This window comes from Lederbergia wuyishanensis (assembly GCF_022900255.1).
Lineage (GTDB): Bacteria > Bacillota > Bacilli > Bacillales > Bacillaceae_C > Lederbergia > Lederbergia wuyishanensis.
The window spans coordinates 57,672-173,014 of sequence record NZ_JALIRM010000010.1 but is presented as its reverse complement, the minus strand read 5'-3'; the positions used below and the strand labels follow the sequence as shown (position 1 = coordinate 173,014).

At 35.5% G+C, this 115,343-nt stretch carries 120 protein-coding genes, 1 pseudogene, 3 riboswitches and 2 other annotated features (1 of these 126 only partly in view); of the genes and pseudogenes, 80 read left to right on the top strand and 41 right to left on the bottom strand.

The genetic code is table 11. The features are described 5' to 3' along the window. Window positions 1-103, bottom strand: partial view of an RNA polymerase sigma factor gene (locus tag MT489_RS14565; RefSeq protein ID WP_244682292.1) — the 5' end (the start) only. It extends 380 nt beyond the left edge of the window; only the first 103 of its 483 coding nucleotides appear in the window; its start codon is at window positions 101-103; its stop codon lies beyond the left edge, outside the window. Window positions 104-590: 487 nt separating this feature from the next. Between MT489_RS14565 and MT489_RS14560 the strand changes: the two genes are divergently transcribed. The 5 genes from MT489_RS14560 (at window position 591) to MT489_RS14540 (ending at window position 3,927) form a co-directional block, all read left to right on the top strand. Next, window positions 591-1,307: a hypothetical protein gene (locus MT489_RS14560; RefSeq protein ID WP_244682291.1), complete on the top strand. Its 717-nt coding sequence runs from the start codon at window positions 591-593 to the stop codon at window positions 1,305-1,307. Between the two features lie 2 nt (window positions 1,308-1,309). Then, window positions 1,310-2,071 (top strand): hypothetical protein, encoded by a 762-nt coding sequence (locus MT489_RS14555; RefSeq protein ID WP_244682290.1) that lies wholly within the window; start codon window positions 1,310-1,312, stop codon window positions 2,069-2,071. Between the two features lie 160 nt (window positions 2,072-2,231). After that, window positions 2,232-2,441, top strand: a complete 210-nt coding sequence (locus MT489_RS14550; RefSeq protein ID WP_244682289.1) for a hypothetical protein — start codon at window positions 2,232-2,234, stop codon at window positions 2,439-2,441. Window positions 2,442-2,645: 204 nt separating this feature from the next. Further along, window positions 2,646-3,200: a sigma-70 family RNA polymerase sigma factor gene (locus MT489_RS14545; protein ID WP_244682288.1), complete on the top strand. Its 555-nt coding sequence runs from the start codon at window positions 2,646-2,648 to the stop codon at window positions 3,198-3,200. Beyond that, window positions 3,190-3,927 (top strand): hypothetical protein, encoded by a 738-nt coding sequence (locus MT489_RS14540; RefSeq protein WP_244682287.1) that lies wholly within the window; start codon window positions 3,190-3,192, stop codon window positions 3,925-3,927. Before MT489_RS14545 ends, MT489_RS14540 begins: the two co-directional genes overlap by 11 nt. Window positions 3,928-4,208: 281 nt before the next feature. Here MT489_RS14540 and MT489_RS14535 read toward each other — a convergent pair whose 3' ends face one another. From MT489_RS14535 to MT489_RS14515, 5 genes are all read right to left on the bottom strand, one after another. Next, window positions 4,209-5,024 carry a class I SAM-dependent methyltransferase gene (locus MT489_RS14535; protein ID WP_244682286.1) on the bottom strand — a complete coding sequence of 272 codons (816 nt, stop codon included), beginning with the start codon at window positions 5,022-5,024 and terminating at the stop codon, window positions 4,209-4,211. 290 nt (window positions 5,025-5,314) lie between these two features. Further along, window positions 5,315-5,848 carry a GNAT family N-acetyltransferase gene (locus MT489_RS14530; RefSeq protein ID WP_244682285.1) on the bottom strand — a complete coding sequence of 178 codons (534 nt, stop codon included), beginning with the start codon at window positions 5,846-5,848 and terminating at the stop codon, window positions 5,315-5,317. A 165-nt stretch (window positions 5,849-6,013) separates the two neighbouring features. Continuing rightward, the gene (locus MT489_RS14525; protein WP_244682284.1) at window positions 6,014-7,231 is read right to left on the bottom strand and encodes a multidrug effflux MFS transporter; all 1,218 of its coding nucleotides are present in this window, start codon (window positions 7,229-7,231) and stop codon (window positions 6,014-6,016) included. 294 nt (window positions 7,232-7,525) lie between these two features. After that, window positions 7,526-7,987 carry a CcdC protein domain-containing protein gene (locus MT489_RS14520; RefSeq protein WP_244682283.1) on the bottom strand — a complete coding sequence of 154 codons (462 nt, stop codon included), beginning with the start codon at window positions 7,985-7,987 and terminating at the stop codon, window positions 7,526-7,528. Window positions 7,988-8,120: 133 nt separating this feature from the next. Further along, entirely contained in the window at window positions 8,121-10,016 is a 1,896-nt protein-coding gene (locus tag MT489_RS14515; protein ID WP_244682282.1) for an endonuclease MutS2, read from the bottom strand. A gap of 711 nt (window positions 10,017-10,727) precedes the next feature. Between MT489_RS14515 and MT489_RS14510 the strand changes: the two genes are divergently transcribed. Further along, on the top strand, window positions 10,728-11,345 hold the full coding sequence (locus tag MT489_RS14510) for a GDSL-type esterase/lipase family protein (RefSeq protein ID WP_244682281.1): 618 nt from the start codon (window positions 10,728-10,730) through the stop codon (window positions 11,343-11,345). Window positions 11,346-11,546: 201 nt separating this feature from the next. Here the strand turns inward: MT489_RS14510 and dcuC are convergent, their stop codons facing one another. From dcuC to MT489_RS14480, 6 genes are all read right to left on the bottom strand, one after another. Beyond that, window positions 11,547-12,980 carry a C4-dicarboxylate transporter DcuC gene (gene dcuC / locus MT489_RS14505; protein WP_244682280.1) on the bottom strand — a complete coding sequence of 478 codons (1,434 nt, stop codon included), beginning with the start codon at window positions 12,978-12,980 and terminating at the stop codon, window positions 11,547-11,549. A gap of 25 nt (window positions 12,981-13,005) precedes the next feature. After that, complete coding sequence (rihC, locus tag MT489_RS14500; RefSeq protein WP_244682279.1) at window positions 13,006-13,926, bottom strand: ribonucleoside hydrolase RihC; 921 nt, start codon at window positions 13,924-13,926, stop codon at window positions 13,006-13,008. A 32-nt stretch (window positions 13,927-13,958) separates the two neighbouring features. Beyond that, on the bottom strand, window positions 13,959-14,846 hold the full coding sequence (gene rbsK, locus MT489_RS14495) for a ribokinase (RefSeq protein ID WP_244682278.1): 888 nt from the start codon (window positions 14,844-14,846) through the stop codon (window positions 13,959-13,961). A gap of 14 nt (window positions 14,847-14,860) precedes the next feature. Continuing rightward, complete coding sequence (locus MT489_RS14490) at window positions 14,861-15,835, bottom strand: LacI family DNA-binding transcriptional regulator (protein WP_244682277.1); 975 nt, start codon at window positions 15,833-15,835, stop codon at window positions 14,861-14,863. A 281-nt stretch (window positions 15,836-16,116) separates the two neighbouring features. Continuing rightward, window positions 16,117-17,919, bottom strand: coding sequence for a beta/alpha barrel domain-containing protein (locus MT489_RS14485; RefSeq protein ID WP_244682276.1), 1,803 nt, complete (start codon window positions 17,917-17,919; stop codon window positions 16,117-16,119). Window positions 17,920-18,432: 513 nt separating this feature from the next. Then, a complete protein-coding gene (locus tag MT489_RS14480) occupies window positions 18,433-18,726 on the bottom strand; it encodes a transposase (RefSeq protein ID WP_244682275.1) in 294 nt (97 codons plus the stop codon). A 158-nt stretch (window positions 18,727-18,884) separates the two neighbouring features. On the opposite strand from MT489_RS14480, the gene MT489_RS14475 reads away from it, so the two are divergent. From MT489_RS14475 to MT489_RS14435, 9 genes are all read left to right on the top strand, one after another. Then, window positions 18,885-19,430: an HXXEE domain-containing protein gene (locus tag MT489_RS14475; protein ID WP_244682274.1), complete on the top strand. Its 546-nt coding sequence runs from the start codon at window positions 18,885-18,887 to the stop codon at window positions 19,428-19,430. 524 nt (window positions 19,431-19,954) lie between these two features. Then, complete coding sequence (locus tag MT489_RS14470) at window positions 19,955-20,410, top strand: MarR family winged helix-turn-helix transcriptional regulator (protein WP_244682273.1); 456 nt, start codon at window positions 19,955-19,957, stop codon at window positions 20,408-20,410. 143 nt (window positions 20,411-20,553) lie between these two features. Next, window positions 20,554-21,492 carry a ring-cleaving dioxygenase gene (locus MT489_RS14465; protein ID WP_244682272.1) on the top strand — a complete coding sequence of 313 codons (939 nt, stop codon included), beginning with the start codon at window positions 20,554-20,556 and terminating at the stop codon, window positions 21,490-21,492. Window positions 21,493-21,513: 21 nt separating this feature from the next. Further along, window positions 21,514-22,122 carry a flavin reductase family protein gene (locus tag MT489_RS14460; protein ID WP_244682271.1) on the top strand — a complete coding sequence of 203 codons (609 nt, stop codon included), beginning with the start codon at window positions 21,514-21,516 and terminating at the stop codon, window positions 22,120-22,122. A 47-nt stretch (window positions 22,123-22,169) separates the two neighbouring features. Further along, the gene (locus tag MT489_RS14455; RefSeq protein ID WP_244682270.1) at window positions 22,170-22,772 is read left to right on the top strand and encodes an alpha/beta hydrolase; all 603 of its coding nucleotides are present in this window, start codon (window positions 22,170-22,172) and stop codon (window positions 22,770-22,772) included. A gap of 460 nt (window positions 22,773-23,232) precedes the next feature. Next, the gene (gene wrbA / locus MT489_RS14450) at window positions 23,233-23,844 is read left to right on the top strand and encodes an NAD(P)H:quinone oxidoreductase (protein ID WP_244682269.1); all 612 of its coding nucleotides are present in this window, start codon (window positions 23,233-23,235) and stop codon (window positions 23,842-23,844) included. A gap of 59 nt (window positions 23,845-23,903) precedes the next feature. After that, window positions 23,904-24,689 (top strand): SDR family oxidoreductase, encoded by a 786-nt coding sequence (locus MT489_RS14445; protein ID WP_244682268.1) that lies wholly within the window; start codon window positions 23,904-23,906, stop codon window positions 24,687-24,689. 322 nt (window positions 24,690-25,011) lie between these two features. Beyond that, window positions 25,012-26,184, top strand: coding sequence for a multidrug efflux MFS transporter NorA (gene norA / locus MT489_RS14440; RefSeq protein WP_244682267.1), 1,173 nt, complete (start codon window positions 25,012-25,014; stop codon window positions 26,182-26,184). 59 nt (window positions 26,185-26,243) lie between these two features. Continuing rightward, window positions 26,244-27,089: a MerR family transcriptional regulator gene (locus MT489_RS14435; RefSeq protein WP_244682266.1), complete on the top strand. Its 846-nt coding sequence runs from the start codon at window positions 26,244-26,246 to the stop codon at window positions 27,087-27,089. Between the two features lie 143 nt (window positions 27,090-27,232). Here the strand turns inward: MT489_RS14435 and MT489_RS14430 are convergent, their stop codons facing one another. Next, window positions 27,233-27,814, bottom strand: coding sequence for an LOG family protein (locus tag MT489_RS14430; RefSeq protein ID WP_244682265.1), 582 nt, complete (start codon window positions 27,812-27,814; stop codon window positions 27,233-27,235). Between the two features lie 437 nt (window positions 27,815-28,251). Further along, a complete protein-coding gene (locus MT489_RS14425; protein WP_244682264.1) occupies window positions 28,252-28,905 on the bottom strand; it encodes a carboxymuconolactone decarboxylase family protein in 654 nt (217 codons plus the stop codon). A 335-nt stretch (window positions 28,906-29,240) separates the two neighbouring features. On the opposite strand from MT489_RS14425, the gene MT489_RS14420 reads away from it, so the two are divergent. Further along, the gene (locus tag MT489_RS14420; protein WP_244682263.1) at window positions 29,241-29,705 is read left to right on the top strand and encodes a MarR family winged helix-turn-helix transcriptional regulator; all 465 of its coding nucleotides are present in this window, start codon (window positions 29,241-29,243) and stop codon (window positions 29,703-29,705) included. Window positions 29,706-29,778: 73 nt separating this feature from the next. Here MT489_RS14420 and MT489_RS14415 read toward each other — a convergent pair whose 3' ends face one another. After that, window positions 29,779-30,297: a CarD family transcriptional regulator gene (locus MT489_RS14415; protein ID WP_244682262.1), complete on the bottom strand. Its 519-nt coding sequence runs from the start codon at window positions 30,295-30,297 to the stop codon at window positions 29,779-29,781. 134 nt (window positions 30,298-30,431) lie between these two features. Between MT489_RS14415 and MT489_RS22470 the strand changes: the two are divergent. Then, window positions 30,432-30,626, top strand: a pseudogene (locus MT489_RS22470) (hypothetical protein); the annotation flags it as partial. Window positions 30,627-30,846: 220 nt separating this feature from the next. On the opposite strand, the gene MT489_RS14410 reads toward MT489_RS22470, so the two are convergent. Together MT489_RS14410 and MT489_RS14405 are read right to left on the bottom strand one after the other, a co-directional pair. Then, window positions 30,847-31,686 (bottom strand): STAS domain-containing protein, encoded by an 840-nt coding sequence (locus tag MT489_RS14410; RefSeq protein ID WP_244682261.1) that lies wholly within the window; start codon window positions 31,684-31,686, stop codon window positions 30,847-30,849. A 44-nt stretch (window positions 31,687-31,730) separates the two neighbouring features. Further along, on the bottom strand, window positions 31,731-32,504 hold the full coding sequence (locus MT489_RS14405; RefSeq protein WP_382319391.1) for an AAA family ATPase: 774 nt from the start codon (window positions 32,502-32,504) through the stop codon (window positions 31,731-31,733). A 546-nt stretch (window positions 32,505-33,050) separates the two neighbouring features. Here MT489_RS14405 and MT489_RS14400 point away from each other — a divergent pair. The 3 genes from MT489_RS14400 (at window position 33,051) to MT489_RS14390 (ending at window position 35,612) form a co-directional block, all read left to right on the top strand. Then, the gene (locus MT489_RS14400; protein WP_244682259.1) at window positions 33,051-34,442 is read left to right on the top strand and encodes a glycoside hydrolase family 76 protein; all 1,392 of its coding nucleotides are present in this window, start codon (window positions 33,051-33,053) and stop codon (window positions 34,440-34,442) included. Window positions 34,443-34,638: 196 nt separating this feature from the next. After that, window positions 34,639-34,809 carry a hypothetical protein gene (locus tag MT489_RS14395; RefSeq protein ID WP_244682258.1) on the top strand — a complete coding sequence of 57 codons (171 nt, stop codon included), beginning with the start codon at window positions 34,639-34,641 and terminating at the stop codon, window positions 34,807-34,809. A gap of 161 nt (window positions 34,810-34,970) precedes the next feature. Further along, window positions 34,971-35,612: an O-methyltransferase gene (locus MT489_RS14390; protein ID WP_244682257.1), complete on the top strand. Its 642-nt coding sequence runs from the start codon at window positions 34,971-34,973 to the stop codon at window positions 35,610-35,612. A 134-nt stretch (window positions 35,613-35,746) separates the two neighbouring features. Here the strand turns inward: MT489_RS14390 and MT489_RS14385 are convergent, their stop codons facing one another. Both MT489_RS14385 and MT489_RS14380 read right to left on the bottom strand, forming a co-directional pair. Further along, the gene (locus tag MT489_RS14385) at window positions 35,747-36,373 is read right to left on the bottom strand and encodes an SdpI family protein (RefSeq protein WP_244682256.1); all 627 of its coding nucleotides are present in this window, start codon (window positions 36,371-36,373) and stop codon (window positions 35,747-35,749) included. Beyond that, window positions 36,370-36,651, bottom strand: coding sequence for an autorepressor SdpR family transcription factor (locus MT489_RS14380; protein ID WP_244682255.1), 282 nt, complete (start codon window positions 36,649-36,651; stop codon window positions 36,370-36,372). The genes MT489_RS14385 and MT489_RS14380 overlap by 4 nt, the downstream gene beginning before the upstream one ends. Window positions 36,652-36,889: 238 nt before the next feature. Between MT489_RS14380 and MT489_RS14375 the strand changes: the two genes are divergently transcribed. From MT489_RS14375 to aspS, 3 genes are all read left to right on the top strand, one after another. Then, window positions 36,890-37,384: a DinB family protein gene (locus tag MT489_RS14375; RefSeq protein WP_244682254.1), complete on the top strand. Its 495-nt coding sequence runs from the start codon at window positions 36,890-36,892 to the stop codon at window positions 37,382-37,384. Between the two features lie 38 nt (window positions 37,385-37,422). Further along, window positions 37,423-38,313 carry a PhzF family phenazine biosynthesis isomerase gene (locus MT489_RS14370; protein ID WP_244682253.1) on the top strand — a complete coding sequence of 297 codons (891 nt, stop codon included), beginning with the start codon at window positions 37,423-37,425 and terminating at the stop codon, window positions 38,311-38,313. A gap of 99 nt (window positions 38,314-38,412) precedes the next feature. After that, window positions 38,413-38,622 (top strand) — a binding site (T-box leader). 104 nt (window positions 38,623-38,726) lie between these two features. Next, window positions 38,727-40,025 carry an aspartate--tRNA(Asn) ligase gene (gene aspS / locus MT489_RS14365; RefSeq protein ID WP_244682252.1) on the top strand — a complete coding sequence of 433 codons (1,299 nt, stop codon included), beginning with the start codon at window positions 38,727-38,729 and terminating at the stop codon, window positions 40,023-40,025. Window positions 40,026-40,089: 64 nt separating this feature from the next. Here aspS and MT489_RS14360 read toward each other — a convergent pair whose 3' ends face one another. Both MT489_RS14360 and pssA read right to left on the bottom strand, forming a co-directional pair. Continuing rightward, window positions 40,090-42,234, bottom strand: a complete 2,145-nt coding sequence (locus MT489_RS14360) for a bifunctional metallophosphatase/5'-nucleotidase (RefSeq protein WP_244682251.1) — start codon at window positions 42,232-42,234, stop codon at window positions 40,090-40,092. A 326-nt stretch (window positions 42,235-42,560) separates the two neighbouring features. After that, window positions 42,561-43,052 carry a CDP-diacylglycerol--serine O-phosphatidyltransferase gene (gene pssA / locus MT489_RS14355; protein ID WP_244682250.1) on the bottom strand — a complete coding sequence of 164 codons (492 nt, stop codon included), beginning with the start codon at window positions 43,050-43,052 and terminating at the stop codon, window positions 42,561-42,563. A gap of 520 nt (window positions 43,053-43,572) precedes the next feature. On the opposite strand from pssA, the gene wrbA (MT489_RS14350) reads away from it, so the two are divergent. From wrbA (MT489_RS14350) to MT489_RS14335, 4 genes are all read left to right on the top strand, one after another. After that, window positions 43,573-44,184, top strand: a complete 612-nt coding sequence (gene wrbA / locus MT489_RS14350; RefSeq protein WP_244682249.1) for an NAD(P)H:quinone oxidoreductase — start codon at window positions 43,573-43,575, stop codon at window positions 44,182-44,184. Between the two features lie 209 nt (window positions 44,185-44,393). After that, entirely contained in the window at window positions 44,394-44,759 is a 366-nt protein-coding gene (locus MT489_RS14345; RefSeq protein ID WP_244682248.1) for a VOC family protein, read from the top strand. A gap of 130 nt (window positions 44,760-44,889) precedes the next feature. Further along, a complete protein-coding gene (locus tag MT489_RS14340) occupies window positions 44,890-45,363 on the top strand; it encodes a glutathione peroxidase (protein ID WP_244682247.1) in 474 nt (157 codons plus the stop codon). A 66-nt stretch (window positions 45,364-45,429) separates the two neighbouring features. After that, the gene (locus tag MT489_RS14335; RefSeq protein ID WP_244682246.1) at window positions 45,430-45,573 is read left to right on the top strand and encodes a hypothetical protein; all 144 of its coding nucleotides are present in this window, start codon (window positions 45,430-45,432) and stop codon (window positions 45,571-45,573) included. Window positions 45,574-45,959: 386 nt separating this feature from the next. On the opposite strand, the gene MT489_RS14330 is transcribed toward MT489_RS14335, so the two are convergent. Together MT489_RS14330 and MT489_RS14325 are read right to left on the bottom strand one after the other, a co-directional pair. Beyond that, complete coding sequence (locus MT489_RS14330) at window positions 45,960-47,078, bottom strand: sensor histidine kinase (RefSeq protein WP_244682245.1); 1,119 nt, start codon at window positions 47,076-47,078, stop codon at window positions 45,960-45,962. After that, entirely contained in the window at window positions 47,075-47,761 is a 687-nt protein-coding gene (locus MT489_RS14325) for a response regulator transcription factor (protein WP_244682244.1), read from the bottom strand. Before MT489_RS14325 ends, MT489_RS14330 begins: the two co-directional genes overlap by 4 nt. Before the next feature lie 392 nt (window positions 47,762-48,153). Between MT489_RS14325 and MT489_RS14320 the strand changes: the two genes are divergently transcribed. After that, window positions 48,154-48,561 carry a DUF6223 family protein gene (locus MT489_RS14320; RefSeq protein ID WP_280518634.1) on the top strand — a complete coding sequence of 136 codons (408 nt, stop codon included), beginning with the start codon at window positions 48,154-48,156 and terminating at the stop codon, window positions 48,559-48,561. Window positions 48,562-49,081: 520 nt separating this feature from the next. Here MT489_RS14320 and MT489_RS14315 read toward each other — a convergent pair. Then, entirely contained in the window at window positions 49,082-49,549 is a 468-nt protein-coding gene (locus MT489_RS14315) for a hypothetical protein (RefSeq protein ID WP_244682243.1), read from the bottom strand. Between the two features lie 211 nt (window positions 49,550-49,760). Here MT489_RS14315 and MT489_RS14310 point away from each other — a divergent pair, with 211 nt between their 5' ends. After that, entirely contained in the window at window positions 49,761-50,180 is a 420-nt protein-coding gene (locus tag MT489_RS14310) for a DUF5661 family protein (protein WP_244682242.1), read from the top strand. A 109-nt stretch (window positions 50,181-50,289) separates the two neighbouring features. Here MT489_RS14310 and MT489_RS14305 read toward each other — a convergent pair whose 3' ends face one another. Continuing rightward, complete coding sequence (locus MT489_RS14305) at window positions 50,290-51,024, bottom strand: glucose 1-dehydrogenase (protein ID WP_244682241.1); 735 nt, start codon at window positions 51,022-51,024, stop codon at window positions 50,290-50,292. A gap of 180 nt (window positions 51,025-51,204) precedes the next feature. Here MT489_RS14305 and MT489_RS22185 point away from each other — a divergent pair, with 180 nt between their 5' ends. From MT489_RS22185 to MT489_RS14290, 4 genes are all read left to right on the top strand, one after another. Further along, a complete protein-coding gene (locus MT489_RS22185) occupies window positions 51,205-51,342 on the top strand; it encodes an RAxF-45 family protein (protein ID WP_307415801.1) in 138 nt (45 codons plus the stop codon). A 146-nt stretch (window positions 51,343-51,488) separates the two neighbouring features. Continuing rightward, complete coding sequence (abc-f, locus tag MT489_RS14300; RefSeq protein ID WP_244682240.1) at window positions 51,489-53,369, top strand: ribosomal protection-like ABC-F family protein; 1,881 nt, start codon at window positions 51,489-51,491, stop codon at window positions 53,367-53,369. 343 nt (window positions 53,370-53,712) lie between these two features. Continuing rightward, on the top strand, window positions 53,713-54,003 hold the full coding sequence (locus tag MT489_RS14295; RefSeq protein ID WP_244682239.1) for a CD3324 family protein: 291 nt from the start codon (window positions 53,713-53,715) through the stop codon (window positions 54,001-54,003). A gap of 106 nt (window positions 54,004-54,109) precedes the next feature. Continuing rightward, window positions 54,110-54,580, top strand: a complete 471-nt coding sequence (locus MT489_RS14290; RefSeq protein WP_244682238.1) for a DMP19 family protein — start codon at window positions 54,110-54,112, stop codon at window positions 54,578-54,580. Between the two features lie 155 nt (window positions 54,581-54,735). On the opposite strand, the gene MT489_RS14285 is transcribed toward MT489_RS14290, so the two are convergent. Both MT489_RS14285 and ant(6) read right to left on the bottom strand, forming a co-directional pair. Beyond that, the gene (locus tag MT489_RS14285) at window positions 54,736-55,713 is read right to left on the bottom strand and encodes a ribose-phosphate diphosphokinase (protein WP_244682237.1); all 978 of its coding nucleotides are present in this window, start codon (window positions 55,711-55,713) and stop codon (window positions 54,736-54,738) included. A gap of 230 nt (window positions 55,714-55,943) precedes the next feature. Then, window positions 55,944-56,813: an aminoglycoside 6-adenylyltransferase gene (gene ant(6) / locus MT489_RS14280; RefSeq protein ID WP_244682236.1), complete on the bottom strand. Its 870-nt coding sequence runs from the start codon at window positions 56,811-56,813 to the stop codon at window positions 55,944-55,946. Between the two features lie 190 nt (window positions 56,814-57,003). Here ant(6) and MT489_RS14275 point away from each other — a divergent pair, with 190 nt between their 5' ends. After that, window positions 57,004-58,728: a methyl-accepting chemotaxis protein gene (locus MT489_RS14275; RefSeq protein ID WP_244682235.1), complete on the top strand. Its 1,725-nt coding sequence runs from the start codon at window positions 57,004-57,006 to the stop codon at window positions 58,726-58,728. Window positions 58,729-58,834: 106 nt separating this feature from the next. On the opposite strand, the gene MT489_RS14270 is transcribed toward MT489_RS14275, so the two are convergent. After that, window positions 58,835-59,119, bottom strand: a complete 285-nt coding sequence (locus tag MT489_RS14270; protein ID WP_244682234.1) for a DUF2277 domain-containing protein — start codon at window positions 59,117-59,119, stop codon at window positions 58,835-58,837. Window positions 59,120-59,311: 192 nt separating this feature from the next. Between MT489_RS14270 and MT489_RS14265 the strand changes: the two genes are divergently transcribed. Together MT489_RS14265 and MT489_RS14260 are read left to right on the top strand one after the other, a co-directional pair. Further along, entirely contained in the window at window positions 59,312-60,064 is a 753-nt protein-coding gene (locus tag MT489_RS14265; protein ID WP_244682233.1) for a DUF5694 domain-containing protein, read from the top strand. A gap of 13 nt (window positions 60,065-60,077) precedes the next feature. Beyond that, entirely contained in the window at window positions 60,078-60,524 is a 447-nt protein-coding gene (locus tag MT489_RS14260) for a DinB family protein (RefSeq protein ID WP_244682232.1), read from the top strand. A 135-nt stretch (window positions 60,525-60,659) separates the two neighbouring features. Here the strand turns inward: MT489_RS14260 and MT489_RS14255 are convergent, their stop codons facing one another. Both MT489_RS14255 and MT489_RS14250 read right to left on the bottom strand, forming a co-directional pair. Beyond that, window positions 60,660-60,821, bottom strand: a complete 162-nt coding sequence (locus tag MT489_RS14255) for a hypothetical protein (protein ID WP_244682231.1) — start codon at window positions 60,819-60,821, stop codon at window positions 60,660-60,662. 400 nt (window positions 60,822-61,221) lie between these two features. Further along, complete coding sequence (locus MT489_RS14250; RefSeq protein WP_244682230.1) at window positions 61,222-62,418, bottom strand: MFS transporter; 1,197 nt, start codon at window positions 62,416-62,418, stop codon at window positions 61,222-61,224. A 77-nt stretch (window positions 62,419-62,495) separates the two neighbouring features. Further along, window positions 62,496-62,596, bottom strand: a riboswitch (purine riboswitch). 238 nt (window positions 62,597-62,834) lie between these two features. Between MT489_RS14250 and MT489_RS22180 the strand changes: the two genes are divergently transcribed. The 4 genes from MT489_RS22180 to hisA all read left to right on the top strand — a co-directional run bounded on the left by MT489_RS22180 (window position 62,835) and on the right by hisA (window position 64,948). Next, window positions 62,835-62,969 carry a hypothetical protein gene (locus tag MT489_RS22180; RefSeq protein ID WP_280518632.1) on the top strand — a complete coding sequence of 45 codons (135 nt, stop codon included), beginning with the start codon at window positions 62,835-62,837 and terminating at the stop codon, window positions 62,967-62,969. A gap of 27 nt (window positions 62,970-62,996) precedes the next feature. Beyond that, window positions 62,997-63,578 carry a YdeI/OmpD-associated family protein gene (locus MT489_RS14245; protein WP_244682229.1) on the top strand — a complete coding sequence of 194 codons (582 nt, stop codon included), beginning with the start codon at window positions 62,997-62,999 and terminating at the stop codon, window positions 63,576-63,578. Next, window positions 63,575-64,099, top strand: coding sequence for a DinB family protein (locus MT489_RS14240; protein WP_244682228.1), 525 nt, complete (start codon window positions 63,575-63,577; stop codon window positions 64,097-64,099). Before MT489_RS14245 ends, MT489_RS14240 begins: the two co-directional genes overlap by 4 nt. 90 nt (window positions 64,100-64,189) lie before the next feature. Beyond that, the gene (hisA, locus tag MT489_RS14235; RefSeq protein WP_244682345.1) at window positions 64,190-64,948 is read left to right on the top strand and encodes a phosphoribosylformimino-5-aminoimidazole carboxamide ribotide isomerase; all 759 of its coding nucleotides are present in this window, start codon (window positions 64,190-64,192) and stop codon (window positions 64,946-64,948) included. 122 nt (window positions 64,949-65,070) lie between these two features. Here hisA and MT489_RS14230 read toward each other — a convergent pair whose 3' ends face one another. Beyond that, window positions 65,071-65,913, bottom strand: coding sequence for an aldo/keto reductase (locus MT489_RS14230; RefSeq protein ID WP_244682227.1), 843 nt, complete (start codon window positions 65,911-65,913; stop codon window positions 65,071-65,073). A 151-nt stretch (window positions 65,914-66,064) separates the two neighbouring features. Between MT489_RS14230 and MT489_RS14225 the strand changes: the two genes are divergently transcribed. Together MT489_RS14225 and MT489_RS14220 are read left to right on the top strand one after the other, a co-directional pair. Next, entirely contained in the window at window positions 66,065-67,171 is a 1,107-nt protein-coding gene (locus MT489_RS14225) for an AbrB family transcriptional regulator (RefSeq protein WP_244682226.1), read from the top strand. A gap of 347 nt (window positions 67,172-67,518) precedes the next feature. Next, window positions 67,519-68,037, top strand: coding sequence for a GrpB family protein (locus MT489_RS14220; protein WP_244682225.1), 519 nt, complete (start codon window positions 67,519-67,521; stop codon window positions 68,035-68,037). 75 nt (window positions 68,038-68,112) lie between these two features. Here MT489_RS14220 and hflX read toward each other — a convergent pair whose 3' ends face one another. Beyond that, complete coding sequence (gene hflX / locus MT489_RS14215; protein ID WP_244682224.1) at window positions 68,113-69,366, bottom strand: GTPase HflX; 1,254 nt, start codon at window positions 69,364-69,366, stop codon at window positions 68,113-68,115. Window positions 69,367-69,858: 492 nt separating this feature from the next. After that, window positions 69,859-70,089: a DUF2651 family protein gene (locus MT489_RS14210; RefSeq protein WP_244682223.1), complete on the bottom strand. Its 231-nt coding sequence runs from the start codon at window positions 70,087-70,089 to the stop codon at window positions 69,859-69,861. A gap of 326 nt (window positions 70,090-70,415) precedes the next feature. Here MT489_RS14210 and MT489_RS14205 point away from each other — a divergent pair, with 326 nt between their 5' ends. Together MT489_RS14205 and MT489_RS14200 are read left to right on the top strand one after the other, a co-directional pair. After that, window positions 70,416-70,646, top strand: a complete 231-nt coding sequence (locus MT489_RS14205; protein WP_244682222.1) for a hypothetical protein — start codon at window positions 70,416-70,418, stop codon at window positions 70,644-70,646. 63 nt (window positions 70,647-70,709) lie between these two features. Then, window positions 70,710-70,970 carry a hypothetical protein gene (locus tag MT489_RS14200; protein ID WP_244682221.1) on the top strand — a complete coding sequence of 87 codons (261 nt, stop codon included), beginning with the start codon at window positions 70,710-70,712 and terminating at the stop codon, window positions 70,968-70,970. A gap of 214 nt (window positions 70,971-71,184) precedes the next feature. Here the strand turns inward: MT489_RS14200 and MT489_RS14195 are convergent, their stop codons facing one another. The 3 genes from MT489_RS14195 to MT489_RS14185 form a co-directional block, all read right to left on the bottom strand. Beyond that, window positions 71,185-71,715 carry a GNAT family N-acetyltransferase gene (locus MT489_RS14195; protein ID WP_244682220.1) on the bottom strand — a complete coding sequence of 177 codons (531 nt, stop codon included), beginning with the start codon at window positions 71,713-71,715 and terminating at the stop codon, window positions 71,185-71,187. A 156-nt stretch (window positions 71,716-71,871) separates the two neighbouring features. Further along, entirely contained in the window at window positions 71,872-73,053 is a 1,182-nt protein-coding gene (locus MT489_RS14190) for an MFS transporter (RefSeq protein WP_244682219.1), read from the bottom strand. Then, the gene (locus tag MT489_RS14185; RefSeq protein ID WP_244682218.1) at window positions 73,050-73,472 is read right to left on the bottom strand and encodes a MarR family winged helix-turn-helix transcriptional regulator; all 423 of its coding nucleotides are present in this window, start codon (window positions 73,470-73,472) and stop codon (window positions 73,050-73,052) included. The genes MT489_RS14190 and MT489_RS14185 overlap by 4 nt, the downstream gene beginning before the upstream one ends. A gap of 335 nt (window positions 73,473-73,807) precedes the next feature. Here MT489_RS14185 and MT489_RS14180 point away from each other — a divergent pair, with 335 nt between their 5' ends. The 7 genes from MT489_RS14180 (at window position 73,808) to MT489_RS14150 (ending at window position 79,783) form a co-directional block, all read left to right on the top strand. Then, a complete protein-coding gene (locus MT489_RS14180) occupies window positions 73,808-74,878 on the top strand; it encodes a nucleotidyltransferase domain-containing protein (RefSeq protein WP_244682217.1) in 1,071 nt (356 codons plus the stop codon). Between the two features lie 31 nt (window positions 74,879-74,909). Next, window positions 74,910-75,359 (top strand): YhfM domain-containing protein, encoded by a 450-nt coding sequence (locus MT489_RS14175; RefSeq protein WP_244682216.1) that lies wholly within the window; start codon window positions 74,910-74,912, stop codon window positions 75,357-75,359. Between the two features lie 113 nt (window positions 75,360-75,472). Then, a complete protein-coding gene (rpiA, locus tag MT489_RS14170; protein ID WP_244682215.1) occupies window positions 75,473-76,144 on the top strand; it encodes a ribose-5-phosphate isomerase RpiA in 672 nt (223 codons plus the stop codon). A gap of 34 nt (window positions 76,145-76,178) precedes the next feature. Beyond that, window positions 76,179-76,637: a GNAT family N-acetyltransferase gene (locus MT489_RS14165; protein ID WP_244682214.1), complete on the top strand. Its 459-nt coding sequence runs from the start codon at window positions 76,179-76,181 to the stop codon at window positions 76,635-76,637. Between the two features lie 423 nt (window positions 76,638-77,060). Further along, complete coding sequence (erm, locus tag MT489_RS14160; RefSeq protein ID WP_244682213.1) at window positions 77,061-77,912, top strand: 23S ribosomal RNA methyltransferase Erm; 852 nt, start codon at window positions 77,061-77,063, stop codon at window positions 77,910-77,912. Between the two features lie 154 nt (window positions 77,913-78,066). Beyond that, on the top strand, window positions 78,067-79,368 hold the full coding sequence (locus tag MT489_RS14155) for a WD40/YVTN/BNR-like repeat-containing protein (RefSeq protein ID WP_244682212.1): 1,302 nt from the start codon (window positions 78,067-78,069) through the stop codon (window positions 79,366-79,368). A 13-nt stretch (window positions 79,369-79,381) separates the two neighbouring features. Next, window positions 79,382-79,783: a DUF6157 family protein gene (locus MT489_RS14150; RefSeq protein WP_244682211.1), complete on the top strand. Its 402-nt coding sequence runs from the start codon at window positions 79,382-79,384 to the stop codon at window positions 79,781-79,783. A gap of 216 nt (window positions 79,784-79,999) precedes the next feature. Here the strand turns inward: MT489_RS14150 and MT489_RS14145 are convergent, their stop codons facing one another. Next, complete coding sequence (locus MT489_RS14145) at window positions 80,000-80,587, bottom strand: Uma2 family endonuclease (protein WP_244682210.1); 588 nt, start codon at window positions 80,585-80,587, stop codon at window positions 80,000-80,002. A 104-nt stretch (window positions 80,588-80,691) separates the two neighbouring features. On the opposite strand from MT489_RS14145, the gene MT489_RS14140 reads away from it, so the two are divergent. The 13 genes from MT489_RS14140 to MT489_RS14080 all read left to right on the top strand — a co-directional run bounded on the left by MT489_RS14140 (window position 80,692) and on the right by MT489_RS14080 (window position 94,327). Beyond that, the gene (locus MT489_RS14140) at window positions 80,692-81,237 is read left to right on the top strand and encodes an NADPH-dependent FMN reductase (RefSeq protein WP_244682209.1); all 546 of its coding nucleotides are present in this window, start codon (window positions 80,692-80,694) and stop codon (window positions 81,235-81,237) included. A gap of 294 nt (window positions 81,238-81,531) precedes the next feature. Beyond that, window positions 81,532-81,778, top strand: a binding site (T-box leader). A 47-nt stretch (window positions 81,779-81,825) separates the two neighbouring features. Further along, on the top strand, window positions 81,826-82,821 hold the full coding sequence (locus tag MT489_RS14135) for a tryptophan--tRNA ligase (RefSeq protein ID WP_244682208.1): 996 nt from the start codon (window positions 81,826-81,828) through the stop codon (window positions 82,819-82,821). Window positions 82,822-82,944: 123 nt separating this feature from the next. After that, the gene (locus MT489_RS14130; protein WP_244682207.1) at window positions 82,945-83,652 is read left to right on the top strand and encodes a nucleotidyltransferase domain-containing protein; all 708 of its coding nucleotides are present in this window, start codon (window positions 82,945-82,947) and stop codon (window positions 83,650-83,652) included. 20 nt (window positions 83,653-83,672) lie between these two features. Next, the gene (locus MT489_RS14125) at window positions 83,673-84,662 is read left to right on the top strand and encodes a phosphotransferase (RefSeq protein ID WP_244682206.1); all 990 of its coding nucleotides are present in this window, start codon (window positions 83,673-83,675) and stop codon (window positions 84,660-84,662) included. A 665-nt stretch (window positions 84,663-85,327) separates the two neighbouring features. Next, on the top strand, window positions 85,328-86,137 hold the full coding sequence (gene mutM / locus MT489_RS14120; RefSeq protein WP_244682205.1) for a bifunctional DNA-formamidopyrimidine glycosylase/DNA-(apurinic or apyrimidinic site) lyase: 810 nt from the start codon (window positions 85,328-85,330) through the stop codon (window positions 86,135-86,137). A 12-nt stretch (window positions 86,138-86,149) separates the two neighbouring features. After that, window positions 86,150-87,004, top strand: coding sequence for a deoxyribonuclease IV (locus tag MT489_RS14115; protein ID WP_244682204.1), 855 nt, complete (start codon window positions 86,150-86,152; stop codon window positions 87,002-87,004). A 386-nt stretch (window positions 87,005-87,390) separates the two neighbouring features. Continuing rightward, a complete protein-coding gene (locus MT489_RS14110) occupies window positions 87,391-88,368 on the top strand; it encodes a Gfo/Idh/MocA family protein (RefSeq protein WP_244682203.1) in 978 nt (325 codons plus the stop codon). Between the two features lie 84 nt (window positions 88,369-88,452). Beyond that, a complete protein-coding gene (locus tag MT489_RS14105) occupies window positions 88,453-89,004 on the top strand; it encodes a nucleoside/nucleotide kinase family protein (protein ID WP_244682202.1) in 552 nt (183 codons plus the stop codon). Window positions 89,005-89,245: 241 nt separating this feature from the next. Then, window positions 89,246-89,377, top strand: a riboswitch (FMN riboswitch). A 142-nt stretch (window positions 89,378-89,519) separates the two neighbouring features. Next, window positions 89,520-89,651: riboswitch (FMN riboswitch) on the top strand. Between the two features lie 152 nt (window positions 89,652-89,803). After that, window positions 89,804-90,886, top strand: coding sequence for a bifunctional diaminohydroxyphosphoribosylaminopyrimidine deaminase/5-amino-6-(5-phosphoribosylamino)uracil reductase RibD (gene ribD, locus MT489_RS14100; RefSeq protein WP_244682201.1), 1,083 nt, complete (start codon window positions 89,804-89,806; stop codon window positions 90,884-90,886). 9 nt (window positions 90,887-90,895) lie between these two features. Continuing rightward, window positions 90,896-91,534 (top strand): riboflavin synthase, encoded by a 639-nt coding sequence (gene ribE, locus MT489_RS14095; RefSeq protein WP_244682200.1) that lies wholly within the window; start codon window positions 90,896-90,898, stop codon window positions 91,532-91,534. Between the two features lie 19 nt (window positions 91,535-91,553). After that, entirely contained in the window at window positions 91,554-92,744 is a 1,191-nt protein-coding gene (locus MT489_RS14090; protein ID WP_244682199.1) for a bifunctional 3,4-dihydroxy-2-butanone-4-phosphate synthase/GTP cyclohydrolase II, read from the top strand. Window positions 92,745-92,756: 12 nt separating this feature from the next. Then, window positions 92,757-93,221: a 6,7-dimethyl-8-ribityllumazine synthase gene (gene ribH / locus MT489_RS14085; RefSeq protein WP_244682198.1), complete on the top strand. Its 465-nt coding sequence runs from the start codon at window positions 92,757-92,759 to the stop codon at window positions 93,219-93,221. A 125-nt stretch (window positions 93,222-93,346) separates the two neighbouring features. After that, a complete protein-coding gene (locus MT489_RS14080) occupies window positions 93,347-94,327 on the top strand; it encodes a ketoacyl-ACP synthase III (protein WP_244682344.1) in 981 nt (326 codons plus the stop codon). Between the two features lie 54 nt (window positions 94,328-94,381). On the opposite strand, the gene MT489_RS14075 is transcribed toward MT489_RS14080, so the two are convergent. Next, window positions 94,382-95,290, bottom strand: coding sequence for a DMT family transporter (locus tag MT489_RS14075; protein WP_244682197.1), 909 nt, complete (start codon window positions 95,288-95,290; stop codon window positions 94,382-94,384). Between the two features lie 184 nt (window positions 95,291-95,474). Between MT489_RS14075 and MT489_RS14070 the strand changes: the two genes are divergently transcribed. Further along, complete coding sequence (locus MT489_RS14070; RefSeq protein WP_244682196.1) at window positions 95,475-96,470, top strand: zinc-dependent alcohol dehydrogenase family protein; 996 nt, start codon at window positions 95,475-95,477, stop codon at window positions 96,468-96,470. A gap of 400 nt (window positions 96,471-96,870) precedes the next feature. Next, window positions 96,871-97,419, top strand: a complete 549-nt coding sequence (locus MT489_RS14065) for an NADPH-dependent FMN reductase (protein ID WP_244682195.1) — start codon at window positions 96,871-96,873, stop codon at window positions 97,417-97,419. Between the two features lie 51 nt (window positions 97,420-97,470). Here MT489_RS14065 and MT489_RS14060 read toward each other — a convergent pair whose 3' ends face one another. Further along, window positions 97,471-98,217 carry a DUF3784 domain-containing protein gene (locus MT489_RS14060; RefSeq protein WP_244682194.1) on the bottom strand — a complete coding sequence of 249 codons (747 nt, stop codon included), beginning with the start codon at window positions 98,215-98,217 and terminating at the stop codon, window positions 97,471-97,473. A 118-nt stretch (window positions 98,218-98,335) separates the two neighbouring features. Here MT489_RS14060 and MT489_RS14055 point away from each other — a divergent pair, with 118 nt between their 5' ends. The 7 genes from MT489_RS14055 to MT489_RS14025 all read left to right on the top strand — a co-directional run bounded on the left by MT489_RS14055 (window position 98,336) and on the right by MT489_RS14025 (window position 103,943). Further along, entirely contained in the window at window positions 98,336-99,325 is a 990-nt protein-coding gene (locus MT489_RS14055; protein WP_244682193.1) for a D-alanyl-D-alanine carboxypeptidase family protein, read from the top strand. 105 nt (window positions 99,326-99,430) lie between these two features. Next, complete coding sequence (locus tag MT489_RS14050) at window positions 99,431-100,351, top strand: aldo/keto reductase (protein ID WP_244682192.1); 921 nt, start codon at window positions 99,431-99,433, stop codon at window positions 100,349-100,351. Between the two features lie 260 nt (window positions 100,352-100,611). Continuing rightward, window positions 100,612-101,460: an STAS domain-containing protein gene (locus MT489_RS14045; protein ID WP_244682191.1), complete on the top strand. Its 849-nt coding sequence runs from the start codon at window positions 100,612-100,614 to the stop codon at window positions 101,458-101,460. A 189-nt stretch (window positions 101,461-101,649) separates the two neighbouring features. Then, window positions 101,650-102,180, top strand: a complete 531-nt coding sequence (locus MT489_RS14040; protein ID WP_244682190.1) for a hypothetical protein — start codon at window positions 101,650-101,652, stop codon at window positions 102,178-102,180. Window positions 102,181-102,243: 63 nt separating this feature from the next. Next, complete coding sequence (locus MT489_RS14035) at window positions 102,244-102,777, top strand: hypothetical protein (RefSeq protein WP_244682189.1); 534 nt, start codon at window positions 102,244-102,246, stop codon at window positions 102,775-102,777. Between the two features lie 125 nt (window positions 102,778-102,902). Continuing rightward, complete coding sequence (locus MT489_RS14030; RefSeq protein ID WP_244682188.1) at window positions 102,903-103,514, top strand: LysE/ArgO family amino acid transporter; 612 nt, start codon at window positions 102,903-102,905, stop codon at window positions 103,512-103,514. A gap of 75 nt (window positions 103,515-103,589) precedes the next feature. Beyond that, window positions 103,590-103,943: a VOC family protein gene (locus tag MT489_RS14025; RefSeq protein WP_244682187.1), complete on the top strand. Its 354-nt coding sequence runs from the start codon at window positions 103,590-103,592 to the stop codon at window positions 103,941-103,943. Window positions 103,944-104,002: 59 nt separating this feature from the next. On the opposite strand, the gene MT489_RS14020 is transcribed toward MT489_RS14025, so the two are convergent. Further along, window positions 104,003-105,007: a M15 family metallopeptidase gene (locus tag MT489_RS14020; RefSeq protein WP_244682186.1), complete on the bottom strand. Its 1,005-nt coding sequence runs from the start codon at window positions 105,005-105,007 to the stop codon at window positions 104,003-104,005. Between the two features lie 320 nt (window positions 105,008-105,327). On the opposite strand from MT489_RS14020, the gene MT489_RS14015 reads away from it, so the two are divergent. The 7 genes from MT489_RS14015 to pgmB all read left to right on the top strand — a co-directional run bounded on the left by MT489_RS14015 (window position 105,328) and on the right by pgmB (window position 114,422). Continuing rightward, window positions 105,328-107,142 carry a PTS sugar transporter subunit IIA gene (locus MT489_RS14015; RefSeq protein ID WP_244682185.1) on the top strand — a complete coding sequence of 605 codons (1,815 nt, stop codon included), beginning with the start codon at window positions 105,328-105,330 and terminating at the stop codon, window positions 107,140-107,142. Between the two features lie 134 nt (window positions 107,143-107,276). Then, window positions 107,277-108,239, top strand: a complete 963-nt coding sequence (locus MT489_RS14010; RefSeq protein WP_244682184.1) for a LacI family DNA-binding transcriptional regulator — start codon at window positions 107,277-107,279, stop codon at window positions 108,237-108,239. 174 nt (window positions 108,240-108,413) lie between these two features. Beyond that, window positions 108,414-109,640, top strand: a complete 1,227-nt coding sequence (locus MT489_RS14005) for a sugar ABC transporter substrate-binding protein (RefSeq protein WP_244682343.1) — start codon at window positions 108,414-108,416, stop codon at window positions 109,638-109,640. 118 nt (window positions 109,641-109,758) lie between these two features. Then, on the top strand, window positions 109,759-110,634 hold the full coding sequence (locus MT489_RS14000) for a carbohydrate ABC transporter permease (protein WP_244682183.1): 876 nt from the start codon (window positions 109,759-109,761) through the stop codon (window positions 110,632-110,634). Continuing rightward, window positions 110,634-111,470, top strand: coding sequence for a carbohydrate ABC transporter permease (locus MT489_RS13995; RefSeq protein ID WP_244682182.1), 837 nt, complete (start codon window positions 110,634-110,636; stop codon window positions 111,468-111,470). Before MT489_RS14000 ends, MT489_RS13995 begins: the two co-directional genes overlap by 1 nt. Window positions 111,471-111,493: 23 nt before the next feature. Then, window positions 111,494-113,785 (top strand): glycoside hydrolase family 65 protein, encoded by a 2,292-nt coding sequence (locus MT489_RS13990; RefSeq protein ID WP_244682181.1) that lies wholly within the window; start codon window positions 111,494-111,496, stop codon window positions 113,783-113,785. Then, complete coding sequence (gene pgmB, locus MT489_RS13985) at window positions 113,775-114,422, top strand: beta-phosphoglucomutase (protein WP_244682180.1); 648 nt, start codon at window positions 113,775-113,777, stop codon at window positions 114,420-114,422. The genes MT489_RS13990 and pgmB overlap by 11 nt, the downstream gene beginning before the upstream one ends. A gap of 124 nt (window positions 114,423-114,546) precedes the next feature. Here the strand turns inward: pgmB and MT489_RS13980 are convergent, their stop codons facing one another. Further along, window positions 114,547-115,293, bottom strand: a complete 747-nt coding sequence (locus MT489_RS13980; RefSeq protein WP_244682179.1) for a CPBP family intramembrane glutamic endopeptidase — start codon at window positions 115,291-115,293, stop codon at window positions 114,547-114,549. Window positions 115,294-115,343 lie beyond the last annotated feature (50 nt).

Below are 115,343 nucleotides of genomic sequence, written 5' to 3'. Positions count from 1 at the left end.
CTTGTGTTAGTTCCTCTGCAATGTCTACATTACGACAAAGGACCATTAGATATTTAAAGACTTGTTCAGCATATTGTTCATAGACTTCCGTAAGCTCGCCCAATGTTCTGCCTCCTTTCAACCTATATATCTAAAAAATCTTCGTTTCGTTACAAACTTTTTTAATTTTTTTTTTGAGTTTCTTCGTTTTTTGTTTTCCATGAGTAATCTACAACATTCCAAAGCCGCACGAAAGATATAAAATATTGTTATTTTAAAATCTCTTGGAGACTTTTAAATAAATATTCAAGGATACTATTTTATCATTCCTTTAGTATCATATAGCATGAAATCTACATGATTTATGTTTCAGTTATTCTTTAATAGTGTTTCTCATCCCCTATAATATGGGATGATTTTACAATAATAATTGTAAAAGTCGTGGAAAGAGGAGAAGGCAGAAAGGAAGATTTTTAGTAGTTATATATAGTAGGTGGAAATGATTGGATATAAAGGGAATTAACATTCCGAATATATGGTAAAATGGTCTTGCATAAGAGAGTTTGTAAAAATATATTTTAATTAATTTTACAGAGAGAGAAGTGTTTGGGATGGGTATAGTGTTTGATTTCAATGCTAATGTCATAGATATATTAACTCAAACCCTAGCGTGGGTCATTATTGCTCTTCTTGCCTACAGGATTTATAAAAAACAAATAGTAAAACCAAAAGTATGGAAGATCATAATTGTATTGTTTTTAGGTCTTTTTACTTTTTCATTCAACTGGGAATTATTTAATACGTTAGTAAAGTTCCCAATTTTACCTCTTGGTGTATGGATTTTATATCTTTTTTTTAGAGGAAAGAAGGAAGCGTGGCAGACTTATCGTTCCTTTGCCTGGTTAGGTTTTTTGGCAAATTTTATTTTCTTGGCATCCGCCTTAATTACAATTCCAATAGATCATGTAATATATCCAAAAAACAAACTATCAACCTATATTACAAATGTTGAGAATGCGTACATCATCCCTACTCATCCATCAGCAAAGGAAGTCTCACTTATTAAAGATAACCTGTTACATATGCATAAAACGCGGCAAGAAACTATTTATAGCGTCAAGTGGTACCAAGATACATATATGAATAGAGAATCCAATCAAGTAAACGAACGTTTTCCATATCAACTCATTGGAACTTTATCCAAATGGGGGAGTAACCTTCCTGCAATCATTTATATTGAAGAAGACGGAAAAGGAATTTTAGTATCAACATCGAATAAGCAATTTTATTTTCGCTCAGATGATTCTCTTATAGAGAGGGGCGATTAAAGATGGATAAGAAAAAACTATTGATGTTTGTAGGAATAGGGATAATATTTATGCTGTCATCAGCACTTACATATTGGTTTTATTTTTCGAAGCCCGTTTCTTTTCCTAACAAAGAACAATTAGTTGAAGAGATTAATAAAATCTTTCCCGAAGCAGCTGCCACTGTTATTCAAGATACTATTCCGGTGGATGAGCGGCATGTATTAGTACCTTTTATATCTAATGAAAGTCATTACGGCTTAAGCTATTGGGTGTGGAAAAAACATAAATGGAGAGTTGCGTTTATTGATGCGAGTGGGGAGCCAAGATTATGGAAGGTTGATAGAAATAATCCTTCATCGTATCATTTCGTGTGGAATATTCACCCTGAAGATCATTTAAGTGCTATTGATTTTTATATGTTAAAAGACAGAGGATACCTCGTCACTGAAGGGAAGGAGTTTTACTACCCAAAGGTACAAATGGAGGAAAGTGTTTCCCTTCGTGAAAAGCCTTACGGAGCGCTGCAACTGCCAGAAGAATGGGTTTCCTTCATGAATACATTTATAAAAGTAGAGTCAGCAAAACAGCCTAATCTGTTTTTTAACGATATTTTCACGGAACAATACGTACATTTTGGTTGGATTTCATATGATCAAACAAATAAAGAATCTTTTCCAGAACGGTCATTCAGTGGAGGGGGCTCATATTCAAATGATAATGTGAATTTGGATTTTTTAATGATATTGGAGAAGGAACAATTAGAGGTTCCTGAATTAGATTGACTTAGAAAACAATCCATATTAGATTAGGAAACACTTCCACCTGTTTAATTGTGTGGTCAAATCATGTTAGAATAAGGAACCTAGGATAATTGCGATTTTGACTATAATTAAACGGATGCCAAGAGCCTCCGTCTAAAGTAAAATACGGAGGTGTAAGAGAATGAATAAACGATGGACGATTGATAAAATTAAAGAATTTGTTGAGAACAATTCAGATAGTAAGTTGCTAACGACGGAATATCACGGTTTTTCTCAAAAGTTACTTTTTAAATGTGCCTGTGGTAGCAACTTTGAAAAAACATTTACGAAATTCAAAAATAATAACCAACGTAAATGTGACGTGTGCCAGCCGCCAAAAGCATCACGCTAATCGTATGGCTATTAACAATTGCGAATCCTTCCTTAAGATGAAAATCTTTAGAAGGATTCGTTTTTTTTTAGTTAGCAACGAGAAATTATTCTTAACAAGTAAGAACCTGCCGGCATCTCTGGGCATTATTTATTTTTTCTTAAAATAGAACCTAATTGGATTGAGAATCGTCAATATACTAAACATCATTAATGGGGGAGAAATATGATTGAAGAGGTAAATAATTCCGAAATAGAACCTCCTTATTATTTAAATAGAAATGAGAAATTAAAATGGTTAATGAGGACTTATGGTAATGATGTAATCAGGGTAGCTTATACTTATCTCAAACAAAAGCAGTTGGCAGAAGATGTGGCACAAGATGTGTTTATTAAATGCTATGAAAAAATGGATACGTTTCGAAATGATTCGTCTTATAAAACCTGGATCATAAAAATTACTGTGAACAGATGTAAAGATATTTTAAAAAGTTGGTCATATAAAAATTTGCTGATCACTAACTACTTTGAAAACAAAAAAGTTGTTCCATCGAGTCAATTGCAAAGAGATGAAGAAAGTCAGGTATTATCTCAGCAATTAATGGAACTACCAGTAAAATTAAGAGAAGTTATTATTTTATATTATTATCAAGAGTTTACGATTGAAGAAATTTCGGTTTTATTGAATGCAAAACCGAACACAATTAAAACTAGATTACACAGAGCTCGTCTCCATTTAAAAAAATTATTAGAGGGAGCGTCGTCAATCAATGAATGGTAAACTAATAAATATTAAAGAAAAAATGAATAAAACTGTTTTACGGGATATTTATTTTAGTGATGAGTTGGAACAAAAGGTTCTCTTCTCCATTAAAAATTCCATGCATAAACAAGACGTTTCACCGTTTAAAAATAGATTTATTTCTCTATTAAGTTTAACAGTAGCTGCTGTTTTCTTCATAGGAATTTCCCTTTTCGTAGGTACCCAACTTCATTTGTTTAAAGGGGACCAAGAAAGTAATGCAAGAATAATAGAAACGGAAAAAAACGGAACAGTAGTTAATCCATCAGAAGAAATTTCAAATAATGAAACTTCTCTACCCCCATTTGAATTAACATCTGATGAAGAAAAGGCGTATAATAATTTTCAAAGTAATTTAGACTTAACATATTTAAAAGGATTGGGACCTATTAGTATTGCGAAGTTATATATTAAAGCAGGTTTCGATAAAAAGTATAATGTGCAATACGCCTTATATACGGATAGACCAGACTACATTCAGTGGTCAAAAGAAGAGGATGAAAAAATTCCTGAATCGCATAGAGGTACCAATGAACAGAACTTCGAACGTTACAAGAACATTGACAAAGGAAACTTCGTGCAAACAAGCGATTATGAGGGTTATATCGAATATGATTCAAATGACAATTCAGAAATCAAATCCGGTTTCAAAATGGTAAAAGACGAAAATGGAGTTTGGAGAGTAGCTTTTATGCCAACTCAATAAAGTAACGTAAACGTCAGAGTCTTTCTGACGTTTTTTATTCTCTATTGCGAGGACTTGAAAAGGTCACATGGATATGGCATTAGCCCGCAATCTCCTGGAAGTAGCTATTATCCATCAGCTACTTTCAGGTAAAATTCAGGTGGAGTAAACTGTTTTTCTCCACTTGGTTTATTTTAGGGACTTATCAGACAGCCCCTCTTTATTAATGGATAGCTCAATAGAATATGGCATCTTTTTTACTTACATAAAAGTTTAAATTTAATATTCATCATGAAGTGAGGTTATTTAATTCCAATACGCATGCGATAACTAAATAGAATATCTTGAGATTGATCATCAAATGCTAGGTTAACTTGTCTTTTGAATTCATTGATTGCATCTTGTAAATCATTCGCACCTAATTTTAATGCAGTCTGTACTCCACCTTGGCTTAAGGCAATATTGGCGTATCGAGTTGCATCACAACGTTCCCAATGATGAAAAACAATTTCTTTGGAAAATGGGAATAAACCAGAATCTCGAATTTGTTGAAGGTGTTTTTCTTTATTCCATTTAAAGGCTAATTGATTAGCTTGTGCAAGTTCGGCAACACGTGATTCAGCATGAGAAACTAAGGCTTGATAACTCTCTTCAATCTCTTTCGTAAAAGTCGGGGGCCAGTCACAATCATAGGCTGCAAAGACACCACCTTTGCAAAGGACACGAGCAAACTCTCGCAAAGTGGGCTGTGGATCCATCCAATGAAAGGATTGGGAACAAGTAAGGATATCTACTGATTCAGATTCCAATTCCAAATGATAAGAAAGACCCTTCATAAACCTAAGATTTTCTGGCTCCTGTTGTGCACGCCATTGAGAAATAGCCGTTTTTCTCATATCATCATTTGGTTCAACCCCGATTATCTCGTCTGCATGATTTAACCAGATGAAGGTAGACAATCCCGTTCCACAGCCGACATCTACAACCCGATTAGGCCGCTTAGAAAAATATCTCGTTAAAATTTTGACGATATCAGACGGTGGAATTGGACGATTTTGATCATAGAGCTGACTATATCCTAAAAAACGAACTACATTATTGGTACGAATATCATTCATAATTATCCTCATCCTTCTCCATTTGTAGCTTATTATTGGGCTGATTATACCACATGTATCCATAAGATATTGTCACAATTGAAGGTAACTAACTTAAAGCTGATTAACGATGATATCATTATTAAGAAAGATGGGTTATGCCTGTTAACATTGGAATCATGATCGAAGCTTTGAGAAAGAGGGGTAGTAGTAAATCTTCCTTTTTTCTTATTTCTAATCAAACGTTTAATTAGTTTTCCGATTAATAGATTTTAATTATTTTACCCACCATAAAAAAAGAGTTCAATCCATTAGTGAATTGAACTCTGGCCTTGCCCCCATTCCTCAGCCAAAATGGCATAGTAATATTCATCCCACCATTCATGGCCATGAGGGATACATTTTTTGAAATGTCCTTCCCTTCGCATGCCGATTTTTTCCATTACTCTGTAAGAACCGGTGTTTTCAGGCTGGCAAGTAGCTATTATTCGATGTAATTTCATAGTTTCAAATCCATATTTCAACAATGCATATGCAGCTTCAGAAGCATAACCTTTATTATAATATTCGGGGTTAAAAACCCAGCCAATTTCATAAGTATGTTCCCCAAAATATTTAAAAAAGACAATATGGCCAATCAACTTATTTTCCTTAAGAAGAACAACAGGGAATTTTTCAGCCTTCTCACCAGTGTTTTTATCGATGAAGTTTTTTGCGTCCTCCTCGGAAAACACAGATTCTGGAAGGTAGTACATGACTTTAGGATTGGAAGTGTATTCATAAAGAGCCTTCCAATCACTAGGTTCAAAGTTTCTAATGAGTAATCGTTCTGTTTTAATGTTCATTTAGTTACTCCTAATCTATGATTTTTGAGTTGTTTTTACTCAAACTGTGTTTCAGGATCTAGAGCGATGGTGAAAGACAAGAAGGTTGTGAACTACAAGTGCGTTATCCAATTGTAGACAGCGTCTTTATAAAGTGCTAATTATTAAATAAATCTTGTCTCCGACTTAATGATTAAGCGCTTGTTTCTCGGAAGCCCCCACTGTTTTATCCTTTTTAACAAGGAGTACGTAGTTGATGATGGCTAGAAAGCTAGTTGTAAAAATAATAACTCCGAAAGGTATCGCAGAATATTCACCTGCAATCCCCACAAGTGGGGAAGTAATAGAACCTAATAAAAACGGAAGCACACCTAGAAGTCCCGCTGCACTACCTGCAATGTGCCCTTGCGACTCCATCGCTAATGTAAAAGTGACCGGACCAATTAAACCAAGTGATGCGACAAATAAAAAGAGAGGGATAACCAAAGAAAATAATGGTCCATGAGAAAGGACTACGATCAAAACAGCTGCACTCGTGATAAAAGCCATGGACATCCCAATTAGTAGAATTCGACTTTCTGGTATCCGTCCTGCTAGTCGTCTAACAGTCTGCGCTCCTATAATTAAACTAATTCCATTCATTGCAAATAACATCGCAAATACTTGGGGTGACACCCCGTATATCTTTTGATAGATAAATGGAGTTCCAGAAATGTAGGCAAAGATACCTGCCATCATAATTCCTTGTGCCAGTGCATAGCCCATAAATGTCCTATTTTGAATTAATGTTTTAAAGTTACGCAATAACTCCGAAAAGTTGCTAGGAACACGTTTTTCGACTTGCAAGGTTTCTTTTAATTTCCATGTAGTGATGCTTGTTAAAAATATTCCAAGAAGCCCTAGAAAAATAAATACTCCATTCCATGTAGAAAAAGAAATGACAGCACTTCCCGCAATCGGTGCGAGTAAAGGAGCGAGATTACCAATCATCGTAAGGAGTGAAAAAAACTTCGTTAACTCAACTCCACTATATAAATCACGAACAATTGCACGGGAAATGACCATTCCAGCGGATGCCGCAAATCCTTGTAAAAATCGTAAAGCTATAAAAGTAGCAATGTTTGGCGACAAAGCACATCCGAAAGAAGCAATGGCGTAAACAATCATTGCTATCCATAAAGGTTTACGTCTTCCATGAACATCACTCAAGGGCCCCATGACGATCTGCCCTACACCAACTCCTAATAAGCAGGCAGTTATACTTACTTGGATGGCAGATGCACTTGTTCCAAAAAACTCGGTCAATTGTGGAAATGCCGGAAGATACATATCAAAAGTAAATGGCCCTAATGCAGAAAAGGCTGCTAACAAGAGGGCAAATCTAATCGGATTCTTTTTATTCATTTTACAGCTCCTATTTAATAGTTAAAAAATCTTACGAGTATTCAGGTTTGAAAGACTTTGAGGTATTTATTCTAATATCAGCCAGTATATACGTTAAAGATAAATTCATCAAAACAGAAATACTATTTGCTATAAGAGGTTGATAGTGTTTAAGAGGAACTACAGACGGAATAACCTCCTGATTATAAACATTTAATGTTAAAAGTAATGTATATTTTATCAAAACAAATATTAAAATAAGGGACTTCTCTAAGTCCCTTATTGTCTGACGAATGCAATCCAAAATTACTAATATTATTTTGATACATATACTTTACGAAACTTAAAATAACTAGAAACTTTCCAAGGAATTAGATAACTACATGCAGTGACGAAGAAGAGTAGCATTCTTGAATCCGAATCCATATCAATGATTCCACGAATGGTCCATCTCATGGCGAAAAGCAATAGAAATATAACAACGAATGCCAGACTTTTCTTTACATAAATCATTCCGTCTTCCCGTCGTTCGTAGCTAGTCGTAAAGATCAAAGGGATGGAGAAAACACAACCTATCAATAACGCGACAGTTACCTCTGTAGGTGTTACATCAGCATTGGGATTCATAATTAGTGCGTATCCTGGTGTTAACAAAAATAGAGTTGCAATGATCCTCGTTCCTTTACCCCTAATAGGTTTGAACATTGAGATGATTTGACGATAAAAAATCAAAGCAGCAACAAGGATTATAATAATAAGAATTGGACTATAGTTCATCATCAAACCAGCTTTCAAGTTATTTATCTTTTTAGCGTTATTAAAATCTTGCGTGGTTAAAAATAACATTTCGTTTTGAAAGATTCAATAGCTTTTGAAAATTTATTATCTTGGCTATCTTCTTCTGTATCACTTATTTTTTTCGTATTTCTTTATGAATTTCACGAAGTGCTTTCTTCGAGCCTCTTTCAATATCGTGATTGAGCTTTCTCGTTTTATAATCTATGAATAAAGTGTCTAAGTCATAACCTGCTGGATATAACTCTACAGCTTTAAACTCTAGAGCTAGTCGCTTTTCATTTACCTCCATCAATTGATTTTGATAAAACACGGTGACGTTATGGTAGTCGTCTTTTTCTCTATACACAATTCCGAAGTCATCGTGGTCTAGCAGTTTGACGCGATCTCCTTTTTGATAGTCGATATGGTTTTCCGCTTTTTCAACAACTACTTTTGCTTTTCGAATTTTATTTTCATTTAATCGCTCTAAGCGATATTCTTTATTTTTCATATAATCTTCTGCTCTTTTTAGAACATTTTCCGGTACATTCATCTTTCTAGAGATCCATAAGGCGTTACTGTCTCCGGATTGCCCGATTAGCAGTTTAAATAAAGGTTCTAATGTTTCTTGATTGAATTGCATGGCAGCATTCATAAAGTCACTATGCATTTCAGAGAATCGTTTTATTTCTCCATAATGTGTTGTCGCAACGGTAATACACCCTTTGAGATAAAACTCTTCCAAGAGGGAGATAGCTAAAGCGGCTCCTTCATTTGGTTCAGTCCCACTGCCAATTTCATCGAATAGTAACAATGTATTATTGTTTACTGAACGAAGGATCTCAGATAAGTTCTTCATGTGAGATGAGAACGTACTAAGTGCATTTTCTAAACTCTGATTGTCGCCAATATCTACAAAGACGTTGTCAAATACTGCAATTTCAGTTTCTTTCGAAGCTGTAATATGAAATCCAGACATCGTTGCCAATGTAACAAGACCAATCGTCTTCAGTACAATTGTTTTTCCTCCGGCGTTAGGGCCGGTTATGATTAAGCTGCGATAACTGCTGCCAATCTGAAATTGAAGCGGAACAACATGACCTGATAATAGTGGATGCTTGCAATTAACTAATTTAATATCCCCGTGGTCATTAATGTTTGGTTCAATTCCATCCCCTTGTCTGCTATATTTCCCTTTAGCGAATATCATATCGTACTGAGATATAAGCTCGATATTAATATTGATAGGTTGGAGATTTTCTGCCACTAACCCAGTTAAAGTAGCAAGTATTTGATATTCTAACATGGCTTCTTCGGATTTGAGCACTGCTAATTCAACACTTAACTTTCCAACCACACTCGGTTCCATAAAGACAGTCGTGCCTTTTGAAGATATTTCAATAATCGTTCCGGGTACTTGATTTTTATATGATGCTTTAATAGGGATTGTATAGCGATCATCTTTTACACTAATGATGAATTCCTGAATATAGTTTCGATTGGCGCTGCTGTTTAGGAATTTATTTAAACGTTCTTTAATTTTTTGCTCAGCCGTTTGAATTTGATAACGAACACGTTTAAGTTCTTTGCTGGCGGCCGAATCGACCTGATTATTTTTAATGGAAAAATTAATTTCCTCTTCAATCCCCATGAATTCTGTCATGGATTTAGCATAGGACGCTAAGGTCGGAGCAAAGAATTCTTTGCTGGACATGAACATTTTAATTCTTCGGCAGCCTTTTAAAAAATCGGTAATATTTAAGAGCTCGGCTGGGTCTAAAATAATGCCTTTTTCCACTTTAGAAATGATATGTTCAATGTTGGAAACACCCATAAAAGGTACGCTTACTCCTGTATCCAGAATGGTACGAGCTTCCGATGTTTCCATTAGTCGATGTTTTACTATTTCCAACCTTGAACTAGGGACTAATTTATCAATTAATTCCCTGCCCAGTCCGCTTACACAATAAGATTTTACAATCTCTTTTAGTTCATTGTATTGTAATTTTTCAAACGTATTTTCATTCATGTTTCATTCTCCTCAAAGTGATTATTTGGATCGACAATGAAGAAACCTACTCGTAGGATTTCAATGAGTTTTAGATAAATAAAAAAGCTGCGGCAGATACCGCAGCTTACGTTTACAAGGCAAAAGTAAATACATAAATTAAACCATCCATTACGATAGTTCAAATCATGAAATGATGCACTTGCATATAAAGTAGGTAGGTATCTTCATAGGCGGAAATAAGTCCATGTATAAATAAGGGGTATGAAAATGAAAAATTCCCCTAATTTCAAAAACTTCCTTATTTCCTTTTAATTTTTTCCTATTTAGAAACTACCGCACTCACAAAATGCACCTCTTCTTATATGAAAGATTTTCTCATTGAAATCGCTTTACACAATTTATTATACTTTGTGATAAAGGAAAAGTAAATAAGGGCATATGCCTTTATACGTTTATGATTATAAAAAAAATATTTATGGATCACGTTTGAAGAGAGCCATATTTCCAAGTATTTGGAGTAACTGTTTATCTAAACAAAAATTGGATGATTAGTTTGAAAAGAAAAACAATAACTTCTGTTTATTCATTCCAAATAAAGCTGATTGGTCAAAAAAATAGACATTCAAAAAAATTCAAAATATAATGATACTTATTTAATTTATTGAATATCCAGTTTAGGAATTACGGTTTGCTTTATTTAAAAAATCATTATGGTGAGGGTATGATTTAATGTCAGAAACTAAAGAAAACGTAGAATTCTTATCAATTCCAATGTACAAAAGTAGGATGAGTTTGTTCGAAGTTTTACCCATATTAAAGAAAGGTGTTGTTTTTGTAGGAGACAGCTTAACACAGCGAAACCATTGGCAAGAATTTTTCCCAGCACAAACGGTATTGAACAGGGGAATTGATAGCGATCGTTCTTTAGGTGTTTTGAGTAGGTTAGATCATATTGTTTCTTTGGAGCCGAGAAAGATTTTTTTGATGATTGGTATTAATGATATAAATGATAAAAGGGATATAGAGCGTATCCAAAAAAATTATGAAGCGATTATATTACGAATTAAGTCAGAATTACCAGCGACCGAACTATATATTCAGAGTGTGCTCCCTGTAAATAACAGTGTATATAATCACCCGATCAATAACAAAGATGTAAAAACCTTAAACATGAAGTTAGCAGAGCTTGCAGAGAGAAATACTGTAAAGTTTATTGATATATATCCACATGTGTTAAAGGAAAATGAACTCGACGAGAAATATACTGTGGATGGATGTCACTTATCCGGGCAAGGATATGCTGCTTGGATTGATTTTATCAAGGAGTATGTAAATGAAATAGTTTAAATTAAGTTGTCCTATACATGAAAAACAAACTCTGACAGGTTTTAAAGGTTTTAACGGGAGTAAGATAACACACAATACTATAAATTCTATTGGATGATAGCTCCACATTCCTTATGTATTTATTGAAGAATGCTCGGTTTTTATTGAGTCCAAGAAAAAAAGGGTAGAATGATCGAATTCTACCCTTTTTCCTGTATCTTTTTAGTACAAAATCATTGAAAGAATAAACATAAAGACAATACCAGCAATCATAGGAATTGATGTTCTTTTGACAATTTCAAGTGGTTGAGCTTTCGTAGTTCCTGCGACAATCAATACAACAGCAGCAACAGGAGACACGGCACGCATAAGGTTACCAGCTAATCCCATTGGTATGGATAAGGCAATAGGGCTTATGCCGGCTGCATCCGCTAGTGGTACAACGAGTGGAACCATAGCGAAGAATAGGGCGATACCGCTTCCGCTTAATAAGACGATTAATATAGTTAAGGCAACTAGGATAAGTGGTAAAACGAAATCTAATCCTTGCCCGTGGATGCCTTCCATGGCAGATTGTAGAGCGTCAATAAGACCAATTGACTTTAAACCAGTAACATAGACGGATACTGCAACGAGCAAGGCTACGATTGGAATCGCTCCACCCATTCCTTTAAAGAAGCTTTCTGTATCTTTCAGCGCTTTATTATCGCCGCGATGTCTTATTAATTCACAAATAATCGCTAGAATTAAGGAAACAATCGTTGCAATCTCGACCGTAATTTGAATAGTGGCTCCTGTTGATATTTGTATACCATAGGATACAAGCAAAAGAATAATTGGAAAAATAGGAAGAATAGCATAAACCGTTTTAAATAATTTGCCACCCTCAATTTTTGACAAGTCATTTTTACCATCGCTAATTTCTTCTGCTGTAGCTTCATTTGTGTTAGATAAGCTCTTTTTATCCATTCTTTTTTGCCAGAAATAATGAATAATCGCAATAAAAATTAATGTTGGAATCGAAACAATTGCATGATAGTTAAAAACATAATCTGATACCGTTAATCCTGCAAACTCAGGATGCTTGGCCAGTTCTTCTGCAATAGCTACATTATCACTTCCAAGTGGTGTCGGAACAATTGTTGCAGATGTAGCAATGACAGCCGCAGCAGAAAGAGCGGACATGCCAGCTTTCCGTAAAACAGGGTAAAGAGTTGCTAATAAAATTATCGCCAAGTTTGAGGCACTAGGTATTACAAGAGACAATAGGTTACCTAATAAGAATACGACAGGAACTAAAATATAGACCGATTTAAACTTCGAAATAGGTTTTGTTAATACATTAACGGTGACATCGTTTGCTCCAATGGCAGACATATAAGCTGTGTATCCACCTAACATGAGGATAATGAAACCTGCGGCTCCCAATGTATCTTTAAACTGTGCCACAATCACTTGTAATGGGTCCAATAAGAATGAGCCAGTGGACTCGAAGTCCTTGATGGCTATATCTTTTCCCATCGCAAGGCTAATTAAGATGAGAAGGATCCCCATTAAAAATAGTGTGATTTTGATGTCCATTTTCTTGATGAGCATATAGATGACGACGATCACAGATACAATCGCCGATGCATACATGATGAAATCGAGAGCCATGATTGTTTTTTCCTCCTTCTAGCTGTTAATTACATTTTCTTAAGCTGTTAAAAAACCAATCTGTAAACATTTGAGCGTCTACATCTGTGCAAACTTTCGCATTGCTCTGTTTTCCTAAATATCCTTTTAAATCGACTACTGTACAACCTGCTGTCAATGTGCCAGATAGTTCAACATCAACGAATGTATCTACAGTCTTAAACATATTTGGTTCAAGCAAGTAGGCTATCGCAAAGGAATCATACATTTTTAACCCAGTTTTCATACTGCCCCCGCGATACTTTTTAAAGAGCTGATAGACCATCTTGCCAGTTTCGTTCATATCTAGTAATTGTTCACTATCTTCAGGGTAAATGAGTGCTTTCCAGCCTACATCCAGTCCTGCCATCACAATGGGTATGTTACTTTGAAAGACGATTTTGGCTGCTTCTGGATCAGCGAACATGTTAAATTCAGACATGACTCCTGCATTTCCTCGAGTAGTTGAGCCTCCCATGAGAACAATTTCTTCAATATTTTCCTTAACTTCAGGATATACCTTAAGTAATAAAGCGATATTTGTCAGTGGTCCGATTGGAACGAGAGTGATTTTCTCTTTGCTTGTTGTGATGACACGATACATCGCGTTAACGGCATTTTCTTTTAAAAGCAGTTCATCAGTTGGCTCTTCAAAATCAAAGCCATCCATACCAGTAGAGCCATGGATATCGCTTGCATCAATAGGGTCTTTGATTAAAGGACGAGAGGCACCTTTAGCTACTGGAATATCTTTTTTGAAAAATTTTAGTAAACGAAGAGCGTTATACGTCACTTTATCAAGGCTCACATTGCCTGCCACAGTCGTGATGAGTCGCACATCCAACTTTTCACTATACAAGGCGATTGCTATCGCAACTGCATCATCAATTCCGGGATCTGTATCAATAATGATTGGTCTTTTTGTCATTTGTTGTTCCTCCTAAGATCATTACAGTAAGATTATTGTTCGAGCGATTTTAAAAATTGATTGACTTCTGCTTCAGTTGGCATGCCTGTTTGGGCGCCCATTTTAGTAGTCGACAGAGCAGCCACTGCATTTCCGAAACGGCAAGCTTCCTCAATGGAAAGTCCCTTACTTAAAGCAGCTGCTAATCCACCATTAAATGAATCTCCTGCACCAGTTGTATCAACGACTTTTATTGAATGGGCAGGAAGGTGCACCTCTTTTTCATTTTTGTAAAAAACCACGCCTCGACTACCTTGTGTTAAAATCAACTTGTTTTTTATTTCGTCGATATTTCTATTTTTAAGTAAAAGCTGTACTTCATGCTCATTTGGTGTAATGTAGTCCACAAGCTCGATTAGGGAGTCTGGAAGTTCTCTAATTGGAGCTGGATTAAGAATGACTAGTACATCATTTTCTTTCGCAATTTTTGCTGCTTTCTGAACAGCCTCTAGTGGAACTTCTAATTGGAGGATTAAGATATCGCTGTTTGCAATAACTTCTCTATTCTTTTCTACAAAATCTGCTGTAACATAATTATTTGCTCCAGGGGTTACAATAATTCTATTATCTTGATTTGAAACGATAATAGTTGCTGTTCCTGTGATATAGGTAACCGGTTCCACATTGGACGTATTGACCCCATTTTCAATTAGATGTTGAACGAGGTCTTTACCAAAACTATCATCCCCAACGCAGCCAATCATATGAACCGGAACACCGAGTCTTGCAGCGGCTACCGCTTGATTGGCGCCTTTTCCTCCAGGATTCATTTGAAATTTTTCTCCGATGAGTGTCTCACCTTTTTTCGGTATTGTTTCTGTAGTGGTCACTAAATCCATATTAATGCTTCCGACCACTACAATTCTAGGTGTATCCTGCATTCCAGTATCCCTCCTTATGTGGAATGTCTTTCTATTAATTTTACATCTAAAGTAAATAGATTCTGTTGAATAGAATTACCATCAATCAATTGTACAAGTAAGGAGGCTGCTTTTTTTCCTATTTCATAAATAGGCTGTGCAACAGTAGTTAATTCTGGAATGGTTGATTTTGATAAGGCAATTCCGTCAAATCCTATGATTGATATATCTTCCGGAATTCTTAGGCCAATTTGATGTGCAGCTTTCATCGCGCCAATTGCCGTTGTATCATTAGCAGCAAAAATTCCATCTATTTCAGGATTGGTTTGAAGAAGTTCAAGGGTTGCTTCAATGGCTTTTTCCATTCCATACTGCCCATTGACAATATAGCTTTCTTTAAACCATTCTTTATTTTTTACAATGTCCAAATATCCTTCCAATCTTTCCTTTGCCGTGTACACATTCTCAGGCCCCCTAATATGAGCAACTCGTTTACAGCCTTTATCTAACAAAAATTGAGTTGCCAACTGGGCGCCTTTTTTATTATTAACAACCACGGTAGTAATATTTGTACTAACTTTTCGGTCCATGCATACAATCGGAATTTGTAATTGCTGGAGCATGTCAGGATCAAGAGAAGTGGTGGTAAAGATGATACCATCCACATATTTTTGCAAAAGCATATCTAAATAACGTTGCTCTTTTTCCTTATTGCCGTCAGTATTGCACAAAATGACATTATAACCAAGATCGGCAGCAACATCTTCCACTGCTCTTGAAAGCTCTGGGAAGAAAGGGTTCATTATACTAGGAAGAAGAAGTCCAATTGTCTTGGATTGCTTTTTAAATAAGCTCCTTGCAACTTCATTGGGCTTATAATTCAAGGTTTGAATAGCATTTTCTACCTTTTCCCTTGTATCCACACCTACATAGCCTTTATTATTTAGGACGCGAGAGACCGTAGCAACTGAAACTCCCGCAAGCTTTGCAACATCTTTAATTGAAGCCATTTTTCCTCACTCCAATGGGTAACCGGTTACACATAGTTTATTCCCTTTTGAAAATCATGTCAATAATTTGGAGATACTTTTCTAATGGGAAATATTGCATGAAGCTGTTTTTTCCTGTCCTTACGATGTGTTTTTTAAAAAATTGTTGTTTCGAGAAATAACATAGTCCTGTTTAGATTCAACATTTAAGATGTGATTAGACCCCCGACTTTTTATCAATGGTGGGCAGAAAAGGTACGTATGAGGAAATATATTTTTATAAAAAATAAGCCTTCAGCGGCTTATTTTTTCTTCCTAATTATTAAATATGGTGCAGTGCAAATGATTCCTATCATATATAGAATTACAGCTATATAAGCAGGGGATAGATGGAAAAAATCTGTATAACCAATAATATAGTGAGTAATAATACCAGATGAAAATGCTGGAATGGCACCAATTGTGAATGTCCACCAAACCCAGCTTTCTCCTTCACGAATTCCCCATAAGGCTAGCATCAATACGAGTAATCCCACGCTCAGTAAAGCACTTCCAAATCCTGCACGATCATGCGCAATAACGGGGATTAACCGTTCATTAAATTCATTAAGCATTTCGGGTGTAAGACATAAATAAGAAAGATCAGTTGGGACAAAGACAGTGGATGCCCCAATCACTGAGATTACAACTCCTCCAATAGATAAAGCAGCACCTAGTAGGACAAATGATAATTGGCCAATTAAGCTCAATTTCCAGGATCGATGGTTGAATAGATTTGTACTTGACGGTGCTTCATTTGCATTTTTTGATTTTGCATATCCAACAATAAATAAAGGTAATAAGATAAGCCAAAACAACCCATGAAGCCAATCGAAATAACCATAACCGATAAATAATAATATCCCTAAGAACCCAATTATACCAGCTATATTTACGGCTTTTCTTGCCCAATGCATGCCATACCTGATTCCATACCTCGCAAGCTGCATATAGATGATTCCACCTGAAATCATGGTTCCTGAAAGAGTCATCCGATCATGGGCCATAAAATATAAAATGGCAGGATTGAAATCGAGAATATCCCTTCTCATTATTCCTAAAAAAAATTCATCGTACGGAAGGATAATGGAGGTCATACTAAAAAGCAATGCTATGAATCCAGCAATTGTAATTGCTAATCCAAACAACCAATACCAAAGCCATCCTTTAACCATCATTGATTCACGCGGGAACTTGTTGCTGTATGCTTCATTGATTCGCTTTGGCAGACCGGGACCTGCAAATACATAATCATAGCCTAACATGATTAACGATGCTCCGTTATCCAATAATTGAACAGCATCTACTGGCTCTCGTATTCTACTTAAAATAATAATAGGCAAGTCAGATCCAAATGACTTCCTTATTGTAGCAAGCGAATCGTTTATCCTGTCAGTATTATGCTGATTTTCAAGTAGTATTCCACTTGGATTATAGTTTTTCAGCTCTTCTAAGGTAGTCATATCATCTGGCGAACAAGCAAATATGACAGGTTTACCTAACTTTTCCGTGAACAGTTTAAATTCATTAGCTGAATCCAATGGATGACTGTTCAGTATAAATCCATCACTATAAGGATGAAGCTTTTCGCATATCTGCTTGATTTCTTGTAAAGAGCCCTCAACCCTTATAAAAAATGGCATCTTCTTTTTTTTCAGAGAGCGTAGTTTTTCCTCGACAGTAGAAAGCTTTATAGGTATGTTGGAAAATCCATGGATTTGCTCTTTCTTTTGATCAAGAAAAAGTTCTTCCTTTCCTTTTGTACCACGAAGGGAAACTGGTCCAATTTCAAGAAAGCCAAAACCGAGGTTTTGAAACGCTTTAAGTCCAGATAATTGGGGGTCAATTTTTCCACTTAGTCCAATAGGAGAAGTAAACTGAATACCGAATAATTCTTTCTTCATTTTTTTAGAAGGTGACATATGACCAAGGAATTCTATAAATATTTCACCCATTGACGAAGAAGATAACGTACTCATTCCTCGGTGAATAAACTCCCGACTAATGGAAGGAGGAAGTTTAAGAAGAATTGGCTTGAAAATAGTGTGATATGACCAATCTGGCAAAGCTGAACTTCCCCCTTTCTTGAAAAAGTTACCCTTTTATTTAGAATTGATTTCTGTCATTATACTATACTTCTTATTGGGAAGTGATTGTGTATTCGCTTAAATAGTGATTAAAATTGCAGTTTATAAATTAAGAGGAGACAAAATGACATTGGAAGAGTGGCATAGCCAATGATGAATCTTTGTTGGAGGATTTTGACGGCTATTTTATTAAACATTTCTTTAATAGACTGAAGAGAGAATGAAAGGTAGTGAACTACAAGCTCTGTACACGTTGCTGAGTTGTGTTTTAACAAAGTAAGTTTACAAGGCAAACAGTTTTAATTGAATCATTTATAGTCAAAAAGGGTGACTATAAATGGTAATATAATCGAACAACAAATTAAATTTGTAGGACCAAATATAAAGTTCTTGCTAAATCAAAAAGCTGAATTAAGATAGCCTTTTTTTTATGGATTCCGTACTCAATCACCAACCTGATCATGAAGGACTTGCCTTAAAAAGAAAAAGAGGTCAAGGCTTTCTTTCATCAATGGTTATTATTATGAGTCGATACATAATATAAATTCCTAAGTACCCCCCGGATAATAAGAATAGTGGATTTAGAAAGATGGAGTGGATATTTGTCATAAATACAGTATTGTCTTTAATGATTTCAAAAATAGATAAAGAGGCAATATCTCCAAAAATGATGGCTGATACAATAGCACCTAAATTAAAAATAAAACGGAACCTTTCCTGTGACCTGTGCAGAAAGTACATAATAATGGGTAGAATGATGCTTGTTAGAACTAATAAAATCTTCATTATATCACCTGTATAGTATGAAAAGATTTTTTAGAAATGCTACATACAAAAATCTCATATATAACAAATAGAAATAGAACACATAAGATAATGAAATTAGTTTCACGGCATAAAGATATATTAGACATACTTAAGTATTCCCGAATAGGAGGAAAAAGATGCTAGGGTCAATATATGAGCCTTTTTACGTTGAAATACTTATTTGGCTATTCCCTGTAGCTTTTATATTTCATGGCTTAGAGGAAATAATAACGATTGAAAGCTTCATGACAAATTACAAAAACAAAAATCCGAAAACGATCCTTGTTAAACTTACGCTAAGCATAAAGAATAAGTTGGGCGCAAAATCTGCTCAGCATTCTGTTAGTATTGCATGGATTCTCCTTTATATTTCTTGGATCACAATAAACACTGCCATCAACTTGCCAACCGGGGCGAACTTTCTTCTGTATACTGCTATATTTAATGTGTTTTTTCTACAGTCATTTTCTCATATCGGTCAAACAATCATCTTCCGTGGTTATACGCCTGGTGTTATAACGGCGATATTCATTGTAGTTCCATATTCCTTTCTTACCTATTATCTATTCTTTGAAATGAGTTTAATAGACGAATATTTATTATTCAAAAGTATTCCCTTCACTATTTTAATGGTACTAGTTTTTCTAATAGGGAATCTTTGGGGGCGAAAATTAATACGATAACTAATCTAGGAACTTTTTAGTTCATGTAAAAAAAGGAAATTTTAAAAATTAGATCCGGGAAAGAGAGCCGAAAAGAAGTAACTGTATAATAGTCAGTCATCAAAATAAATATAGCTACAAGAACCGGGACGTATCAATTGATGTCCGTCCTTAATCGAACGGGCTATCCTAAGGCTCTCATGACTGACTTGGATAGCCTTTTCTTATTACTTATTTTTACTCGTTTTTACTAGATGTGTATTATGTTTTTTATTGACCATCACCCAGGAAGCGAAGGCTTCGATTCTATGCACGACTGCTTCGCTATGTATGGAATGAAATAAATCAAAATTGTGCTCCACACGAGGAAGTTCGACTTAAACAACTGGGGTAATTGAAGAATTACGCAGATGCTCCGCGAAGAGTCGGATCTGTTTTCAAAAGAATCCAAAAACATTCTCGTTTTCACTTAATCCTATTGACAAATGAAAGTCATTAATTATATAATTGTCTCGAATTCGAGATAATGAAGAGGAATGATAACGATGGACCATCAAAACAATGATATTCTAGAAGAAGAATTGTCTCTAAAGTTATTTGTTGTTTTGACACGGGCTTTAGAATCAATTAAGAAGCGTGTTGAAGAAGATATAAAGTGTTTAGGACTAAACCCAACAGAATTTGCTGTTCTTGAGTTGATTTACAGTAAAGGTGAGCAACCAATACAAAAAATTGGTGAAAAGGTGTTACTTGCAAGTAGTAGTATTACGTATGTGGTGGATAAGTTAGAGAAGAAAGATCTATTAAGAAGAAAACCTTGTCCTAAAGATCGCCGTATCACATTCGCAGTAATCACTCAAGCTGGAACTGAATTAATGGATGAAGTATTTCCTAAACATAAACAAGCCATTAAAGAGATATGTGCAGGTTTAGACGTTGATGAAAAAAAGGTAATGATTAATCAGTTGAAGAAGTTGGGATATCACGCCCAAGGATTATAATTTTTTTAAATATTTATCTCGATTTCGTAATATACTAATTAGAGTTAATTAGAATCTTCAGTATCGCAAACCTGTATATGAATTTGTACCTTAAATCAGGGTAAAAATACGTAAAATCATTAATTAACTTGGAGTGAAATTGAATGACTAAAAAAACAAGTGGAATCCATCACATCACGGCAATCGTAGGTCATCCACAAGAAAACGTAGATTTTTATTCAGGAGTTCTAGGCTTACGTTTAGTTAAGCAAACAGTCAATTTTGATGATCCAGGCACTTATCACCTTTATTTTGGTGATGAAGGTGGTAAACCAGGAACGATTATTACATTTTTTCCGTGGGTAGGAGCACGTCAAGGTATTATTGGTGATGGTCAGGTAGGAATTACTTCTTATGTTGTTCCTAAAGGTGCTATGGAATTTTGGGAACAAAGATTAAAGAAGTTTAATGTACCTTTCACTAAGGAAGAACGCTTTGGAGAACGGTATTTACAATTTGTTGACCCACATGGTTTACACTTAGAAATTGTTGAGCGAGCAGAAGGGGAAATCAATACATGGACTTTTGGAGGGGTAACCCAAGAAGTAGCAATCAAAGGGTTCGGCGGAGCTACTCTCTTTTCTTCCCAACCGAATAAAACAGCTGAAATGTTAGAAAAAGTAATGGGACTCGAACTGATTTGTAAAGAAGGAGACTTTATTCGTTTCCGTTCATCAGCTGACATAGGAAATATCATCGATCTAAAAGCAACTCCAGCAGGAAGAGGTCTAATGGGCGTTGGAACTGTTCATCATATCGCATGGAGAGCAGTCGATGATCATGACCAACTGGAATGGCAAAAATATGTGGCAGGAAATGGTTATGGTGTTACTCCTGTTCAGGATAGAAATTATTTTAATGCTATTTACTTTAGAGAACATGGCGAAATTTTATTTGAAATTGCAACAGATCCTCCTGGATTTGCTCACGATGAATCAAAAGAGACAATGGGAGAAAGGTTAATGTTGCCTGAGCAATATGAACAATATAGAGAGCAACTGGAACACAGATTGATACCGATTAAGGTAAGAGAATTAGATTAATGTCATAAAGGAATGATTTTTTTGCTTTCCATTGATCCTAATACAAACACAGAAAGAGAAAATTATAAGTTTCTAATTGGAAGTATTATACCAAGACCAATTGCTTTCGTGACTACGTTATCGGAGGACGGCGTTTTAAATGGTGCGCCTTTTAGCTATTTTAATATTGTTTCTTCTAATCCCCCAATGATTTCTTTATCCATACAGCGTTCTGGAGGGAAACAGAAGGATACGGCTAGGAACATTATTAAGCAAAAAGAATTTGTCGTTCACATTGTTGATGAAGAAAATGTTGAAAAGGTCAATAAAACTGCTGCTAGTCTGCCTCCTCATGAGAGTGAAATTGTTTTGGCCCAATTAACAAAAGTTGAAAGTGAGAAAATCTCAGTTCAGGGTGTTAAACAAGCAAAAATTCGCATGGAATGTGTACTGGAGTATTCTTTGGAATTAGGAGAAAAAGAACTACCTGGTTGTGATTTGATTATCGGAAAAGTTATTCAGTTTCATATTGAAGATGATATCTATGAAAATGGAAGAATTGATCCAAAAGGATTGGCTGCTGTAAGTCGATTAGCCGGTGCTAATTATGCGAAAATCGGAGAGATTTTTGAGATAGAAAGGCCTAAATAAAGAAACCTTACCTCATGTTGAGGTTTGTGTTTGGAGGGAGATAAAAGATGAAGCATGTATTCAATAAGGGAAAAAATCATAATAAACCAACGTTATTACTGCTGTACGGTACTGGTGGCAATGAGTTAGATTTGATGCCTCTTGCAGAAAGAATTGATGATGAAGCCTCTGTATTAAGTGTTCGAGGGAATGTTTTAGAACATGGAATGCCTCGATTCTTTAAGAGATTGGCAGAAGGAGTATTCGATGAAGAAGATCTTATATTCCGCACCAAAGAGTTGAATCAGTTCCTTGATGAAGCCGCTCGAGAGTATGGATTTGACCGAAATAACATCATTGCTATTGGCTACTCAAATGGAGCGAATATTGCTGCGAGTTTATTATTTCACTATCAAAATGCTTTAAAGGCCGCAATACTTCATCACCCTATGGTACCAAGAAGAGGAGTAGAGCTTCCTGATCTGACCGGAAAGTCTGTGTTTATTGCAGCTGGTACGAACGATCCAATTTGCTCACCATCCGAATCATTGGAACTTCAATCGTTGTTAGAAAAGGCAAATGCAAAAGTTGAACTTCATTGGGAAGATAGAGGTCATCAATTAACCGTTAAGGAAGTTGAGGCGGCTAGAAGATGGTATTTGACTTTATAGTAATGGTTAATGTGATATAAAAGAAAGTTGTTTTAATCATATTTTTACTAATATGTCACTTTTGGTTTGAGTATCTTGATTAACGCTTTATCTCTAGAGAGCTGCCATTGTGCAAAACACAAGCAATTATATTGAAATCGAGATATATTAAATGATAACATATCGATTAGAAGCAAAATGATAGAAGCCTCTTTCGTAAAACGGAAAGGAAACTGAAATTTAATCGGGACTTATTTTAGGCGAATGAATTTTCTTTTTTGTAAAATTCCATTTCTACATCACCTAAAATATCTCGAAATGGAGAAGTATCAATTTGATGTATTATAGATTTCCCGCAATATGAACGTTTCTCATATTTAATAGAGGTGGTTTTTATAGGGGATGCAAAAAAAAAAGGAAGGTGTAATATATGGGATTTTTAAATAAAATATTTGGAAAAAAATCAAAGGAGATGGAAAAAATGTCAAACGTTAAATTAGCGGTGGTATATTACAGCATGGGTGGAACAAACTATCAATTAGCAAAATGGGCAGAGGAAGGAGCAAAAGAAGCAGGTGCTGAGGTTAGAGTATTAAAAGTACAAGAATTAGCTCCAGAATCCGTTATCGAAGGTAATGAAGTATGGAAAGCAACTGTTGAAGCAACGAAAGACGTTCCTGTAGCAACATCAGCTGACCTTGAATGGGCAGATGCTATTATCTTCAGTGTTCCAACACGTTTTGGGAATATGCCATCACAAATGAAACAGTTCCTTGATATTCAAGGCGGGCTCTGGGCGAATGGTAAGACTGTGAATAAAGTAGTAAGTGCCATGTCTTCCGCCCAAAATCCACATGGTGGTCAAGAAGCTACATTGCTATCCTTATACACTTCTATGATGCACTGGGGTGCCATTATTGTACCTCCTGGTTACACAGATCCAGTATTGTTTGGTGCAGGCGGAAATCCATATGGAACAAGTGTAACAGTAGGTCAAGATGGAAAAATGATTGAGGACGTTGAAGGTGCTGTGAAACATCAAGCTAAACGTACGGTTACAGTTGCAGAATGGGTTAAAAAAGGAAATCAATAAACAAGTAAATTTTTTCAAATGAATACACAACAATTCCATTTAAGGAAAGGAGAAACATCATGAGTAATCGTTTCGAAAATAAAGTTGTCATTATAACTGGAGCAGGGTCAGGGTTAGGACAAGCATCTGCTTTACAGGTAGCAAAAGAAGGTGCAAAGCTTTCATTAGTTGATTTAAACAATAAAGGCTTAGAAGAAACAAAGAAATTAATATTAGAATCAGTACCAGATGCTGACCTTTTGTTAATTACAGCAGATGTATCTAAAGAAGAAGATGTTAAAAATTATGTTAAACAAACTGTTGATACATTTGGCAAAATTGATGGATTCTTTAATAATGCTGGTATTGAAGGTAAACAAAATCTAACGGAAGATTACGGCAGTGATGAGTTTAGTAAAGTCGTTTCCATTAATCTTAACGGTGTATTTTATGGTATGAAATATGTTTTAGAAATAATGAAAAACCAAGGTTTCGGATCTATTGTTAATACTGCATCTGTTGGAGGAATCCGTGGTGTAGGTAATCAATCGGGATATGCAGCAAGTAAGCACGGTGTAGTAGGACTAACAAGAAACTCCGGAATTGAGTACGGACAATTTGGCGTTAGTATTAAAGCAATAGCACCAGGTGCAATTATGACACCAATGGTTGAAGGTTCTTTAAAACAGATGGACCCTGATAACTGGGAAGAAGTTGGAAAGCAATTTGTTGAACCCAATCCAATGAAACGCTTTGGTAAACCTGAAGAAGTTGGTTATTTAGTAGCATTCTTACTTTCTGACCAAGCTAACTTTATTAATGCAGCAGTCATTCCAATTGACGGTGGGCAATCCTATAAATACTAACAGGCGACATTTAATGAAAATTTATTAAATTGGATAGTTATTTTATTAAATACTAACCCACAAGTATTAAAGAATCTATTTTGATTAGTTTTTTTCAAAATAGATTCTTTTTTTGTGTAAATAACGTTTACGCAAGATTATTAATCCAGCTTGTAGCAATCAACTAATAGAAAGTGGGAATAACAAAAATAGAATGTTGGCACAATATTTTAGTTAAGCTTTAGGGATGTGTGGATCTAGAACAAAGCGATTTAGAATTGACTCTCCTCTAAGGGGAGGGTTTACATTAGGTTGTAGGGTGTTGTAAAAGGAGTAGAACAATATGCAAAAACAAAACAGAACGTTAGCTATCGTTTTAACGAATTTATTCATTGCCTTTTTAGGAATCGGCCTTGTTATTCCAGTTTTGCCTACCATTATGAATGAGTTGCATTTGTCTGGATCTGTTGTTGGGTATATGGTGGCCGCCTTTGCCTTTACGCAGTTAATAGTATCGCCAATTGCTGGTCGTTGGGTAGATCGATTCGGACGTAAAATAATGATAATAATAGGATTAATCATTTTTGGTGTATCAGAGTTGTTATTTGGAATTGGAAAAACAGTAGAAGTTCTTTTCATTTCACGTATGCTAGGCGGTGTCAGTGCAGCATTCATTATGCCAGCTGTAACAGCCTTTATTGCAGATGTTACGACTATTCAAACACGTTCCAAAGCTCTCGGCTATATGTCGGCAGCTATTTCAACAGGTTTTATTATTGGTCCCGGCATTGGAGGTTTTTTAGCTGGCCTTGGTACCCGTGTACCTTTCTTTTTTGCAGCTGCTCTTGCTTTATTCGCAGCCATTTTATCCATCATTACACTTCATGAACCGGAACGGAAGGTAGAGAATGGAGTAGTAGCGGGCCAAAAAACAGGAATTAAACGTATATTTGCACCGATGTACTTTATTGCCTTCGTGATTATATTCATCACTTCATTTGGCCTAGCAGCCTTTGAATCGTTGTTCTCTTTATTTGCTGATCATAAATTTGGTTTTACTCCGAAGGATATTGCCATCATGATAACAGGCGGAGGTATTGTTGGGGCTGTTTTTCAAGTTGTATTTTTCGATCGATTTATGAAATGGATAGGGGAAATTCACTTAATTCGTTATAGCCTAATTCTTTCGACAGTACTTGTATTTTTAATCACATTTGTGAGCTCCTACTATACAATTTTACTAGTTACGATCACAGTATTTGTTGGATTCGATTTAATGAGACCTGCTATAACAACCTATTTATCAAGGATTGCCGAAAATGAGCAAGGATTTGTTGCAGGGATGAATTCGATGTTTACAAGTATTGGCAACGTTATTGGCCCGTTGATTGGTGGGGTCTTATTTGATCTAGATTTAAACTTTCCTTTTTATTTTGCAACAGTTGTTTTATCCATTGGTATTGGATTAACACTTGCTTGGAAGGAGCCAGCACAACAAACCGCCAAGGTAATGTAAGGAGCGTATTCTCTTGATTAGAGAATATGCTCCATGAACATACAAGGAAGTGAGAATGGATGGAAGAAAAGCTTTATACAATCGGTGAAGTTTCTAAACTAGCGAATATTTCAATTAAAGCACTCCGTTACTATGATAAAATCGACTTGTTTAAACCCGTATATGTCGACCCTCATACGAACTTTCGCTATTATAAGGACTCGCAAATTTATCTTTTAGATTTAATTAAATCTCTCAAATATATTGGTACATCATTAGACGATATTAAAAAAGTACAGGAATTAAAGACAGATGAATTTTTTTCTTTTTTAACTGAACAAGAAAAGATTGTAAGGAAAAAAATAAATAATTTATTAGAAATCGAACAAATCATTGCTAATGCTAAAATGGGAATACAAAGGCAGAAGGAATATCCTATTCTTGGAGAAGTGTTTCTTTCAGAAGAGAAAGAAAGTAATATAATTCAAATAAAAACTAGTGGGAATGGACCAAAAACTACTCTATATGCTTCTTACAGCAAGCTTAGGAGTTTTGCTGCATCGACCGAAGGATTTAGAAACAGTGGCTATGGAGCCATTTTTCCGTATAAGCCTTATACTCATATTGATGAAGTTACGTACCATTATTTATTTACACCCGTACTAACAAATAGACAGACAGCTTTGCTGCCACAAAACACAGAAATTGCAACTATTCCACAAGGCACTTATGTTTGTATTAGGTTTAATAGTTTATCGTTCGAAGAATATTTTTTGAACTTACAAAAATTAATTCAGTATGTTGCACGTCATAAATTAAAAGTAATGAGTGATATATACGAAACATTAGTACATATTCATTATTCCCCAAAGCAACAAGAAGAATTTCTAATGGAAATGAGAATTCTGGTTAAGGAAACATTATAAAAGTCTTTTTGAAAAATTCCTATCTATTCATAAAAAAGAATTCATTTTGAATAACATTTTTCAAAATGAATTCTACTTGTATGCTAATAAATCTGTTTCTGCCGCTTTTTTAACGTACCTAGCCCAAAGTTAGTAGTAAGATGCTAAATTTGTTTTTCAGTAATATATGTTTTTAATGTTGGTGGTTCATATGTATTGAATTGATCGAGGAGTCCTTGCGGTTCAACATCTACAAGAGCCATAGAACGGTATTTTTCATGTAGAAACTGTTCATCTGTCATATGATTAAATAAAGTAATAAGAGGGTCAAAATAATGATTTATATTTAAAAGTCCACAAGGTTTTTGGTGAAGTCCTAACTGGGCCCAAGTAAAAATCTCAAAAAACTCCTCTAATGTTCCAGGACCTCCTGGCATTGCTATAAAGCCATCTGCCAATTCTGCCATTTTTGCTTTTCTCTCATGCATAGAGTCAACAACAATGAGTTGTGTTAAGTTCTTATGGGATATTTCTCTTTTTTCTAGAAAGCTCGGCATTACACCAATTACGTTTCCTCCCTCTTCTAAAACAGAATCTGCAACTGCTCCCATAACTCCTACGCTTGCACCCCCATATACAAGGGCAATATTTCTTTTCGCCAGTTCTTTGCCAAGCCTTTTTGCACCTTTAATATAGGCTTCGGATACGCCGTTACTTGATCCACAAAATACAGCTATATTTTTCAAACTATCCCACCTTTCAAGAATGACATTATCATAAATTTAAATACTTTGTTAAGCTTCAGATATAAAAATGAAAGCTGAATGAAATGAATCTATCAGAAATTCAGAATTGGGTCAAAGAATATTATAAAAGCAGGGGTTGGTCTGACTTAGACATATTTGGTCGGATTGGCTTTTAGCGGAAGAAATTGATGTCTATTTAGAAGGATAACCATACGTAAAATGAAGATATCTACATTAAAAGCCAAATTTCTCGCTTAAAACATCGAGGAATTTGGCTTAAGTTATACTTCATGATAGTGCCTGATTTCTTCGTAAAAAATTGGGATCAAAAATTAATAAATATTCAAAATATGCAAACATTTTTTGCATCACATTATATCATCTTCCATAAGGAGGGGGAAACTGAGTGAGACAGCGGGGAATTCAGGTTTTTCATTTTATTCTTGGTAACTCTGAATCATATTGGCCATATGAGCGTATGAAGCACCTGCCCGTACTGCGGAAGTTACCATAATGGCTTCAGCTAGCTCTTCGCTAGTTGCACCTTGACGCTCCGCATTTTTTGTATGAACGTCAATGCAATATGGGCATTGAGTAGCGTTCGCAACAGCGACAGCAATAATTTCTTTAAATTTAGCACTTAATTTTCCTGATTTTGTTGAAGAGGTACTAAATGCTTGATAACCTTTAAAGCCTTCCGCCGCAAATTTACCTAATTGACCCAAGTTTTTCAAGTTAGAACGAGCATAAAGTACATCGGATGCTTCTTTATTTTTTGCATTGTGAACATGTGTACTGTGAGTAACAGTACCCCCCGCTTCCACCGCAGTAGTTACAAATACAGCTTCTGCTAATTCTTCCAATGTTGCCCCGGCTTTTTTGGCACTTTTCGTATGAGCATCTATACAATAAGGACATTGCGTAACATGAGTAATTGCAACAGCAATGATTTCTTTTTCTTTTTTTGTTAAAGTTCCTTCTTTAAATACAGCAGTATTGAATTCATTAAATTCTTTAAGTTGTTCCGGCGCTAATTCCTTTAATTGAGCTAAAATTTTTACATTTTCCTTTGAATATAGGTTAGCAGACATCTTCAAAACTCCTTTTCAAATTAATGAATATCATATGTGTACCATTCATGGTAACACTACTTCCTTTTTTATATACAAATAATGCTCATATACAACTTTTGCTTTAGTGATAAAAAATAAGTTTTAAGTTGAATGGAAAGTAAATTGATGATACTTTTGTAATTAAAATATAGAAATATAAGAAGGATATAATTGAGCTCATTGGTCACTGGTCTGACTATCACGATAATATTTAAAGTTTAGTGGTTGACGTTGCTGTAGTTTACCTTTAAATGGTTAACTCTCTACGTATAAAAGTTCAATCAAATTGGCAATGAAAATTAGATTTTCTAGTAATGTCGAAGACAATGAATGGAGTGAACGGTTTGACTCCCAATTCTAAATTACAAAACTTAGATTTAATCGATTTATTGAGTGAGCATCACAGTTCTACTCGTAAGTTCATGGAAAAAGCTTGGAACGAACATAGTGAGATTTATATTTCGAATTCTGAATGGTACATCATGGCTAGGATTTATAAAAAGCGTCCCACCATTTCGTATGTTACAAAAAACGTCGAAATTTCTCGTCAGGCAATCCATAAGTTTATTAAAAATCTTTCTGCAAAAGGGTTAGTGGAAATTAACAACGTAGAAAACAACAAGAAAGAGAAGTGTATTCAATTAACACCTTTAGGGGAAGAATGCTACGAGAAATACGAGATACTGAAATCCCAGTTGGAGAATAAAATTGCTGACCAAATTGGTGCGGAGCATGTAAAGACTCTTAAAGCTTTATTGAAGCTAGATTGGGGAATCTAAGTGAGAAACGCCTGCATTGTCAATTTGAAATGACATTGCAGGCGTTTTTATCATGTATATAGTATGATATTGTTTAGAAAATTAACCTAATTTCTTTCCCTTTTATCAAGCCTATGACCAATTCTTTTATTTCATCAACATTTTTATTTAATGATATTGCCATTTCTTTAAATAGAATCGATGTTGTATTTGTCAAAAGCTTACGATCTTGTTCGTAAAGCTTATGTCCATTTCGTTCAACTTCTATCTTTTTTCGTATCAGTGTGTTGATCATTCTAGCAATTTCTTTTCGATTTCCTGTCTTGACAATATCGGAAAAAAGCTTATGACGTTGGTTCGCTTGCTCCTCCCAGATGGTGCCAGGACTTTTAAAAGATTGAAGAACTTCAATGGCCTCTTCTTTATTGATTAAATCATGCATAAACACTTTTTCATTATTGATAGGGATACTGATTGTTAGTTGATGGTTATTTTCTATTGGATGCATCACGTAATACTTTCTATTTTCACCTGATATTGTTTTTTCACAAATGTCATCAATTTTGCAAATCCCATGAGTGGAATAAATAACCAAATCTCCTATAATGTACATTTGATCGTCTCCTACGATGTTTTGTCATCTAAGTAATTATAACACAAAATTAAAGTTTTGTCAACCTAGTTGACGTTAGGATAGTGTAGACATTGTTTAAAAATATGATAGGAACTCAATCCTAAGTAAATCCCTTTCGTGGGGGCAGAGCCATTGCTTTTTTAGAGATGATGCACCTGAGACGTATGACTCTTAAGCAATAATTAGAAGAACCGGAGTTCCAATCAATTCATTTAGTTGGTGAATTAAAAGCTCTTGATTTGGTCATCAATGAAATTATGCATCATCATTGCAACGCCCGCGGTGACAACCATATAAATACACTCTAAAAAAGTTCCCCAATAAAATGGTTTCAAAACAATCATCGAGTTCTCTTCCAATTAACGGGATCTAATGGTCTTAAAACTGTGATTATGAATAATTAAAAATGTGGAGGAGCATCTAACTTCTTCGCCATTTAGTCCAATGAATTCACAATCCCATCCAGTAAATCGAAATCTCTTTTAACAATTTAAAGGTATTCATTATGTCGATAAACTATGTAATTAGTCAATCTTTGAGAGTTTCTTTTAAAGCTCGTTCTAAAGATGAGTAAGTCGGAATTTTTTCAAAAGAAAGACCAAGCTGAATTACCGTCTGGGCTATTTCAGGGCGAATTCCGCATAGGGTAATTTCTACCCCAATTAAGTTTAAAGCTTCGTGTAAGTAAAAAATTTGCTGGGCGACCATCGTATCGACCATTATTACTCCAGATAGATCAATAAAAAGATAATCTAATCTTTTTTCAACACATTGCTCTAACGTTTTTTTAAGAATTAACTTTGCTCTTGCAGTATCAATATCACCAACAAGTGGAAGCAATCCTGTATTTTTAGTGATTACAATTACTGGTGAACTTAATTCATTAATAAGTTCTTGATGGCATTGTAATCTAGAGATAGAGTATTTATCAAACTCTTCTAGAAACCAAACTGTGACTTTATCCATAGTATCAATAATTAGGTGATTCCATGAGTCTATAACACTTTGTGGATATTCTCCTTTATGTATAGATACAAAGTCTTTTATTAATTGGAGATATTGATTACGGGTTCTATAAAATTCTTTCAATATTAAATTGGAAGGTGTTAATAGATGGCTTTCATCTTTAGCAATCTTCACTATCCATTCTTCAAAGTGTTTTAAATGCAAAGAATCTTCTTTAATAAATAGAGGAAAGAATTGCAGATGAAACTCTTTATTTTGTTCTTTTAGTATTCTAATTTCTTCTGGAACCGAAGAGGTATAGACCCCCGCGGTATTTTTTTTATCTATGCTTTCATACCATTCCTCTGTTAATTGTGATACTTTGCTGATTAGAAATTCATAAAGCTCTTCATATTTTGGCATGATCATTCTCTCCCCCAATGATTGAACTATTACCCTCAATGCTTTTATGTATTTAGTAAATGATGTAACATTCTATCTTTGTCATCAAAAAATTGTTTCATGATACTAAAATGGTTCGTTTCTTCGAGTAATGTTTCTTTGGCTCCTTCTTCACTAAGTTCTATAATCTTAGAATGAGGATAGGACATGATGATGGGCGAATGAGTAGCAATGATAAATTGTGAGCCTCTACGAACTAATTCATGAATTTGGGATAACATAGATAGTTGTCTAAGAGGAGATAACGCTGCTTCAGGTTCATCCAATAGGTAAATGCCATTTCCCCGAAAACGATTCAAAAAAGTTGCCCAAAAGGATTCTCCATGTGACTGTTGATGAAGTGACAATCCTCCGAATGAATCAATGATTCGTGGTCCGGCTCCTGGTTCACAGTCTAATTCTTCAATATTGCTTGCCACATTGTAAAAAGTCTCTGCACGAAGAAAGAATCCATCTCTTGGCCTTTCGATTCCTTTTATCAGCTTAATATATTTTTCTAATGGGGAATGTGAATCATAAGTGGAAAAGTTGAAATTAAATGAACCACCTTCTGGATTAAAACCAGAAGCAATTGCAATGGCTTCTAGTAAAGTTGACTTTCCCATGCCATTTTCACCGATGAAAAATGTAACATTTGGGTGAAAGGATAGTTCATCCAATGTCTTTATACTTGGTAAATGAAAGGGATAGTCATCAAAAGAAGAAATATAAGAACGATCGAGCTTTAATCCCCTTATATAATGGCTTTCTTGAAATTCTCCCACAAGATTTACCCCCATGATAAATAAAGATGCCGTAATATTTCTCTTCTTGATAATAACATATAATATATTTTTTAACCGATTTGGGGAAATATCCTAAAGCTGGCATTTATTCTGAAAGGGATTCTGATTCGAAAGAAATGAATATCGAAGAAAATAATACGCTTTTTATATAGTTCTAGATTAGCTAGGTTGAGTATTGATACAACTTTTAAAAGAAATAGATTATAAGAGCAAACTACTATTCTCATAGCTAGCACATTTTTAAATCCCACTTATTTTTAAATTCTGCTATAACGTTGCTCCTAACGTACGTGATTGCGTGACTTTCTACGGACTTTTAATTGAAACGATGGCACTATATACAGTTCTTTTTATATTAATTACCATTATATATAGATAAACTATCAACCATGGACTCTAACCTCAAAACGATAGCGCTTAGTTATGTAAGCGCCAACTAAAAAGGGAGTGGATAACTTCATGGTGTAAAAAGTTAATACGTGCAATATTTCGCTTACTAAACGTACTCGTATACGAACAAAAATTTAGGAGGAAAGAAATATGGCCAAAAAAATTTTTTCACTTTCACTAATCTTTTTATTGATGTTAGGAAGCTCCACCTTTGCAAGTGAAAATCATAACGAGGCAAGCTTTGAATGGGGAGATAAAGCTGAACTAGCTCAAACTTCCTTATTCGAATATTATTGGAATGAAGAGACAAGTATGTTCAATAATGCCTACGAATGTAATAATTGCAATGGTCAATTTCATTATTGGTGGCTAGCACATGCTTTGGATACACTGATTGATGCATACGAACGTACGAATAATGAAGTTTATTTAGACAGATCAAAAGCTTTGTATGAAAGTATTTTAAAAAGAAACAATGGAGCCATTACCAATCATTTCTATGATGATATGTTATGGATGAGCTTGGCTTTGTTTAGATTATATGAACATACAAATGATCCGAAATATGAAAATGCAGTATTTACCTTGTGGGATGATATTAAAACTGGTTGGAGTGATCAATTTGGTGGGGGAATTGCTTGGAATAAGTCGCAGTTAGACTATAAAAATACCCCATCAAATGCTCCGGCGGTAATATTAGCTTCAAGGCTCTATCAGAAATACAGAAATCCAGATGACTTAGATTGGGCAATTAAAATTTATGACTGGCAAAAATCAACTCTAGTAGATCCTGAAACGGGTTTTGTCTGGGATGGCATTAATCGTACTGGCGATGGCAAAATAGATAAGAATTGGGAATTCACCTATAACCAAGGGGTTTATATTGGGGCGGGTGTTGAATTGTATCGAGCAACAGAAAATAATGAATATCTTGCCGCTGCCATACAGACAGCTGAGACGGGTATAAAAAGACTAGTAGGAAATAATACTACGAATATCTTAAAAGATGAGGGTGGCGGAGATGGCGGCCTGTTTAAAGGGATTTTAGTACGCTATCTAGGTGGATTAGTTAAGGCAGATCCGAATCAAAAAGATATTGCACAGTTTCTAATAAACAATGCTAAAAGTGCATGGAACAACAAATTGGCGGATGATAAGATATTATTCGGCTCTTCCTGGGAAAGAACACCTAGCTTGAACCTTGATCTTAGCATCAATTTAAGTGGAATGATGCTTATGGAGCAGGCTGCCATTATGGAAAAGCTGCTTGCTGAGCCAGTATCGATTTCACTTTTAAATGAGCAATTGAACGGGTATATCGCAACCAATGATATTAAAGGACCGCTTGTACCTATATTGTTAAGCTCCGTTAAGCAAGCAGAACACCATTTAGAAAAGGGTAGAGTGGAGCAAGCGATAAAACATTTAGAAAACTTTCAAAAACATTTGCACCATGAAGCACATCGAAACTACCTTTCAGACGACGCAAATAATCAATTGACTATTACAATGAACCTTTTATTGGAAGAATTAAGTAAATGATTTAGAAAACTGAATTCTCACAGTTTGTTTGTGAGAGCTCAGTTTTTTATTATATTTTGGCCAAATCATTAAGTTGAGGATACCTTGATTAGGGCAAAATCATATTTCATTGTTAAACATCATATTCTAAAGATACCCATAGACGTTATGTATAGAAGAAAGGAGCTATTATTAAAAATTAAAGATATTGAGATTGGTGAACATTATCGTAGTAACAGTTATAAGGGAGAAGATCATTCATCATCATGGACCAAAAATCTTTCGCATTGGGAGGGCCATTGCTTTTTTAGATATGATGAAACTTAGGCCTTCAACCATTAAGCAACAGCTAGGTGAACCAGAGTTTCAATCGATTCATCAAATTTAAGTAGGTGAATTAAAAAGTTATAGATATAGTCCTTAATGAATATAATAAATAATTTGAAATACATGAAAGTAAAAAAATCGGAGAAGCATGATATTGCAGTGGATAAATCAATGCCTTAGAGTCGGAGAATTTAGACGATAAAGAGAAAGGAATTGAATTAGATGAAACAAATTAACAGTTATATAGATTCGGTGTTTCATAATCAAGATGCTCTTTTGGAGGATGTTCTTTTCTCAATAAGAGAAAACGGAATGCCTTCCATTTCGGTTTCTCCCTCTTCTGGAAAACTTTTAACGATGCTCGTATCCATTTCCAAGGCTAAAAACGTTCTGGAAATTGGAGCTCTTGGTGGCTATAGCGGGATCTGCCTTGCCAGAGGGTTCGGTGTGGAAGGGAAATTGACATCTCTAGAATTAGAGGAGAGATATGCTAAGTTGGCATATAGCAATCTATCAAAAGCCGGTTTTGGCGAACAAGTAACATATTTAACTGGACCTGCTTTGCAAAGCCTTGAAAAGCTTGTTGGGGAAAGTAAGCGATTTGATTTTTTCTTTATTGACGCTGACAAAGAAAATTACGTTAATTACCTAAGATGCTGCATTACACTTGCGGAACCAGGTGCGCTAATTGTTGCTGATAACGTCCTTGCAGGAGGTAGTGTAGCAGAGCAGTCTTTAAATCCTAAATATTATACGGAAATAATGCTAAGATTCAATGAAACGGTGGCCAATCATCCCCAATTAGAATCCATGCTTATTCCAATCGGAGACGGATTGACTATTTCAAAAGTAAGAAATAAATAAAGAAATGAACTGTAAAGGTAAGCAAAAACACTGAGGGGAAGTTCGGACGAATTTATTTCGATTCCGTTCTTTTTTTGTTACATTTATAAGGTTTCTCCCTCCATTAAAAAAACTCCCGATTTGGGAGTTTTAGTTTATATTTTCACGAAAAAATAATAAGAAGAAAAAACAATAAGTCCTAACAAAACGAATATAGAAATGAGCACGTAGTAAACTTGGATAGCTGCTGGAATAACTGGAACTAATAACATCAATATACCTAAAACGACAAAAACCTTTCCTCCAAATCTATGGGTTTTTCTCCAAACATCTTCATTCGCTAATGTCCATGGTGTACGAATGCCAATAAAGTAATTAGGTTTGAATTTTGGACTTAAGTTCCCTATAAAAATGAATAATAATCCTATTAACACTGGAACTACATATTTGGGATTGATTATTCCTAAGCTGCTCGCAATATTAGCGATTTGAAATAGGAATAGGAACAATATAATGCCATTTATAATCCAAAAATACGTACCTTCGAATCGTGGGTAATTGTTCTTCCTTGGATCAATTTTTGGCAATAATAATCCCAAAATATAAACGCCAAGCGTAATTCCCGGAAAAACAAAAGCCGCGTAACTTTTATCTGCAAAGTCATCTGGTACACCTTTATAATTCCAATGCATACCAATTTGTTCTGGCAAAAATGGATAAGAAATACAAGTTATAAAAACTATGATAACTAAGATAATTAGTCCAAACCAATGTCTTTTCATTTTATCGACTTCTCCTCATCGTCTTTGTTTAACAAATCCATAAACCAAGTAATAACATCCTCGAATACACTTGTGTTTAAGGAATAAATAACTTGTTGCCCCTTTTTTTCTGAATCAACCAAGTTTGCTTGTTTTAATAAATTCAAATGATGTGAAATGCTTGGCTTTGTCATGTCAAAATGATCCGCAATTTCACCTGCAGTTAAGTCCTGCTTTTTAAGCAAGTGTAAAATTTTACGTCTGCTTGGATCGGACAACGCCTTGAAAGCATCATTCATTTCAACCCCTCTTTTCCTATACAATCGTAATTGAAAGTTATTAATTAGGTAATTAGATAATTATCTAAATATATAATAAGGGAATTTTACTAAGAAATCAATCGATTTGTTGTGGGAATATACTGAGATATTACTCTAATTTCAATAATTCCCAAACTTTTAAAGAGGATAACTTGTAACATTAATAGAAGTAAAAGAAAGATTGAACTAAAAACTAAAATAAAGAGGTGGACAAAACATGATTCATGCAAAAGAAGTTTTAGCCGAACAGTTGTTAGCAAATGCAAATGATCCTAGTTGGTATTTGCCTTTTTCAGAAGCAGTCGACGATTTGTCTGAAGAAGAAGCGTTTTGGAAGCCTGATAAAGATTGTAACAGTATCGCTGAGATTGTTCAGCATTTGCTGTTTTGGAATGAAACTTGGCAAACTAGATATATAAAATCTGATGTAAATGCCGTGCCTTCAATAGAAGATAATAATAAAAGTTTTGTCATCCCAGACAATAAGAGTTTTATTGATTTAAAAGATGAATTATTAAGGGTTCTTTTGCAGTGGTCAGATTTACTTACAGAAGAAAAAGTTGAAAGTGAAGTGCATGGTTTCCCTGAGCCTGCTCAGTGGTGGGCTGTTCTTGGAAATGTAGCAACACATAATGCGTATCATATTGGTCAAATCATTTATATTAGGAAACTCCAAAAAAGCTGGAAAGTCGGATTACTCGATGATATTTAAAATGAGCATATGGTAAATATAGAACAGGAGATTTTGTCATGCAAAAAGTGTACGTAAAACATATTGATGCGTTCAGTTCCATTCCGGGAAAAGGGAATCCAGCTGGGGTCGTACTGGATGGGAATCATTATACTGAAGAAGAAATGTTGGCAATAGCGGCGGCAGTCGGATTTAATGAAACATCTTTTGTCGTTTCTTCGGAAATTGCTGATTTTAGAATCCGTTATTTCACACCGGGACATGAGATGAATTTATGCGGACATGCGACAATGGGAACGGTGTATGCATTAAGAATGAACGGTTTATTAAAACAATCCAATATTACAATTGAAACAAAAGCAGGCGTATTGCCTACCCATATTCATGAAGAAAATAATAAACTACTAATCACAATGCAGCATGCAAAGCCTCAGTTTCAAACATTTAGTGGTTCAAAGTCTGAATTAGCAGCTGCAATTGGATTAACTGAGGAAGATCTGCATTCCAAATACCCAATTGTCTATGGCTATACAGGAATATGGACGTTGATTGTACCTGTTAAAGAACTAGCAAGCTTTAAAAAAATGGTTCCTGCAACAGAAGATTTTCCGAGTGTTTTATACGAAATGCCAAAAGCTTCTGTACATCCAATATGTTTTGAAGTGCTCGGCGAGGGAAATGATATGCATGCTCGTCACTTTTCGTCTCCTTTTTCAGGAACGATTGAAGATGCTGTTACTGGAACAGCTTCAGGAGTGATGGGAGCATATTATAAAACTTTTGTTAACGAAAATATCAGTTTACCAACAACGTTTATAGTTGAGCAAGGGCATGAAATGGAAAAAGACGGACTTGTATATGTGCATGTAAATGGAGAACACGGAAACCTAGATATATCTATTTCGGGTACTGCTGTTTACGTAAAGGATATTGAGGTCGAAATAGAATAAGTTATATACTTTTTTAGACTAATTGTTAATAAATTCGAAAGAGTTCCAAAAAATATCTTGCATTCTTAAAGAAAAATGAATAAACTACTATACAATATATAAAAAGTGTTGATCAGGAAGAGTACTCATGCAAGGGTCTACAGAGAGCAATCGATTGCTGGGAAGATTGCGACACCGCATGTTGGAAAGACACCTGTGAGCGTAGCTTTGAACGTGATGATTAGTAAAAGCAAACGGTGCCTACCGTTATCAGGTCTAAGTGGTCATTTTGACAATTTGGGTGGTACCGCGGAAAAATCCGTCCCTATTTTTAGGGGCGGATTTTTGTATTCTTTAAAGGAGGTGAGTGGCCGTGGATGATGACGATGACAATGATAATGTAAATAATTTAAAAAATATAGGAGGAGAAAATAATGGATCAAACATTAAAGCGGTCACTCATTCGTGAATGTAAATCATCTAGTAAAGAGGTTGTTTTACTGCAAGGTTGGGTGAAAAAAATCCGTCATTTGGGAAATCTTAGTTTTTTATTATTACGTGACAGAACTGGCGTCATTCAATGTGTATTAGAAAACGACTTAGCAGGATATAAGGTAGATGTAGAGAGTGTTGTTGAAATTATTGGAGAACTAGTGGAAACGACAAAAACGGAATTAGGGGTAGAAGTACTTGCAAAAGAAGTGAAGGTGTTGAACACTTCAGACCGACTTCCTTTTGAAGTGAATAAAAGAAAGCTGCAAGTTGGATTGGATCAAATGTTGAATGAACGAGTAATTTCCCTTCGACATGAACGAGTGCAGGCCATTTTTAAGGTTCAATCCACCTTCGTACGGGCATTTAGCGAATTTCTAATAGAGAATGATTTCACGCAAATATTTACACCTAAGATTGTTTCACAAGGAGCGGAAGGGGGAGCGAATGTATTTAAACTCCCATATTTTCAGACAGAAGCGTATTTAGCTCAGTCTCCACAATTTTATAAGCAAATGATGGTTGCAGGTGGACTGGAACGTGTTTTTGAGATTGCTCCTGTTTATCGTGCGGAATATCACAACTCTTCTCGTCATTTAAATGAATATATTTCATTGGACGTAGAGTTCGGCTTTATCCGAGATTTTCATGAAGTGATGAAGTTAGAGTCAGATGTTTTAAGATATATGTTTAAAAAGGTAGCGCAGAACTGTGAAAAAGAATTAAGTCTTTTAGAAGCTACTGTACCTATCATTACGGAGATACCGAAGATAACATTGACAGAGGCCCAACAAATATTGAAAACAAGGTATCGAAAAGAATCAGCCGTAGGCGATTTAGATACAGAAGGTGAAAAGTTACTTGGAAAATATGTGAAGGAAACATATGGCAGTGATTTTGTGTTTATTACACATTATCCAAAAGAATCGAGACCTATGTACACGATGTCGAATAAAGACAATCCTAGGATTACAGATTCTTTTGACTTGCTATACAAAGGATTAGAAATTACATCAGGAGCACAAAGAATTCATGAATATAATATGCTAATTGCTTCATTTGAAGAAAAAGGATTACATGTAGAGGATTTTCAGTCATACGTTAATACATTCCGATACGGCTGTCCTCCACATGGCGGTTTTGCGATAGGACTAGAAAGATTAATATATAAGTTCTTGGAACTATCGAATGTTCGCGAAGCAAGTGCGTTTCCAAGAGACTGTACACGTCTTATACCATAAAAATAGAAAGAATCTTCGTAAGGATTACGAAGATTCTTTCTTTATAAGGATTTGGATAGACTAACTAACTTGCTAGTAATGACGGGAACTCGTCCCCGCTACTAGCTGTTTGGTGTTCAACGATGTATTGAAGCATGAACATAATTTCTTTTTTATCCAGTTCATCCAAGTCTTTATTTGAGAGCTGGCTAATACGCAAGTAAATTCTTTCTAGAGATTGGTAAGCTTTATCTTCTTTACCTTTTTCAATAGTCTTACTCACGTTTTCCAATTGGGCAATAAGGGATGTTTTAATACCTTTATCTCCTTTTGCTTGTTTCACTAAAGTAATCGTATTATCGATTGTTGCAGATGTAATGAATACATCAAGGATTTTCGTTTCGGAAACATTATGCACTTTATCTTTCGCACGATATTGAATGGAGTTTTTACCTTTTTTATTTAGAGTAAGCCCCTCTTCATATCGTTTCCAAGTGACGCCATTATCCAGGCTATACTCAATATGCGAAACTCCGATTCCTGCATCTGTTGCTTCCAAGGTTACTGTAACATCATGAAGATAGGAGCCATCTCTGAAGTCGGCCTCACGTATTATCGCATCTGCCAGTTCAGGCGCCAAGTGGTCTTCCGATATTCTTCCGTCCGCAACATAGTGGATTGGCCCATTAAAGCTTTTCACGAAATTTACAGTCGCTTGTAAGTCTTCAGGTCCTTGAACAGGATTTTTTCCATATTGGCGAATTTTATATTTATCAGTCGCATGTTCATACATATAATTGTTGACGGTAAGCGTATAAGTCCCATTTTTATCAATAGGCGTTCCATCTGGAAGATAGATATTCACTACTTTATTTGTGGCACTATCCCATGTATAAGAGAATCCACCGATAGAGACGTCTGGTCCATAGGATGATATTTGGGCATTTAAAATAGGTTCCAATGCTGATCCTGGAATGGTGACCGTAATCAAAGTGTTATTAAATGGCTGGATATTGAAAAGGTCCTCCCACGTAATTTCGCCTTTGTCCAGAATGTCACGGATTCCTCCGCCGTTCATTAAAGCAAAATCAGACTTCATTTCATAATTCATTCCGTCTGCAATTAAGTTTCCTAGAGCATTGTCACCAATGATGCCTTTTATTGGGTAGCCTCCATCCATTGGAACGGCAGCAAAACCGACTACTTCATTCAAGATGGGTCCAACCATTTCTTTATATTTGGCTAAAATAGCACTGACTTCGGGATCTGGTGTTACGCCTTCTTGAATAACATCAACGATTTCTGCGCTTTTTTCAACAATATCACCTGTAGAAAGATCAATTTTTAAATCAATGTCTGCAAAGGCTTTTCCATATTCCCAAGCTTGTACAATAAGTTTGTTATCTACGATTGCATTGAGTTTCACATGGTTATGTGCAGCAATTATGACATCTACTTCTTCATCTGTTTTCTTCGCTAAGCTTGCAATTTGACCAGTCGCTGTTTCACCGCTTTGATTTCCTGGAACATGTGCTAAAACAACAATTGCTTTAATCCCTTGTGCTTTTAGCTCCTCTGTATATTTATTGACAGCTGCTGCTTCGTCCGTGAAACGGATATCTTGAATACCAGATGCCATCACCATATTAGGAGTTTCAACCGTGGCTATACCAATAAATCCAATCTTAACTCCGTCTACTTCTTTAATGGCATACGGGTCAAATACAAGCTTTCCAGTATCTTTGTATTCCACATTAGCGGCAACAACAGGAAAGTTCATCCCTTTGTATCCTTTTGTGCCGTTTGAATGATCTCCGCCGTGTATCATCCGAAGGAGTTCTTGTGTACCCTCATCAAATTCGTGGTTACCCACAGTACCTATATCGAATCCGATCGAATGCATGATTTCAACAGTTGGTTCATCTTGTAACAAGGCTGAAACCGGCGAGCTTCCACCGATCATATCTCCAGAATGGACGATTAGCGTGTTGCTTGGATTGATTGCTTTACGGGTTTTTAAGTATGTAGCCAAATAATCAGCACGCCCATAATTCACATTATTAACTGTTCCAGTTACATCAATCTTGCCATGTAAATCGTTCACAGAAAGTAATTTAACAGAAACTGTGTCTTCTGCATGTACACGAATGGAAAGACTGGAGAATATCGGTAGAAATAGAAGGGCAATAACTAGTAAATTTATTAACCTCTTAAAAACTATTTTTCTCATTATTTCGCTCCCCTTACTTTATTTTGACGTCCCAATTATAAGCAGAGGATTTATTAAGATGGTTAACTTTATGTTAATTTTCAATAAAACAAAGGACTTTTTCATAAAAATAAATCATTTTTCCTAAGTATAATCACTCGCAAATAGTTCCATAGTTTCATTTCATAATTATCCAAGGTAAAGAAAAATAAAAGGAAACTAATTATCTTAGTAGTGCAGGCTTGGTGTTTTTTTAATAATACAAAAAATAGTTAAACCCAAATCCTTAACTTAAAGGTTTGGGTTTAAGCTTATGTTTAATAGATTTTTTTAATGGATTTAATAAACTAAAATTTTTTCACCCTTATTGGACTGACCATTAAAAGAGCGAGGATTAAAGTAATCCATACATTGCTATATAAAAACAATCCCATTCCGGCCAACGGTAATCCGGCTGCTGGAATGGGTAATCCTCGGAAATAGCCAATAGTAGGTTTAACACTAAATTTAGCTAATCTTAGGGCACCCATCGTTGGAAAAAGAAAAAATGCCAAAGATGCTAAAACGGATGGTTGTGCTAACGAATGGAATAAGAGTGCAGGAGCGACACCGAAACTTACAATGTCAGCCAAAGAATCTAGTTCTACGCCAAATTCACTATTCACTTTTAGTTTTCTCGCAATCCTTCCGTCAAAAAGGTCCAAAATAGCCGATATAAAAATTAAAATAGAGGCTGTTTGATAAAAACTACTCATATTAAAAGTAATTGAAAGTACTCCACATAATAGATTACCGATAGTGAATAAATTAGGTACAACTTTTGCTATATGATTGAACAATGTTGTTCCTCCTGACGAGAACTATGCTCCATATTTTACTAGCATTTTCTAATTGTTGTATTGTTATTCCTGGCATTTTTAAGTGGAAAAGTTAATTCAACTACTTTTTTATTTATTGTATAGCGTTTTACGATAAGTGCCGAAAACCAATAACAGGACATCATATATACCGATTGGAAATTTCGATGTAGACTTATTCACATACCCTATTGATTTAGTGTTATTCATAATTAATGTGTAATTGATGATAATTTCTATCTAATGGTGTTTTAAACCACGAAAGAACATCAGAAGTTATAGTTTAAAAACGCAACTTTTTTAAACTATAATTAAGCGTGGGTTCACTTCAGATATTATCTGTGAAATGGATGGACTGCCTGGCGAGATATTAAGCATGGTATTACCGAGAAAAATTTTAAAAAAGTGCTAATTTCCCCCTCATCTAACTTTTATAGGAATAGAAATTGATTATAAAGAAAAAATACAATTGCTATGAAAATTTTCTAATAAGGAGAAAAAAATGACTAACGTAAAATTAGCGATTGTTTTTTACAGTATGGGTGGGACAAACTTTCAATTAGCGAAATGGGCTGAAGAAGGTGCAAAGGAAGCAGGTGCTGAGGTAAAAGTTTTAAAAGTTCAAGAATTAGCGCCAGATTCTGTTATTCAAGGAAATGAAGTATGGAAATCAACAGTAGAAGCTACGAAAGACGTTCCAGTAGCGACTTCAACCGATTTAGAATGGGCAGATGCTATTATTTTTAGTACTCCTACACGTTTTGGTAACATTGCTTCTCAAATGAAGCAGTTCCTTGATATTCAAGGGGGGCTTTGGGCTTCCGGAAAAACAGTTAATAAGGTTGTAAGTGCTATGTCTTCCGCACAAAACCCGCATGGTGGACAAGAGGCAACAATCTTAGCTTTATATACTTCTATGATGCATTGGGGAGCCATTATAGTACCTCCAGGATACACTGACCAAGTATTGTTTGGTGCAGGAGGTAACCCTTATGGTACGACTGTTACTGTAGGACAAGACGGTAAAATGATTGATGATGTACAAGCTGCTGTAAAGCATCAGGCCAAGCGCACCGTTACTGTAGCAGAGTGGGTTAAAAAAGGAAATCAATAAAGTAATTTTCATAAACCTCTTAGGACAACATTTCTTCCTAAGAGGTTTTTTTAATGATTTCCTTAATTTTAGAATTTATAAAAAATTACTATATTTTTTACTTTTGATTGTTTACTATAAATAATATACTAACGTTTCATAAATATTTTAATATTAGATACTATTTATTATCTGAGAAAATAACTTATTAATAAGGGAATGATTAGAAGATGGAAACTAAAAAAAACATTGCTCCATATATTGGTTCAGTATTTGTACATGTTAAAGACATGAATCGGGCTTTTAATTGGTATGCAAAATTTCTAGGAGTATCTGTTCCTCCTGGACCATATGATAAAGTTTTTTCGTTGCAATTAAGTAATCTCACATTATTACTTGATGCTCATCGTTCTGATCACTTCCAACCTTCTGAACACCCGTTGTTTACCTTTTCAACAGATGATATTGATAAGACTTACAATTTCCTAAAAAATAATAATATAGTTATCATAGGAGAAATAGAGCGTTTCCCTGACATATCATTTGTAACAATAATAGACTCTGAGGGAAACCAAATTATGATAGTTCAGGAATAATGATATTGAAAGCTCCGAATTAAAAATACATGGTCGCCAATGAAGGTAGAATTATTGCCTTCATTTTTAATATGTTTATTTAAAGAATCCCATTGCTTGGGAAAAAATCAATATGGAAAGAGGGGGAACAATGAGTGTATATCAATTTTCTGCAACTTTAATGAATGGAGAAGAAAAGTTATTAAGTATCTATGAGGGAAAGTTGCTCCTTATTGTAAATACGGCAACAAAGTGTGGATTTGCTCCTCAGCTAAAAGAACTCCAGGACCTATATGATAATTATAAGGAGAAAGGTTTTGAGGTATTAGGCTTTCCTTGTAATCAGTTTATGAATCAAGAACCTGGATCAGATGAGGAAGTCATAGAAGCATGTCAGGTAAATTACGGAGTTCAGTTTCCTTTATTTAAAAAGGTTCATGTAAGGGGAAAGGATGCACATCCTCTTTATAAATATTTAACAAGCGAATCAAAAGGATTTGTAACTTCTGATATTAAATGGAATTTCACTAAGTTTCTAGTTGATAGAAATGGAGAAGTGATTAAACGTTATGCTCCAACGATATCACCATCTAAAATTGAGGAAGACATAATAAAAATGATATAAGGTTTCTTCAACAATAGGGGAAACCATAAAAATGTTTTTAGTATTACAATAAATGGAGGAGCTATTATGATGATTTTTATACTTATCACAACCATCTTAGGTTTTGTTGCAGTAGTAAATCGTCTGGATAATATATATAAGCAAAATAAGATAATGATCGAAATTCTAGAAAATACACTTGATGAATTGTCTTCTCAAGAGAATGAATAGCCACGAGTTTTTACGAAAGAGATCGAATATATTGAAACCCAGTAGAAACAAGCTATCAATGAGATTAAACATGTAGCTAACGACTCGAGATCCTTTCTAGTACCGTTAATTGACACAACAGCTAAATGCTAAAAAGAGTACTTAGAAATGACCACTAAAAAATATATTAGCCTACCACCGTTATTTCTTTATAGAAAGATAGATTAATATATAAGTTTTTAAAATAAATAACCTCTTAGTAGAGGTTATTTTTAATGGTCAATTGCAAACCTTTACAAGTCGGGGTGAAGTCTCTTTTTTACTTAAAAAACCATACTTCTCAATGGTTCAGATTAAAAAAATGCTCATTAATAACACATATTTTAACCAACAATATTTTTGGATTATCATATATTCAAAGGCAAATAAACGGTAAATGTCGTACCTCGGTTAGGCTCACTTTCGACACGGATGAACCCCCCGTGGGCTCTAACAAGATGATGAGCGATAGATAACCCGAGCCCTGTTCCGCCTGTATGCCGCGAACGGGCTTTTTCTACGCGATAAAAACGATCGAATAGGTGTGTAAGCTCTTCAGCTGGAATGCCGATGCCGGTGTCTTTCACTGAGACACATGTATAGACCTTATCCCCATCCTGAACCTTGTCTTCAATTACAACCGAAATCTTTCCTCCTTCCGGTGTGTAGCGGATTGCATTAGTCAACAAATTGATGAACACCTGCGTGATCCGTCTCGCGTCCGCCATCACCGTTACCGGCCTAGTATTCGAGTAGTAGCTCATTTCTAGTCCGTTCTCTATAGCCTCCATTTTCACATCATCAACAATTTGTTCAAGTCTTTCCGACAGATCAAGCGGTTTGAAGTCCAATCCCAACCGGCCGGTCTCAGCCAATGACAAGATATGAAGATCTTCCACAAGCAGGCTTAAACGGATCACTTCGTCTTGGAGTCTAAGCAGCATCTCCGGAGGGACGTATTGACCAGTTTGTTGAGCATTTTCTAATTTTAGCTGCATGATAGAAAGCGGAGTACGAAGCTCGTGGGCGACATCAGCTACCAATCGCCTACGGGCTTCCTCAGCTTCCCGGAGACGAAGTGTCATATCGTTGAATGCCTGGATTACTTTACCATATTCGTCTTTTGATTGTACAGGAACTTTCACGTCCAAATCCCCCTGAGCAACGCGTACGATAGCGGCAACGAGCTTTCTAAGTGGGATTGTCAGCACCCCTGAAACCCAAAAACTGAAGAACAAACCGGTTACTACGAATAATACCCATTTTTCAAGCCACATTTGTTGCATCTTACCTAAAAAGTAAGTCTTCAAGATTTCGATTTGTTCCCCTGGCGTAGTGTTCAAATAAGATGCACTGATTTCTTCCTTACGAAATTTATCGAACAAAGACTCCATGTAAAACTTATTGGTAAGGATATGAGAGAAGCCGAGTATAAGCACGAGTAGTCCCGTGAAGACAAATATTTTTTGACGCACCGTCAACTTCATGATTGTTCACCGAAACGGTAACCGAAACCGTATACAGTTTGAATATAACGAGGATTGGCCGGATCGTCTCCTAGCTTGCGGCGAAGATTCCGGATATGGGAATCCATCGTTCTTTCATACCCCATATACTCGTCTGCTAGTGCAGTTTTTAATAATTGCAGGCGACTGAAAACCATTCCGGGACGTGCAGCCAAAGTGTACAAAATCTTGAATTCCGTTGGTGTAAGTTGTATCTCTTGGCCGTCCTTGAATACCTGACACTTAGCTTCGGAAATGGTCAGGTTGTCTCTTTCCAAGAACATCGGCCTGTCTTCGGGTCCGCGCAAGCGGCGAAGTAAAGCTCTAATACGTGAAGCGAGCTCGCGCAAACTAAACGGCTTCGTCAAATAATCGTCTGCACCGATTTCCAGCCCGACGATTTTATCTGATTCATCCGATCGAGCAGTGACCATAATAATACCGCAATGTGAGGTTTGCCTTATTTCACGGCACACGTCGATGCCACTTTTCTCGGGGAGCATCCAATCAAGCACAACGATATCTGGACGCTCAGACTGGGTAATCATGAGTGCTTCCTTGCCTGTGCAGGCGGTCAATACTTTAAACCCTTCACGTTGTAAATATGTGTGCATTTCCTCAAGCATGCCCGGTTCATCCTCCACAAGCAACAATTTCGTTTCCACTTCAATCACCTCTTTCCAGCTTAGTCTGCTTCTAGTTCGAGAATCACCACTTACCGAAAATTATACCTTTATTTAACATGTTCTTGAACAAATCCATACAAAAAGAGGAAGTTCTGCATAAGTTCTCCACATTTATTGTTTAAAATGACGTTGAAACAATAGAAATAGCTGGGATGAACAAGGAAGGAGAAGTGAATGAGAGAAATAGTCTCATGGTAAACGCAATATTAAATGTGGAAGAAATGTGCTGAATTGTGTGCTTTCGATTGAGGCATTGGTTTTGGACTCAGCTCTTAATGGGGAATCCAGCAATTAAGAACAAGAAGTGCTTGTTAAACAACCAACCTAAAATCTGTTGATTTGCAGAAACAACAAGAAGGAGGAATTAACAAATGAAAATAAAGCTAGTTTCATTGGTTTTACTTTGTGCATTGCTACTAGTGCCAACTTTGGCCTCTGCTGAAGTGACCAACAGTAATATCGGGTACGATTTTACCCCCGGGCGACTTTGGGCTACGATGGATGCGGTGGTGGGGCTGATCAGCTCGATTCTTGCTGGGCTGTCTCTAGCCCGCTCTGCTGGTCGTTTCGGTAAAGGCACCGGGCGACGCGGGGCTTTCGTAGCCATGGTGGTGGGGATAATTGTCATAGCCTACGCTTGGGTGCATATGACCATATTCCCTGGTGGTCCAGGTACTGGTGATGGGCGAGTAGGGGCTTACTTTGCTATATTATTTGGCTTGGCTAGCATAATCCTCGCTGGGCTAACTCTACGCCGCTCCCGCCGCCACGTAAGCTGACCCGACCAAGGTGCTCTGTATTGTGGGACCTGTCCTTTGGCGTGTCCCGGTGAAGTTATATCAAGAATTGTTCTGTATTTTGTAGGTAAATAGAATAATATTTAAGTTTGATTTAAATAACCTCCTAGGATAACATTTCCTCAAGAGGTTTATTTTAATTTTTCAGAAAGTGGTGAAGATGCTATGCCTAGGAGCTCTACCATATTAGGATTAGTGGCAGGAATACTTTCGATTATCCTTTGGATTATTTTTAGTTTTTTTAATCCTTACTCCATAGTTAACAACATAGCACCAATCATAAATACTTTTATTATGCTATTTCTCCCAGCGTGTTTGGCTATAATTTCCTCGTATAAGTATAAAAAGACATGGATGTTGATCGCTTTCATATGGTCGTTGCCCATTAGTGCTTATTGCGTTTTGACACAAAGCATTTTTTCGTTGTTTGGTCTGACATCCCTCACATATTTTGTTTGTTTCATTTTGATGTATTTAAAAAAGTAGCCAGATTATAGTTTCCCTATTCCTTTTTTAGCTGAAGTTCAGCAATAACTTTTGCTCCATCTAAAATGATTATTTTCCCATCCAGTGCATGTTGTTTTAGCTTTTCCAAATCTTTAATGTCTTTAAAAAAATATTCAGCATGAAAATTACTTGTCTCATATGGGTTGATGGTGCTATGTCCGCCAAATCCTGAATGCTGCATTTTTTTATATTTTGTTTTGTCCATCATTATCATGTATTTCTCTAATTTTTCCCCGGGTACTACTACAACTTCTAAACCCCCATAATGATATCCTGGATAATCGAATTGATTCCCAATCACCTTATTGCTTGTATTTTTTATTCTCAGATCATAACGTATTGTTTTTTGTGCTTGATTAATCGTTGTATGCACTTCCTGTAACTTTAAATGTTTTTGGTAGGAAAACCCTGTTAAAAGAATAAATAATGATGTTAATAAAACAAAATTAAATACCTTGTTCATACTCTCACTTCCCTAAATTTTTTTACTACGTATCATTCCTTTGATAACAATTTTTATTAAAAAATCCTCTGAAAACGAGTAAATGAATTGAAATTAATAATGATCTTGGTTCAATTTAGACTTAACAACTCGTTTTTTTGGAATACATGCTCATAAACAGGCTACTAACATATCTTGTTAAGAAGAACTACCTTTTTTGGAGTGATTCAAATTGTACAACTACTATAAACAATATATAAATCCAAACAATAAACACTATTGGATGGACTATAATCCTCCGCGGAGCATAGATTATTACGGAAATATAGTCTATCGGTATCCGTACAGCGATAATGCTAATAATATTAGAGCTAACACCACCGTAAAATCTAACTTTTCTAAGGAAGAAGCCGCAGCAATAGCATTGCTATTAGGCATTGACTTTACTAAAAGTCTGTTTGATTTAGAAGAGTTTTGGATGGGGGTCAATACTGAACTTGAACATGGAAGAAGGTCCAGCCAAACAAATGTTACTGAAGATAACCCTTTGATTACGGGGAAAATTGCATTGGCACATCTTAATGAGTTTCCGGATTACTACAAAAGATTAAAAATACTTGAGGAAGAAGCAAAAGCATATTGGAAAAAATAATTAATACCGTACAGTTCTTCATTAAAATAGATTAATGGTAATAATCAAATCCATTCCATTTCATACAAAAAAACTGGAGGTCCACGCCCCCCAGTTTTTGCATGAAAAATTATTGTGCAGTAATTCCGCCATCAACAACAAATTCGGAACCAACACAGTAACTAGAATCATCAGAGGCTAGGAATAAAACTAGATTAGTTACTTCCTCTGGTTTCGCAATTCTTCGATTTGGAATATATTTTGCAAATTCTTGAATAGCATCTTTAGAATCGCCTTGGGCAATCATAGGTGTTTCAATCACTCCAGGGTGAACAGAGTTAACTCGAATTCCACTGCTTGCTAATTGAAGAGCGGCAGCTTTTGTCATTCCACGAACAGCAAACTTTGTATCGGTATAGCCAATTGCACCACCGACCAGACCATTAATAGAAGAAATATTTACAATTGAACCGCCTTCTGCTTTTTGCATGGATGGTACAACTGATTTAATTCCAAGAAAAACAGAAATTTGATTAATATCAACGATTCTTCTGTAATCTTCTTCTGTTATCTCCATAATATTTTTATTCATACTGATTCCTGCGTTATTGACTAATACATTAACAGGACCAAATGCATTTTCCGTTTCAGTTACAACTGTTTCCCAATCGGAAGCTTTTGTAACATCATGTTTAATAAATTTTGCATTTTCTCCAAGTTCATTAGCTAATGCTTGTCCTTCTTCTTCAAGAATATCTGTAATTACTACTTTAGCGCCCTCGGCAACAAATTTTCGTACATGAGATGCTCCCATTCCACGTGCTCCACCTGTAATTATTGCAATTTTACCATCTAATCTGCTCATTTTTTCTGCTCCTTTTGATGGATTGTATTAGCAATTTTCATTATACACCTGAATAAAATATCAAACAAAAATCTGATTTAGCTTTTACTGTTCTTCTAAGCCAAAAAATGAAAACCCTTGCAAGTTCTTCTTAAAGCGATTAAGATAAAATAAATATATATGAGATGGAGGTGGGTAAAGGTGTTCAATCAAACTGTTTTAGTGCACGGATACTGGAATGAATTCTTATATTTTTGCCGTGCAAAATTTGCTGTTTTAGTTGTTAACGGGATACGTATGCCCTTTTTTAGCAACTTAATAGCAAATCTAAAACGGTGAAAACATCTCTACACCCACATTTTATAAAAGTTGGCTGAAGAGGAGCTTTTCGTGCTCTTCTTTTTTATGCCTAATTTCAAGATTCAAAAGCTATGGGGAAGTGTTGTTTCCTATGGCTTTTTTTTATGATGAAGGAGGTATTATGCATGCTTGCATGTAGTGTTAATCAAATCTCAAAGATGTATGGCGGTAACAGTATATTTGAAAATATTACCTTTGAAATTATCGAAAAGGAACGTGTTGGTTTAGTTGGGCGGAATGGAAGTGGCAAGACGACGTTATTGAAATTATTGGCTGGTTTGGAATCACCAGACTCTGGTCAAATTCATTGGAAAAAGGGATCGCAAATTGGATATCTTTCACAAATTCCTGAATATCAAAATGAATTGATGATTAAGGAAGTATTATTGACAGCCTTTGAAGAACTTTTACAAATAGAAAAAAAGATACAGGAATTTGAATTAAATATGAGTAATGAAACAAATAATATGAAATTGGAAAGGTTGATCGCGGACTATGGTAATGTACAAGACGATTTTGCCTTAAAAGGTGGTTATGAAATAGATGCAAATATAGAAAAAATCGTTAATGGTTTAAATATTGCAGATTTATTAGATAAGCCTTGCTCTGCTCTTAGCGGTGGTGAGAAAACAAAGGTAGGGTTAGCCCTTAGCCTTCTTAAAAATCCTGATTTTTTATTGTTAGATGAGCCGACGAATCATTTAGATTTATTGGCAGTTGAATGGCTTGGAAACTTTTTGCGAGATTATTCTGGAACGGTACTTGTTATTTCTCATGATCGATATTTTTTAGATGAAGTTGTTAATAAGATTTTAGACTTGGAAGATGGTGAAATCGACTGCTATCATACAAGCTTTTCAGATTATGTGAAAGAAAAGGAAGAGCGTCTTTTAAGAGAATTTCAAGCGTATCAAGAGCAACAAAAGAAAATAAAGAAAATGAAAGAAGCAATTAAACGTCTTCGGGAATGGGCGAATAGAGCGAATCCACCTAATGAAGGCCTTCATAAGCGAGCGAGAAATATGGAAAGAGCATTAGAAAGAATGGAAAAGCTGAATCGTCCTATTTTAAATCGGAAGAAAATGAATCTTGAAATGGAGTCTTCTGTACGTAGTGGAAATGATGTAATGACGTTACAGAACGTTTCTAAGAGCTTTGGTGAAAAGCTCCTTTTCAAAGAAGTGAATATGAATATAGCATATCAGGAAAGAGTTGCTATTATAGGGGAAAATGGAGCAGGAAAATCAACCCTTATTAAAATGATTATTGAGCAAATATATCCTGATGAAGGGGAAGTTCGTCTAGGAAGTAATGTGAAAATAGGTTACCTGTCCCAACATATTTTTTCAGAGCTTAAAGATGAGAAAATCATAGAAGTGTTTCGTAATGAAGTTAGTGTGACGGAGGGTGAAGCAAGAAGTATCTTATCGAGGTTTTTATTTTGTGGGCATTCAGTTTTTAAAAAAGTTTCTCAGCTAAGTGGAGGAGAAAGGATGAGGCTCCGGTTGGCGCAACTTATGTATCAGGATATTAACTTTCTTATATTAGATGAGCCAACTAACCATCTAGATATCGAGTCTCTAGAAGTATTAGAAGATACCCTTGAGCATTATAATGGAACTATTCTTGCAGTTTCTCATGATAGGTATTTCCTCAATAAGATATTTGAGAAGATTTATTGGATTAAAGCCAATGAAGTCCATGTCTTTGGAGGGAATTATCAATATGCTCGAGAAAAAATACTTGAGAAAGTCTTACACAACAAGGAAGATATGAAAGTTAAGAAAAAAACAGACCCGCCTTCTAAGAAAGAAGAAGTTGTGGCAATAACCAAACATGATGTGGAAAAAGAATTGGAATTGCTGGAACAAAAAATAATTGAAGTCAATCTGGAGTTGGATGAGATTAATGATTTAGAAAGGCTTCAACAGCTATATATGGACAAAGAGGAGCTTAATAAGCGGTGGGAGACTCTTTTTGAGCAATTAGAAAAAGATCTAGGGTAAAGATTATTTATAATTGTTCTCTCACTTGTTCCAATACCTACTAGTATGAGTTAATTAAGGTGTCGGGCCGATAGATTTTTTGAAAGGAGGCTGATTATTTTGATCAAGCATAACGAGGTGATTTCCGCTTAAGCGGAAATCGCTAATGAGGGGTCGCACGTATTGCGGCCTCTTTTACTATTTATTATCACTCTATAAACCGAAAATCGAGTATACTGTTATTAATAAGGGAGACACATACAATATTGTAAGGGTTTTCCTAATACGATACGAAAGGGGTTTTTACATTGGTTAATATGAAACATTTTAAATACGAACATCTTATTAAGGAGGATGTAAGTTTTTGCAATACAAAAATGGAAAAGAGGTGCTTCCCCCTCATTTGCTGAAGGAGCTTCAAAACTACATTCAGGGAGAACTGCTTTATATCCCAAAGAAAACGAATGAGCGAGCGGGATGGGGAGAAGTGAATGGTTCTCGTCGATTAATTGCTAAAAGGAACGAAGAAATTTATCGATTATATCAGGATGGCCAATCGTTTGAGGAGTTGGAACGGATATACAACTTGTCCTTAGATAGCATCCGAAAAATCGTCTATAAAACTCGTGAAATATATAATGAATCGAATCAATGATAAATTCTTAACACCGTTCAAGTAATGAATGGTGTTTTTTGAAGATTGGTTAGGTAAAATATAGTAATATATCAACATTATATTTTAGATGGGGGAGCATTACATTGTGAAGCCAATATTGAAAAGGAATGATTTATTGAATAATGATGACATTTGGAATGCAGTAATTGCTGTAATAAGCGAATATGAGTATCCATCGGATAATAAAATGGAGAATGATTTATACACTGTTTTTCAATATTATTCCGAACTAGAAAGTGGAGGTCATGAAAGTCTGCTTACCTGGTTATCGGAATTTATCGAAGAGGTAGGGATTGAAAATTATCTACAAGAACTAATAGGTGTTCTTGAGGTAATTGGTGCCCACGATTATGCAGCTATTGAGAAAAAGTACGGAGAAGAAATGTGGCGTTTGTTCATCGCTTTGGAAAGTGAAAAAGTTGATGAAAATGAGTTTTATAAAGTTATTCAAAAAGCGGACAATGAATATTATGATCTTGATGGAAAATTAGGCGAGTTGCTAGAAACATATTTTGTAAGTATTCATACTGAAGTGATTGATGTGGTTGAGGCTTAGGGAAAGGTTATTCTACAATTGTTATGAGGTTTAGGAATTTTATATGGATAGCAAAAAAGCCCAATATTTTATTATTGGGCTACTTCTTTTGCCAGTAACTATATACATCACGATAATATTAATGTTTATTTTAGGAAAATGATTGAATCACACTATCAATTAAGAGATTTATTAAATACGGAAGGAAGCTCAGTTTCGAATAACGAACTAACCGACTCTCTATTATGGATTCGGAGAACAGCTTCTGCAAATAGAGGGGCCACAGAAACAATCTTCGCTTTATTGGATACTATGGAATTGTTTCCGACGGTATCGGTGCTAATAAGCAATTCGATCGGACTGTTTTCTATTTTTTCAGCACCAGATTTACTGAGCATGAGATGGGAAACTAAAGCAAATACTCTTTGTCCTCCTCTTTCCTTCAAACCCTTTGCTACGTCTACTAATGTTCCAGCTGAAATACTAAAATCATCAACAATAAGGACATTTTTTTCTTTTACATTCCCAATAATCTCTAAGACCTTTGCCTTTTCATCATGGGATTTCCTCGTTTTATCTCCAATGGCTACCGGCACTTGGAGAGTGGAGGCAAAATTTCGTGCTTGTTTTGCAAATCCCACATCTGGAGAAACAACAACCAAGTCTTCAATGTTCAAGTTTTTCACGTAATTACATAATATAGGGAGGGCAAATAAATGGTCTACCGGTTTCTTAAAAAAGCCTTGAATTTGTGGGCTATGTAGATCCATTGTTATGATCCTATCTGCTCCAGCTAGCTCAATACACTCAGCACAAACCCTTGCTCTTATCGAAACTCTCGGTTCATCTTTTTTATCGCCTTTTGCATATCCAAAATAGGGAATAATAGCTGTTACTGACTTAGCACTAGCCCGCTTAAACGCGTCCATCCAAAAAAGAAGCTCTGTAAATTCATCATTAGGATTTAACCCTATCGGCTGTACAAGATAAACATCATTATCCCTTACTGTCTCGCAAATCTTTACAAAAATATTACCGTCGGAAAATTTAAATACATCTGATTTCCCCAAATCAATTCCAATATAATCACACATTTTCTGCGCAAAGGGTTTTCCTGTACTACCTCCAAAAATTTTAATATCTTCAGTCGGCAATAGAATGACCTCCCAGATTATTTTGTGCTAAGGACTGATGAAAGTAGATTATATTTAGTACTTCTCTAAACGATAAATAAAACCCTTTAATAATCAACTATCTTATCACCATTTATTTAGGGAGTGTGACAGCAGAATCATAATTTGGTAAATCATTATTCTGTCAAATTGTTTTATAAATATATAGAGAAAAATACAGTTATTCCGAATTGTAGATGTTATATAAAAGTTTAAGTCCCATTGGTAACGAAGTATTTTTGACGAATCCCCTCAATATAACTACTAACCTTTTCATCATAATCAGGATACGTATATCCTAATCTTTCCGCAACATGGCGGGAAGCTTCTCTAAATAAATCAAAATTTGTATACAGGGAATCCCACAATTTTTCATAAGAACCCATCTCATAAGTGGATAATAATGTATCCCAGGTTGTATCAGAAACATATTTTTTTAAAAACTTATCCGACTTACCAATGCTTAATGAATAATTCGTTTCGATTCCGACTTTCCAACGCAGCATAGTAAGTAGATTAGGGCGAAAAGGGCCGTTCATAATATCGATGGCGAAAAGAATTTCTTTTCTAGCCAGACCTTTTGCAACGTATGTAGCAGTAAACCAGAATTCATTACAACAGTCGTCAAAAGATTGAGAGCTGGGCTTTTGAATATGATAACTTCGATCCGATGGAATCACGGATTCTTGAATTAAGTCATCTTTGTCCAACAAAACCTCAACCAATCCATCACTATTTTTAAAATAATCCTTATATTCTTCAAGAGGAATGAGGGTAAGATCAATTTTCGTACCATCTTCAAATATCATAAGATACGAAAACCAATTTCCCAATTCGGCAGGGAATAACTCCATTGCCTCCGGTTTTTGCATCATAATCCGCTTTCCAAAATATTCTAACCAATCATCACTTTTTTTAAAAAAGTCCATGTCCGTTACGAAATAACTAAAATCATAATCTTGATATTCGTCTTTAGGAATATTTGAATTTGTGAGTGAACCTTCAAGGGTGAAAAGTCTTACTTTTTCATTTTGTTGGGCGAATTTCATTCCCAAGTTCATCATTTCTTGCCGGTTTCTCAAATTCCTCACCTCGAAAAATTGTTACCTTAATTATAATCCTTTTTGATAGATTTCGAAATTTGAAAAGATACATGCTACGACATCTCTTATTTTCATGGACAAGATCCAAATATATTAAGTATAATTTACTAGTAATGTATGGGTTTAAAGTCACATTCTGGAATCTAACATCGAATATGGGAGAATCATAATGAAAATTAGTCTTAAGTTAAAAATGGTCATTATTTTTTTCGTATTGCTTTTAATATCATGTTTATTAATTAGTGTTACTGTCTACAAATCCTCTATGGACTTTGTGAAGGAATCTGTTGGTAAACAAGCCTCTAATATTGTTGAAAAAGCAACGACAGTGATTGATATTGAACGTTATAAGGAATTAAATATTGCCTCGAATGAAAATGGTTATTACAGCGAACTAAGGGAAGAACTGAACAAAATAAGAGAATTGAATCAAATGGTGTATTTGTATACGATGACACGTGTACAAAATGGAAATGATTATGATTACTATTATATGGTTGATGGTCAGCCGCTTGGATCTGAAGATGCTTCAGAATTAGGTGAAAAAGAAGAAAGTGCTGAAACATTCCCCGCTCTTAAACGGGCTTTTAAAACAGGAAATGTTGAGTATGAAATATCCAATGAACCAGATTACGGACCATTAATATCTGTTTATGTCCCTATTAAAACTGAAGCTGGAGATATCATTGGAATAATGGGTGCAGATTTGGATGCTTCTCAAGTGTACGATGGTATGGCTGCCAATGAAATAACGCTCATTATTATCACCATTTCTGTTTTGGTAGTCGGTTTGTTAATTATCTACTTTTTAACAGATTACTTTACGAGACCATTGCGAAAATTAACCGAACAAGTGGAGCTAGTAGGTAAAGGGGATTTGTCTGTTGAGATAGAAACAAATCGTCAAGATGAAATCGGAACATTGACAAGAGCATTCCAACAGATGGTCGATGATTTAAAAGGAGTTATTGATGGAATTAATACTAACTCGATTCAATTGATCAATACATCTAACCAGCTACTGGACAATAGTGAGAAAGTAAGTGAAGCAAGCCATCAAATTTCTACGTCCATTCAAGAGGTATCGGAAAGTGTGTATACACAATATAAATCCTCGGAAGAAAGCGCGACAACGTTGGAGCATATGTCAAATGGTATCCAGAAAATTGCATCGGCATCAGCTAATGTCTTTGATCTGTCATCTACAAGTCTAGACTATGCAAATAGTGGGAAAAACCAAATTGAAAATGTAATTAATCAAATGAATATTATTAACCAATCTGTATCAGATTCTTCCAGTGCGATAAAAAAATTGGAAGAACAATCCGAAGACATCTCGTCCATTATTAAAATGATTCGCGACATTTCTGCCCAAACCAATTTGTTGGCGCTGAATGCTGCAATTGAAGCAGCTAGAGCTGGAGAATCTGGAAAAGGGTTTGCAGTCGTTGCAGACGAAGTAAGAAAACTTGCAGAACAATCCGAGCAATCTACAAACAGCATTGCTGCTTTAATTGAAAAAATGAATGAAAACACTAGTAGAACTGTCGAAACGATGAATGTTGTTACACGTAATGTAGAAGAAGGCATCCAAGTTGTTGAAGAAGCTGGAAACTCCTTCGAAAACATAGTTGAATCCATTCATAGTGTTTCATCGCACATAAAAGAAGTATCACAAACTTCTGAAGAAATGTCTGCTTTTTCAGAAGAAGTAGCTGCAGCAGTTGAAGAAACTACAGTGTCCGCGAGCCAGGCAGCGGATAATACGAAAAGAGTGGTAAGCAGAACTGTTGAACAAGAAAGTCATATAAGTGATATATCTACTGCGATTACCAACTTAACAAAAATGGCTAAGAATTTGGATGAATTAATTAAAAAGTTTGTTTTAAAATAATTTTTCAGATAAAAACCTGTAGAAGGAATTTCCACTACAGGTTTTTTTCTTTAATTAAGGTGGAAGGTTTAATGCCATTATTATAGATCTGTTTAATGAACAACATTTATTCAGTTAAATCTTTGATTCCAAAACGTTTTGCATTTCTAGCCCGAGCCCGCTCAGCTTCAACCTCTCGATTACGTGGGTGGGCTGTCGTTTCAAGTGAGTTTAGTAAATTTTGTGTAGCGATCGCTATTTCCTCAATGGCACGATTAAAAGCGTCTTTGTTTGCTTGCGATGGCTGATTGAAACCGGAAATCTTTCGCACATATTGAAGAGAAGCTGCATAAACTTCATCGTCGGTAGCGGGAGGGTCAAAGTTAAATAGTGTTTTAATGTTGCGGCACATGTCATTCGCCTCTTTTCCTTTATAATTTTGTAGATTGTATCTATACACAGGAAGATATTTATTAAATTTATTGTAACACTACTCAACTTAAGTATGAATCCTAGTTGAACCTACAAGTTAATACTAAAAAGAGGAAATCCTATCCTTTAAATAGAACCTATCGATATAGGAAAATATAAGGAGGAAATTGGGATGGAAAGGTTGAATACAAAGCCTACCGTTTTAATATTTGGTACATTTCATATGGCACCAAGTTCAGACCTGTATCAGTCTACTTTAGACGATTTATTGACTTTAAAAAGACAACAAGAAATTCGAGATGTCGTAGACCGTATTAAACAATATAAGCCTACTAAATTAGCATTGGAAAGAGTGACAAAAAGGGAAAACGAACTAAATGAGGAGTATAGAAGATATAAAAATGGAGACTTTGAACTGCAAGTAAACGAAATTTACCAACTTGGATTTCGAATTGCGAATGAACTAAATCATGAAAAAATATATGCCATAGATTGGATGGAAAAAGGTGCAGGAACGAGAAGTGCTGGAGAAGTGTATGAATGGGCTAAGGAAAATCAACCTGAATTATTTCAATCTATTTATGGATGGCTGGAAGCGGCGAGTCAAGATGAAACAGAAGGTGTTGCACCTACCATTCTCGATCTATACCGAGCATGTAATGATCCAATAGAAGTGAAGAAACATCATGAAATGTATATTAATATGGCACGTATTGGAGAGATTGATGATTATGTTGGGATTGATTGGCTCATTTGGTGGTACCAACGAAACTTAATCCTTTTTTCAAATTTAGCACGATTAGCAACCTCCCCTGATGACCGAATTCTTTTTATTGTAGGTAGTGGACATGTACAGATTCTTTATCAATTTTTAGAAGAAAGCAGTCTTTTTAACTTGGAACGTGCGGATACATATCTACGATAGGAGATGGAAGAAAATGCAGAACGTCATTAATGAGCTAAACGCCTGGCTAGTAAAAGTTCCGGAAGGATTCAGTCGGTTTACTGAAATCGAAATATCAGAACGACCTTTGCCCCATAAATGGTCCAAAAAAGAGATACTAGGACATTTATGTGACTCAGCTATTAATAATCTTGAAAGGTTTATTAGAATTCAATATGAAGATCAGCCTTTGGTCCTTGTCCCATATAATCAAGATCAATGGGTAGATTTACAGGGATATCGTGATATACCAATTGAGGAAGTAATGAATCTATGGGTTGGCTTAAATAAAAAAATAATCAATGTTATTAGTAAAATATCTCAAGATCAACTAACGTTGCAATGCGATATAGGTAATAACCAACTTAGAACCTTGGAATGGTTAATACAAGATTATCTCGACCATATGGAACATCATTTGAATAACCAGATTTTTAAGTGAGTCTAAAAAATCACTGGGCAGGGCCAATATATGTATAAAAAAGGTAACCGTCATTCAGTGTTTGCGCTGGAATGACGTTTTTTTATCATGAGATTGTATTTGGTACGCATATCGATTTCTAGTCCTGATCGAAGCTTATATTTCTGTATAATGAACATCAAATTCCGATTGTTTGACATTCCCGTATAAAAAGATCATCAATTCCTGTTCAACGCCTTGTATCATAGCAAAGATATAGGAACAATAACTATTAATTAAACGTTTGATTAAAACAGAGCGGGTGACATAGCGCCCCATTTATAAAAAACTCATGCTCTTTGCAGCTAATTAAACGTTTGATTAGATAGGAAAAATGCAATCTTAGCTATAATAAACAACTTTTTTAGAATGAGGACGAAGTTCTGTGAAAAAATCATCTTCCCAACTATTTTAATCATAGGACTTAAATAGGTAGTTTGAATAAGAACCTTTATTTGCATAAAATAATCAATTAGGGGGATGGTTCTTTATGTGTAGACGGATTTATATTTTGTTAGCTGTGGGAATAAAAAATAAGGACATATTAGAAACTAAATAAAAAGAAACAGTCCCTTTATAAAGTATACAGACTGTTTCTTATTCAACTAACTAAAATATTCCTTGCTTTAGGTCAATATGATTGGAGCAAACCTTTTCCTTATCCCAACGGAAATGTCCCTTATTGAACTGTATTCTTAAAAAGAGATGAGGCTTCTGGCTTTTCATTTCTATTTATAGCTGGTCTTGTTAAAGAAAAATAAGCACACAATAGGGAGATAATAACAACAACACAACCAACCCATGCTGTACCGGAAACTGAACCTGTGTGATTCAATACAACGCCGCCAATCGCTGAACCCAATGAAATCCCGATTTGCAAGGCAGAATTATTGAAGCTTTGCTGAATGTCAGATGTTGCTGGATCCGTTTGAATCAAATAGCTTTGTTGCGGTGGTGATAGACTCCAACTTAATGCACCCCAAACCATCATGATTGGAATGAATAAGAAAAGTGAAAAAGTCGTGAAGGGCAAAATGGCTAGTACGATAGCAAATGCGCCAATTACGATGAGTATACTCTTAGGAGCTCCAATCCAATCCGAAAGAATTCCTCCGAAAGCTCCACCACTAATAGCAGCAATTCCAAATACGAAATAGCAGATACTAATCCAATAGGAATTTAAATGAAGATTTGTTTCTAAAAATGGTGTGAAATAGGCATATAGCGTATAATGCCCCGCTAGCATAAACAATGTAGCAAGATGGGCGCTACTTATTTTTGCGCTAGCCACAGCTTTTAATTGTTGTGAAAGTGGAATTGTTTTTTCACCAGGGATACGCTCCAAAAAGATTGAAATTAATGCCATTGATATGAGTGCCAATACGGCGATACCAAGGAATATTACACGCCATCCAAATGCGTTAGAAATTAAGATTCCTAATGGGACTCCTAATACAAGTGCAGAACTAATTCCCATATAAATAAGTCCTACTGCTTTTGCCTGATGAGTAGGGGCTGCAATTTTTGCGGCAATCGTTAACGATAGCACAACGATCAGTGCTGTACTAATCGCTGTTAAGACTCTTGCGCTCATCATAAAAATAAAGCTCTGACTGAAGTATGTCATGATATTACCAATAATGAAAACAAATAGAGATGCAAGGTATAATTTCTTGCGTTCAATTTTACTAGTTAACATAAGTAAAACAGGTCCCGCAATAGCATAAATAAGTGCGAACACTGTAATAAGTTGACCGGCAGTCCCTAACGTAATATTAAAATCGTCGGCTATTGTAGGTAATATCCCACCTATAATCAATTCAACCAATCCAGCCGCGATTGTACATAATGCTAATATAAAAACTTTTAAATTCATGGTGTGAATCTCATCCTTTCTATAGATAAAGAATAGGCTCGATGTTTTTCAAAAAACAAAAAATCCTGACTACAAAAAATGAGTTATTCATTTTCTGTAGTCAGGATTTTTAAGGTTCCCGGTAGATACCCCCAAGCCATATTCTTGAGGTTATACAGGTCATATATAGTTAAAAATATAGTCGTTTTTCTCGTAAAAAACACTTACTATATATTACTGCCTTTTATTCTATTATTCTAGTGGTGACATTTGGAAAAATACAATCCACTCTATGAATCTGTTTCTGTATTGCTGTAATGATAAGTTCAATAAACTATACAGAGGTCTAGATTCTTTTTACTTTTGTAGTTTTTAAAGGAGATTGTTGTATCAAAAAAGAATGATATTAAGTAATAATTAAGAGTAGGTGTTTATTATTGGAATTCATTATATTAATCCTAGTCATTGTAATCACGATAAGTTGCTGGTCACTTGAATTAAAAATGAAAGAAGCAAATGAGCAAAGAAAAGAAATCATTGAGTTATTGAAGGAATTGAATCACAAGAATTGATATTCAGGTCACTAAATAGGAGGGAAAATGAGTAAATTTACTATAGCTTATGTACCTCAACCAGATTTCTCAGCATGTGATGAAGCGTGCTTGGCTATGATTGCACAGATTCCAATAGAAGAAGCTGTTTCAGTAATGAAAGGAATGCGAGGTTCGGGGACATCTCATTTTTATAAAGCGTTGAAAAAGTATAAAATTGATTATATTAGCTGGCGTTCAGTTGTAGATATAAAAGATCTTCCTCCTCTTTGCGTGTTATTGGTTAAATTTCCTGCTTATCATCATAGTGTTATTTATTATAATGGTACCTATTATGATCCAGAGTTCGGAGTGCTAGAAAGTTACACACCTGAAGGAAAGATTACCCACTACATGGAGCTGTTTAAGGATGGTATTTATGAAGACAAGCAGATTGAGCTAAAAATACCAAATGACTTTAACGAAGCATTTGAGCTCAATCAAGAGGCATACGAAGTTTTTAATAGGTTACCGTATCCCCAGAAATCAAAATATATTAATGGGATTAGTCATTACAAAAATCCCGTCGTTCGGAAAAAGTATATTGAGAAGATAATGACAATCCTAAAGAGACAAGGAGATTCGATATGAACTTTAATCTAAATGAAGCGATTGAAGTCTTAGAACGCACACCGACAACATTAGAATTTTTTTTATCGGGTTTATCAAATGGCTGGTTGGAATGCAACGAAGGTGAAGGAACTTGGAATGCAACAGAAGTAATTGAGCATCTTATTGAAGGAGAGAAAACGAATTGGATCCCAAGGCTGGAGTTCATGCTTCAAGAAGGTGAAAGCAAACCATTTCCTCCTTTCGATCGTTTTTCTCACCTAAATGATAGCGAGAAGAAGTCGATAGAAGAAAAACTGCTTGAGTTTAAAACGATTCGTATGCAAAATATAGAAAAGCTAGAATCATTTATTGAACCTGAGTTACACTTGGAATTAACGGGTTCTCATCCTGAATTTGGAGTCGTAAGGGTAAGAGAATTAATTGCAACATGGGTTACTCATGACTTAACCCATATTGCCCAAATTGTACGAGTAATGGCGAAGAGATACAAAGAAGACGTTGGTCCTTGGGTGGAATATTTAGGAATATTGAAAAAATAAAACTTACATCGATGCCAGGGTGCTAGATAGGTTATAGGAATTTTTCCTATATAATAAAGAGAACATTATTTTATGAAGGAATTGATTAAGTTGAAATTTAGACCATGTATAGACATACATCAAGGAAAAGTTAAACAAATTGTTGGGGACACACTTCGGTTGGATAATGATTTAGTTACTGAAAATTTTGTATCAGAACATGGGTCGGCCTTTTATGCTTCAATGTTTAAAAATGACGGTTTAACAGGTGGACATGTGATTATGCTTGGTGATGGTAACAAAGATTCGGCTATACAAGCATTAAATGAATATCCTGAAGGTTTACAGATTGGTGGGGGGATTACATCGGACAATGCAAACTTCTATCTAGAAAATGGAGCCTCACATGTAATTGTTACTTCCTACATATTTGAAAATGGTGAACTTAAGAAAGATAGATTGAATAGAATCGTTGAGACAGTTGGAAAAGATAAGTTGGTAATAGACCTTAGTTGTAAGAAAAAGAATGGGAAGTGGTTTGTAGTCACAAACAAATGGACCCAATATAGTAATTTAGAGGTCAATAGTTCAACAATTAGGGAACTAGAAAAATATTGTGATGAATTTTTAATCCATGCAGTAGATGTAGAAGGAAAGCGCTCAGGAATACAAGAGGATTTAGTAGAACAATTATCAAAATGGGTTTCAATTCCGACTACATATGCAGGTGGAGTAAGTTCAATAAAGGATTTAGAAACGTTTTACCAAATTTCTAATGGGAATTTAGATATTACAATTGGGAGTTCATTAGATATTTTTGGAGGAGATTTATCGTATAGAGAAGTGGTTGAGTTTTGTAGGAGTAAATAATTTAGAGAGTATAGGGTACTAAGAGGATGAATGCACCGAGAAGAATTGTTGCCTTCAGATAATACTTAATGCTAAAAAAGTAAATTTAGAGCGCATCATTATATGACGCGCTCTTTCTATTATCAGAATTCTTCATATTTAGCTGGATCTTGATTGTTCATTCTTCCATTAGGCCGAGTTAGTTCTGATATCCTATTCATTTCATTTTCATTTAACGAAAAATCAAAAATTGATAGGTTTTCCAGTTGACGTGAAGGAGAACCTGATTTAGGAATGGATACCGCACCTAATTGATAATGCCAGCGTAAGACAATCTGTGAAACAGATTTATTATGCTGTTCAGCAATTTTTTTGATCGTTTCATTTTCTAGGATGGCATTTGCCCTCGCCAGTGGACTCCATGATTCTGTCACTATATGATTCTCTTTATGCCATCTTCTTTGTTGTTCTTGATTAAAAAACGGATGCAATTCTATTTGGTTCACACTTGGCATAACACCAGTTTCCTTTTCTAAACGCTCAAGATGCTCTGGTAAGAAATTTGAAACCCCGATCGAGCGAATGAGACCCCATTTTTGCGCATCAATTAAGGCTTGCCAAGCTTCCAAATATAAGTCTTGTTTAGGATTTGGCCAGTGAATGAGATATAAATCATAATAATCTAGATTTGCACGATATAGCGATTCTTGTATGGCTAAAACAGCTTTTTCATAAGAATGATAGCGTCCAGGTAGCTTAGATGTAACGATTAATTGATCTCTCGGAATGGAACTCCTTCGAATCGCCTCTCCAACAGTTCCTTCATTTTCATAGTTGTAGGCAGAATCAATTAGGCGATATCCGATATCAATGGCATGTTTAATGGCGTTGACCCCAGCATTTCCTCTCAGACTGTATGTACCTAAGCCTATCACTGGTAAAGAAAAGCCATCATTAAGTGAAATCTTAGGAATAGAAACACTCATCTTTCATCGCTCCTCTCGGTTTTAATAAAACATTACCATATATAGGAATTTATTTCATATACTTTGACTTATTTACGATATTTTGATTCTTTGACAATGTTTTAAACAAAAATTTACAATAAGAACAAATGAATTCAGAAGGTTTTATACTATGAAAAATACATTTAAACAAATATCTATTACCCTAATAATCGCAATTATTGGTGGCGTCTTATTTAGTTTCCTCCATATTCCAGTCCCGTGGCTCCTCGGACCCATGATTGTGGTGCTAATTAGTGCGAACATAACAAAACGCAAATTTGTTTGGCCAAGATCTATTCGAAATTCTGGAATGATTATTGTTGGGTATACGATTGGACTTTCGATGACAACAACAGCTTTGCATGAAATGGTGTTGCAGTTGCCTTATATGTTTTTGATGACTGTATTACTGTTATTTTTTTGTGCGGGAATTGCTTATCTCGTGTCCAAGCTATCTGATAGTGATTATAGGACGTTATTATTGGCAAGTATTCCAGGGGGACTCTCACAAATAATAATGTTGGCTGAAGAGACGAAGGGCATTAACTTGGCTATTGTTACGATTACTCAAGTTATCCGTGTAATGATTATCATCATTGTAATGCCGTTGCTTGTGCTGGTGCCGATGTTTGCTGATTCTGGTAGTGTTGGGACCTCAACTACTACCAATGTAGTTCGGGATTTATCCATTGCGAGCTGGAATCAATTGTTTCCCAACATCCTTATATTTACAGTAATATGTATCCTCTTCGCCCTTCTTGGTTCGAAAATTAAATTTCCAACCGCTTATTTGATTGGCCCAGCTATTGGAACAGCGATTTTACAAGCTTATGGCATAGAGGGACCACAATTACCTTCTCCCATCATTAATGCTGCTCAGCTAATGCTGGGCACTTATGTTGGACTAATGCTAACTCCTAATCAGATTCCTAGGAAAATAAAAACTTTCGGTCTTGCACTTGGGAGTGGATTTATGCTTGTTTTTGGGGCGATTGGTTTAAGTATTTTGCTAACGAAACTACAACCTATTTCTAACGCAACAGCCTTACTAAGCTTGGCTCCAGGGGGAATGGATCAAATGGGAGTAATTGCACACGCAATCAATGCCGATTTATCTTTTGTATCCGGCTACCAGCTGTTTAGGACCTTCTTTATTTTCTTTGCAGTTCCGCCTTTAATTAGATTGATTTTTAATATTGCGGATAAAAGGAAAATAAAGCATCAAAGTCAATCGTAATTAAAGAGTGCTTCATTATTTAGAGAAGAAGGGGCTAAATGACTAATCGAAGTAAAAAAGTCATCATAAGTGGTACGCTTTTTTGAAAGAAAGAAGATCTTAATTGATAGTAATTATATGTATGTTAACATTGGATTGGTTGTAATTACCAAAAGTGTACAAAAGGATGGTTGCCTTGAAAACCTTTCACTAATAATGGGAGTATTTGGATTAGTTGTTACGTTATTAGGAATACTTCCGTTTATATTTGCTTATCCATATTGTGATTATTGTCCGAATTCCGGTCCAAAAGTATTAGATTAGTAAAAAGATATAAAGTGTGGTGAAGAGAAATGGTGAGTCGTGCAATGAATATAGTTGTGACCAACTATGATGAAAACTGGCCAGAGTTATTTAAAAAAGAAGCTTGCAAGATACATGAAATTCTAGAAGATGAAATTGTTGAAATTCATCACATTGGTAGTACGGCAGTACCTAATTTGAAAGCTAAACCTATCATCGATATTATGCCTGTCGTTAAAAATATTGAAGTTGTTGATCAATATAATCGGAAAATGATTGAGATTGGATATGAGCCACTTGGTGAATTTGGGATGAAGGGAAGAAGGTATTTCCGAAAAGGGGGAGAAAATAGAACACATCAAGTGCATATTTTTCAATGTAATAATACATTTGAAATTGAACGCCATTTAGCAGTGCGAGATTATTTAAGACCACATAAACATGTATTAATAGAGTATGGAAAATTAAAAGAGCAACTAGCTACGGAGTTTCCTAAAGATATTGAAGGTTATAGCCTTGGTAAAGAGAAATATGTGAAAGGTCTTGAACAAAGAGCTCTTGCATGGTTAAAAATTAATGAATAATTCAAATTCTAAGGAATTTTTGCCCGGATTATCAAAGAAAGCTGCCAAGGATTCTTGACAGCTCAATTTCTGTTTCTATAGAACAATTTGTATATATTGTTGGTATTTTTCCGCATCTGCTTTTTTACATTCCACAATCAGCTTTGTTCCGTCTTCCTCATACTCAGTAGAAATAATCTGGCTATGTTCATTAAAGTAAGAAATCACTGTGCCATCAGTGTACGGTATGAGAAATTCACATGAAATATAGTCATTGAAAATGTGTTGACTAATGAGCTCTATACATTCTTCAACACCTTCACCTGTTTTTGCGGACAAGTAAAAACTGTTTTCTTGCATTAGAAAAGGTCCATCAATAAGATCAGCTTTATTATAGGCATAAATGATAGGGATATTTTCAACGCCAATATCCTTTAATACTTTATTTGTCAGCTGCTTCTGTTCTTCATGATGTGGATTGGAGTAATCAATGACATGAACAAGCAAATCAGCTTCTGTTACCTCTTCAAGAGTCGAGCGGAATGCTTTTACTAGATGATGCGGTAGTTTATTAATAAAACCTACGGTATCCGTTAATAAAAATTCCTTGTTATTGGCCAAGTTAATTTTTCTCACGGATGTTTCTAATGTGGCAAATAACATATCTTTTTCAAAAACGTATTTTTCCATCCCGGCATTATTTAGCATGGCATTCATTAGAGTTGATTTGCCTGCATTCGTATAACCAACTAATGAAACAACAGGAATTTCGTTTTTATCTCGCTGTTTTCTTTGTATTTTTCGCCTTTCAACCAATTGTTCAAGTTCTTTTGTTAAGGCAGCAATCTTAATTTCAATTTTTCGGCGGTCAAGTTCGAGTTTCGTTTCTCCGGTTCCTCTATTTTTTAGTCCAGAACCTCCACCTTGTCGTCCTAATGATTCACGACTTCCTATTAATCTTGGGAGAGTATAGTTCAATCGGGCAATTTCAACTTGGAGCTGGGCCTCTTTCGTTCTAGCCCTACTCGCAAAAATCTCTAGAATAAGCGTGGTCCTGTCGATGACTTCACAATCCAGCTTAGATTCCAAATTACGAATTTGAGAAGGGGAGAGCTCATCATCAAAAATGACGATATTTGCTTCTGTTACCGCAATCAATTCAAGCAACTCTTCGACTTTGCCACTTCCAATATAATAGGTTTTATCAAAGTGGTTTAAATTTTGTGTGACTTCTCCCAACACTAAGACATCACAAGCTTGAGCTAAATTACATAATTCCTCCATGGAATATTTGAAACTTTCGGTAGTCTTGTTCCGATTGACACCAACAACAATTGCTTTTCTTTCCATATGGATTCCCTCCAATTTTTTACAATTAGAAACACAAGTGCTCTACATGCTTAGGTAAACGGGAAAGAATGCGTCAAAAAACATTTCGAAAGGGAAATGAAAGGTCGCAATGGAGGAATCTTCGAAACGTAATCCCAAAAATTTAGACAACAAAAAAGGAGAGAATTGTACCTCCCCTTCATCTTTTATTAACATTATAAAAATGAGGTTTCCTAGATAGGCAGACCAATCCCGTAAAACCCTGCACAAGTAGCAGAGCTTTGAACATATTCAATTATCTGTTCAAAGTTTGGAATCGAAGTCTAATAGTTGCCACTTGAAACCCTCCGTTCAATTAAAGTTGAGTTCATCTTAACATGCACTATAAGAAAGAGCAATGTGAAAAAGTAAAATAATTACATTTTACAAATTATCATGGAAGGGAACACCTTCACATGCTTATTTATATGACCAAAAAAAGAGAAGGTTTCCTCATTAATAAAAGTACTTTGACTACTTTTTATGTATATTTAACTTCATAACAAGACTTACGACAATTGAAAGTGCGGTAAAGAATATCACATAGATGAAAAGTGTACCTTTAACAATAGTAGTAGCCAATAATGAAAGAATAATAAAAATTATTATAGGAGTCACATACCACTTTTTTAGTAATAAAAAACCAACAATCGAAAAAATAAAAATAATACCAGGTAGCATTAAAACTACTAAAATACCTTGCATAGGTACCATCCTTTTTTTAAATGTTAATAATTATTTATGAACTATACTATTTCTTCAAAAAATGGAAATACCCTTTAAATTTTCAAAATATTAAAACAAAAGACGGATAAATATGATAAAATGTATGGTACATATGGGAATGTGGTAAGGAATCAGTACCATAGTATTTATCTATATCTCTCAAAAGTTGAAGTTTCTCAACGCGAATTCATGAAAAAAGAAATAAAGGAGATGCAACAAAAGGTAGTACTTATTCAGTAGTTTTTAATTAAGAAGCAAATGACTGAAATTATAAAGTGATTCAAAAAAAAGGAGGAAATAGGCTTATGGAAAGAAGAACAAGTTTGATTTTGGGTGCATTATTTATCTTGGCAAGTGGTTTGATGTACTCAGTCGAACGTGTAATTTCAATTGTTCATTGGTCGGCACTCACACATACAGGATCGTTTCCTACTTCACCACCTCCTCCATCCTTGCTAGATAACCTTTTTATTCCGCTGTTTTTATTAGTCGGAATCATTTTTATATACTTTGCTTTTAAAAGGAACGGTGAATAATTGCTAATGGAGAGGGATGAATAAATAATTAGAAGCATTTATATTACTCATGTATTGCTTGGATTGTTAATCATCTTAGGACATCTTGTTGGTGGCGCAAGTGGATTTTTCCTATGGTTTCTTGATGCCATTCTTGTGACATATCCTTTTTTATTTCTACTTTCGACAACCTTATGGGGTACTATTCTTACACTGATTGCCCTTAAACTTTCTAAAAACAATCACAGCTTTGTTAAGCATTGGCTCTTAATGATGCTTTCCATACATTGGTTTACTATTGCTCTTTTAATGATTGATACGTTTAGTGTTTTTAATGATTTCTAAACTTTTGTGATAATCTTAACCTATAAGAAAAGGGACACCTAGTACCACGAATGTAGAACACCTCTAATAATATAAAATGAACCAGTAATTGATTATTTAAAGATTAAAAAACTTTTTTTGGGGTTCAATTTAGTATGGAGAATCGATAACTATTTCACTAAATAATGATAAAAACGCTCAGGCTTCTGAGCGTCATAGTGCTAACTCTTTATATTTAATGTGATTTTATTAATGAGTAAACGTTGGTATCATGAGGAATGCCGTTTTGATACATATAATTTCTTAAAATACCTTCTTTTTTAAAGCCCAGCTTTTTAAGTAACTCATTAGATGGTTTGTTTTCGATAAAAACAACTGCTCCTATGCGTGTCAAATCAAGTTCATTAAAACCGTATGATATTACTTTGGAGATAGCCTCCGTTGCGTAGCCTTTTCCCCAATAATAAGGATGAAGTTCGTAACCTATCTCAGCTCTTTTGTGCTTAGGAGACCAAACATTAAACCCAATGGTTCCGATAAGTCCTTCTTTTTCTCTTAATTCAATTCCCCATCGAATCCCACGTTTTTCTTCGTAGTTTTTTGCGAAAAACTCAACAAACTGTTCAGCTTGCTCTAAGCTTGTTAAGGTATCTTGTCCGTAATAACGGATTACGTCATTATTAGAAAAACAATCAAAAATTGCTTGAGCATCCGTGCTTATAATTTTTCGCAATCTAAGCCTCTCTGTTTCTAATATCGGAAACATTCTCCCACTCCATTTCAAAAAACCCAATAATAAATAATGTGACTTTTCCGCCGTTTATCTTTTTATATATTAACAATTTCAATATATTAACAAAAGTTCTAAAACTTATAAATCAATCAAGTTCATAGATCAAAATTCCATCTAACAAAAAATGGCCTATTGGAAAGACTTAGCTTTTTTCCCATAAGCGAAATAATACATTGGATAACAAAGCAGAATCACAATCACCATCGAAAAGAAGATGGCGCGGTAACCTGAATAAGGTTCGATAAATCCTAAAATATATGGTCCCAAGCCGAGACCTAAATCATATAAAATGAAATAAGTCGATGTAGCTAAACCGAAACGGTGTGGCTCTGTTACTTTAATCGCAATTGCTTGTGCGATTGAGTTGAAGTTTCCATAGCCTAAACCGATACATGCACTTGCCAATAAAAGCATCCAGCCAGCTGAAGCTTCGCTAAACAGGAACATCCCAACTGCGAAAATCGCGAAACATGGGTATACAATGATATTAGCTCCACGTGTATCCATTAATTTACCGGTTATTGGACGGGTGAAAATAATAACAAGAGCGTAGACTAGGAAGAAATAGCTTGCTGCTGCTACGAGATGGATTTCTTCTGCGTAAAAAGACAAGAATGACATAACGCCAGAATAGCTAAAGCCAATTACAAGCGCCACAAGTGAAATTGGTGCTGCTTTTGGTTCAATAAAACGCGTGAGGAGTGGCCCTTTTTCCACAATACTCTTCTCTTTTGATGGCTCTGTCATTTTTATTTTTACAAGGGCTAAAAAGATCATACTTCCGATAGAGAAAATAACATTGATCATATACATAATCGTAAAACCGTTATCTAGCTTCATGAGTAAAATTCCAAAGAACGGTCCGATCGCTGTGGCTAATATTGTACTTAGACTATAGTACCCAATCCCTTCACCTCTACGTTCCGCCGGTAATACTTGAGCAATAATTGTACCTGCCGCCGTTCCCATTAAACCAAATGAAATACCGTGGAATAAACGGTTAAGAAGTAAGGTTGTCGTATTAAAAATACCGAAGTAAAAAATCGAGGCAACAGTAAGTAAAATCAAGCCGGTCCAAAACACTTTTTTTGTCCCAATATCACTAATATAACGGCCAGCGCCAAGTCGGCCAAGAAGCGAGCCAATAATAAAAATACTGGATACTAGACCCGCTGTACTCGTCGATACATGAAACTCACTTTTAGCGTAGGTCGCAATGGTCACCATTAACAGGTAGAACATCAATGTTGCTAAAAAGTTGATCGTTGAAACAGCGATAAACTCCTTTGTCCATAATTTTTCTTTATTCAAAGTAATCCTCTTTTCTTTACGTTGCGCGTTAGTTGCTCTAAAACCTCGTTTACAACTTTTATTTGTTGCTCAGATACTCCTTCCAATAATTTCGATTGATACAAATCAACCGAAGCTTTACATTCTCTATATTTCAATTGTCCTGCTTCCGTTATATGCATGACCTTTTGCCGTTTATCTTTTCCGGGACGAACTTCAATAAGACCGAGGTCTATCAGTTTTTGGCCTACTGGTGTAACAGATGGTTTTTCTACCTGCCAATACTCGGCGATCTCAGAAAAAGTAGTTGGTCCATCTTCTTGTAAATAACGAAGCAAGCCCCATTGCAATTCCGTTAGCTCATGCGGCTCAAGCACTTTTAGTATTTGCTGCGTATAAGGCTTATATAGTAATTTAATTTTGGAAAAAATAGAGTACAAGAAAATCCTCCTTTAAATGGTTAGTTAACCTAACTAATTATATAATACGTGGTTTTAATTGTAAATGGATTTATTTAAAGGTATTGGGCTTAATTATGTAGAATTTACATTTTATATTAAAAAATGCTACTAAAAGGTAGGTACTTAAGAAAATAAAACGGTTCGTCTAGATATAAAGGTTTTCTAAAATTGTATGATTTTAGATAAAGTTGTGTATGGATATGTGCATGCGTTTAGTGTGGAGTTAGTGGACATCGATAATGTGAAATGAATGGTATTCCAGATTTGGATTTACCTTTTCTTTGATTGATTTTTAAATTGTAGGGAGTGTTAACATGGAAAGACACCACAGTGAACTACTCGAATCAATAATGGATGTAATTAAAACTAAATATTCAAATGATATAAGTCTACTTTTTATATATGGTTCAGTTGTTAATGGTACTGCAAATGAAAATTCTGATTTAGATATGATCTTTGTTCCTAAAACTGAGCGGGGCTGGAATCTAGCAACAACATTCATTCTCAAAGGTAGCGGTAACGATCTTTGGGGTGTAAACTGGGAACGCCTTGAAAGTTTTGCGAATTTTGATGATATGAGAGTGTCTATACTAGTCAATTCCCGCCTTGTTTATTATGCATCTGAAGAAGATAAGGAGCGCTATGAAAAATTAATAAAACAAATCGCAAGTATTCAAAATGGACCTCTCACCCCTAAACTTATTGAAAAAGCTCATCAACACCTTATAAATGCAAAACGACACTATGCTGAGCTATTTATCAGTAATAATCTTTCTGCAGCTGGGGATATAGTAATTGAAATTAGTAATACACTTTGTCTTTTGAACCATACTTTTCTACACTTTGGTGAAAAACAATTGCTTAAAGAACTTTCTTTGCTGAATCGATTACCTAAAGGATTCATGGAAGTTATTCACGAAGTGGTTGCTGCAAAGGAATATGAACAAATTCAAAAAACTTGTTTCGATTTAATACATTGTGTGGACTCATTTTTTAAAACAATAAAGAATGAGATTATACCACCTGTATCAATGTTCCATTTTAAGGGACTTTACGAGGAACTATTGTCTCATTGGAATAAAATCCGCTTTTCTTGTGAAAAAGGAGACGCTTTTAGTGCTTTTTTAGCGGCAACTAATCTTCAAACTGAGCTTAATTATGTTCAAGAACAAACTGGGATTCATAACCCAGAATTAAATTTTATCGATTATTACGATCCAGATAATCTCTCTAGTTTTGCACTTGCAGCGAACAAAGCAGAAGAAACATTTGTAAGGATTTTGAAAGAAAGCAAAATTCCAATTGCTAGCTTTGAAAATGTTGAGGATTTTAAAAATATGCTCATGAGACTAGGAGATGCATCTAGCTCATCTGGATCCGGATAGAAATCTATATTATTTTACTAGGAGGAGCATCTTGAAAGTATTAATGTGGGTTGCACCAGTAATATGTTTACTACTATTAATAGGCTGCCAATTTCGCCCTACAGAAACAATGTCTCTTTTAGATGAAAAAATAGCAGTCGTACATATCTCAAATTCAATGGGAATAGGAGATATGAATGAAGACATTCTAATATCTTTCAAAGATAAACAGTCTTTGGATATATTCGAAAAAGCCATTACATCAGCGGTTAAGAAGTCTGGTAAGGTTGACTTGGCAGAACCGGAGTATGATGTAATGGTGGAATATAAATCGAATGAAGGAGACTTACCTGTTCATGCCCTGCATTTTTGGTTGGGTAAGGAAAATGAAAAAAGTACCTTCATGTATATGATGGACGATTCTGTTTATCATACTTCCCCGCAAATGACGAACAAATTAAGAAAGTTGATTTTATCGAAGCATCCCAGTAAACAATTGTAGTTCCGATTTTTTACAACTCATATCCCCCTGACAACTGGGATTATTTTTTTAAATAGGAAGAGATATAATTACAATTAAAGTTATAACTTATTAAATTTCAGGTGGGTGTTGACATGGATGCTAAAAAGCTAGCTGGTGAAAAAGCAATTGAATTCATCGAAAACGATATGATAGTAGGTCTCGGAACGGGTTCTACTGTTCATTGGTCAATATTAAAGCTAGGTGAACTTGTCAAACAAGGACTTAATATTAAAGGAGTTCCTACATCTAGACAAACTGAACAGCTTGCCAACGAGTTGGGGATACCATTAGTAGGCTTGTCTTCAATTGATCAAATAGATTTGACTGTAGATGGAGCAGATGAGGCTAATCCGGATTTTGAGCTTATAAAAGGTGGCGGAGGAGCCTTATTACGAGAAAAAATGGTAGCATCTATTTCGAAACGAATGATCGTTGTGATGGACGAGACGAAATATGTAGCGAATTTGGGGAAATTTCCATTACCCGTTGAAGTCACACAATTTGGCTGGGAAATGACGTGCAGACAAATAAAGTCTTTAGGTTGTGAACCTAAATTACGACTTAATAATAATCTTCCTTTTATTACGGATAATGGCAACTATATATTGGATTGTGATTTTGGGGAAATATATGATGCCGAGAATCTTAATCATACATTAAATATGATTCCTGGCGTTGTAGAGAATGGGCTTTTCGTTAATATGACAGATACGATGGTCATTGGAAATAGAAACGGACATGTCGATATTTTATATAAAAGTTGAATGAGTGTTGATTTCTGTTGCAAGGAGGTAAGGGATGAAAGGGTATGAAGTCAAACGAATAAATAACGTAATGAATGAAAATATATACCCACTGGTAGAAGAAAGTAAAAAAGCTGGTTTTCGTTTTCTTCAAAAATTAGTAAGTAATTATAGCGACGGGTCCAATACTTTCAACATGCCTGGTGAAGCTTTATATGGTGTATACAGACAGGATGGTGTGCTGATTGCTGTTGGGGGAATTAACATTGATCCTTTTTCTAACAATCCACATATTGGTCGTTTGAGGAGATTTTATGTAACCGAAGATTGTCGTAGAAATGGAGTAGGGACGCTCTTATTAAAAATGTTAATTTCCGAAGCAAAGAATCATTTTCAAATAATAGTATTAAACAGTACACCACAAGCTGATGCATTTTACACTTCATTTGGGTTTACAAAAAGCGATAAATACCCGAATTCTACTCATTACCTCACACTTAAAACATATTCGTAAAAGAAATTTTTGGAATAAAAAGAAAATAACCTTTGTAATGCCTTCCTATCTATGTTAGATTAAAAGTACTTTGATGATCGGAGGGTTGTTGAAAAATGGGTATTGTATGGATTAGATTGCGTTTTTCAACTTTATGCAGCTAATTGAATAGCGCCTAAAGTCTCTGCCTGTAAGCAGAGTAAACGGGATCCGTCTGTCCTTTTTTAATAATCTTCATTAAAAAACTTATTATATATGTATTTGTGAAGAAAGGTGGATTGTTCTGCCTTTCTTTTTTGTGGAAACATCCCTAGTCCTTAATTGGTGTGGATTATTTGGGATATGGTTCAAGCTTCAACTTTTGTTTATAAAGTCGAGGCTTCTTTCCTTTACTCTAAATCGCAGGCAGAAGACTGTGATTTATTATATTGGAGGGAAAATCATATGACCAAAAGAACACATAGGTATAGTAATAAAAAATTAAGTCGAGGAGAGCCTCCCAATTTTTCTGGTCAGCACTTAATGCACAATAAAAAGCTCCTTCATGAAATAGTAGATCGTGCGAACATAAGCAAAAAAGATACAGCTTTAGAATTAGGAGCGGGAAAAGGTACTTTGACGACAGTCCTAAATGAACGTGCAGGAAAGGTATTGGCTGTAGAATATGATTCTAAATTCGTTGAAATTCTTACAAAGAAAACCGCAGAATACAAAAATACGAAAATCATTCATCAAGATATAATGAAAATCCATTTGCCGAGAGAAAAATTTGTTGTTGTATCAAATATTCCTTTCTCCATAACGACACCTATTATGAAGATGCTTCTAAATAATCCATTAACTGGCTTGCAAAGAGGGGTCATTGTGATGGAAAAAGGTGCTGCGAAACGGTTCACATCAAAATTTGTGAAAAATCATTATGTTTTAGCGTGGAGAATGTGGTTTGATCTTTACTATATAAAAGAAATTTCCAGAGACCATTTCTCACCTCCACCAAGGGTAGATTCCGCCATACTTTTGATAAAGAGAAAGGTAGAACCGATTGTTTCATACAAATATTACGCAACCTTTCTGGGACTTGCAGAATATTCCCTTAATAATCCGAATCTATCAATGGATATAGCGTTAAAGGGTATATTTACCCCTCTACAAATGAAGAAATTAAAAAGAAGCTTGTCCATTCAACAAGATACCCCAATCGGTCGATTAACCGAATCTCATTGGGGAATAATTTTTGATACAATGACTAAGTATGTGCAACGCCCCCTTTGGCCAAGAACAAAAAAGAAACTTTAAATAATTTTAAGAGCATGTGAATTCGATTTTTCGAAACATGCTCTTTTGAAATTGATGAGAAATTTTAATAGATTTAAGTGAAGAAAAGAAGTTGCTATTGAAACTGACATCGGATAATGTTAGGGAAAAGATTAACCAAAGAGGTTGAAAGTATATGAAACTCACACAAAATCGTTTAGGGATTATCATTATTATTTTACTGATAGCAATAGTGTGTTTGATGTTTTTTTATCCTAAAAGTGAAAAAGAGCCTATCGGAAATATGCCGAACGATAAATTTAACGAAAAAGCAATACATCAGAAATTACCACTAACAATAACGGTAAGTGAAGATGATACAAAAGCTGAAACCATTGCTTATCGTTTGTGGTTTGATTTGATGCAATCCTTTAAAGATGACGGGTTGATTAAGAATGCTTATTTTAAAAGATTCCATTTATTAGAGGGTAACGAAAATGAATTCATTGTTGCGGTCGTCTATCAAGTGGAGCTAGGAGAAGGTGTAGAAACTAGTTTTGGTGGGGAAAATGAAGAGGGCCTTGTTGATAATATTGTTTGGAAATTGAGGATTCGAAAGGATGCAGAGGCAACATACACGTTAGCAAACTTTGAGAATTCAAATGACAGTTTGATTGGCCTCCCTACAGTACAAGATGAGGAAAGTTATCAAAAGGAAGCCGGCATAGCAACAAATGAAGACTTTCGATACGAAATCGCAAATGGCATTTTAAAAATAACATACAATAACGGAAAAAGTTGGGTAGAAGTACCAGCTACGATAGAAGAATTATTCGGGGGAGATTTCAGCGGCTCTAAAAATTATTTAATAGACGGTAGCTATATCATTTATCCTCAGAAAACAGCTTTTGTACTATCATCAAATCAAGAACTGTTCCTATTAATAACAACGAATCAAGGAAAAACATGGGACAAAGTATTGATAAAAGATCAATTACCTTCCGTACGTCAAAGATTCGTAGGTTTTACATCAGTAATGAATGGCTATCTTATTTTTACATGTGATCGAACGATGTCTAGCGAAGCGAACTTTGTGATGAAAACAAATGATGGAGGAAAAACGTGGGAAGCCGCTGGATCAGTGGATGAGATATATTCATTAGTGACGGATGGTAACTTTATTAATGATAAACTGGGATTCATATCTTTTGGATCGATTAATATAATGGACCAACCGCCAAGACCGTTGCTTTATCGTACTAACGACGGAGGAAGTAATTGGGAAGAAGTAGAAGTTCCAATCCCAGATGAGTATAAAGGAATATTCATTGTCGCAGAAGCCCCTGTTTTTAAAGATGGTCTAGGAATCTTAATAGTAAATCAAGGACCTAATGGAGATTATCTCGGAGGTAATGTTTTAGCAAAGTTTATATCCGAAGATGAAGGGAAAACTTGGGTTTTCTCTAGTTTAGTCGATCCAAATAATGTGTTGGATTAAGGAGGGAAAATTTTTGAGCTACAAAAACACTCTCATTACGATTTCAGAAGATTCAAAGGTCACATCTGCAAAGGTACCTGTCGCTAAAAACGATAAACCCACGGTTGCTTCCATTGAGTATGATTTGATCAAGAATAGTCCTTATAAATACACTCAAGACGATATACAATTTAAAACGTACTTAATTAAGAATCAAATTGAGGAAATCAATGTAGACGAGCTACGGGAGCAATTTTTTTCAAAACCAAAGGCTTGCTTTAGAGCCTCTCCCTTAGTAAAAAATTATGGATGGGGAATCCATTATGATGATGAAGGAAAAGTGGCTATTTATGATGTTGATAGTGAAACATATCAACAATTGCTTGATCAGGATGAGATTATGAAGGTAAAAGGAATGCGTTCGAAGAGAAAATAAACGATGAAGCTCCCCTTATTTAGGGGAGCCTACTAACTGTTGACAAACGATTGCTTTCTTCGTTGCTCTCCTTCTTGCAGTGCTTATTGCCCAATGTGACAACTCCTAGCCGCATAAGTTGGCTCCTCGAAAGCTAAATGTTTTCAATTAGTACGAAGTAGTTCTACATTAATTTGTCTACAAACTTATTATTTGGATGGTTGTTAATATTCTAAGTTATCTCGGCAATTCCGCCGCCGCATCCATAATTTCTGCTATAGTAAAAGAAATACATTTTATTTGTTCGGATTGAACGGTATCTTCTCGTCCGAAAACATTCAAAAGTTCATAGCTGTTATTAACTAACACGTATTGTTCCAAGACTTCATTCGCGGGATCGACAATCCAATATTCAGGAATCCGATACCTTGCATAAACTTTAAATTTTTCGAATCTATCTCTTTTAATAGAATGGGGTGACAATATTTCAGCAACTAAATTTGGAATACCCTCAATTCCCCTTTTTGTAATTATCTCCATATTATTACGATGAATCACGACTATATCAGGCTGACGTGCTTCCGTTTTAGATAAAATCAAATCGATTGGTGACGCAAAGATAATGTATTCTTGCTGGCAACTATTCATTAGTATGGTCAATAACTTTGTGCTAATGATCTGATGTTTTGGAGTTGGTGCAGGAGTCATCAACTCCAGAATTCCACTTACCAATTCATACCTTTTTCCATCATCGGGAAGCTTTACATAGTCATCATAAGTGATTTGAGCTTCTTTTAGGATAAATTTTTCATCACGAGATTTCATACATACGCCTCCTTCTCATCATATAGGTTCATTATATCCTATATCTTTAAATGAAGAAGGATATAATAAGATATAGAAATAGGAGTTTGATTGGAGGAGGTTTTTTGAAGATTGTCGGTATTTCTGGGGCGCTTTCAGGTCAAAAAACATCACAAATGGTTAATGATTGTCTATATGCTGTGAAGAAAGCCAATTTGGATGTAGAAATTGAGTTAATTGATCTAAAGGATTTTGATATAGAGTTTATGCAAGGTGTGCCGTTATCCTATTATAATGATGACACCCAAACAGTGGTGAACAAGATTTTGAAGGCAGATGGTATAGTGATTGGTACGCCAATTTATCAGGCGTCGATTTCTGGGAGCTTAAAAAACTTGTTGGATCTAATGCCAGAGCGAGCTTTTAAAGGAAAAGTTGTCGGTTATATTTCCAATGCCGGTTCTGATAAACATTTTATGGTGGCGCAATTTAATTTGGAGCCAATCATTCGTTTTCTTGGTGGGATTATTCCTCCAAAGAATGTATTTGTTAATTTTGACCACTTTGATCCTGAGGATAATATAATCATTGATAAGCGAGTGAAGGAAAGAATCATGGATTTTGGAAAGATGCTTGTCAAGATGACAGAGCAATTGGGTAGTGATTATTAAGGCTTACGACTCTTTTCTAATGTGAGGAGAGTTCTTTATAAACATTTTGGGCATAGCTTTATAATGTGTTGATGGGGCGATCAATAGCTACAATCCATGACTTATTGAACTACAGTGGTAAACTAATAAAAGGCATTCGGATTCAATAAATCTTTAACATTATTAAAATCATGTTAATTTTTGGCGTCGATATATGCTTGTAAAGCCTTTTTATAATTCATTTTTAGTCGATTAAATAGCGTTCTGGAGTCTTGTTATTTATTATTTCATATTTTAAAATACAACATAATATAAATGTAAGCGATGAAGAAGAAGAGTAATCTATATGAACGCTTTAGAGAGCTGATGGATGGTGGGAATCAGTGCGGAATTATAGGTGAATGGGCTTCTGAGCATCTAGATTGAAATAGCAGTAGGTCTAGCGGAGTGTCTTACCGTTAAAAAAGACAACGTATCGAAATGGTTTATCGTTTCCGTACGGAATAAGTGCGTTTACATTGTAAACGAATGAAGGTGGCACCACGGGTTACTCGTCCTTTTTAGGCGGGTAGCCCTTTTTGTATTTTATAAAAAGTTTGGAGGGAAATCATGAAAAAGACAATTTTAACAGGTATAAAGCCTACAGGGAAAATTCATTTAGGAAATTATATTGGTGCAATCAAGCCAGCTTTAGAATCGGCAAAGGTAGAGGATTATCAAGCAGCTTATTTTATTGCAGATTATCATGGTTTGACAAAAATTCATAATGCGGATGAATTTCGGCAGCTATCTTATGGGATTGCCGCAACATGGCTTGCATTAGGACTCGATCCTGAAAAAGTGATTTTTTATAGACAATCTGATGTTCCTGAGATTTTCGAGTTAAGTTGGATTTTGACATGTTTTTCGCCAAAGGGATTGATGAATCGGGCACATGCTTATAAGGCTATAGTGGAAAACAATAAACAAGCCGATAAGGATGCAGACTTTGGGGTCAACATGGGAATTTTTACTTATCCAATATTGATGGCAGCGGACATATTACTTTTTCGTACGAACATTGTTCCAGTTGGAAAAGATCAAGTCCAACATGTTGAAATCGCCCGCGATATTGCCGAGAGCTTTAACAATATCTATGGAGAAACATTTTTACTGCCAGAATATCAAATTCAAGAAGACACAGCAGTATTACCAGGATTGGACGGACGAAAAATGAGTAAAAGCTACAATAATACGATTCCGCTTTTTGAAGATGAAAAGAAATTAAAAAAGCTTATTAATAAAATTAAAACGGATTCGTTACCGCCCGAAGCAACGAAAGACCCGGACTCTTCTATCTTATTCTCTCTCTATCAAGAGTTTGCTGCACCAAGGGAAATTGAGGAATTGAGAATACAATATGAAAAAGGAATTGGGTGGGGAGAAGTAAAACAGGAATTATTTCGTGTCATGAATAGATTTCTAGAACAGCCACGAGAAAAGTATAATGAATTAATGGCTTCACCAGAGGTATTAGATGAAATTTTAGCGAAGGGCGCAGAAAAGGCTAGATCAGTTGCGGTTCCGTTTTTAAAAGAAATAAAAAAGATGGTCGGATTGTATTGAAATTATTATGATTCCTCGTTATGAGGGGTCATTTTTTTAAAGTTGAATATAAAAAGTAACTGAAGGTTTTTGTACAGAAATGAAGAATAAGTGAATAGATAGAATCAAATTGGAGGAATATGAATGAAACTATCAAAGTTCGATGCAATAAATAAAATGGTTGGTGAAAAGTTTCCCTTATGTAATGTTGTCTTTTTGGCAGGAAGTGCAGCAAGGGGAGAAGAGACAGCTACCTCTGATTTGGATATTATCGTCATGGACGAAACAATTGATACAAATTTTAGGGAAAGTTTTTTTCTATATGGTTGGAAAATGGAGGTATTCATACATAATAAACAAACATATTTAGACCAATTCAATATGGATAGAGATAAGGGAATTCCTATATTAGGGAATATGTTGGCAGAAGGTAAGATTATAAGAGACAATGGCACTGCGCCAAAAATTAAAAATACAGCGATAGAATTCATTAAAGCGGGGCCAACTCCATTAAGTGAAAGCTTTATCAATGCATCAAGATATTTCATTTACGACCTCCTTGATGATTTTTTAGATGCAAAAAGTCATTACGAAGCGATTATTACTTTAAATACAATTTCTATCCAACTTGCTGATTTCATTTTAAGAGTAAACGGACAATGGGCTGGAAGAGGGAAAGGGTTAACAAGGGCATTACAAAGATATGACCATAAACTTAGTATGAGGTTTTTTAGTGCTTTGGATTGTTACTATAAAGAAGGAAATAAAAAGCCTTTTATCAATTTCGTTGACGAAATTTACGAGCCACTTGGAGGTCGTTTTTTTGATGGTTTTGTACAAGGGAAAAAATAGGTTGGTAAGGGAGATTTAGCATGGTAGTAATTGAATCAGAAGAAGTAATATTAAACGATATTATCAAAACATGTAAACGTATATTTGGTTTTCAAATATTAGAAGTTTCTCAAATAAAAAGAGGCTGGCTTAATCTAAAGTGGAAAATAACGACGTCCGAAGGCACCTTTTTAGTAAAACAATATAATAAGGAAAGATTTAAGCTTTACAACCAGGAAGAATTACTATTAGCTTTCTCACAACAACAAAGATTACATAATCAAGGTTTTCCATGCCCAAGGCTGCTTTCATATCAAGGTAAGGTCATGTTTGAAACCAATAATGGTGAACTTTTTATCGTTATGGAGTTTTGTAATGGTCAAGTGGTTCCTCCGGGAAATATGAATACCAATCAAATGTATGATTTAGGTCGATTCACTGGTCTGATGCATCATGTGTTAAATGACGGCACAATTTTGAAAAAGAAAGTAACTAATTTCACACCTCCTAGTCGAGAGGATAGAATGGAGTACTGGAATTCAGTTTTGATAGATGTTAACAATTCTTCACTGGAGCATTTAGTCCCCATTATGGAAAGGCAATATCAACTAACGAAAGAACTTTCAATCGATGAATTTTCATTGATTGAAGCAGGTTGGGCTCATAGGGACTTATGGGCAGATAATCTATTATTTGAAGAAAATCATCTAGGTGCAATACTAGACTTTGACAGATTAAATTATGACTACCCCCAACTAGATATTGGTAGAGCTATCATCTCTTGCTCTTTAAATGAAAATTCTCTTAAGGTTGATACAATTGAGGCGTTTAAAGAGGGCTATTGCGAACATATTTTAATAGATTCTCAGTCGCTTATCAGTTCATTAAGATTTTTGTGGTACTTGGAAAGTACTTGGTGGATTAAAATCGATATGGATCAATTTACTGGACCGCCAACCCGTTTTAAAAAGGAAATGCTCTGGCTTTCTGATAACTATAATGAGTTGGATTCATTGTTAGGAGGATGTTAATCTTTAGGAGTTTAAGGCCGGTAAATAATAGTATGGAAGAATGAAATAAGAGTATTTTATCTGAACATAAACAAAGCTGGGATGTAGCAGCAAAATGCTTTTTTTGGAAGACATCCGCTTCCTGAATATGGACCAATGGCACCAAGTGAAGATGAACTAAACTTATTAGGTGAAGTTAAGAATTTAAATGTTTTAGATATTGGTTGCGGCAGCGGGCATTCATTATGAAGGAAAGAGGCAGCTGAATTGGATTTATCAAAAAACAAATAGAATTAGCGACTATATTACTTGCAGAAGTTATAGAGGATTTAACAGTAAAGATGAGGTTCTTCAAAAGGAAGAGCCTTTTTTCTTGTGGTGAAACGTAATGATTTTTAGAAACTGAGGAATAATATTTTTAAAGTGTCAACTTTGCTTGAAGAGAGTTGCACTCAGTTAAACGGGAATAGAAGCTATCTGAACGGGAATAGAATGCCTTCGAACGGGAATGAAAGCTGTCTGAACGGGAATAGAATGCCTTCGAACGTGAATGGAAGCTGTCAAACAAGAATAGAAGTCTCCTAAATGAGAATAGAATCCAGTAGAATACCCTTTAACGGAAACAACCTCGACCAAACACCAATAAAATTGTATCAGTGGATCAGAAACCTTTTTGGAGGGAAATCATGCCAGAACTGCCTGAAATGGAAACATATAAATCAATGCTCCAACAAAAGATAGGTGGAAACACGATTACGGATATCTTCATTAATCGAGAAAAGTCTATTAATGTGCCAACTAATGAATTTTTACAGCGAGTAATTAATCAGAAAATCGAATCTATTGGTAGAAGAGCTAAATATTTAATTTTTCAGCTGCAAAATGGCTCCTGTTTGCTATTGCATCTAATGCTAGGTGGTAGGATGTTTTATGGAAAAGAGGAAGAAAAACCAGATAGAACCGTGCAAGTACAGTTTTCGTTTGGAAATCAAAATCTATATTTCATTGGGTTACGACTAGGTTACTTGCATCTATTATCCACAGAAATGATTGAAAAGGAACTGCAGAATATTGGACCAGAACCGCTGGACCCAAATTTTTCATTGGACGCTTTCCTTACTGCATTGAAAGGGAGAAAAAGCAATTTAAAAACATCGTTAATAAATCAAGAATGTATTGCGGGAATTGGAAATCGTTATTCTGATGAAATTCTTTGGCATGCACAGCTTTTACCTGAAAGAAAAATACACGAACTAGATCAGGACCATATTGCTCGTTTATATGATTCAATAAAGTTTATTCTTAAACAAGCTATACAGAATGGTGGCTACATGAGCGTGCCTCTTTTTTCTGGGGACAAACGAACGGGTGGCTATAATAATATTATGAAGGTTCACGGTCTTGAAGGAAAATCATGTGAGCGTTGTCGTTCACCTATTATCAAAACAGAGATTTCCTCTAGAAAAACCTATTTCTGTAAAAATTGTCAGCATTGAAGGAGAATATTTATGATATTTGGTTGTCACCTTTCAATTAAAGATGGATATTTAGGTGCTGCAAAGCGTGCATACTCAATGAATGCTGGAGCTTTTCAATACTTCCCAAAAAACCCCCGTAGTTTATCGGTTAAAGACTTCGACCAAAATGATGCTGCTTTATGTAAGGCGTTTTGTGAGGAAAATAACATTCTTTCTGTTAGCCACTCCCCATATCCTACTAGTTTGACACCTATTAATGAGCAAAAGCGAAATCAAGTGATTCAATCTTTGTTAAATGACTTGGAAATATCCGATGCTTGCGGCTCAATTGGTGTTGTCGTTCATTTTGGCAAAGAGGTCAGTCATCTAACCCTACTGGAAAGCTATCAGTTAATAATAGAAATGTTAAATGAAATTCTTAGCGAGTGGGAAGGGAATGCAAAAATATTGCTGGAAAACAATGCGGGGATCCCCGGTGCATTCGGTACAACTTTGGAGGAACTTGTACAGATTCGAAGATTGTGTAATTATCCTGAAAAAATAGGTTTTTGCTTTGATACGTGCCATGCTTTTTCTTGTGGATTATGGGATGGGGAAAATTGGGATTTATTTTTAGAAAATGCCCTAGTCCTTGGATACTTGGATCATTTAAAGCTTGTTCACTTTAATAATTCTAAATATGATACTCGCATAGGAAAAGACCGGCATGCTCCAATTTTTGGACCGGGATATATAAAAGAGACTCAGTTCGATCAATTGGTACAAACACCACAGTTCGCAAACATCCCATTTGTTTTAGAGACTCCTAAAGAAGAAATACCACATGAAAAGGAAATAGAACTTTTACAGGAAAAATGGGGCGATCATGGAAAGGTAAAAAATTGATAGCTTTAACATCTGGATATTGATATTTTTGTTTTTCCTCTAAATATAGCACTTGCTAGTTAATAGTAGGCCACATTTCATAACCAAGGGGTTTAATCAAACGATTAATTGATAGTAAAAGACAACGTTTCAATCAAATGTTTGATTGAAATGGAAAGCAGTAATTAACAAATAAATACTTAAAATAAAAAGGAGCAAATAGATATTAATCAATCGATTGATTGAAATAAATAGGCGTTTAGATGTTTCAATTAAACGATTGATTAAAGTTTTGGACTTTCCATATAAGCTTCTTCTTCACAAAGTATCTGGTTTAAAATAAAGCATTTAAACAAAAATTGAGTTATAATTTAGAAAATACATATTACTGGAAAGGGGAAACAAACATGTCAGAGAGAAAAATTAAATGGGGAATTATGGGTCCTGGTAATATATCCCGTAAATTTGCTTCTGATTTAGTACAATCAGAAAATGCAGAACTTGTTGCAGTTGCTTCAAGAACAGAGGGGAAAGCGGCTGCATTTGCAAGCGAATTCAATATTCCACGCTCCTATAGTAATTATGATGAATTTGTACAAGATCCAGAATTAGAGATTGTATACATAGGAACTCTTCATCCGCAGCATAAGGAATGTGTATTGCAATGCTTAAATGCAGGAAAAGCAGTTATATGTGAAAAACCATTTACGATGAATGCTGAAGAGGCCGAAGAATTAATTAAGGCAGCGAGAGAAAATAATACGTTTTTGATGGAAGCAATGTGGACACGTTATTTACCTGCCGTTGTTAAGGCAATGAATTGGATTAAAGAAGGTAAAATTGGTGAAGTGAATATGCTGACTGCCAATTTCGGATTTAATGCTGGCTGGAACCCAGGAAGCCGCTTGCTAGATAAGAAATTGGGTGGTGGAGCAATGCTTGATGCTGGAATCTATCCTATTTCATTTGCTTCATTAATTTTTGGAACTCAACCTACCAACATCAAAAGTAGTGCGCACATTGGAGAAACTGGCGTAGACGAGTGGTTTTCTGCCCTTTTTGAATACGGAAATGGAAAAACAGCCATGTTGAATGCAGGCATTCGTTTAAATTTGGCTAATGATGCTTATATATATGGAACAGAAGGTTATATCCATTTACCGAACTTCTTGTTTGGAGCAGGAGCCTATTTACATCGTCCTGGTTCAGAAGTAGAAGGATTTAAAGACGAACGTAATCAGCACGGCTATATTTACGAAGCGGAAGAAGCAATGAAATGCTTACGAGAAGGTAAAATCGAAAGCTCCATCATGCCATTGGATGAAACATACGACATTATGAAAACAATGGATACATTACGTAAACAGTGGGGCTTGGATTATTAAGGTTTACTATAAAATAAGATTTGCAGCAAGCGAGATTCTCACAAAAAAGAGTCTCGCTTTTTTAATAGGGAAAGGGGTATGAGGATGGGGCAAAAACCAATAATAATATCCATTGCCGCTGTTTCAGGTGGTGGAAAAACAACCATAACGAATGGATTAAAGAAAAGATTGGATAACGCTAAGGCTTTATATTTTGATCAATATGAATTTGATAAAAGTCCAACGGATATTTGCAAATGGGTGGAAGATGGTGCTGATTATAATGAATGGAACTTAGAATCGTTAATAACCGATATTCAATGTATACTGGATGATCCAACCATTCGTTATATTATTCTTGACTATCCTTTTGCCTACTTAAATGACAATATAAGTGATTGTATAGACTTAGCAGTTTACGTAGACACCCCATTGGATATTGCTATGGCGAGAAGAATAACTAGGGATTATTCAAATAATAAATGGGAAAATATTCAAAGTGATTTAACGAACTATTTATTAAGAGGAAGGCTAGCCTACTTGGAAATGGAAAAATCCGTAAAACCTAGTTCGGATATTATTCTGGATGGCTCTTTATCAATTGAAATGATTGTTGAGAAAATAATAACGGAGATTAAGAGAAAAAGTAGATTTTAGGGGCTAAAAATGAATATATTGGTCATTTAGCGCAAGCTTGAAAAAAAGATTCGTTTAAATCCAGATGGATCATCTGTTTTCATAGCCGAAGTTGATATTCGAACTAATTTTGGATTTTTAATACTAAAAAAGTATCTTTTTGTGTATCATAAATAAGCAAACTCTTTTAGTCTTTATTTTGGTTGTAAAATTTTAAAAGATGAATTTTATGACACATAGTGTTACAATGATTTTCAAATAGATAGTCCTTCGGGGTCGGGTGAAATTCCCAATCGACGGTGATGAAGCAATTCTAAGCCCGTGAGCCTTGCAAAAGGCAGGATTTGGTGAGAGTCCAAAGCCGACAGTATAGTCTGGATGGGAGAAGGATGTATTGAGCATTGCTTATTTCTTTGGAAGAAAAATGTACTTCTAGAGGTTTATTTGTTCATGCTTAAAATACAAAAACTCCTAATCCCGTAGAGCTAATCTATGGGGTTTTCTATTTTACGAAAGCTCCGACAAACTTAATAGGTATAGTCCTTCGGGGTCGGGTGAAATTCCCAATCGACGGTGATGAAGCAATTCTAAGCCCGTGAGCCTTGCAAAAGGCAGGATTTGGTGAGAGTCCAAAGCCGACAGTATAGTCTGGATGGGAGAAGGATGTATTGAGCACAGCTTATTTCTTTGGAAGAAAAATACACTTCTAAAGGTTTGTTTAAACATGCTCAAAATACGAAAAACTCCTAAAACCTCGTAGAGATCAATCTACGAGGTTTTCTTTTTCTATAAAGTTAGGTTTTAGATGGGAGGTGGAAAAATGAACGACGAGTTTTATATGGATTTTGCTTTAAAACTAGCGCAAGTATCCGATGGGCAGACTTCCCCAAATCCTACGGTAGGTGCAGTCGTTGTCAAGGACGGAGAAATAATCGGATTTGGTTCCCATTTAAAAGCAGGATTTCCACACGCTGAAATCAATGCTTTGAAAATGGCTGGAGATAGGGCTGAAGGCAGTACGATTTATGTTACTCTTGAACCGTGTAGCCACCATGGGAAAACACCTCCATGTGCTAATGCACTAATAGAATCTAGAGTGCATCGTGTTGTAATTGGTTCAATGGACCCTAATCCCCTAGTCGCAGGTAAAGGCATTGGACTTTTGAGAGATGCTGGGATTGAAGTGAAAACAGGCGTTTTGAAAGAAAAAGCGGATGAGCTGAATAAAGCTTTCTTTCACTTTATTCAACACAAAAAACCTTTTGTCACCTTGAAACAGGCAATCACTCTGGATGGAAAAATTGCTGCTGAAGCAGGCAAAGATCAAAAAATAACAGGTAAAGAAGTACAAGAAGATGTTCACTTAGATCGTGAGAGACATGACGCCATTTTAGTCGGAATCGGAACTGTTTTATCTGATAATCCGTTGTTGACGAACAGATATGGGAAGACAAAAAAACAACCGATACGAATCATTTTAGATACTCATTTAAAGATAACGCCTGATAAGAAGGTAATTACCGACACCAAATCCAAAACATGGATTTTTACGGGTTCAGACGTAGAAAAAGATAGGATTACTAACTTTACACAATCACATGTGGAAATCATTCAACTCTCGAATTCTTCCATTGAGATTGATGAGGTGCTTGCTATCCTTGGAAAGCGCCAGGTGAGCAAGCTTTATGTCGAAGGTGGAAAAACCATCAATGCCAGTTTTTTGAAGTCGGGATATGTAAATCAACTCATTACGTATGTAGCCCCGAAAATAATCGGAGGTAATTCGGCAGTTCCAATGTTTGGTGATTTAAATGTTAAGGAAATGCCAGCAGCTTACGGATTAACTTATCAAAATGTGGAAGTAATTGGAGAAGATTTGAAAATCACATCGGTATTGAAATGAGGTTACGCCATGTTCACAGGTATTGTTGAGGATATAGGTAAAGTCAAAGCAATAAAGAATGGATTACGGAGTATGCAGTTGACGTTAGAATCTAAAAAGATCTTAGAAGACATTCATCTTGGTGATAGCATTGCGGTAAACGGTATATGCTTGACCGTTGTTGAATATTCCACTACTGCCTTTACGGTAGATGTTATGCCCGAAACAGTAAAATCCACAAATATCCAATCTTTACATATAGGGCATCGGGTAAATTTAGAACGAGCTATGCCATCAACAGGTCGATTTGGGGGTCATTTTGTATCAGGGCACGTTGACGGAACAGGTGTGATTTTACGAAAGAGAAAAGTTGAAAATGCAGTCTATATCGATATTGGGATTAGTGAAGAAATGAGCCAATTTTGTATGTTAAAGGGTTCGGTTGCTATTGATGGCATCAGTCTAACAATTTTTGATATTCAACCTACAAAGTTGACTGTTTCCTTAATTCCTCACACCTTTAAGCAAACAATTTTTGGGGATAAAAGAGAGCAGGAATTAGTCAATATAGAAACTGATTTGCTATCTAAATATGTAGTGAATCATTTGAATCGAACTCAAAAAGAATCATCAATAACGATGGATCTTTTAAAACTTAATGGATTTTAAGAAAGGCGGTGTAGAGAGTATGTTTAGCACTATTGAAGAAGCAATAGACGATTTGACAAAAGGCAAAATCATCATTGTTGTAGATGATGAAAACCGAGAAAATGAGGGAGATTTTTTGGTGCTAGCCGATTATGCTACACCTGAAAATATTAATTTTATGGCAAAGCATGGACGGGGATTGATCTGCACGCCTATTACAGAAAAACTGGCAAAGCAACTTAAATTATTTCCAATGGTTCATGAAAATACAGACAATCATCAAACAGCCTTTACGGTAAGCATTGATCATAAGAACACGAAAACTGGAATTAGTGCGTTTGAACGTTCTGAAACCATAACTAAACTTTTAAAATCGGAATCAATAGGAGAAGATTTTCGTCGTCCAGGTCATGTTTTTCCCCTTGTTGCAAAAGAAAATGGTGTGCTTGAGAGACAAGGTCATACAGAAGCTGCGGTAGATTTTTCAAAACTTTGTGGTGCTAGCCCCGTAGGTGTCATTTGTGAAATTATGAGTGATAACGGAGAAATGGCAAGAGTGCCAGAACTAATTGAAATGGCTAAGGAATTTAATATGAAATTAGTGACCATTTCAGATTTAGTAACTTATCGATACAAGCATGATCAATTGGTGAAACGTGAAGCATCTGTAAAATTGCCAACTTCATTTGGAGAATTTCAGATGATCGGCTATTCCAATCAGATAGATGGTAAAGAACATGTTGCTATTGTAAAAGGAATTGCTGCAAAAGGAGAGGTTCCTCTTGTGCGTATTCATTCTGAATGTCTGACAGGTGATATTTTTCATTCAAAACGCTGTGATTGCGGACCACAATTAATACAATCATTGGCTATGATTGAAGAGGCTGGACAAGGAGTCATTCTTTATATGAGTCAAGAAGGCCGAGGCATAGGGTTAATTAACAAGTTAAAAACGTATGAGTTGCAAGAACAAGGCTTTGATACGGTTGAGGCGAATGTAAAACTAGGATTTCCTCCAGAAATGCGTGAGTATGGGCTATGTGCCCAAATGCTTCGTGATCTTGGGATTTCACGAGTAAGATTAATAACGAATAATCCTGAGAAGATTGAAAGTTTGACAAGATATGGTATTGAGGTTGTGGAGCGGGTTCCAATAGAGATTCCTGCAGTAGAAGAAAATAGACAATATTTAATGACCAAGAAAGAAAAAATGAATCATATTTTAGCATAGGAGAGATGAAAAATGGGGCAAGTTTTTGAAGCACAACTAATCGGAACGGATTTGAAAATTGGAATAGTGGTAGGAAGATTTAATGAGTTTCTTACAGGGAAATTATTGGGCGGTGCTTTGGACGGCCTGAAACGTCATGGTGTTTCTGAAGAAGATATTGATGTTGCTTGGGTGCCAGGGGCCTTTGAAGTCCCATTCATAGCAAAAAAGATGGCGGAAACAAATAAATATGATGCCATTATCGGTTTGGGAACTGTAATACGTGGATCGACGACTCATTATGATTATGTATGTAATGAAGCGGCGAAAGGCATTGCTTCAGTAGGTTTGACAACTGGTGTGCCGGTGATTTTTGGTGTTGTGACAACAGAAAACATCGAACAAGCCATTGAGCGTTCGGGAACAAAGTCGGGGAATAAAGGTTACGATGCAGCGGTTTCAGCAATTGAAATGGCTAACTTGAACCGTCTATTTTAATCTTTATGCGAATTATTAATTCAATCAGGGCTGTATCCAAATGGATATAGTCTTTTTTTTATGAATTATTACCAGGTGCTAATACTTGGTGGTATAATTAAAATAAAAAGGAGTGAAATCGTATGATTCAATCTAAAGCCCGGATTACTGCCATCGGTACCTATGTCCCTGAGAAGAAATTAACAAATGAAGATTTGGAAAAAATGGTTGATACGAATGATGAATGGATTGTACAGAGGACTGGAATGAAGGAAAGAAGGATTGCAGGTGATGATGAATTTGCATCCCAGTTAGCGTATAAAGCAATAGAAGATTTGATTGAAAAATATAATAAAGATGTAAAAGACGTTGATTGTATTATAGTTGCTACGACCACAGCAGACTATGCGTTTCCTAGTGTTGCCTGTCAAATTCAGAATCACTTTAACATTCCTTGCACAGGAGCATTTGATTTGAATGCTACATGTGCGGGTTTCACGTATGCTTTACACCTCGCAAATAATTTAATTACCTCAGGCGCCCATAAAAAAATATTAGTTGTAGCAACGGAAACTTTATCCAAAGTGACAGATTATAAAGATAGAACAACTTGTATTTTATTCGGGGACGGGGCAGGCGCGATGCTAGTGGAATATGATCACGAAAATCCAAGTTTCTTGGCTGCCCATATGGGAACAAATGGCGAAGGGGGCATTAATGTCTACCGTACCTCTTTTTCGACGACTATGGATGGAAAGGCATTGAGTGATACAGGAAAAATCGTTCAGAATGGCAGGGAAGTATACAAGTGGGCATCAAGGACTTTACCAGAAGGAATTCACACATTATTAGGAAATGCTCAATTAGATATTGAGAATATTAATTGGTTCATACCCCATAGTGCAAACTTAAGAATGATTGAATCTATATGTGAAAAATCAAATATATCGATTGAAAAAACATTAACAAGTGTAAAATATTATGGAAATACCTCAGCTGTGTCGATTCCTTTGGCTCTTAACCTCGGTATCGAAGAAGGGAAAGTGAAAAATGAGGATACATTGTTGCTTTACGGCTTTGGAGGGGGACTCACACATTTAGGGCTTGTAGTAAAGTGGAATATATGAAATGGATAATAAAAGAGGAAAGGGTGACTAAATTCCCTTTCCTCTTGCTTTATTTTACTTTGCTATTTTATTTATCGTTATCGTATTAGCCCTTGCTTTGGAACGCTCTACATTCCCATATACAATACCACCTAATATTAAAACGACTCCTAGCCATTGTGACATGCCAACATGTTCAGCTAAAATGACTGAAGCCATTGTAACGGCCACTGGAAGTTCGGAAGCAGATAAAATCGTTCCAAGACTTGGTCCGACATGTGGCATTCCAATTGAGAATAAAAGTGGTGGCAAGGCAACGCCGAATAAACCTAGTAATAATCCATACGGTGCCACTCCCATCACGACAGGGATATTAGTTAAAAATACAGGCGGGAATATAGCACTTACTGTCAAAAAGGCACCAGTCGCAATAAGTGTGCTTCTTTGGACAGGTGGTAAATATTTTTCAACTGAACCACTTAGAAAAATTGAAATCGTAAAAGTTATCGCCGAAAGCAAGCCCCAAACAGAACCTTGCCATGTAATAGTTACTCCTTTGTCAACGACAATTCCTGCTGCTAATACAGAACCAATAACTAAAATAGAAATTGATATTATTTTATTGAGATCGGGTTTTTTCTTGAACAAAGCCCATTCTATAAATGTTCCAATCCATACGAATTGAAATAAGAAAATGATCGCTAAAGATGCGTTCAATGATTGTAAGGCCTGATAGTAAAATACACCTGTTAAACCAAAAGGAAGTCCTGACAATAAAAGCTTCCCAAATTGTTTGAATTTCACTTTTTGTTTTTTTGTAAATAGGAAAATCAACCAAATAAGTAACATGCCAAAAAAGTATTGGCCGCCGATTACTTCTGTTACGGAGAAACCAGCTGCATAAGCAAGCTTAACAACAGTAGACAACACCCCATATGAACATCCACCTAAAAAAACAATTAAGGCATATTGCCATGTTTTCATATGTTCCACCTCTTTCTATACATAGAAAAGCCACGCAACTGCTTTTATACAGTTGTGTGGCGAAAATAGAGAATCTCTAGAAAAGTCCACAGATAATTTTTAGTATTTAAGTTACGATAATAAGTATAAAATTGGCGAGAGATCATGTCAATGAAAGAAGTAAGGAAAAAAAGGAGTCTTTTTTATGGCTAAATGCGTTAAATACTATGATTTTGGAAAGCCACAAGATGTGCTGAAAGTTGAAAATAGGCATGTTCAAAACCCAGGTCCTGGGAAAATTCTTGTACGAATGATTACGAGTCCAATCAATCCTTCTGATTTAATTCCTATTTATGGATCCTATTCACATCGAATTTTTTTACCGGCAATTCCTGGCTACGAAGGTGTTGGGGTTGTGGAGGAAGTCGGTCCTGCCGTACCAAAAGAATTACTTGGTAAGCGTGTCTTGCCACTTCGTGGGGAAGGAACTTGGCAAAACTATGTTCGAGCGTCTGCAGAATTGGCTATTCCTATTCCGGTTACTATAGACAATTTAACAGCCGCACAATTATACATAAATCCAGTTACCGCCTGGATTATTTGTAAAGAGATATTAGAATTAAAACCTGGCGATGCTTTACTAGTAAATGCCTGCAGTTCCTCAATTGGGCGTATTTTCGCTCAATTATCAAAAATTCTTGGTTTTGAACTAATTGCTGCGGTAAGAAATGATATTCATACTAAAGATTTAATTGAACTTGGCGCTTCATACGTTATCAATACATCTGAATCATCATTAGTTAATATGGTTCGGGAATTAACGAATGGACGAGGAGTGTCAGCTGCAATCGATTCTATTGGCGGATCATGCGGAAACGAATTGGCATGTTGTCTAAAACCTAGCGGAATATTTTTATCGATCGGACTTTTATCTGGAAAGCCAGTCGATTGGAAAATAATATCGCAGAAAGGTGAGGTAAAATTATTTCATTTACGGCATTGGAATAAACAAGTTTCTGTTAAAAAATGGCATGAAACATTTGAACAATTGATTTCCTATATTAGCGAAAAAAAATTGAAACTGATGCCCCCATACGAACATTATGACTTAATTCATGTAAAAGAAGCTGTCCTTGCAGTTGAATCCCTTGATACAAATAGAGGGAAAGTGTTTTTGAAAAGCGAACTACTTCAACTGTGATAACAGATCATAAATGATTCATTGTACCCGTTTAGTGGAAAAAAGTAAGCTACAAGGTCACGATGGACATTTCAACGTAAAAAAGAAAAAGTGTGCTTCAAGGTCACGATGAAGCAATCATCGTACCCATAAACAAGAAAATATGAACTCTCAAGTCACTTCGAAGCAATCAATGTACCTATATACAAAAGACTCCAACTCCGAAGTAACTATGAATAAATAGAGTGCCTGTAAATTAGAAAACGGATAATTATTATTGGATATAAATCACAACAATTGACATTCTATGATTATATAAATATAATAACTTACATAAAGTAACTAACTAATGAAAAAGAAAATAATTTTATAAGGTTAGTTATTTAACACATCATAGAGTCAAATGTAGGAGGAACAATACATGGCACAAGAAAAATTAAACATTGGAATCATTTTAGGAAGTACTCGTCAAGGACGCGTAAGCCCACAAGTTGGAGAATGGGTAAAAGGAATAGCGGACAAGCGTGGCGATGCTAACTACGAGATCGTAGATATATCAGAGTACAAATTACCGTTTTTAGGAGAAGGATCTGGTGAAGAACCAGGATTACAAGCATGGAATCAAAAGCTTGCTAGTGTAGATGGATTTGTTTTCATCGTTCAAGAATACAATCACAGCATTACAGGTGCATTGAAAAACGCATTAGATTCTGCTCGTGATGTATGGTATAACAAAGCTGCAGGAATTGTAAGCTATGGTTCAACAGGTGGGGCTCGTGCAGCTGAGCATTTACGTGGTATCTGTGGAGAATTGAAAATAGCTGATGTACGCACACATCCGACACTTTCTTTATTTACAGACTTCGAAAACTTCAGCGAATTCAAACCAGCTGAATTGCATCTACAAAACGTGAATACAATGCTTGATGAAGTAGTTTCTTGGAGCGGAGCATTAAAAACTTTGAGATAATAGTAAAAATAGAAGGAAGGCTTACGTTTTTAGTAGCCTTCCTTTCTAATATTATTTTTGACTTTCCCACACTTTTAATAAAGATTCGTAAATATTTTTTGTATCTTCACTGTTTTTTCGATTTAAAATCAAATAGTTATTTTTAGTAGTTACATATAGATAAGGGGTATTTTTCCAATTTACGAATAATAAGCCATTGCCATAAGGTTCTTCCAATAAAAAATTCCCTTTTAATTGTCCAGCTGTTGCAAAGCCATCCGACTTCATAATCACTTCTGGAAGTTCCTCCAGTAGTTCAACAGATTTGATATCCTTAATAGGCCACTCCACACCATACATTCCGGATATTTCAAACGTTTCGTGGTTAACAGTGACCTCGTTGTCTACCAAGCCTGCAATTGTGAGCCACCCAACTAAACCGATAGTAACTGCCATAATTCCACTTGTAATCCAGTACATTTTCTTACGTTTATGAGGGACTTCAAATTTTTGCATCCAAATGAGTCCGCCAAGCAAAACAACTAAAAACAGGGCAATTCCAATTTCAAAACCATAAGGAATAGGAAGTAAACCTAACAAGAATGTCGCTGCAAATATAAAAAACGTAATTTTAAAAATCCTTCCTAGTGCCTCAATGTACCCATTTTGAATTAAATATTCCTGTTCCTCCTTAGGTCGATTTAAAAATCCTGAAATCAGGCTGTATTCCTTTTTCTTTACAATCAAATACGTCAAACCGCCGTGAATGATTAATGCCCAGCCCATAGCGATTATAAAAATAATTGTACCTGTACTCATAATTACCACCATCACAATACTATTTTCTTATTAATACGGAATGGTTTTTAAAAAGATTCATTCTAATGAGTGAAATCTTTGCTATATTAAATATGATAATCTGTTTTCTGGAGGAATTATGAAGCTATCAAAAAAAGTCATTATACCAATCTTACTATTATTCATAATAGGAATCGCCTTCTTTATTAAATCTACAAATGAAACAAACAAACCGTTGACCGTTAGTTTTTTGCCGCTGCAACAACATGAGATAGAGCCGAAAGTATTTACAATAAAAGTCATTCATAAGTTAAAGGACATAAATATAAATGCTAAATCTGCAATATTGATTGACGCCCGGGATGGAAATATTCTTTACGAAAAAAATAGCGATGAACCTTTTCCTACGGCGAGTATGTCAAAAATGATGACTGAGTTTCTAGTATTAGAGGCAATAAAGGAAGGAAAACTTGAATGGGATCAGTCCATCACTGTCAGTGATTATGCATACACCATTTCCAATACTCCTGGTTTTGCATCGGTATATTTAAAAAAAGATCAATTATATACAATTCGTGATTTGTTTTACGCAATGGCCATTCATTCGGCAAATGGTGCCACAATTGCATTAGCGGAGACAGTTTCGGGAAGTGAGAAAAATTTTGTTGTGAAAATGAATGAAAAAGCGAAAGAACTTGGTTTGAATAATTCAATGTTTGTAAACAGTACTGGGCTCAACAACAACGATCTTGGAGAATATCGATCAACTGGCGGACTCAATGATGCTAATGAAATGTCAGCAAGAGATTTAACGATTTTAACGAAAGGATTAATCACTCAATTTCCTGAAATTCTTGAAATATCATCAACGTCAAATTTTACATTTGGTGGTCAAACATACATAAATACAAATTGGATGTTGGCAGGAAACAATGAACATGTGAGCTTCGAGGGAGTCGATGGTCTCAAAACAGGTTTTACAGATGAAGCGGGCTATTGTTTTACAGGTACTGTGGAAAAAGATGATATTCGCCTAATCTCTGTAATTATGGGAACAGGGACTTCATTGGAACGTTTCGTAGAGACCAAAAAGCTTTACGAAGTAAGTTTTGCTCAAGTAGAAAATTAACTCTGTAAAAAACTATCAATATTTAAAACTAGTGGAAACCCTTTCCATTATGGTATAAATGTAATATGAAAGCATTACCAAAATAAAAGTGTAGGGGTGTTGTTTGTGAAGTATAGACGCTTAGGGAAAACGGATTTAAATGTTTCCGTTGTCGGAGTCGGCACATGGCAATTTGGTGGTGACTGGGGTAAGAATTTTAACCAAGATGAAGCTGATGCCATTCTGACACGCGCTAAAGAGTTGGGCATTAACTTAATTGATACAGCAGAATGTTACGGTCCTCATCATATGTCAGAGCGTTTTATTGGTGATTTCCTTAAACGCGATCGACGCGAAGATTGGGTAGTTGCATCCAAGTTTGGCCACAAATGGCATGATCATTGGGAAAATGCATGGAGTGTTGATGCAATTCGCATACAATTAGAGGAATCCCTTAAAGCTTTACAAACAGATTATATTGATCTCTATCAATTCCATTCTGGCTCGGACCAAGATTTTGATAATGATGATTTGTGGACAATGTTGGACAAGCAAGTTCAAGCGGGGAAAATTAGAAACCTAGGAATCTCCATTGGCAGTAATGCGAATATATATCAAACATCGAAAGCAACTGAGGTAAATGCAAAAGCGATTCAAGTTGTGTATAACAGAATTGATCAAGTTCCTGAAAAAGAAGTGTTCCCTTCTTGTATTGAACAAGACTTAGGTGTACTAGCTCGTGTTCCTTTAGCAAGTGGGTTTTTAAGTGGTAAATACAAGCCTGGTGCTGTTTTCAGCGATAATGTTAGAAAAGGACGCAATCGAGATGAAGTAGACGAAAAACTTCGTCTCGTAGAGGAAATCCAACAAAATGAAGTGCCTGAAGGTGTCAATATGGCTGAATGGGCGCTTGCTTGGTGCCTGCAGCATCCAGCTGTTACGTGTGTTATCCCAGGTTGTAAGAGCCCTGAACAAGTTGAAATCAATGCTAGAGCAGCTTCGCTGGATATTGTAAAAGATGACCATCCAAGCGCTGTGACGGTATAATGTAAATATATCTTTTTAAAAAATATGCAGTCCTGTGAATAGTTACAGGGCTGCATATTTTTATAAAAAGGAAAGGAGCCGTTAATAATTTAGTAAACCGAGTCGAGTGGCAGGTGAATCCGAGGTGCTCGCTAAAAAAGAGTTAGGTAAAATAAGATGCACCTAATTAATATACATCGACTATAGTCATAGATTAAAGTATTCCTATAATGCTAATTAGTATGATAAATTAGTTTTACAAGTGATGGGAGGTACGAAATTTGGAAAAGATAAAAAGCTTTAACGTGTTATTTGGTGAATATATTATCGAAAATAGCTATCAAGCTGCTGTACATTTAAATGAGACTTTTGATAAGAATTTTGTTGATTCATTTGTAAATCCTCAACAAATGGAAATACTTAACAAATGGAGAGCGGATTTTTTGGTTTTGTTAGGTAAAGCGGTTAAGCAAAATGATAAGGAATCCATTTGGGAGAGTATAACAGAATGGGCAAAATTATCAGGAACTGCAGCTGTGAATTTTCAACTATCTTTAGATGATGCGCTAAAGACCCTTACATCATGGAGGACCGTGCTCTGGGATATGATGGATGAAATAATACAAGAACATAATGTGAGAGCGGGGGAAGTTGTTGCTATAAACCGAATTCTCGACCCTCTTATAGATCATGCGGGATATGTATTTAGCGTTTCCTTTGTAGACAATCATAGGAAAACATTAGAACTTGCTCAAAAAGCGATACAAGAGTATTCTGTGCCAGTCGTGTCTCTTACTGATGAAATTGCTATTCTTCCTTTAATTGGGGACCTTGATACTCATCGCGCCAAAATTTTGAAGGAAAACACCTTAAACAGTTGCTCTAAATTGGAAAATCAATTTCTGATTATTGATCTATCCGGTGTCCCAATGATGGATACAATGGTTGCCAATGAACTATTCCAAGTCATAAGTTCCTTGAAACTTATTGGAGTAGAAACGATTTTAACGGGATTGCGTCCGGAAATTGCTCAAGCAATCGTTCATCTAGGTATTAGCTTTGAGGGTGTTTTAGTGGAAAAAGGCTTAAAAAATGCCTTGGAAACTTTAAGAAAAGTACATAATATGTAAAGTACTCATACACAGTAACGATTAAAAAGGATATTTTCGTTACTGTGTATTTTGTTTGCAGAAAAGTTCTGTCATTATTGACATGAAATGGATCAGAAGTCATAATATACATAGTTATACGAGGTACTGTAAAAAAATTTATTTATATACATAGAATTTCTATGTATATAAAGACTGAGGTTAAAGACAATGACATTTATTCTATTAATCGGAGTTATTTTTATTGTGGTTTTTTTGTTAAACAAACAAAAATTTTTGTCCTTGGTAAATGAAAATACTATTCTGGTGAAAAAATTATCTGATTCAAATTGGTTTAATAATCCTTGGTTAAGTGGGTTATTTATTTTCACTCTAAATGCAATTTTGTTTTCCGGAGCAGTAGGTTTGATATTTTTAACGAGCCTGCTTTTTATTCCATACATTCACCTTGTAATCATGCTTCTTGCTACTGTGATGAGTATTTACTTATGGTCGGTCATACGGAATGCTGGCCAAAAACAGCGGAAAGATCAGATTATAATGAGTGGAATTGGAAGCAGCTTTTATTTATTCCTTTTTCTTGGATTTCTTTATATGACATTCACTCTGGAGCCTGGTACTCCGGAAAACGATACATTTATGGCTTTTATTGGCCTTGTTTTTGCTATGTTCGTTTCTATTGTTGCAATGACAGTATGTTTCATAATTACGGGCTTAAATAAAAATGTCCACTCTAATTAAATTACTGTGAAGATTATTTCCGGCGAAACATATACTTGTACAAAAACGCCGGAGTTGATGCGAATGTCGAATTCCTTAATCCTTTTAACGTTTCTTTTGTTTGTTTTTTCAGTTGGAGCCGGAGTATCGGTTTATATTGTTAGAAAAAAAGTAAGCAATATGCATGGAATGTTGTTTACGATGTCCATTGCCATGGGAATTGGATTATTTGTCGGCACATTGATGGGGATATTATTCCAAGACAATATGCTGCTGGCCACGGTAATCGGTATGGGAGTCGGCTCGGTCATTGGAATTTTTATAGGATTATTTTATTCGCTTCTAGCCGTTTTTGAAGGTTTATTGTCGGGGATTATGGCGGGGATGATGGGGGCCATGCTTGGTGTAATGCTGAATCCGTTGGATTGGGATCGAATTATTATGATTATGTTTACAATTGTGGTATTTATATGTTTGATGATTCTTTTTGAGGTTATTACATATGTGCAGAAAGCCAACATGCTCACTAACATTCTAAAGAAACCATATTTAGTCGGACCGATATTTTTCCTACTATGCTACATCTTATTTTTACAAGCTCCTTTTTTCAAAGGGTGATTTTCTATAGTAAAAATAATAGACTCTCTATTTAGGGAGTCTATTTGTCATTAGTAACAAAATTCCTCACATGTTAATATAATTAGATTCATAATCTATTGTGTGGTTTAGGGGTGTAAATTAAATTGTTATTAACTATTTTTCACGGAATTGCATTAGCTTTAGGACTCATCTTACCTCTCGGAGCACAAAACGTTTTTGTGTTTAATCAGGGGGCTGCGCAACCAACGTTCAGAAGAGTTTTGCCAGTGGTGTTGACGGCTTCGCTTTGCGACTCATTCCTCATTTTATTTGCCGTTTTAGGCGTATCAGTTGTTGTACTAACGCTTCCAATATTGCAAACAGCCTTTTTTGTAGTAGGATTTCTTTTTCTACTTTATATGGGTTGGGTTATTTGGAAAAGCAAACCTACTAAAATGAATAAAGAAGATAGGGCATTATCGCCTAAAAAGCAAATCATGTTTGCTATGTCGGTTTCTTTACTGAATCCACATGCTATTCTTGATACTATTGGTGTCATCGGAACAAATTCCCTTAGTTATATAGGGCTTGAGAAAGTTGCTTTCACTCTTTCAACAATTATAGTGTCATGGTTATGGTTTTTCGGACTTGCTGTTGCCGGAAAAAGGCTTGGGGATATTGATTCGGAAGGTAAATTCATCAATACGATTAATAAAATTTCGGCAATTCTTATATGGGGAGTAGCTCTGTATATCGCCTACCTTTTATTAAAATGATTATTTATAAAAGGATTATTGATGAACATATAGAAACTTTACATAAGAAAATATTTTTGGAAGTAGGTGCCCAAAATGGGAAGAGTAATTGGATTTGAACTTAATAGCCAAAATCCTGAAAAAGCAGCAGATTTTTATTCAAAAGTATTTGGCTGGAAAGTTGCTGAGCCTCATTGGGATTATCGAGAAGTCACTACAAGTAGTGATTCGAGAACGGGAATCAATGGGGGAATTGCCAAAGGCCCGAATGATTATCCTTTTGGTACAAGAATACAAATCGAAGTTGAATCGATTGATGAATCCATCGCAATGGCCATTGATAATGGTGCAATGATTGTAAGGGATAAAATGGAATTTGATGATTTTTATCTAGCTTATTTGGTCGATCCTACAGGACTTGGAATTGGTTTAATCGAAAATAAGGCTTAAGTTTTTATTAGATAAACAAAAGCAGATCTTAGGTAGAATCCAAGATCTGCTTTTACTTATTATTCCTTGCCGCTAACAGGAATGGCTATATTAAAGTATTCTTCTAATGTGAAGTCATTTTCAAAAATTTCCGTTGCAATCTCAGTGCCGACATAACGCATATGCCATGGCTCATACTGATAACCGGTAATATGTTCTTTTCCTTTTGGGTAACGAACGATAAATCCGTATTCGTGGCTATGCTTTGCTAGCCACTTTGCCTCAGGTGAATCCCCAAAACAATCCATTGCTGCACATTTTCCGTTTATGCCTGATATATCCATTGCTAAGCCAGTCTGATGCTCACTGTGACCAGGATAAGCACTATAACGATCCGCTGCTGCTTTACCGTCCCTTTTCACATAGCTGTTATAAAGTATTTTCTGTGTAGCTTGTGACCGATACCCTGAAGCTCCGGCTAATAAAATTCCGTCCATTTTAGCGCCCGCAAACATTTCTTCCAATGCTCTTGCAGCTTCTTGGCGCATTTTCTTTTTGGCGGGATTGCCGCTAAAGATGAAACGGACATTTGGGTAAACTAAATCATTCGGAGCATAATTGTCAGGAAGTTTATTCTGTTTATTAACTAGTACTGTAATCGCCTCTGGTTGACTAATAACGTGAATGGCATTTTTATTTTCCTTTTTTGATTGGTCTTGTTTAGTGCTTTTATTTTCACTAGAATCCTCTTGTGGTTCGACTACCTTTTCTTCTTTTTTCTCAATCTCTGTAGTTGTATCTTCTTCTACAATCTTGTCCTTACCTTTGAGATTATTCTCTGTACTTTGTTTCTCATCTTCTAAGTTATCAATTGAATCCGCTTGGTTTCCTTCCTGAGAAGGAGTATCTTTTGTATCCGCAACTGGATTTTCTATTAAATTTGAAGTTTTACCACTACCATTTTCATTAGAAACGATATTTGATCGATCTTGATTACCTCTATGCGTTAAGCTGCAACCGCTTTGAATACTAACAACTATGACCACTAGAAGTATCATCAAAATACGTATATGAGTTGAATTCACTTTAAGCTTTCCTCCTACTTGGTGGAAAAATGTCTTACACTTTAGAATAACACGTTATTTTGGACTCTTTCTATAGGAATATTATCAGTTTTTCAACATGTTCTTGTCATATATACCCTGAAAGGAGATTTAATAATCTATCGGTAGTAAAGGTTAAGTAATCGGTAGGAACCTAAGGCTGATTGGATGTAAAGCACAACTTTACGGTAATAAATCAAATATAATCGGTAGTAAAGTTTGCAAAATAAAAATCAAGATTGATAGATGAGAGTTTCTGCCGTAACATTAAAGGTGGAATGATTGATGGAGGAACGTGGTAAATGGGTCAATTTAATATAAAACTAACAATCCAAAAGCTAGGAAACCTTTTAAGTTCAATGGTCATGCCGAATATTTCTGCCTTTATTGTCTGGGGCCTTTTGGCAGCTCTATTTCTACCGGCAGGACTATTACCCAATGAAAATATTTCGAATTTACCAAATATTATGATCACTTGCTTGCTCCCATTATTAATAGCATATACAGGTGGTAAATTAGTATATGATCAACGGGGGGCTGTCGTAGGAGCAATCGCCACAGTAGGTGTAATAGCAGGTTCCGACATCCCCATGATTATAGGGGCCATGTTCGTAGGTCCTTTTGCGGCTTATGTTTTGAAAAAAGTGGATCTTAATCTTGAAAGTAGAATTAAATCCGGCTTTGAAATGCTAGTTAATAATTTCACAGCTGCAATCGTAGGAGGATTAATTGCAATTGGTGCATTTTTTACGATAGGTCCAGCTTTCGCCATTATCATAAAAGCTCTTTCGCAAAGTGTTTTTTGGTTAGCAGATACAAGGTTGCTTCCTTTTTCAAGTATTTTGATAGAGCCTGCTAAACTTTTATTTTTGAATAATGCACTAAATCATGGGATTTTATTACCGATTGGAATTGAACAAGTAATGGAAACCGGAAAATCAGTCCTCTTTCTAATGGAATCAAATCCGGGACCCGGTATTGGCGTTTTGATCGGCATTAGTTTATTTGGGAAGGGATCAGCGAGACGTACTGCACCTGGAGCTATGCTCATCCAGTTTTTTGGGGGGATCCATGAAGTATATTTTCCGTATATTTTAATGCGTCCGTTGTTAATCATAGCTGTCATTTTTGGTGGAATATGTGGGATTGGGACGTTGGTCTATTTAGATGGAGGAGTATTCAGTCCAATATCACCTGGCAGTATTTTTTCAATCTTGGCTTTAACGCCCCAGGAAACTAGCACGTATATTGCAAATCTTTCAGGGATATTAGTCGCAGGAATTGTGTCTTTCTTGATCTCAATTCCCATTCTTAAAACAGCCAAAGATAAAGAAATTGAGGAAGCCAATTTAGTTAGCGTCATTCCTAATGTTACGAAAATCCACTTCGCTTGTGATGCTGGAATGGGATCAAGTGTGATGGGGGCCTCCCTTCTTCGCAAAAAAGTAGAAAAAATAGATGAAAATATAGAAGTTTTACATTCGGCAATTAATGATCTCCCTGAGGATGCACAGCTTGTCATTACTCAGAAAGAGTTAACCGATAGGGCAAAAAATAAGGCACCGAATGCGCATCATATATCAGTCGAACATTTCTTATCAAGTTCAGAATATGACAAGTTAATAGAACACCTACAAAAAGTTAGAAAGGAATCTTCCATGATAGCAGAAAAAAATATCAGCTTACTTCTTGAGGAAAATATATTTTTAAATCAAAGGTTTACTAGTAAAGAAGAGGTAATTCGTTTTGCAGGTAATGCTTTAGTCCAGGCAGGATATGTAAATAAAAGTTATATTGACGCTATGATTGAAAGAGATGAAATGATTTCAACTTATATGGGGCATGGAATCGCAATTCCGCATGGTACGGAAGAAGCGAAAAAGGATGTCATTCATTCTGGAATAACAGTCATTCAAGTGCCAGAAGGAGTCGATTTCAACGGTCAAAAAGCATATTTGATTTTTGGGATTGCTGGAAAAGACGGTGCTCATCTGAAAATGTTATCTCAAATTGCTGTAATTTGCTCAGACTCTAATAATATTGAAAAAATGGTACGAGCTAATAATGTAAAAGAAATCATTCGTATTCTAGATTTAGAGAATAAGGAAGAAAGTTAGTTTAACATAGATAATAAGTATGGACTCACCTGCATTGGTGAGTCCGTTTTACTAAAATAAAAAGTAAATTTTACAAAAAACTCTTTTTGTGTTTTACTAAAAGCAGAAAACAAGTCGAAACGAGGGGCATGAAATTGGTAGGCATAAAGGATATTGCGAAAATGGCGGGTGTTTCCGTTTCAACAGTTTCCAATGTTATCAACGGACGGAAAAATGTTGGTAAAGAAACAAGAGAACGTGTATTGAAAATATGTGAAGAGATGGGATATGAACCTAATTTAATTGGAAAAAGCCTGAAATCTGGAAAGACAAATACTATTGTCTTTAATTTTAGCGATTTTGAAAGAACCTTTTATTTAAAGATAATAAAAGGAATAAATGATTACCTTTCCGAAAATGGCTTTGATTTAATCGTATGTACAACAAGTTCCAGCAAAAATTTCATGCGCAATAATTTTGCTGGAGGAGCAATTATTTTAGATAAAAAAATGGATAATGACTTTCTTATTTCTGTAGCTGATGAACAGTTTCCGATTGTTGTCATGGATAGGATAGTAAACAAAGATTACATTAAAAGTGTAATTGTTGAGAACTATACTGTCATGTGTGATTTTGTTCAATCCCTTATTAATAAAGGATATAGCAATTTTGGATATATTGGTGGAATTGAAAGTTCACTTGATCATCAAGAACGATTTCAAGCATTTACTGACACACTAAAAAACAATAATATCCCATTTCAAAGGACTAATTATTATTTTGGTGATTTTACTGAAGAAAGTGGATATCGAGCAGCCAATATTATTACGTTAAGCAACAATCTCCCAGAAATATTAGTTTGTGCAAATGATAATATGGCGATAGGTGCGATTAAAGCATTAAAGGAAAGTAATTATTCTGTGCCGGAGGATATTTCTGTTACGGGATTTGATGATGCGAATGCAGCAGAAACATATGGCCTCACAACAGTGACAATTCCCCGTTATGAAAGTGGATATTTAGCAGCGAAAGAGTTAGTGGAAATGATTCAAGGAACTGGTAATAATGATATTTTTAAGATTTCGGCAAAAATAAAGTGGCGTAGCACTGTAAAATAAAAACACATAAATCAGTAAAATTTTACTTGTTATTCGAAAAAACTTACACTGTTTTATTAAAACCCCCTTGAAATACTGGTAAAAATTAATAGAAAATTAAATTTGTTGACTTTTTTATTATAGGACTTAAAATATAGGTATAACGTTTTATTAAAAGGGGGACGCATTGAATTGATGAAAAAAGCGTTTAGCTTATTATCTATTATTTTACTAATGTCAATGGTCGTGTTAGCAGGCTGTGGCGGAGGAAAAAGTTCTAAAGCTGGAGAGAAGATCGTTATTTTCCAATCTAAGGTTGAAATTACGGATCAATTGAAAGCACTTGCGAAGGACTATGAAAAAGAAAAAGGCGTTAAGGTTGAGGTTTGGGAAACAACTGGTGACGATTATTTCCAACAGTTGAAAACAAAACTTTCAAGTAAACAAGGTCCATCTATATTCACTTTGGGCGGTTTAACTGAAGGTGAACAACTGAAGTCTTACGCTTATGATTTAAGTAACCAAGATTTTATGAAAAACGTAGCTCCTGAAAAAGAGTTACTTGTTGATGGTAAAAAAGTTGGACTTCCATACGGAATTGAAGGATATGGATTAGTTTACAACAAAAGCTTAGTAAAACCTGAAGATGTAAAAGACTATGATTCTTTTAATAACACTCTTAAATCTCTTAAAGCTGAAGGTATCAACGGGCTTGGTTTGTCACAAGAAAGCTATTTCTTAATTGCTCATATTTTAAACACTCCGTTTGCGCTTTTAGATGACCCGGAAGCTTTTATTGAAAAACTAAATAAAGGCGAAGTTAAAATGGCTGATACAAAGGAATTCCAAGAGTTTGCTAAGTTCATGGAATCCATCAGAGCAGAGTCATACAACCCACTTGAATATAACTATGATAAGCAAATTGGGGATTTTGCTACTGGAAAAACAGCTATGATTCACCAAGGAAACTGGGCGTATGGAATGTTTAAAGATTATGGTGATTTAGGTTTTGAAATGGGTATGCTTCCTTTGCCATTAATGGGCAATGATAAGATTTCAGTTGGTGTTCCAAGCTATTGGGCGGTAAACGCTGATGCGGACCAAAAAGAAATTGATGCAGCACTAGATTTCTTAAACTGGTTAACAACTAGTGAGACTGGACAACATTATATTGTTGATGAATTTGGATTTATTCCAGCAATGACTAATATCGAAGCAAAAGATTTGGACCCACTATCAAAAGATCTTTTACAAGCATCTAACTCTGGAAAATCAATTCCATGGACATTTAATCTATGGCCAGCAGGTATTGTGGATGCAGACCTAGCTCCTGCTACACAAGAATTCTTTATTAAAAAGGATATGACTGGTCAACAGTTCTTGGAGTCACTTGATGCAGCGTGGGCAAATGCTACTAAATAATTTTTGAAAATAAAAAGCCTAACATCGAGTATAGTAACAACGGATGTTAGGCTCTTTTATTACATGATTGGGAACAGTAATCAATATCGTTTCCTAAAGAATTGAAAGAAGGGTTAATATGAAACGAAAAAAAGATAAAGCGTGGTTTGCTTTATTTACAGTTCCGACACTAATTGCTTTTGTGACTGTTGTCATTATTCCTTTTTTTATCGGAATATATTATTCCTTTTTTAGTTGGGATGGAATTCCGGCAAACCCGAAGATTTTTGTGGGATTTGACAATTACGCTAAGTTAATTGGAGAAAAACGCTTCATGACTTCAGCTTGGTTAACGACTAAATTTACAGTCATGACTCTTATAGCAGTAAATGTTATTGGACTAGGACTTGCCTTGCTCGTTACAACAAAATTAAAATTTCGGAATGCTGCGCGTTCGATGTTCTTTATGCCTAACTTAATTGGTGGATTAATTCTAGGTTATATTTGGAAGTTTATATTCTCTGATGCATTCCTTGTTATGGGTGAGGTAACAGGATTTAAGTCCATTTTCTTCAACTGGATGATTGATCCACAATATTCTTTATATGCCATGGTCATCGTTTTCACTTGGCAAATGGCAGGATATGTCATGATCATTTATATTGCTGGTATCGGTTCTATACCGGAGGATGTATTAGAAGCAGCGAAGGTTGATGGAGCTAATTTTTGGCAAAAACTTACTAAGGTTACATTCCCGCTATTAATGCCATCCTTTACAATATGTTTATTTTTAACCGTATCGAACTCCTTCAAAATATTCGATGTGAACCTCTCACTAACGGGAGGGGGTCCAAGTAATTCTACGGAATTGCTTGCGATGAATATTTATAATGAGATTTTTGGATATAACAACTTCGGTTATGGTCAATCGAAAGCGATTATCTTCTTTATTATTGTTGCTGCAATCACATTGACGCAGGTGGCCATTACGAAAAAGAGAGAGGTTGAAATGTAATGAAAAAAATAGGGAGGTTTTTATTAGGATTCTTCGTTATTGTCCTCGGACTTGTCTATTTGTCACCTATTTATATTATGTTGGTCAACTCTTTCAAAAACCGGGCAGAGCTATATCAGAACACTTTAGCTTTTCCTTCTACATTTGACTTCAAATATTATTTACAAGCAATGGAAAAAATGGACTTCTTACAGTCGTTTTTCAACTCCTTGTTCATAACAGTTGTTTCTTGTGTGCTTATCGCTTTATTTTCTTCAATGACAGCATGGATGTTGGTAAGAACAAACGATAAACTAAGTAAAATTATATTTATGACGTTTGTCGCGACGATGCTTATTCCATTCCAAACACTCATGATGCCTTTGATGCAATTTATGGGGAAAATTCGTGATGTACTGGGTATTCCGATGCTAAATACTCATGGTGGTTTGATTTTCATGTACGTTGGCTTCGGCGCAAGTATGGCTGTTTTCTTATACCACGGTTTTATCAAATCGATTCCAGTATCATTGGAGGAAGCAGCGCTTTTAGACGGTTGTTCTAAGTTTGGTATTTTTTGGAGAATTGTCTTCCCACTTCTTAAGCCGATTACTGTGACAGTCATCATTCTAGACGTAATTTGGATTTGGAACGATTACTTGCTACCGTCACTAGTATTATCTGATCGCGTTTTACGAACCATTCCGCTTTCTACTGCATCCTTCTTTGGACAGTTTACGATTCAGTGGAATTTAGCGATGGCGGGACTTACATTAACAATTATTCCGGTTGTAATTTTCTATGCAGCTGCCCAGAAGCATATTATTAAGGGTGTTGCCTCCGGAAGTGTTAAATAATATATCCGAAAGGGTTTGTCTTAATGAATAAGTATCTGTTTGAAATTAATGATTTTAGTACCGACAATGACGAATTGATGCTTCATGAAACATTATTTCATAACGCAAATGGTTACTTAGGCGTTCGTTCAAATTATGAAGAAGGATATCCGGAGAATTATAACTCAATTCGGGGTATGTATATTAATGGATTTTATGATTTTGCGGAAATGAAGCAGGCTGAAAAGCTGTATGGTTTTGTAGAAGAGAAGCAAACAATGGTCAATATTGTGGATACACAAGGAATTAAGTTATTCATCGATGGTGAAGAGTTTAGTCTGTTTCAGGGGAATGTGCTGAAAAGCTCGAGAACATTAGACATGAGAAAAGGTATTACAAAAAGAACGATTCTTTGGCGTTCACCTAATAATCGTGAAGTAGAGATCGTTATTACAAGAATGGCTTCTTTTACAATGCTGCCGTTATTTACGATTGATTACCAAGTGACTGCTAAGAATTTTTCGGGTGAAGTAAAATTCGTTTCAACTCATATCGGCAATGTGCAAAATTACTTTAATCCTGATGATCCGCGGGTTGCTGCGAAAAGCTTCAAACATATTCATGTCGAAAAGGTAGACGTTCAAGAGGGTGTTTCTATCATTTCATCTAAAACGTCAAAATCGGATCTGCAAGTTTGGTCTGCTGTAAAAAACATATTGTCAAAAGAGGCGAGTGTTCAACAACATGTTCATTCGCATTCAATAGAATGTGAGATTACAACTGATATAGACCAAGATGAAACAGTGTCATTCTCTAAATATACGATTCTTTGCGATTCCATTCGCTACGAAAATGGTCGAGATAAGGCTTTGGAGTTAATGAATGAAGCTACTAACAAGACATTTGCAGGACTATACGAAGAGCAAGAAGATTTCTTAACTCACTACTGGGAAAATGCAAGTGTTGATGTAGATGGTGATGATGAGTTGAGCATGGCCATTTACTATAATCTATACCAATTACTGCAATCTGTTGGAAAAGATCGTTTCAGTAATGTGGCGGCAAAGGGCCTTAGTGGTGAAGGATATGAAGGTCATTATTTCTGGGATACAGAGATGTATATCCAGCCTTTCTTCTTGTTAACTCAACCTGATATTGTGAAAAATTTGATTGAATATAGGTACAATATTTTAGATTTTGCAAGAGAACATGCGAAAATCATGGGACATACTAAAGGTGCTTTATATCCATGGAGAACAATCATGGGTAAAGAGTGCTCTGGTTATTATCCATCGGGGTCCGCGCAATACCATATTAATGGCGACATCGCTTATTCAGTCATTAATTATTACCTTGTTACAAAAGATCTTGATTTTATCGCTAATAAAGGTGTAGAAATTTTGTTTGAAACGGCAAGATTGTGGATCGATACGGGCCATTTCCACGAAGGTAAATTTATGATTCACAATGTAACAGGGCCGGATGAGTATACTTGTGTTGTGAACAATAACTACTACACAAATGCTCTCGCTCAGCATAACTTGAAGTGGGCTGTGAAATTTTACGAGCTTCTAGAAGCTGAAAATCTTACATCTGTAATTGAAAAAATTGGCTTGAAACGTAGCGAAATTGAAACGTTTAAACAGGCAGCTGAACAAATGTACTTGCCTTATAATGAGGAAATGGATATCAATCCTCAAGATGATTCGTTTTTATCTAAGAAAGTATGGGATTTCGAAAATACACCAAAAGATAAATACCCATTGCTTTTACATTATCACCCGCTTCATTTATATAGACATCAAGTGTGTAAGCAGGCAGATACTGTGTTAGCGCATTTTATTTTAGAAGATGCCCAAAGTTTAAGTACAATTGAAAATTCTTTTGCTTATTATGAAAAAATAACAACTCATGATTCTTCCCTTTCTACTTGCATATACAGTATTGTTGCATCGAAATTGAAGCAATATGATAAAGCGTATGAGTATTTTGGAGAATCTGCAAAACTCGATTTATTTAATACTCATAAAAATACGAAAGACGGCATCCATACAGCCAATATGGGTGGAAACTATATGGCAATTGTCTATGGTTTCGGAGGCTTGCGTATTAAAGAAGACGGCTTGCATTTTGCTCCAGCCTTGCCAGAAAAATGGACAGGCTACAACTTTAAAGTTCGTTTTGAAGATAGTACGATTTTTGTGAAAGTTGAAGGTGGAAACTGCACTTTCTCCTTACAAAATGGAAGTAATAAATCCATTTATGTATATGGCAAATCGTATGATTTGAAGGATAGTCTCATCATTCCGTTGGAGGAGAAGAGCAATGTCCTATAAATGTGCAATTTTTGATTTAGACGGAGTACTTGTCGATACAGCAAAATATCATTATCTTGCCTGGAAAGAACTAGCTGGAAAGTTAGGGTTTGAATTTACCATTGAGCATAATGAGATGCTTAAAGGGGTCTCTAGAATGACCTCTCTGGATATTTTATTAGAGGTTGGCAATATGAAAGATGCTTTTTCAGAAGAAGAAAAAGTAAAAATGGCAACTGAAAAAAACAATCAATATGTAGAATACATTTCTAACATTGATGAATCTGAAATATTAGAAGGTGCCCTTTCTTTATTACAGGAGTTAAAACAAAAGGGAATCAAAATCGCCCTGGGTTCAGCAAGTAAAAATGCCCAAATCATATTAAAAAATGTAGGGCTTGAATCGTATTTTGATGTGATTGTGGACGGGAATTCCGTCTCCAAAGCAAAACCAGACCCGGAAGTATTTACTCTTGGAGCTAAAACGCTAGGCGTTCCTTATGAAGAGTGCGTCGTTTTCGAAGACTCACAAGCGGGTTTGGAAGCAGCTAAAATTGTTGGGATGCTAGCTGTTGGAGTTGGACAGAAAAAGGATTTAACGAATGCAGATGTCGTGTATTCAACTTTGAAAGATTTTAATATTGAAAAGTATTTTTAATAAGAAGATCGTAAGGTGGAAGTATCTAACCTTACGATTTTTTTTATATCTAGTTTTGTACTTATCCTCCAATTCCTCAATATTACTCGTATTGAGCTGATAGTTAAATATGCCGTCCACATCTCTACTTTGAAATTAGTAAGATGATCGGTATAACTGAAAAAGCGACATTCACGACGAAATGACAAACGATTAGAGGGAATAATCTTTTCTGCTTATAATAAATGATGCCACTCCCAACTCCCCAGAGAAAAAACGCGACAAAATAGACAACGGCTCCTTGCCAGCTAGGTGCGAGCATGATGTGCTGCAAAGCAAAACCTAAAGAAGGAATTGCAATCGCAGGTATAATTTTATTAAAGTGCTTCAAAAAAATGGGTTGTGCATATCCCCGGTACATCAATTCTTCAATGGGGGCATTTAAAAAAGGAAAAACAAGAGCTGTGCAAGCGGAAAACCATAATAACCATTCAGGACGTGCGAAATTAGAACTTTCAGCATCACCAGTAAATACTGTTTGAAAGTGCAAGTGAAAACCCGAGCCAAACATAATCAGCATAGTGATGACAACAGCTATTAAAAATGGGATGTACAATATAAATAGCCATAAAAAACCGTATAAAATATCCTTCCATAAGCGCTCCCGCTGAAAGCCTGATACATCTTTTAGTGAACGACCATCTTTTTTCAATAAATGATGCAAAAGAACAAAACATAAGACATTTACTAGAGTGAAATATATAGGTGACATATCATTTAAGAAAGGAAATTGAAAGTCTAATCCCATCAACATAAATAAACCTGAAAAAACAAGTAAACCTATTACTAGCATCGGGAAACGGATAAATGAGACAATCCAAGCGTTTTTCATTGATGCCTCCTTAAAAAACCTGAAAAAAGGATGATGACATCCTATATTCA

Bases quoted from the DNA above. Each gene is read 5' to 3' on its own strand.
- MT489_RS14545 (WP_244682288.1), top strand. From the start codon at position 2,646: ATGATTGAAGAGGTAAATAATTCCGAAATAGAACCTCCTTATTATTTA.
- MT489_RS14155 (WP_244682212.1), top strand. From the start codon at position 78,067: ATGAAACTCACACAAAATCGTTTAGGGATTATCATTATTATTTTACTG.
- pgmB (WP_244682180.1), top strand. From the start codon at position 113,775: ATGTCCTATAAATGTGCAATTTTTGATTTAGACGGAGTACTTGTCGAT.
- MT489_RS14195 (WP_244682220.1), bottom strand. From the start codon at position 71,715: ATGTTTCCGATATTAGAAACAGAGAGGCTTAGATTGCGAAAAATTATA.
- MT489_RS14265 (WP_244682233.1), top strand. From the start codon at position 59,312: ATGGAAAGGTTGAATACAAAGCCTACCGTTTTAATATTTGGTACATTT.
- MT489_RS14425 (WP_244682264.1), bottom strand. From the start codon at position 28,905: ATGTCTGCTAACCTATATTCAAAGGAAAATGTAAAAATTTTAGCTCAA.
- MT489_RS14415 (WP_244682262.1), bottom strand. From the start codon at position 30,297: ATGTACATTATAGGAGATTTGGTTATTTATTCCACTCATGGGATTTGC.
- ribD (WP_244682201.1), top strand. From the start codon at position 89,804: ATGAACGACGAGTTTTATATGGATTTTGCTTTAAAACTAGCGCAAGTA.
- MT489_RS14145 (WP_244682210.1), bottom strand. From the start codon at position 80,587: ATGAAATCTCGTGATGAAAAATTTATCCTAAAAGAAGCTCAAATCACT.
- MT489_RS14225 (WP_244682226.1), top strand. From the start codon at position 66,065: ATGAAAAATACATTTAAACAAATATCTATTACCCTAATAATCGCAATT.
- MT489_RS14420 (WP_244682263.1), top strand. From the start codon at position 29,241: ATGTCGAAGACAATGAATGGAGTGAACGGTTTGACTCCCAATTCTAAA.
- MT489_RS13980 (WP_244682179.1), bottom strand. From the start codon at position 115,293: ATGAAAAACGCTTGGATTGTCTCATTTATCCGTTTCCCGATGCTAGTA.
- MT489_RS14320 (WP_280518634.1), top strand. From the start codon at position 48,154: ATGAAAATAAAGCTAGTTTCATTGGTTTTACTTTGTGCATTGCTACTA.
- rpiA (WP_244682215.1), top strand. From the start codon at position 75,473: ATGGATGCTAAAAAGCTAGCTGGTGAAAAAGCAATTGAATTCATCGAA.
- MT489_RS14255 (WP_244682231.1), bottom strand. From the start codon at position 60,821: ATGGGGCGCTATGTCACCCGCTCTGTTTTAATCAAACGTTTAATTAAT.
- MT489_RS14105 (WP_244682202.1), top strand. From the start codon at position 88,453: ATGGGGCAAAAACCAATAATAATATCCATTGCCGCTGTTTCAGGTGGT.
- MT489_RS13995 (WP_244682182.1), top strand. From the start codon at position 110,634: ATGAAAAAAATAGGGAGGTTTTTATTAGGATTCTTCGTTATTGTCCTC.
- MT489_RS14560 (WP_244682291.1), top strand. From the start codon at position 591: ATGGGTATAGTGTTTGATTTCAATGCTAATGTCATAGATATATTAACT.
- MT489_RS14125 (WP_244682206.1), top strand. From the start codon at position 83,673: ATGGTAGTAATTGAATCAGAAGAAGTAATATTAAACGATATTATCAAA.
- MT489_RS13990 (WP_244682181.1), top strand. From the start codon at position 111,494: ATGAATAAGTATCTGTTTGAAATTAATGATTTTAGTACCGACAATGAC.
- MT489_RS14015 (WP_244682185.1), top strand. From the start codon at position 105,328: ATGGGTCAATTTAATATAAAACTAACAATCCAAAAGCTAGGAAACCTT.
- MT489_RS14455 (WP_244682270.1), top strand. From the start codon at position 22,170: ATGAAGCATGTATTCAATAAGGGAAAAAATCATAATAAACCAACGTTA.
- MT489_RS14480 (WP_244682275.1), bottom strand. From the start codon at position 18,726: ATGAAGATTTTATTAGTTCTAACAAGCATCATTCTACCCATTATTATG.
- MT489_RS14065 (WP_244682195.1), top strand. From the start codon at position 96,871: ATGGCACAAGAAAAATTAAACATTGGAATCATTTTAGGAAGTACTCGT.
- MT489_RS14000 (WP_244682183.1), top strand. From the start codon at position 109,759: ATGAAACGAAAAAAAGATAAAGCGTGGTTTGCTTTATTTACAGTTCCG.
- MT489_RS14550 (WP_244682289.1), top strand. From the start codon at position 2,232: ATGAATAAACGATGGACGATTGATAAAATTAAAGAATTTGTTGAGAAC.
- MT489_RS14335 (WP_244682246.1), top strand. From the start codon at position 45,430: ATGATGATTTTTATACTTATCACAACCATCTTAGGTTTTGTTGCAGTA.
- MT489_RS14360 (WP_244682251.1), bottom strand. From the start codon at position 42,234: ATGAGAAAAATAGTTTTTAAGAGGTTAATAAATTTACTAGTTATTGCC.
- MT489_RS14515 (WP_244682282.1), bottom strand. From the start codon at position 10,016: ATGAATGAAAATACGTTTGAAAAATTACAATACAATGAACTAAAAGAG.
- mutM (WP_244682205.1), top strand. From the start codon at position 85,328: ATGCCAGAACTGCCTGAAATGGAAACATATAAATCAATGCTCCAACAA.
- MT489_RS14555 (WP_244682290.1), top strand. From the start codon at position 1,310: ATGGATAAGAAAAAACTATTGATGTTTGTAGGAATAGGGATAATATTT.
- ribH (WP_244682198.1), top strand. From the start codon at position 92,757: ATGGGGCAAGTTTTTGAAGCACAACTAATCGGAACGGATTTGAAAATT.
- MT489_RS14530 (WP_244682285.1), bottom strand. From the start codon at position 5,848: ATGAACATTAAAACAGAACGATTACTCATTAGAAACTTTGAACCTAGT.
- MT489_RS14180 (WP_244682217.1), top strand. From the start codon at position 73,808: ATGGAAAGACACCACAGTGAACTACTCGAATCAATAATGGATGTAATT.
- MT489_RS14005 (WP_244682343.1), top strand. From the start codon at position 108,414: ATGAAAAAAGCGTTTAGCTTATTATCTATTATTTTACTAATGTCAATG.
- MT489_RS14245 (WP_244682229.1), top strand. From the start codon at position 62,997: ATGAGTAAATTTACTATAGCTTATGTACCTCAACCAGATTTCTCAGCA.
- MT489_RS14330 (WP_244682245.1), bottom strand. From the start codon at position 47,078: ATGAAGTTGACGGTGCGTCAAAAAATATTTGTCTTCACGGGACTACTC.
- MT489_RS14070 (WP_244682196.1), top strand. From the start codon at position 95,475: ATGGCTAAATGCGTTAAATACTATGATTTTGGAAAGCCACAAGATGTG.
- MT489_RS14405 (WP_382319391.1), bottom strand. From the start codon at position 32,504: ATGGGGGTAAATCTTGTGGGAGAATTTCAAGAAAGCCATTATATAAGG.
- MT489_RS14535 (WP_244682286.1), bottom strand. From the start codon at position 5,024: ATGAATGATATTCGTACCAATAATGTAGTTCGTTTTTTAGGATATAGT.
- rihC (WP_244682279.1), bottom strand. From the start codon at position 13,926: ATGACAAAAAGACCAATCATTATTGATACAGATCCCGGAATTGATGAT.
- aspS (WP_244682252.1), top strand. From the start codon at position 38,727: ATGGATCAAACATTAAAGCGGTCACTCATTCGTGAATGTAAATCATCT.
- MT489_RS14090 (WP_244682199.1), top strand. From the start codon at position 91,554: ATGTTTAGCACTATTGAAGAAGCAATAGACGATTTGACAAAAGGCAAA.
- MT489_RS14210 (WP_244682223.1), bottom strand. From the start codon at position 70,089: ATGCAAGGTATTTTAGTAGTTTTAATGCTACCTGGTATTATTTTTATT.
- MT489_RS14315 (WP_244682243.1), bottom strand. From the start codon at position 49,549: ATGAACAAGGTATTTAATTTTGTTTTATTAACATCATTATTTATTCTT.
- MT489_RS14345 (WP_244682248.1), top strand. From the start codon at position 44,394: ATGGAAACTAAAAAAAACATTGCTCCATATATTGGTTCAGTATTTGTA.
- MT489_RS14165 (WP_244682214.1), top strand. From the start codon at position 76,179: ATGAAAGGGTATGAAGTCAAACGAATAAATAACGTAATGAATGAAAAT.
- wrbA (WP_244682249.1), top strand. From the start codon at position 43,573: ATGACTAACGTAAAATTAGCGATTGTTTTTTACAGTATGGGTGGGACA.
- MT489_RS14035 (WP_244682189.1), top strand. From the start codon at position 102,244: ATGTCGAATTCCTTAATCCTTTTAACGTTTCTTTTGTTTGTTTTTTCA.
- MT489_RS14240 (WP_244682228.1), top strand. From the start codon at position 63,575: ATGAACTTTAATCTAAATGAAGCGATTGAAGTCTTAGAACGCACACCG.
- MT489_RS14400 (WP_244682259.1), top strand. From the start codon at position 33,051: ATGGCCAAAAAAATTTTTTCACTTTCACTAATCTTTTTATTGATGTTA.
- MT489_RS14410 (WP_244682261.1), bottom strand. From the start codon at position 31,686: ATGCCAAAATATGAAGAGCTTTATGAATTTCTAATCAGCAAAGTATCA.
- MT489_RS14490 (WP_244682277.1), bottom strand. From the start codon at position 15,835: ATGGCTTCAATTAAAGATGTTGCAAAGCTTGCGGGAGTTTCAGTTGCT.
- MT489_RS14435 (WP_244682266.1), top strand. From the start codon at position 26,244: ATGGAAGAAAAGCTTTATACAATCGGTGAAGTTTCTAAACTAGCGAAT.
- norA (WP_244682267.1), top strand. From the start codon at position 25,012: ATGCAAAAACAAAACAGAACGTTAGCTATCGTTTTAACGAATTTATTC.
- MT489_RS14385 (WP_244682256.1), bottom strand. From the start codon at position 36,373: ATGAAAAGACATTGGTTTGGACTAATTATCTTAGTTATCATAGTTTTT.
- MT489_RS14465 (WP_244682272.1), top strand. From the start codon at position 20,554: ATGACTAAAAAAACAAGTGGAATCCATCACATCACGGCAATCGTAGGT.
- MT489_RS14540 (WP_244682287.1), top strand. From the start codon at position 3,190: ATGAATGGTAAACTAATAAATATTAAAGAAAAAATGAATAAAACTGTT.
- MT489_RS14390 (WP_244682257.1), top strand. From the start codon at position 34,971: ATGAAACAAATTAACAGTTATATAGATTCGGTGTTTCATAATCAAGAT.
- MT489_RS14040 (WP_244682190.1), top strand. From the start codon at position 101,650: ATGACATTTATTCTATTAATCGGAGTTATTTTTATTGTGGTTTTTTTG.
- erm (WP_244682213.1), top strand. From the start codon at position 77,061: ATGACCAAAAGAACACATAGGTATAGTAATAAAAAATTAAGTCGAGGA.
- MT489_RS14250 (WP_244682230.1), bottom strand. From the start codon at position 62,418: ATGAATTTAAAAGTTTTTATATTAGCATTATGTACAATCGCGGCTGGA.
- MT489_RS14445 (WP_244682268.1), top strand. From the start codon at position 23,904: ATGAGTAATCGTTTCGAAAATAAAGTTGTCATTATAACTGGAGCAGGG.
- ribE (WP_244682200.1), top strand. From the start codon at position 90,896: ATGTTCACAGGTATTGTTGAGGATATAGGTAAAGTCAAAGCAATAAAG.
- MT489_RS14130 (WP_244682207.1), top strand. From the start codon at position 82,945: ATGAAACTATCAAAGTTCGATGCAATAAATAAAATGGTTGGTGAAAAG.
- MT489_RS14220 (WP_244682225.1), top strand. From the start codon at position 67,519: ATGAATATAGTTGTGACCAACTATGATGAAAACTGGCCAGAGTTATTT.
- MT489_RS14275 (WP_244682235.1), top strand. From the start codon at position 57,004: ATGAAAATTAGTCTTAAGTTAAAAATGGTCATTATTTTTTTCGTATTG.
- wrbA (WP_244682269.1), top strand. From the start codon at position 23,233: ATGTCAAACGTTAAATTAGCGGTGGTATATTACAGCATGGGTGGAACA.
- MT489_RS14205 (WP_244682222.1), top strand. From the start codon at position 70,416: ATGGAAAGAAGAACAAGTTTGATTTTGGGTGCATTATTTATCTTGGCA.
- MT489_RS14520 (WP_244682283.1), bottom strand. From the start codon at position 7,987: ATGAACTATAGTCCAATTCTTATTATTATAATCCTTGTTGCTGCTTTG.
- MT489_RS14305 (WP_244682241.1), bottom strand. From the start codon at position 51,024: ATGAGCAGATTAGATGGTAAAATTGCAATAATTACAGGTGGAGCACGT.
- MT489_RS14110 (WP_244682203.1), top strand. From the start codon at position 87,391: ATGTCAGAGAGAAAAATTAAATGGGGAATTATGGGTCCTGGTAATATA.
- MT489_RS14340 (WP_244682247.1), top strand. From the start codon at position 44,890: ATGAGTGTATATCAATTTTCTGCAACTTTAATGAATGGAGAAGAAAAG.
- dcuC (WP_244682280.1), bottom strand. From the start codon at position 12,980: ATGGCTCTCGATTTCATCATGTATGCATCGGCGATTGTATCTGTGATC.
- rbsK (WP_244682278.1), bottom strand. From the start codon at position 14,846: ATGCAGGATACACCTAGAATTGTAGTGGTCGGAAGCATTAATATGGAT.
- MT489_RS14510 (WP_244682281.1), top strand. From the start codon at position 10,728: ATGTCAGAAACTAAAGAAAACGTAGAATTCTTATCAATTCCAATGTAC.
- MT489_RS14060 (WP_244682194.1), bottom strand. From the start codon at position 98,217: ATGAGTACAGGTACAATTATTTTTATAATCGCTATGGGCTGGGCATTA.
- MT489_RS14375 (WP_244682254.1), top strand. From the start codon at position 36,890: ATGATTCATGCAAAAGAAGTTTTAGCCGAACAGTTGTTAGCAAATGCA.
- MT489_RS14260 (WP_244682232.1), top strand. From the start codon at position 60,078: ATGCAGAACGTCATTAATGAGCTAAACGCCTGGCTAGTAAAAGTTCCG.
- MT489_RS14025 (WP_244682187.1), top strand. From the start codon at position 103,590: ATGGGAAGAGTAATTGGATTTGAACTTAATAGCCAAAATCCTGAAAAA.
- MT489_RS14470 (WP_244682273.1), top strand. From the start codon at position 19,955: ATGGACCATCAAAACAATGATATTCTAGAAGAAGAATTGTCTCTAAAG.
- MT489_RS14270 (WP_244682234.1), bottom strand. From the start codon at position 59,119: ATGTGCCGCAACATTAAAACACTATTTAACTTTGACCCTCCCGCTACC.
- MT489_RS14475 (WP_244682274.1), top strand. From the start codon at position 18,885: ATGCTAGGGTCAATATATGAGCCTTTTTACGTTGAAATACTTATTTGG.
- MT489_RS14075 (WP_244682197.1), bottom strand. From the start codon at position 95,290: ATGAAAACATGGCAATATGCCTTAATTGTTTTTTTAGGTGGATGTTCA.
- MT489_RS14370 (WP_244682253.1), top strand. From the start codon at position 37,423: ATGCAAAAAGTGTACGTAAAACATATTGATGCGTTCAGTTCCATTCCG.
- MT489_RS14115 (WP_244682204.1), top strand. From the start codon at position 86,150: ATGATATTTGGTTGTCACCTTTCAATTAAAGATGGATATTTAGGTGCT.
- MT489_RS14135 (WP_244682208.1), top strand. From the start codon at position 81,826: ATGAAAAAGACAATTTTAACAGGTATAAAGCCTACAGGGAAAATTCAT.
- MT489_RS14380 (WP_244682255.1), bottom strand. From the start codon at position 36,651: ATGAATGATGCTTTCAAGGCGTTGTCCGATCCAAGCAGACGTAAAATT.
- MT489_RS14055 (WP_244682193.1), top strand. From the start codon at position 98,336: ATGAAGCTATCAAAAAAAGTCATTATACCAATCTTACTATTATTCATA.
- MT489_RS14230 (WP_244682227.1), bottom strand. From the start codon at position 65,913: ATGAGTGTTTCTATTCCTAAGATTTCACTTAATGATGGCTTTTCTTTA.
- hflX (WP_244682224.1), bottom strand. From the start codon at position 69,366: ATGGAAAGAAAAGCAATTGTTGTTGGTGTCAATCGGAACAAGACTACC.
- MT489_RS14525 (WP_244682284.1), bottom strand. From the start codon at position 7,231: ATGAATAAAAAGAATCCGATTAGATTTGCCCTCTTGTTAGCAGCCTTT.
- abc-f (WP_244682240.1), top strand. From the start codon at position 51,489: ATGCTTGCATGTAGTGTTAATCAAATCTCAAAGATGTATGGCGGTAAC.